The organism is Rhizobium brockwellii (assembly GCF_000769405.2).
GTDB classification, from domain to species: domain Bacteria; phylum Pseudomonadota; class Alphaproteobacteria; order Rhizobiales; family Rhizobiaceae; genus Rhizobium; species Rhizobium brockwellii.
In genome coordinates, this window is the sequence record NZ_CP053443.1 from 1 (window position 1) to 115343 (window position 115343).

Here is a 115343-nt window from a genome sequence, read left to right on the forward strand (position 1 = left end):
ATGCCGACCAAGGCCGCGATTGTTGAGAAAGCCAAGAGAGCGAGTCGAGTCTCGATCGACGAAACGATCGCGCAGGACTCGACGATGCTCAGCAGCCAATTGCAGGTGCTGTTCGAGCGGTTGTTTTCGCCCGACGCCCGCAAATCGCTACGGCGGTTCAGCAGCACCGAGACTGCCAAGCTGCTCGGCGTTACCGACAGTTATGTTCGCCACCTCGCCGCCCAGGTGGAAAGCATCAACCCGGAAAAGACGGCGACCGGGCGACGGGTGTTCTCGCTTGAAGAAATCCATGCTATGCGCCACCATCTTGGGCGCACCAAACCCTCCTATCTGCCGATGCGCCGCCCGGGCGACCATCTCCAGGTGATCGCCGTCACCAATTTCAAAGGCGGCTCCGGCAAGACGACAACATCAATCCACCTGGCGCAGTTCCTGGCTCTTCGCGGCTACCGCGTGCTCGCCGTCGACCTTGATCCGCAGGCCTCGATGTCGGCGATGCTCGGATATCAGCCCGAATTCGACGTCGGCGAAAACGAGACGCTTTACGGCGCCATCAAATATGACGAAACGCGACGCGACGTAGCCGACATCGTCCGCCAGACCTATTTTCCGGGGCTCGATCTCATTCCCGGCAATCTCGAACTGCACGAGTTCGAACACGATACTCCAAAGGCCCTTGCCGACACCAACCGCGACGACAAGGACATGTTCTTCATGCGGGTCGGCAATGCGCTGCATTCGCTGGAGCAGAGCTACGATGTCGTCATCATCGATTGCCCGCCGACCCTCGGCTTCCTGACGCTGTCTGCTCTCTGCGCCGCCACCTCGGTTCTCATCACCGTCCATCCGCAGATGCTCGACGTGGCGTCGATGAACCAGTTCCTGACGATGACCTCCGACCTGCTGGCCGTGGTCAAGCAGGCAGGCGGCAACCTCGATTATGACTGGATGCGCTATCTGATCACCCGCTATGAGGCCAATGATGGACCGCAGGCGCAGATCGTCGCCTTCCTGCGCAGTCTGTTCGGCGAGCGCGTGCTGACATCGATGATGGTCAAGTCGACAGCGGTCTCGGATGCGGGCCTGTCGAAGCAGACAATCTACGAGGCAGGACGCGAGACGATGCATCGCCAGACCTATGACCGTGGGGTGGAATCCGTCGACAGCGTCAATGCCGAGGTCGAGCAACTCATTCGCAGTGCATGGAGCAGGACATGAGCCCAAAAGGACGCGACATCCTGAAGAGCATGGTCGGTGCAGTCGAGCCGACACGGCTGGAGGTGCCAAGCGTGCAGCCGCCGCACCGGCCATCGGGAGCGGTCAAGGCGATGAACCTGTCGCTTGGGCGGCTGGGAGAGGAAGCAGCCGCCGCCAAGGCGCTGCGCGAATCGTTGGCCTCCGGCGACAAGGTGCTGGAGATCGATCCGGCTGCCGTTGAGATGTCCTTCATCCGCGACCGTATCCCGGTCGACAAGGATGCCGAGTTCGAGCGATTGAAGCAGTCCATCCAGGAAAGCGGACAGCAGGTTCCGATCCTGGTGCGGCCGGACCCGGTAAGGGCCGGGCACTACCAGGCCGCCTATGGCCACAGGCGCCTGCGAGCGGCAGCGGAGATCGGGGTACCTGTCAAGGCCGTCGTGCGAAAGCTCACAGATGAAGAGCTGATCCTCGCACAGGGTCAGGAGAACGGCCCGCGTGTCGACTTGAGTTTCATCGAGCGGGCGCTGTTTGCACGCCGCATGGATGAGCATGGCTTCAGCCGCGACATGATTGCCAAGGCGCTGGCGACAGACAAGCCGGAAACGTCGAGGCTGCTGCAGGTGGCTCAGACGATCGATCCCGAGATCATTCTCGCCATCGGGCCGGCCCCCAAGGTCGGACGCCCGCGCTGGTTGGCGTTTGCCGAGAAATTCAGGGAGACGGGTGGGCAGAAAAAGGCGCAGACCGCCATCAGTGCCGCTGGTTTCGGGATGTTGGAGACCAACAGCCGCTTCGACGTCACCTGGAAGGCGGTGGAGGAGAAGAGCGCACCGCAGCGGGCCGAGCAGACGCTCCGGACCCAAGGCGGCGCTCCACTTGCTTTGGTGGCCCGCTCCGGCAAAACCTTTCGCATCACCGTCAAATCGGTGGCGTTTTCGGAATTCCTGGCTCGGCGGTTGGCAAGCCTCGCCACCGAGTTCGAAGAGGAAAATGAGGGAAAATGAGGCAGTTAGACCGGTTGTCAGCTGACAATTCGGATAGGAGATAACGCGCAAAAGAAAAAAGCCCCCGAACGTCACCGTCACGGAAGCTTTCCTCGTAGTCTTGAACACCTCCGAGAATCGCACTTCCGAGAATCGCTGTCAAGAGTTTTTGGCGCCGTTTTGGTGAGCGAATTTTTTTTGCCTCGTTGAGGTGGAAGATATGGAAACTGGAAGTGTGACGACGCCCTTCGGGCGGCGGTCGATGACGCTTGGTATGCTCGCAAGCCAGGTCATGGCCGGGGAGATCAAACCGGATCAGTCGGTCGATAAGTGGAAATTATTTCGCGCGCTGTGCGAAGCAAAGCCGCTGCTCGGCATCGGCGATCGAGCGCTTGCCGTGCTCAACGCACTTTTGAGTTTTTATCCGAAGAATGAGCTAGCGCAGGGAAACGGCTTGATCGTCTTCCCGTCGAATGTCCAGCTTTCGCTCAGAACGCATGGCATGGCCGAACAGACTGTGCGGCGTCATCTCGCCGCGCTCGTCGAGGCAGGTCTTCTGTTGCGCAAGGATAGCCCCAACGGCAAGCGTTACGTCCGCAGGGACAGGGCAGGGGAGGTCGACGAGGCGTTTGGCTTCTCGCTGGCGCCGCTGCTTGCGCGTGCCGAGGAGATCGAACAACTCGCGGCCGCGGTGATGGCTGAGCGGCTGCATGTCCAGCGTCTGCGTGAACGCGTCACACTTTGCCGCCGTGACATTGCAAAATTGATCGAAGCGGCCGTTGAAGAGGAGATCCCTGGGGATTGGCAAGGCCCATACCGTGAATTCAGGGACCTGATCGAAGGCCTGCCGCGATCGCCGACGACAGCGCAGCTTGAATTGTTGCTGGATGAATTGACGGCCCTGCGGGCGGATATTCTTAACCAGCTGGAAATTCGGGTTAAATCAACAAAACAGCGCGGCAATGCCGATTATACCGAGCGTCACATACAGAATTCAAACCCCGAATCTACATCTGAACTTGAACCAAGCTTCGAAACGAAGCAGGGCGCGATAGCTGAGCCAGACAACGACCGAGGGGCCGTGGCGCCAGAGAAGGGTAGGGGTGAGGCAGCCTATCCGCACGGGCAGAAGAAGGAGGAAGAGCAAAGTCGACGGCCGGACGTCCGCAATGATGGTGGCGGACTGAAATCCTTCCCACTCGGCCTGGTTCTGCAGGCCTGCCCGGAAATCCTTGCCTATGGGCCGGATGGCGTAATCAGCAACTGGCGCGATCTGATGGCCGCAGCCGTCATCGTTCGATCGATGCTGGGCGTCAGTCCGTCGGCTTACGAAGAGGCCGCCAATGTGATGGGTCCGGAGAACGCCGCGACCGTGATGGCATGCATCCTGGAGCGTGGCGGCCACATCAATTCGGCCGGTGGTTATCTTCGTGGCCTGACGCGGCGAAGCGAAAAGGGCGAATTCGCGATCGGCCCGATGCTGATGGCGCTCCTGCGGGCAAATGCGCCGGCCGGGCGGAAAGTTGGATAGTGTTCAACCTTCGTGTGGGCAGCGTATGGCTAAGCGCGGATAAGCCTTCGCTCGAGAAAACTCTGCATGTCGCGACGTCCGTCTACGACGCAGTAGACGACGACATCCGTGCCCAGGATCCGATAGATCATACGCCACGGCTTATGGTGCAGTTCCCGATATTCGGAAATTCCGATACCCGCCAACTCCTTCGGAATATTTCCGCGGGCGGGGAATTCTTCAAGCTCGGCGCATGCGCTCTCGATTTCCGTCAGGATGCGCTCTGCCGTCTCGGCGCCGTCGCGGCTAGCGATGAAGCGATAGAGATCCTCGATGTCGCGTTCCGCGTCCTCAGCGAAAAGAACACGATATGGCATCAGGACTGGCTGTCCGCCAGACGTTTGCGGATGCGCGCGAAGGATTCCGCAGCGGGGCGCAGTTTGCCCTCCTCGACCTGCCGGTTGGTGAGCGCTAGCACCTTCAGGAGCGCCAGCGTCTCCTGTGTTTCTTCGTATTGGCCGACGTCCTGAAGGATGGCTTTCGCTTCTCCGTGAAGTGTAATGACGACCGGCTGCGGGTTATCCTTCAGTGTCCGGATGATCTCGGGCGCGTGCGCCTTGAGATAGCTGATCGGCTTGACCTGTTCTGACAGCTTCATGCGGTTGCTCCCTTTCGACCAGAATATAGACCATCAAGTGGTCGATTGAAAGAAGCCTTTCGATGCCGGGGACACACATTCCCGGCATCCGATTTTCCATCTTGGGTGCGGCCGCTTTTTTCACTCAACGCGTTCGAAAGAGAATGCCATTTCTTATAATGAAGTTTGTCTACTGATTTTATAGACTAAACTTTGCAACCAAGGATCGGATCGTGGTGTCATGACCTACCTCCTCAGTCTTCTCGACAAAAGCCCGATCGAACAGGGTCTAACGGCCGCAGATGCGCTGCGGGCGACGGTAAAGATTGCCGCTCGGGCCGAGGAACTCGGTTTTCACCGTTTCTGGGTCGCCGAGCACCATAACATGTCAAATCTGGCGAGCTCCGCACCGGAGGCGCTGATCGCCTATCTTCTCGCCAGGACCTCGAGGATCCGCATCGGCTCCGGCGGCGTCATGCTGCAGCACTACAGTGCGTATAAGGTTGCGGAAACCTTCAATCTTCTGGCATCGCTTGCGCCCGGCCGCGTTGATCTCGGTGTCGGCAAGGCGCCAGGCGGATTTCCGCTTTCGACGCGCGCCCTGCAGCTTGCCGTCGATCCGGTCAGGAAGCCGGATTTCGCGAGCCAGCTTTCCGATCTCAACATCTATCTCGCCGCCGACCCGAATTACGACGGGGCGCAGGCGACGCCTTTCCCGCCGACTGCGCCCGAGCGTTTCCTGCTCGGCGCCAGCGTCGAAAGCGCTGAGCTCGCTGCCGAGAAGGGCTGGGAACTTGTTTTCGCCGGTCACCTGAATGGCGATCCCGACAATCTGCGCAGGACCTTCGAGGCCTATGAGCGGGCGTCCGGCGGCAAGCGGCCGATCCTGGCGCTCGCGGCCTTCGCCGCCGAAAGCGAGGACTATGCCCGCGAGCGCGTCGGCAAGCTGCGCATCGTCAAGGTGTTCCTGCCGAACGGCCAGACCGTCAATGTCGGCAGCGAGGAGCAGGCGGCCGAATTCGCCCGCCAGGCCGGCGTCACCGATTACCGCATCGAGGAAAAGGTGCCGAGCGTGCTGCATGGCACGGCGGAACAGATCCGCAAGGAGCTGGACGAACTTCACCGCCGCTATGGGGTCAAGGAGTTCGTGCTGGACACGCCGGCGCTTTCGGTTGCCGAGCGCCTGGCTTCCCTCGAGCTGCTCGCCAAGGAGCGGCTTTCCCTCGTCGCCTGACCGTTTCCAAGGAGGATTGATCCCATGGCTCAAAAACACGTCACGTTCGGCATCATGCTGCAGGGTCCCGGCGGTCACATGAATGCGTGGAAACATCCAAGCGGACCGGCCGATGCCAGCGTCAATTTCGACTTCTTCGTCAAGACGGCGCGCAAGGCTGAGGCGGCCGGCATCGCTTTCGCCTTCGTTGCCGACGGGCTCTACATCAATGAGCAGTCCATTCCGCATTTCCTCAATCGGTTCGAGCCGATCGCCATTCTCTCGGCGCTCGCCGCCTCGACCTCGAAAATCGGCCTCGTCGGCACGGTTTCGACCTCCTACAGCGATCCCTTCACCATCGCCCGCCAGTTCGCCTCGATCGATCTCATCAGCGGCGGCAGGGCAGGGTGGAATGCCGTGACCTCGCCGCTCGAGGGTTCCGGCCGCAATTACAGCCGCGAACATCCCGAGCACGAACTGCGCTACGAGATCGCCGAGGATTATATCGATGCGATCAAAGGCCTGTGGGATTCCTGGGATGACGACGCCTTCGTCCGCAACCGTGAGACCGGCGTCTTTGTCGACAAGACAAAGATGCATCGCCTTAACCACAAGGGCCGCTTCTTCCGTGTCGAGGGGCCGCTCAATATCGGCCGTTCCAAGCAGGGCCAACCGGTCGTCTTCCAGGCGGGCGCCTCGGACTCCGGCATCAGGCTCGCCGGCAAACATGCCGACGCGGTCTTCACCAATGGCGGGCCGTTCGAGGAGGCGCAGGCCTTCTACCGACAGCTCAAAGACAGCGTGATCGCCCATGGCCGCAGTGCCGCAGAGGTAGGTATCTATCCTGGTATCGGACCGATCGTCGGAGCGACGCAGGAAGAGGCGGAAGCCAAGTATCAGGCGATACGCAACCTCGTCACGACAGAGGAGGCACTCCTCTATCTCGGCCGCTTCTTCGATCATCATGATTTCAGCGTCTATCCGCTCGACGAGCCGTTCCCCGAACTCGGCGATATCGGCAGGAACAATTTCCGCGCCACTACCGACCGCATCAAGAAGACGGCGCGGGACAAGGGCTTGACGCTTCGCCAGGTCGCGCTTGATTCAGCAACGCCGCGCACGGCCTTCATTGGCACGGCCAAGCATATCGCCGACGAAATCATCCGCTGGGTGGACCATGGTGCTGCCGACGGCTTTATCCTTGGTTTCCCTGTCATCGCCGAGGGCTTCGATGATTTCTCCAGATATGTTCTGCCGATCCTCACGGAGCGCAGCTATTTCGATCCGGTCCTGAAGGGCGAGACGCTGCGCGACCATCTGGGTCTGCCCTTCCGCGAAAGCCGGTATGCGGCGGAGGCAGATCAGGTCGAGCGCGGAAAGGCTGTCGGCGCCTGAGGCGCCGACGAACCGTCATGAACATCATCGCTCAGAACCCAAGCAGCAATGATCCGGTCGAGAAGGGTATCGCCGCCTATCTCGATGAGATCATCGCGCTTCGCCACGACCTGCACCAATATCCGGAGCTTGCGTTTCAGGAGCTCAGAACCAGCAAGCTTGTGGCATCCCGCCTTTCCTCCTGGGGCTATGAGGTGGCGACGGGCATTGCCGGAACCGGCATCGTCGCCACCCTCAGGCGCGGCGAAGGCAAAAAGCGGATCGGCATCCGCGCCGACATGGATGCCCTGCCGATCGAGGAGGCGACCGGTCTTGCCTATGCCAGCAGCAATCCCGGCGTCATGCATGCCTGCGGCCATGACGGACATACGTCGATCCTGCTCGCCGCCGCGCGTTATCTCGCCGAAAGCGGCAATTTCAGCGGCACGTTGCGGCTGATCTTCCAGCCCGCTGAGGAAATCGGCGCTGGCGCCCGCAAGATGATATCGGAAGGCCTGTTCGAACGTTTTCCTGTCGATGCGGTCTTCGGGCTGCACAATTGGCCGGGTGTGCCGACGGGCCAATTCGGCTTCGTCGCCGGCCCGGCCATGGCTTCGGTCGACAAGGCAATCATCAAGATCATCGGCAAGGGCGGCCATGGCGCCGAACCGCACCGGACAGTCGATCCGGTGCTCGCTTCGGCCTCCTTCATCACCGCGCTGCAGAGCGTTGTCTCGCGCAATGTCGATCCGCAGGAGATGGCGGTCGTCACCGTCGGCTCGATCCATGCCGGCTCCGCCTCGAACGTCATCCCGGAAAGCGTCGAGATGCAGCTGACCATGCGGGCCTATAACGAGACGGTCCGCCAGCTGTTGCGAGAGCGCATTCCGGCACTTGCCCGCGCCCAGGCCGAAAGCTTCGGCGCCGAGGCGGATGTGAATTACCGCCTCGGCTTTCCGGCGCTGATCAACCATGCGGCGGAGACGGCCTTTGCCCGCGACGTCGCCGACGACGCACTCGGCCCCGCGGCGATCGAGAAGGATTTCCGGCCGAGGACAGCGAGCGAGGATTTTGCCTTCATGCTGCAGGCAAATCCCGGCAGCTATCTCTTCGTCGGGAATGGCGACAGCGCTCCTCTCCACAGCGCCCACTATAATTTCAACGACGCGATTATCGCGCCCGCCGCCCGTTACTGGGTGCGGCTCGCCGAAACCTTCCTCACTGATGACAACGGGTGATGAACGATATGAGCGATACGTTTCTCTATACCAGCCCTCTCGACCCGCGCGCCAAACCGCTGATCGATGAATTGATCCACGAATATGACAGCCGCTACGGCAACTATTTCAATGCCGAAGGGGCTGCGGCCGAGCTCAACCGCTATCCTCCTGAAGCCTTTGCGCCGCCTCACGGCAATTTTCTCCTGTTGGTCCGTGATGGCGAGACCATCGGCGGCGGCGCTTTCAAGAATTATGACGAACGCACGGCCGAGTTCAAACGCATCTGGACGCGCTCCGATCTGCGTCGTCAGGGCCTTGCCCGCAAGGTGCTGGTGGAACTGGAGGCCCAGGCCGCCCGCCAGGGCTATGGCCGCATCTACCTGACGACCGGCTTTCGCCAGCCCGAAGCCGTCGGCCTCTATCTGAACTACGGCTACACCGCTCTCTTCGACACCTCAGCCGATCCAGAGATCTACAAGAGCCTGCCCTTCGAGAAGGACATCACCCATCTCGCTGAGCCTGCGCACGAAGATGCCGAACCGCGCCTGCGCGTGGCCGGCGCAAATTTCTGAAAACGGCAAAGACCGACAATCATAAAAGGGAAGCACAATGGCACTGACGACGGATTTCGCCGGCATCGACCCCGGCAGCAGGACGGCAGGATCGAAGGATTATTCCCGTTACCGCATCGTGCCGGCGCGTCATCCGGGCCGCCTTGCAGGCACGATCTTTGCCGCCCTCGTCATCATCGCCGTGCTCTATTCCATTTTCACCAATCCGCGCTGGGGTTGGGGCGTCTTTGCTGAATGGTTCTTTGCCGAACCAGTGCTCGTCGGTCTCGGCAGGACGCTGCTTTTGACCGTGCTTGCCGCCATATCCGGCTCCATCCTCGGAACGGCTCTGGCGCTTGCCCGCGTTTCCAAGTCGCCGCTGCTCTCCGGCCTTTCCTGGGGCTATATCTGGCTGCTGCGCTCGATCCCGGTCATCGTGTTGCTGCTGATCCTGAACAATCTCGGCTACCTCTATGAGACGATCAAGATCGGCATTCCCTTCACCGATACCGTCTTCCTGGACTATCCCACAGTGCAGTTGCTGACGCCCTTTGCCGCTGCCTTTCTCGGCCTGACGCTCAACCAGTCGGCCTTCTTCGCTGAGATCGTGCGCGGCGGTATTCTCTCGGTGGATCACGGACAGTTGGAGGCCGCCGCCGCACTCGGCCTGCCGCGCCGCCGCCAGGCCTTCCGCATCGTGCTGCCGCAGGCCATGCGCTCGATTCTGCCGACCGGCTTTAACGAACTCATCGGACTGGCGAAGAGCACCTCCATGGTCTACGTGCTGGCGCTGCCGGAGCTCTTCTATACGGTCCAGGTGATCTACCGCCGCAATCTCGAAGTCATTCCGCTCCTGATGGTCGCGACCGTCTGGTATCTGATCATCATGACGGTGCTGTCGATCGCTCAGCGCTATATCGAACGCTACTTTTCCAAAGGCGCCGTGCGCAATCCGACGCCGTTGCCATTCCAGGTATTTTTCGAGCGTTTCCGCCGGCCGCTGCCTGTCCTCGAAACGGCGGCTGACACGGTGCGCAAGATCGGTTTCCAGGATGCGGCGACGCTGCGGGCCGCAGGCGGCGCGGTGCGCATCCACGGTATCTCCAAAAGCTTCGGCTCGCTGAAAGTGCTCGATGATGTCGAGCTAAGCCTTCCCGCCGGCAGCGTGACGGCCATCCTCGGTCCGTCCGGCTCGGGCAAGTCGACGCTTCTGCGCGCCATCAACCATCTGGAGCGTGTCGATGAGGGCTTCATCTCCGTCGACGGTGATTTTGTCGGCTACAGCAGGAAGGGCGACACGCTCTACGAGCTCAAGGAGAAGGATATCCTCAAACGCCGCGCCGATATCGGCATGGTCTTCCAGAGCTTCAATCTCTTCCCGCATCTGACCGTGCTCGAAAACCTCATCGAGGCACCGATCCAGGTTCGCGGCGTCGGCCGTGAGGAAGCGGTGCAGCTGGCGCAGGAGCTGCTGGCACGCATTGGCCTCAGCGACAAGATCAGCGCCTATCCGCGCCAGCTTTCCGGCGGCCAGCAGCAGCGCGTGGCGATCGCCCGTGCACTGGCGCTCCGCCCGAAGGTACTGCTCTTCGACGAGCCGACATCGGCGCTTGACCCGGAGCTCGTCGGCGAAGTGCTCGACGTCATCAAGGAGCTTGCCCGCACCGGCACGACGCTCGTCATCGTCACCCATGAGGTCGGTTTTGCCCGCGAAGTCGCCGACAGCGTCGTCTTCATGGAAAGCGGCCGCATTCTGGAGGCCGGCCCGCCGGCCCGCATCTTCACGGAAGCAGAACATCCCCGCACGCGGGAATTCCTCGCCAAGGTTCTCTAGCGCCTGATAGCGCTGGCGAAATGCCGGGCCGCGGCGGGCTGCTCCGGTTGAATAACAACAACAACCTAAAGATGAAATGGAGAAGGGGCATGACATTTACAGATAGGGCAAGGCTTCTGATAGCGGGAGCCATCACCATTGCCGCGATCGGTTTCGGTTCCGCGCAGGCGCAGCAGAAGTTCGATCTCAGCCCCGAGCAGCCGAACCGGCTGCGGGTGGAAAAGAACGAGAAGCGCATTGCCGAAGTCAAGGACTTCAAGTTCGCCGAAAACGGTGTCTTCACCGTCGGCATCAGCTCGAGCGGCAATCTGCCGCTGCATGATTATGCCTCCGATTCCAAGACGGTCATCGGTTATGACGTCGATCTGGCGCAGGCGATTGCCGACAGCCTGGGCCTGAAGCTCGAATTGGTTTCTGTTGCCTGGGCCGATTGGCCGTTGGGGCTGACGTCCGGAAAGTTCGACGCGGTGATCTCCAACGTGACCGTCACGGAAGAGCGCAAGCAGAAATTCGACTTTTCGACCTATCGCAAGGACGAGCTTGGCTTCTACGTCAAGGCCGACAGCCCGATCACCGCGATCAAGCAGCCGAAGGATATTGCCGGCCTGAAGGTCATCACCGATGCCGGCACCAACCAGGAGAAGATCCTGCTGGAATGGGACCGCCAGAACGTCGCCGCCGGCCTGAAGCCCATCGAGGTGCAATATTATGACGACGACGCAGTCAAGGATCTGGCCGTTCAGTCCGGCAGGGCCGACACCGTCTTCAGCGTGAACGCGACGCAAGCCTATTCGGCGGGGATCAACGGCAAGACCAAGCTCGTCGGCACCGTCAGCGGCGGTTGGCCGATCACGGCCGAAATTGCCGTCACCACACGCAAGGGCAGCGGCCTGGCAGCGCCCTTGACCGATGTCGTCAACGACCTGATCGCCAGCGGCGCCTATCGGAAGATCCTCGATACGTGGAACCTCGGTCCTGAGGCGATCGACAAGGCCCAGACCAACCCGCCGGGCCTGCCGAAGAGCGGTTCCTGATCGATCACTATTGGGCCGGCGGCATTGCTGCCGGCCATTCCTGCCTGACAATTTGGAGATTGAAGACGATGATTGCCCTTCCGGCATTCCGGATCCTGCTGATCGCCGCCGTGGCGTCGGCCCTTTCCTTCGGCGCAACCCGTGCAGCCGAGGATTTCGACCTCAGCCCGGAACAACCGGGCCGGCTTCACGCCGCCAAGAACGATGCGGCGATTGCCGCAATCCCCAAGGATTTCAAGTTCGTCACGTCAGGCAAGTTCACCATCGCCGTCAGCCCGGGCGGTCCGCCGCTTGCCACCTATGCCACCGACGCCAAGACCGTGGTCGGGGCAGATCCCGATTATGCCTATGCCATCGCCGACAGCCTCGGCCTGACGCTGGAGATCGTGCCCGTCGCCTGGATCGACTGGCCGCTTGGCCTCGTCTCGGGCAAGTATGATGCCGTCATTTCGAACGTCGGCGTCACCGAGCAGCGCAAGGAAAAGTTCGATTTCTCCACCTACCGCCAGGGCTTGCATGGCTTCTTCGTGAAATCCGACAGTCCTGTCACCTCGATCAAGGAGCCCAAGGATGCGGCCGGCCTCAGGATCATTGTCGGGGCCGGCACCAACCAGGAGCGCATCCTGGTGAAGTGGAGCGAGGAAGATGTTGCCGCGGGCCTGAAGCCGATCGAGCTGCAATATTACGACGACGAGGCGGCAAGCCTTCTCGCGCTGCGTTCCGGCCGGGCCGATGTCATCGTCCAGCCGCATGCACAGCTCGTCTTCATCGCCGCGCGCGACAAGAACATCAAACGCGTCGGCACGCTGAGCGCCGGCTGGCCGGACCGCTCGGATGTGGCGATCACCACCCGCAAGGGGAGCGGGCTGGCCGATGCGCTGACTGTCGCCACCAACAGCCTGATCAAGGATGGCAGCTACGCAAAAATCCTCGACCACTGGCATCTTTCCGAGGAAGCCTTGCCGGCATCCGAGACCAACCCGCCCGGCCTGCCGAAATACTGATCATCGGATGGCACGAGTGGGCAACATATCCATTAGCCATATAGGCTTCCTCACCCCCGGCAATTATCCCGACGGCGATCCGTTGTCGGGATTGGAGCAGACGCTTGAGCAGCTGCAATATGGCGAAGATCTGGGCTTCGACAGTGCCTGGGTTCGGCAGCGGCACCTGGAGCCTGGAATCTCTTCGGCGAGCGCCTTCCTGGCGGCGGCGACGCAGCGAACCAGTCGGATCGAGCTTGGAACCGCAGTCATCCCGATCGGTTACGAGAGCCCTTACCGGCTGGCCGAAGATCTCGCCACCGTTGATGTTCTGTCGCGCGGACGGCTGAACATCGGCGTCAGCGCCGGCCGGCCGCTGCACGCCGAGCTGATCGCTCCGCTTGTCTTCGACGGCGACTGGACGGGTTACGATTTCTCGCATGATCGCGTGCGGCGCTTTGCCGACAATCTGCGCGGCAGCTACCTCGGCGACGAGCAGACCTTGATCAAGACGCCCTTCGGCCCGCAGCGGCCGCGGCTGCAGCCTTCTGCCAAGGGCCTGATCGACCGGATCTGGTATGGCGGCGGGTCGCAGCGCTCGGCCGAATGGGCCGGCCGCAATGGCTTCAACCTGTTGACCGGCAATGTGATCACAGGTGAGGGGACCGATGATTTCTTCATCGCTCAATCGCGATTGATCGAAACCTATCGCGCCGCCGAGACGCAGCGCCGCGTCGCGCTGGGCCGCGTCATCGTGCCTTTCGACAGCGCCGATGCGGCAACTCGCCGCCGATACCGAGATTATGCCGATGGCCGCCGTGAGCGGACGCTTTCGCCGCAGGGCGAGCGGCGCACCTTGTTTGCCCGCGATGTCGTCGGCACATCGGACGAGATATTGGCGCAGCTTTTTGCCGATCCGATCCTGCCCGAGGTGAGCGAGTTGAGGCTGGAGCTTCCTTACGAGTTCGAGCACGAGCAGTATCGCCAGATTCTCCACGACTTCGTGACGCTGATCGCACCGGAACTCGGATGGACAGCGCCATCCGACATTCGGGCCGCTTCCTGAAAAATGCCGTCGATCATTCGACGCCAGAACAAACCACCTCGTAGGGAACATGCATCAGTGACCAAATCAGTAGAATATTTCTTTTCGATCGGCTCACCCTGGTCCTACATCGGCTTCGACGCCTTCGCCGAACTTGCAGCGAAGAACGAGGTCGTCATCACGCCCTATCTGACGACGGTGGTCGAGGAAAACGGTGGTATCTTTTCGCGCAACCGCCCGGAGATCCGGCGCGCTTATTGGACGCGGGACCTCAAGCGCTGGGCGCGCGTGCGCGGCAAGGAACTGCGGCTCGAACATCGCCCTGATTTGAGTGATCCGACGCCAGCGTCCCTCTTCGTTATTGCGGCTTACCTCGATGGACAGGATTGGATCGGCGTTGCCCGCGCCCTGCAGCACGCCTTCTGGAGCGAGGCGAAGGATATCGGCAAGCCAGATGTGCGCGAGGCGATCGTGACAGCAGCAGGTTTCGATGGCGCCGCACTCCTCAGGCGACAAGCCGACGACGATGTCCAGAACAAGTGGTCGGCGGACCGCGTGCATGCCCGCGACAGCGGCGTCTTCGGCTTTCCCACCTATGTCTTTGATGGCGAGATCTATTGGGGACAGGACAATTTGCCCTTCCTCGAACGTCATCTTCACGGCGACAAGCCTTAGACTTGAAGCAAGTAATGCGGCCGCAATGAATTGCAGCGTCCCGAGGTCGCAGATGTCGATGGCGGTCGACATGCAGCCTATGCGTGCCGGAGCGGTGGCGAACGTTTTTTTCAACCAGGCGAACAAGGAGAGACGCATGTTTCTTTAATCTATCAATTTTGTAGACAATAGTTGGGGCAACGCAAAGAGAGGAAAAACCATGTCAGGTTTCAAACTCGTCGGCATCGCTGGCAGCTTCAACCGTCCATCGAAGACATTGGCACTTGTGCGGCACGTCGCCGAACGTGCGAGCATTCGCTACGGATTTACCAGCAAGACCTATGATCTGCACGATGTCGGTCCGTCGCTGGGCAGCGCCTTATGGCGCAAGGATCTCGACGCGCAGGCCAGGCGTGTCGTCGACGAGATCGTGCAGGCCGATGCCCTGATCATCGGCTCGCCGACCTATAAGGGCTCTTATCCTGGCCATTTCAAGCACCTGATCGACCTGATCGACCCCCACGAACTTCGGGGCAAGCCGATCATCATCACGGCAACCGGCGGCGGTGACCGGCATGCGTTGATGGTCGAGCATCAGCTTCGGCCGCTGTTCGGGTTTTTCATGGCCCACACCTTGCCGACCGCCGTTTATGCGTCCGATCGCGATTTCACAGACTATGTGGTTTCATCCGACGCGCTATTGGCCCGCATCAACGAAGTGATCGGCGAATTGGCGGCCTTCTTTCCCCGCACAAATCCGGCTCTGGCGGCAGCCGGGTAGGAGTCGCCGCGATGGCTCGATCTCAGGAAGCAACGATCACCGATGCGGAAACGCCGAGGCCAAGCGATCAATTGTGGAGCGTCTTCGAATTCGCTCGACGATATCGTCTCGCCAAACGCGAGGAGAACCGCCTGCTGATGCTCTACGGACCGACGGCATCGCTTCACGTTCTACTCGCCAATGCACAACGTCATTCGCTGATTTCCTAACCGAAGAATACCGGTTCCTGACAGGAGGTTCGCATGAAGCTTGATTTCCACTTCTGGCTAAAACTCACGATAGGCCGGCTGCTGGAGCCGAAGACGCCGGCTGCGCGCGAGCCTGTAAACGGATTGCGTGCGCGGGACGACGAGCGCGACCGGTCCGCCCGCGAATACGAACTCCATTATTGGGGCACCATGCCCGGCCTTTGGTATTGAGGAGAACGGTGTGATGGCGATTGTCGTTGAGACCGACCTGCGTCGGCACGGTGCGAGAGGAGCGGAAGGCAGCGTCATGTCGCATTTCGGGCATGCGGCCGGAATCTGCACGATCGTCAGCTCCTTCACATTCCTGTTCGCCCTGGTGATCGGGCTGGTCTGATGAGTGAGGTCAGATGTTTGCCCCGATCGGGAAAAAGACCGGCGCGCGGCTTCAGAGAGGATGCCGGCAGATGATCGATGTACTTATTCTTCCCGGGCTTTTCGGCTCGGGAGAAGGGCATTGGCAACAGCACTGGCTGCAAGATCGGCCGGGCAGTCGTTGCGTCGTTCAGGACGACTGGGATCATCCGAACCTTGACAACTGGCTGCTGCGGCTGGAAGGCGCGCTTGAAGAGACCGGCGAGGCCTATCTGGTTGCCCATAGTCTCGGATGCCTGCTTGCCGCCCATTTGGCCGGGCGAAGCGCAGCGCGGCGCGTCAAAGGAGCATTGCTCGTTGCTCCATGCGATCTGCCGGCCACGGAAAACCTGCATCCGGGGCATATCTCGTTTGGCGGCATGCCGACGGCGCCTTTGCCTTTCCCGAGCATCGTCGTCGGCAGCATGAACGATGCCTACATGACGGTCGATCGGTTGACCCTGTTCGGTCGCCTGTGGAACGCCGAGACCCGGAATATCGGCCTTGCCGGGCACATCAATGTTGCCAGCGGCTTTGGCCGCTGGCGCAACGGCTACCGATTGCTGGAGGGCTTGAAGACGCAAACGCGCGGTCGAAGGCATGTCGTTTCCATGCCGCCGGCTTTTGCTATGTGAGTGGAATCGCAATGTCCGACATTGTCGCCGACCTGCTGCGCCTTAGCGAAGATCCGAATGCCGACCCGAGGACCCGGCGCCGCCAAACCATGGAGCGGCTGGTGCAGACGCTGCTCGCCATGGCAGATACCGAAATGGGATCGGAAGATCCGCAGCATCGCCATTCCATCATTCATTTGACGACGATCATCCGCAAGATGACGGGAAGGATCGCAGAGGCCGATGATGCGACGTTTTCGGCAATCGTCAGGGAGGCCGCGATGCTGATACGCAGCCTGCAGCGGCGCCAGGCCGATGCGGCCAGATTTACGGTGCACTGACGCATGACGGATATCCGGGAGCATAAGCTGGTGACGATCCGGGGAAGCAAACTCTTGATGACCGGATCAACAATGGCTCTGACGGACGAGCTCGTATCGCTGAGCCTTCGCCCCGCGATCGATGTCGGCCCCGAGCCACATCGAAAACCGCTGACCGAAGCCGAGGTGGAGATGCTCGCCAACCGGCTTCTCCATGAGTCTACCGGCGCCCCGCTTTGGATCTTCGCCTATGGATCATTGATATGGAAGCCGGACTTCGACGCCGTCGAATCGCAGCATGGCGCAACAAGAGGGTGGCATCGCTCCTTCTGCCTGCAGATGACCCGCTGGCGGGGAACGCGGTCCCAGCCGGGACTGATGATGGCACTTGATCGTGGTGGACGTTGCAACGGCATCGTCTTCAGGCTTGCCGATGATGATCGCCTTGGCCAGATTCGGCGGTTGATCCGCCGTGAGGTCGGCACGATCGAAGACGCAGCGACGGTTCGCTGGATCCCGGTCGCGACCGCACATGGGCTGGTGCGCGCGCTGGTCTTTTGGGCTGGTCCGAAAGGCGAGCGTGTTTCCCGCAAATTGCCGCTGGAGACGGTGGCGCAGGTGCTTGCGAGAGCCTGCGGACACATGGGCTCCTGCGCCGAGTATCTGTATCTGACGGTGAAACATCTGGAAGAACGTGGCATCCGGGACCGCAATTTATGGCGGCTTCAGAAGCTGGTCGCAGCCGAGCTCGTCGCCATACACGGGCTGAACGCCGCGGCAGGAAGCCACTGAATATCGCTCCCTGGCGCCCTCCGGTCAGAGCTTGCCCTTCCAGGGCACGAGGTACGCCTCCAGAAACCGGATGGCGGCCGAGAAGGTGAACGCGCAGATCGCGATGATGCCGATACCGACGAAGACGACGTCGGTCGCCAGGAACTGTGAAGCCGACATGATCATGAAACCGATCCCGCGCGTGGAGGCGATCAATTCAGCCGCAACCAGCGTACCCCAGCCGACACCGAGCGCAATTCGAATGCCGGTGAGGATCTCGGGCAGGGCCGACGGCAGGACGATATCAAGGAAGAGCTGCAGCCGGCTCGCGCCCAGCGAACGCGCGGCATTGACGCGCTCGATCGGCAGCGCACGGACGCCGGCCTGGGCCGAGAGGCAGATCGGTGCGAACATCGCAAGCACCAGCAGCGTGATCTTCGACGTCTCGCCGATGCCGAGCCAGATGATCATCAGCGGCAGGTAGGAGAGCGGCGGAAGCGGCCAGTAAAACTCGATCGGCGCGTCGAGCACCCCTTTTGCCCATTGGTTCAGGCCCATGAGCAAGCCGAGCGGAATGCCGGCGGAGACGGCGATGAGGGCGGCGACGACGATGCGGAACAGGCTTGCAAAAACATGCTCGGACAGCGACGCTCCTGCGTAACCGTCGCGATAGATGGCGCCGATCTGTGTCAGCACCTCGTCAGGACGCGGCAGAAACAGGTGTGGAACGACACCGAGCGCAGAGACGACCCACCACAAAAGCAGTATGGCCAGCGCTGTCGCAATGCTGATGGCCGCCGTCGATTTCTCGCCGGCTCCAAAGCCCGCCATTTTCACCAGCTTGACCTGGCGGTCCTCACTACCAGCCGCAATCGACGGTGCCTGCACTATATCGCTCATGCGGCGCTCCTGAGGTCTTCGGTGCTGTGGAGAATGGCGCGGATCTCCTCGCGCAGCTCGGCAAATTGCGGCGACGCCTTGATCGATCGGGCGTCGCCGGTTTCGGCGAAGCGGCGAACGAAATCCAGATCGAAGCGTGCCACGACGCGCCCCGGTCGAGGTGACATGACCAGGACCTGCGTGCCCAGGAACAAGGCCTCTTCAATCGAGTGCGTGATGAAGAAGACCTTCTTTGCCGTCTTATCCCAGATGGAAACCAGCAGTTCCTGCATCTGCTCGCGCGTCAGGCTGTCGAGTGCGCCGAACGGCTCGTCCATCAGCAGGATGTCGGGATTTGTCGCCAGAGCCCGTGCGATGCCGACACGCTGGCGCATGCCGCCCGACAGCTCGTAGGGAAAAGCGCCGGCGAATTCGTCGAGACCGACGAGCCGGAGCAGCTCCAGGGCGCGCGCTTGGCGCTCCCTGCGCTTGACCCCGGCGAATTTCAAACCGAGCGCGACATTGTCGATCACCGATTTCCAGGGCAGCAGCGAGTCTTTCTGAAAAACGACGCCACGATCTGCGCCGGGTTGTTCGACCGCGCGGCCATCGAGCGTGAACCGGCCATCCGAAAGCGGAAGGAAGCCGGCAATCGCGTTGAGAAGGGTTGATTTGCCGCATCCCGAAGCACCGAGTGCGACGACGAAGCCCCGTTCGGGAATATCGAAGGAAACGCGATCGAGCGCGTGAACGGTCCGCCCGTCGCGGGCTGCGAAGAAAACGCTGGCGTGATCGACTTTAAGCATGTTGCCGCTCGCAAGTTCGATGCCGGCGCGGTAAGCCGCGCCGGCGCTGGGGAGGATCAGTTGCTGACGCCGGTGAGGGCATCTGCGGTGACGAAGGCGCCGTAATTCGCCTGTACATCGGAAACCTTGCCCTGTTCCTTCAGGAACGATGCCGTGTCCTTGAGAATCTTGCCGGCACCCGCCTTTTCGCCGCCGCCGAGCCAGGCATCCGATGCCTGGACCTCAGGTGTCAGAAGCGTGAGGTTCTTCAGGGCCGAGGCCTGCTGGTCAGCTGTTCCGCCGAGAAGCTTGGCAAGTGATTTGGCGTTGTCGCTGTCGGGACCCCAGGCGGATTTGTCCGATGCGAAGGACGCGTAGTATTTGTTGATGACCGAAGCGAAGCCCTTCAGAAAGTCCGGGTTGTCGGCAGCAAATTTCGAGGCCGCGACCCAGGCGGAGAATGTCGGTGCACCCTTGTCTGCCACGTCCTTGGAGGTCACGAGAACCTTCCCGTTCTTCTTCAGTTCGGTGAGCGCCGGATCCCAGACGAAGCCGCCATCGATATCGCCGCGATTATAGCTGGCGACGATTTCGGGCTGGGGGATGGCGAAGACCTGAACGTCTTTTTCGGTCAGGCCCAGCGATTTGATCAGCGCCAGCAGCTGATAGTGGTCCGTGGATACCGGCGCGGCAGCAAGCTTCTTGCCCTTCAGATCATTCAGGCTTTCGATACCGGAGCCGTTGCGGACGACGAGAGCCTCGTCGATGCCCGAGATGGAGGCGAGGTAAAAGGCCTTGACCTCGAGACCGCGTGACACTGCTGCCGCAAATGGGCTGGAGCCGACATAGCCGATCTGGACGTCGCCGGAGGCAATGGCGGCGAAGATTTCGGCGCCCGAATTGAACCTGCGAAAGTCGATCTCGTATCCCGTCTCCTTGGCGAATTCGCCATTGGCGATCGCCACGGAAGACGGCAAGGCGTCGGTCTGATAGGCGACAACGACCTTCTTGTCCGCCGCTTCGGCGACAACAGCCGTTGCAAAAGTGCCGACGCCGACGGCGATCGCGGCAACCAAATTCCTGAAATTCATCTTGAGCCCCTTTGTTCAGGGCCGGACGGCCCTTGATCTCACCCTCAAAAGCGTAATGGTTGGGGAGGGGCTAGCGGGAGAAATAACAAACTATATTTATAGACAATAGAGATAATTGTTTCGTGATTCTGCCGCTTGTGCGATCAACAGGGACCGGCGAGCGACATTGGGCTTGAATGACGAAATGTCTCGATGACGCTCTGAGCTTCAGGGAGAATGCATTTGGCATATGATGTTATCGTGGTCGGTTCCGGTTTTTCAGCGATAGCGGTTACCTGCAATCTCATCGAGCAGCTTCCCGCTTCGGCGAAGGTCGCCGTCGTCGGCGACGATCCTGGCTTCGGCCGCGGGACGGCGTACCGAACGGAGCTCTATCTCCATCGCCTCAATGTTCCGGCCGGCCGCATGAGCCTTTTGCCGCATCAACCCGACGACTTTGTCGACTGGCTTAAAAGCCATGGCCGTCCGTTGCAGGCCGGCGATTTCGCCTCGCGCAGCGATTATGGTCTTTATGTCCGCGATACGCTTGCACGGTTGCTTCGAAAGCGGGACGGCCGTTGCCGGGTCGATTTCATCAAGGCTAAGGCAGCGGGATGCGTTGAACGTTACAGCAGCACGCTGGCCTTCCATCTCGGCAACGGTGACGAGATTGCCGGGAAGACCGTGGTGCTCTGCCTCGGCGTCGGGAACGCGACCCTTCCGGTCGCTCCGGACGGAATTCCGCCATCGCTGCGATCGCGGATCATCGAGAACCCGTGGCGGCTTTCGTGGCTGAGGCGCGTCGCACCATCCGATGCGGTGTGTATCCTAGGATCCGGCCTGACGATGATCGATCAGGTGCTGGCGCTTCGCGCCCATGGCCACCGCGGCAGGATCGATGTGCTTTCGCGGCGCGGGCTCGCACCCCTCGGGCACGCTTGGAAGCCGCCAGTGCCTCTGCCGATCGACGTTCAGGCGCTTCCGGATACGATCAGCGGCATATTGAAGACCCTGCGTGCGAAGAGCAGGACGGTTGCCGACTGGCGAGCCGTGATGGACGGTCTGAGGCCTGCAACGCAGGCTCTCTGGCAACGGCTTTCGAGCGAGGAGCGCGCACGCTTCCTCAGGCATGCGCTTCCCTGGTGGAACATCCATCGTCACCGGGTCGCGCCTGACGTGTTCGACAGGTTTGAGAAACTGATCTTAGACGGAACCGTTCGTTTCCACGCGGGTTTCCTGAAATCGCTCGGGGCCGAGGAGGGCCGGCTCGTTGCCGGCTACAGGGTCAGAGCGACGCGCGAAATCGCCGAGATCAGGGCAGACTGGCTCGTCAACTGCACGGGAATGGAGCGGGCCGGGATCAGTCATTCACCGCTTTTGAAGGAAATGAGCCGCTTTGAGTTGATCGTCCCCGATCCTCTTGGCCTCGGGATCCAGGTGGATGCCGCTTCCGAGGTGATAGCCCCGTCCCGGATATCGCCTGCCCGACTATTTGCGGTCGGCGCCCTGACGGCAGGACAATTCTGGGAGATCACGGCCGTTCCGGATATCCGGGTGCAGGCCGAGGCCGTGGTCAAGGAGATCGTTTCCAGAGGCTAGCTCGCGACATGTAGGTAGCAGATCAAAGTGCTACAGCGTGCTTTGCGCGTCTGAAAATACGCGCGGCGGTATAGGTCCGCACGGCGCTTGTTGAATTGCCGGGCGCCGACAGCTACAGTATCTGGTACGCCATAATACGATTCTTGCATTCGGCTGCCGCGGCGGAAGTTGAGCGTGCAAAGTCCAACACTGAGGTACAGAATGAGCGGCGCTCTGAAGGACGCAATTAGAGTCGAGCGTCCTGCAAAGACCTTGCGGGAATTGGCGCTCGACAAGGTCCGCGAAGCCATCGTCAACGGATATTTTCGTCCCGGAGACCGCCTTGTCGAGCGTGACCTCTGCGCCCAGCTCGGCGTCAGCCGAACAGTCGTGCGCGAGGTTCTGAGGCATCTTGAATCGGAAGGGCTTGTCGCCAATCTGCCGAACAAGGGGCCGATCGTCGCGCAGCTCGACATCGACGAAGCCAAACAGATCTATGAGATCCGTGGCGCGCTGGAAGGCATGGCGGCGCGGTTGTGCGCGGAGCGCCGCAGCCCGGAGATTGTCGCCGCACTGGAGGAATCTTTGGCCGGGATCCGCAACAGTTACCGCGACAACGATATGGCCGCTGTGCTGACGAACACCTCTTCCTTCTATCAGACGCTGTTCACCATGGTTGACAGAAACGTTGCCTGGGGTGTCGTCAATCTCCTCACCGTGCGCATCAACCACCTGCGCTCGATGACGATCAAGACGGAGAGGCGCGGCATCGAAGGACCGCTGCAGATGTCGAAGATCGTCGACGCCATCCGCCGCGGTGACGGCGAGGGGGCTTACCGGGCGGCGATGGATCACGTCGCCGCCGCGAGCGCGATTGCCGAAGCCGTGCTGTCGGCGAAGAAGCCTGCCGACTAGGCACGAGAGGCCCCACTGCAGCTTCCCCGCAGGCCCCGGCAAAGCTCGGCTGCCGATATCACTCCCGGCATTCGCGATGATGTTCCGCGCAATTCTGCGGAATCCATACTACCCGCTTGACACCCAACTTTGTCCAATGTGATGGTATGCCATATTAAGTAATATATAAGGCAGTACCATGAACTGGGATGACTGTGACTACTGGACTCGCCCTGTCTCCGCGGGGCGCCACCATTTCGTTTGTCAGCTGACAACGCACTGAAGGGAAGTAAGCGCCGCCGCCCGGGGAGTCGAAGGTTCGCACGCGCGCCAAATTCAAAATCTCCGCCTCGGCCTGAACTGCGCCTCGCAGCAACCAACTTGACACTCATATATTATGGTATACCATAATACGAAATTGAGAAATGAGGTGCTCGATGGCCATTCAAATTCGCAAGACGGGACTGCAGATTGAAACCACGTTGATCGAAGGCGGCAAGGCCGCGGCGGTTCCGCTGAAGCTGTTTACCGCCTTCGCGGTCGTGAAGAATCCCTGGGCGGGTCGCGGCTTTGTCGACGACCTCAAGCCCGAAATTCACGCAGGCGCTCCGGTGCTCGGCGAGCTGCTGACCAAGATGATCATCGATGCTGTCGGGGCCGGCGATGCTGTCGAAGGATATGGAAAGTCCGCTGTCGTCGGTCTGGACGGCGAGATCGAACACGGGTCCGCGCTCATTCATACGCTGCGTTTCGGCAATTTTTATCGCCAGGCCGTCGGCGCCAAGTCCTATCTCGCCTTCTGCAACACACGCGGTCCGGCCAATGCGCCGATCATGATCCCGCTGATGGACAAGAATGATGAAGGCCGCCGTTCGCACTACCTGACCATCCAGACGTCGATCCCCGACGCGCCTGCCGCCGATGAGATCGTCGTGGCTCTCGGTGCTTCGATAGGCGGGCGCCCGCATCACCGCATCGGCGACCGCTACCAGGATCTGAAAGACCTGGGGCAGGACGTTGCCAATCCCGCGGGCGTTTGAAGGAGCGCTCTGAGATGCTGACAGCCGGATCGACCACACGCACCGCTGCAGCAACGAACGCCGCCGGTGCCTTGCCCCGAAAGGCGACGGCAAGCGGAACGGCCTATCATGAGGCCGGCAGCGGCGAGCCGTTGGTTCTCATTCATGGCGTCGGCATGCGGCTCGAGGCCTGGGCTCCGCAGATCGCATTCCTGTCTGCAGGCCATCGCGTCATCGCTGTCGATATGCCGGGACATGGCGAGAGCGCAAAGCTGCCGGCGGGCAGTCGGCTCGAGGAGTTCGTCGCCTGGTTCGGACGCTTTCTCGACGAGATGGCAATCGACACGGCAAATGTCGTCGGGCACTCGATGGGCGCACTGGTTTCAGGAGGGGCGGCCGCGACCTTTGGCGAGCGGATCAGCCGCGTCGCCTACCTCAACGGCGTCTACAGGCGTGATCCTGAAGCAAAGGCCGCCGTCCTTGCGCGCGCCGCGGCCATTCCGGTATCGGGCGTCGACAAGGAAGGCCCTCTGGCCCGTTGGTTCGGCGAAGATGCGGACAGCGTCACCGCGCGTGAATTGACGCGAAAGTGGCTGAACCTCGTCGATCCCCAAGGATATGCCGTCGCTTACGCCGCTTTCGCGGGAGGAGACGAGACCTATGCTGACGGCTGGAAAGACGTAGCTGGTCCGGCCCTGTTTCTGACGGGGTCCGATGATCCGAACTCGACGCCCTTGATGGCGACGCAAATGGCAGAGCTTGCGCCGCGGGGCTACGCCCGCATCGTCGAAGGGCATCGTCATATGGTGAACCTGACCGCGCCTGATATCGTCAATTCGCTGCTCGCTGAGTGGCTATCGTTCGGGGAGGATGAACGATGAAAATCCAGACTGTCGACCCAAGAGCACTGCGAGATGCATTCGGGGCTTTTCCGACCGGGGTGACTGTCGTCACCGCCTGCGACGGGGATGGACATCCGATCGGCTTCACGGCGAACTCCTTCACCTCGGTCTCGCTCAATCCACCGCTTCTCCTCGTCTGCCTTGCCAAGACGTCGCGCAATTTCGCCATCATGACCGGAGCGCAGCATTTTGCGATCAACGTGCTTTCGGAAACGCAGAAAGACGTGTCGAACACCTTTGCGCGACCGGTCGAGGATAGATTTGCGGCGGTCGAGTGGGCGAGGGGATCGGCAGGCTGCCCGATATTCTCGAACGTGGCGGCCTGGTTCGAATGCGCCATGGAAGAGGTCATCGAGGCTGGCGACCACGTCATCTTGATGGGTCGCATCGAAGCTTTCGACAATAGCGGCCGCAACGGTCTCGGCTATGCGCGTGGCGGTTACTTCACGCCGACGCTGGCAAGCAAGGCGGTGTCCGCGGCAAGCGAAGGCAATATGGAACTTGCAGCCGTCGTCGAACGTCGCGGGGAAGTTCTGCTGCTCGGCGAAGATGTGCTCTCCCTGCCCAGCGTCGACGCCCATGACGGCAGCCCGACCGAGGCACTGCAAAAATACCTGGAAACACTCACCGGGCTGAAGGTCAGCATCGGCTTTCTCTATTCGGTTTATGAGGGCAAGAGCGACGGCAAGCAGCACATTGTCTATCACGCCGTTGCCGGAGAGGGCGAGCCTGCCGGCGGCAGGTTCCTGAAGCCTGACGCATTGGTTGCGGCAAAGTTCAAGACCAGTTCGACAGCCGATATCGTCAGCCGTTTTGCGATGGAAAGTTCGATCGGCAATTTCGGCGTCTATTTCGGCGACGAGACCGGCGGCACTGTTCACCCAATTCCAGCCAAGGACGCAAAAGCATGAAATTCTCCCTCTTCGTCCATATGGAGCGGCTCGACGCCAGCCAAAGCCATAAGAGCCTCTACGAGGAATTCGTCGCGCTTTGCGAGATCGCCGACAAGGGCGGGATGCACGCGATCTGGACGGGTGAGCACCATGGCATGGATTTCACCATTGCGCCCAACCCGTTCGTGACCATTGCCGATCTGGCGCGGCGCACATCGCGGGCACGGCTTGGGACGGGAACGGTGATTGCACCCTTCTGGCATCCGATCAAACTCGCCGGCGAGGCCGCCATGGCCGACATCATCTGCGACGGAAGGCTGGATATCGGTATCGCGCGCGGGGCTTATTCCTTTGAATATGAACGTTTGCTGCCCGGCCTCGATGCCTGGGGTGCCGGCCAGCGCATGCGCGAGCTCATCCCGGCGGTCAAGGGCATATGGGCCGGCGACTACGCCCATGACGGGGAATTCTTCAAATTCCCTTCCACCACCTCGGCGCCGAAACCGCTGCAGCAGCCGAACCCACCCATCTGGGTGGCCGCGCGCGATCCGAACTCGCACGAATTTGCCGTCGCCAACGGCTGCAACGTTCAGGTCACGCCCCTCTGGCAGGGCGACGACGAGGTTCAGTCGTTGATGGAGCGCTTCAACGACGCCTGCGCCAAACATCCCGAGATCGAGCGGCCCAAGATCATGTTGCTGCGCCATACCTATGTCGGCTCGTCAGAAGACGATGTCGCCCAGGCCGCCCATGAGCTCAGCGTCTACTACAATTACTTCTTCGCCTGGTTCAAGAATGAGAAGCCGATTACCCAGGGTCTGATCGAGCGGATCCCGGACGAACAGATCAGAGCAAACGCCATGCTGTCGGACCAGGTCATGCGCACCAACAATGTCGTTGGCGACGCTCAGACCGTCATCGACCGGCTCAAGGCGTATGAAGTGCTCGGCTATGACGAATATTCCTTCTGGATCGACACCGGCATGAGCTTCGAGCGCAAGAAGGCGTCGCTCGAGCGTTTCATCACCGAGGTCATGCCGGCATTTCAGGAGTAAGACCATGCGGCGTTTCCAGCACTATATCGACGGCGAATTTTCAGATGGCGAGGCCAGCTATCCGAGTATCGATCCCGCCTCCGGCGCGGTCTGGGCGGAGATGCCCGAAGCGCGCGAGGGCGATGTCGATCGGGCTGTAAAAGCTGCCGACAGGGCGCTTTACGAAGGCCCCTGGCCGAAAATGACGGCCACCCAACGCGGCAAGTTGCTTTACAAGCTGGCCGATCTGGTTGCCGCCAACGCGCAGGTCCTCGCGGAACTGGAGACGCGCGACACCGGCAAGATCATCCGCGAAACCTCGGCGCAGATCGCTTATGTCGCCGAATACTATCGCTACTATGCCGGAATCGCCGACAAGATCGAAGGCGCCTACCTGCCGATCGACAAACCTGACATGGATGTCTGGCTTCGCCGCGAGCCGATCGGCGTCGTTGCGATGGTCGTGCCGTGGAACAGCCAGCTTTTCCTGTCGGCGGTGAAGATCGGCCCGGCGCTGGCGGCCGGCTGCACGATGGTGGTCAAGGCCTCGGAAGACGGGCCGGCGCCGCTTCTCGAATTTGCGCGGCTCGTGCACGAGGCAGGCTTTCCCGCCGGCGTCGTCAATATCATCACCGGTTTCGGCGCCTCCTGCGGCGCCGCCCTCGGCCGGCACCCGAAGGTCGCCCACGTCGCTTTTACCGGCGGCCCTGAAACCGCCCGGCACGTCGTTCGCAACTCGGCCGAAAACCTCGCCTCCACCTCGCTTGAACTTGGCGGCAAGTCGCCGTTCATCGTCTTTGCCGACGCAGATCTCGAGAGCGCTGCCAACGCCCAGGTCGCCGGCATCTTCGCCGCGACAGGGCAGAGCTGCGTTGCCGGATCGCGCCTCATCGTCGAACGCAGCATCAAGGATAAATTCGTTGCCCTGCTGCGCGAGAAGGCGGAGGCAATCCGGATCGGCGCGCCGCTCGATATGGCGACCGAAGTCGGCCCGCTTGCCACCAAGCGCCAGCAGGACAATATCGGCGCCCTCGTCGCCAAGTCGATTGAAAGCGGCGCCCGCCTCGTCACGGGAGGGCGCAAGATCGACGGCGACGGCTATTATTTCCCGCCGACGATTCTCGACTGCGACGGTGTCGCCTCGCCGTCGCTGATCGAGGAATTCTTCGGGCCGGTCCTGTCCGTCGTGTCATTCGAGACGGAGGCCGAGGCGCTGCGGCTCGCCAACGATACCCGTTATGGCCTGGCTTCCGGCGTCTTCACCCAAAACCTGACCCGGGCGCACCGGCTGATGAAGGGGCTCCGTGCCGGGATCGTCTGGGTCAACACCTACCGCGTGGTATCACCGATCGCGCCGTTCGGCGGTTTCAGCCTGTCTGGCCATGGCAGGGAAGGCGGCATGGCCGCGGCGCTCGACTATACCCGCACAAAGACGATCTGGCTCAGGACATCGGACGATCCGATCCCCGATCCCTTCGTGATGAGGTAGCGCCGATGTTTTACGAGATCCGCACCTATCGGCTGAAGAACGGCACGATCCCGCAATATCTCAAGGTCGTCGAGGAAGAGGGGATCGAGATCCAGAAGAGCCATCTCGGCACGCTCGTCGGTTACTTCTTTTCGGAGATCGGGACGATCAACGAGATCGTTCACATCTGGGCCTTTGCGAGCCTGGACGACCGGGAGGCGAGGCGCCAGAGGCTTCTGGCCGATCCCCGGTGGCAGGCCTTTCTGCCCAAGATCCGCGATCTGATCGAAGTGGCGGAAAACAAGATTATGAAGCCAGCTAACTTTTCTCCCAGGAGCGAGGCGCACTGACGGCATAAGGCATACAGGACAAACCAGAACAAGGATAAGGGAACATGAAAACAACATTTGCTGTCGCGGCAGTTGCCGCATTCGTGGCTGTGTCCGGACCGGCGCACGCCGACAACATGGTCTTTTCGAGCTGGGGAGGAACGACCCAGGACGCGCAGAAGGCCGCATGGGCCAGCCCGTTCACGGAGAAGACCGGTATCACCGTCGTACAGGACGGACCGACGGACTACGGCAAGCTCAAGGCGATGGTCGAGGCCGGCCAGGTCACCTGGGACGTGGTCGACGTCGAGGGCGACTATGCCGCCCAGGCCGGCAAGAATGGCCAGCTCGAGAAACTCGATTTCTCCGTCATCGATAAATCCAAGCTCGATCCGCGCTTCGTGACCGACTATTCGGTCGGCAGCTTCTATTATTCCTTCGTGATCGGCTGCAATGCCGATGCCGTCAGCGCCTGCCCGAAGACATGGGCGGACCTGTTCGACACGGCTAAGTTTCCGGGAAAGCGCACATTCTACAAGTGGTCGGCTCCCGGCGTGATCGAAGCGGCGCTGCTTGCCGACGGCGTGGCCGCCGACAAGCTCTATCCGCTTGATCTCGACCGCGCATTCAAGAAGCTCGATACGATCAAATCGGATATCGTCTGGTGGTCGGGCGGCGCACAGTCGCAGCAGCTTCTGGCATCCGCCGAGGCTCCCTTCGGCAGCATTTGGAATGGCCGCATGACCGCGCTTGCGGCGAGCGGTATCAAGACCGAGACCTCATGGGAACAGAACATCACCGCTGCGGATTCGCTCGTCGTGCCGAAGGGTTCGCCGAACGTGGAAGCCGCGATGAAGTTCATTGCAATGGCGACCTCGGCCGAACCGCAGGCCGCCCTTGCAAAAGCCACCGGATATGCGCCAATCAACGTTGACTCGGCCAAGCTGATGGATCCGGAGACGGCTAAGACCCTGCCGGATCAGCAGACGGCCAGCCAGGTGAATGCCGACATGAACTACTGGGCGGACAATCGCGATGCCATCGGCGAGAAGTGGTACGCCTGGCAGGCGAAATAGCCTGAAACTTGAGACGGATGGGCACGGCGAATGTTCGCCGTGCCTCCCGCAGCGCCCGTGCCCGTTTGTACGACCTCGGCGCCTGTGGAAATTGACGGGTGGGAAGGACTGTCATGTCGACATATAGCGATGCCTCCGGCGCAATTGCGCCCCTGCCAAAGGTGCGCAGGGCAACAGGGTTCGGCGGGGTCCTTCCGGCTCTCGCCTTCGTGACGATCTTTTTCATCGCGCCGGTGGCGGTGCTCTTGTTGCGCAGCGTGCTGGAACCTGTTCCGGGCTTTGGAAACTATGCGCAGCTGATCGGATCCGCGACCTATCTCAAGATTTTCGCCAACACCTTCATCGTCTCGGGTCTCGTCACGGTGATTTCGCTGCTGATCGGATTTCCCGTTGCCTGGGCGCTGGCCATCATGCCCAGGCGCCTGACGTCGGTGATCTTTGCCATCCTGCTCCTGTCGATGTGGACCAACCTGCTTGCCCGCACCTACGCCTGGATGGTGCTTTTGCAGCGGACGGGGCTGATCAACAAGATGCTGATTGGAATGGGACTGATCGACAAGCCCTTAGCACTGGTCAACAACCTGACCGGGGTCACCATCGGCATGACCTATATCATGCTGCCCTTCATCATCCTGCCGCTCTACGGCGTGATCAGGAAGATCGACCCGTCGACCCTACAGGCTGCAGCACTTTGCGGCGCCAACCGGTGGCAGTGCCTGACCCGTGTCCTGCTGCCCTTGGCCATGCCCGGCATGGCGGCCGGTGCCCTCATGGTCTTCGTCATGTCGCTTGGTTATTTCGTCACGCCGTCGCTTCTCGGCGGCACCGCGAACATGATGCTCGCAGAGCTGATCGCGCAATTCGTGCAGTCGCTGGTCAACTGGGGAATGGGAGGTGCTGCGGCGCTGGTTCTCCTCGTGGTGACCCTGTCGCTTTATGCCGTACAGTTGCGCTTCGTCGGCAACCAGAACCCGGGAGGGCGTTGACATGTTGCTCAATTTTGACCGCCTCGGCTGGTGGAAATACATCCTGCTGACGATCACGCTTCTGACCGCGGCCTTCCTGCTGCTGCCGATCGTCTTTATCGCGGCGCTCTCCTTCGGCTCTTCGCAGTGGCTGATCTTTCCGCCGCCCGGCTGGACGTTTCAATGGTACAGTGAGCTCTTTGCCGATCCGCGCTGGCTGGAATCGGCCTGGACGAGCTTCAAGATCGCGGTCATCGTGACGATCCTGTCGGTGCTGCTCGGGCTCGTGACCTCCTTCGGGCTGGTGCGCGGATCGTTCCTGTTCCGCGACGCGCTGAAAGCGCTGTTCCTGACGCCGATGATCCTCCCCGTCGTGGTTCTTGCGGTTGCCCTTTATGCCTTCTTCCTGAGGATAGGCCTTGGCGGCACGTTGGTAGGCTTCGTCATTTCGCACCTCGTTCTTGCGCTGCCCTTCTCGATCCTCTCCATCTCAAGTGCGCTGGAGGGCTTCGACAAGTCGATCGAGGATGCGGCGGTTCTCTGCGGCGCCTCGCCTCTGGAAGCAAAGATCAGGGTCACCCTGCCTGCGATCAGCCATGGGCTGTTTTCGGCGGCCGTCTTCTCGTTCCTGACATCCTGGGACGAGGTGGTGGTGGCGATCTTCATGTCCAGCCCGACCCTGCAGACGCTGCCGGTAAAAGTATGGGCGACGCTGCGGCAGGACCTGACGCCCGTTGTCGCTGCGGCGTCGACCCTTCTCATCCTTTTGACGATCATCTTGATGGCGCTGGTTGCCGTCGTGCGTAAGGTACTGAAACAATGAAAGAACCATTCCTTCAGATCCACGGAATACGCAAGGAATACGGCCCTGTCGTCGCCGTTCACGACGTCAATCTCGACGTTCGGCGCGGGGAGTTCCTGACCTTTCTCGGACCGTCCGGATCTGGGAAAAGCACCACCCTCTACATCCTGGCCGGTTTTGAAACTCCGACGAAAGGCGACATCACGCTGGAGGGCAAGACCCTGCTCGACACGCCGTCGCACAAGCGCAACATCGGCATGGTGTTCCAGCGCTACACCCTGTTTCCGCATCTGACGGTGGGCGAAAACATCGCATTCCCGCTGAAGGTCAGGCGCAAGTCCAAGGCCGAGGTCGACAGCAAGGTGAAGGAGATGCTGCGCCTCGTCAGGCTCGAAGGCTTCGAGGATCGCAAGCCCGCACAAATGTCCGGCGGCCAGCAGCAGCGTGTCGCCCTTGCCAGAGCCCTTGCCTATGATCCGCCGGTGCTTCTGATGGACGAGCCGCTATCGGCGCTCGACAAGAAGCTGCGCGAGGAAATCCAGCATGAGATACGCCGGATCCATCAGCAGACCGAAGTAACGATCCTCTATGTCACGCACGACCAGGAGGAGGCGCTGCGGCTCTCCGACCGCATCGCCGTCTTTTCCAAGGGCGTCATCGACCAGATCGGGACAGGCCCGGAACTCTACGCCAATCCGCGGACCCGCTTCGTTGCAGAATTCATCGGCGACAGCGACTTCATTTCATGCGACCTGCTGTCATCCTCCGATGGGCAGGCCACCATTTCGCTTGGCGGCGGGAGCGTCTTCAATCATATTCCGGTGCATGGAAAAGGAACCTCCGGGACGAGGGCAGCCCTGATGCTGAGGCCTGAGCGCATTCGATTGTCGCGAAACCAGGCGGCGGGAGCGGGTCTTGCCGCGACGGTCAGCGACATTACCTTCCTCGGCAACAATATTCACGTCTCGACCGAGACGGCGACGGGCGAGGCACTGGCGGTACGCCTGCCGTTCGGTCACGAGGCTATCGCGGGGCTCAGCCGTGGCGATATAGTCCATCTGAATTTCGATCCCGGTGCCGCTCACGTATTCTGTTGAAAGTTGTCATATGAAGCTCAATGATCCCTCGCTGTTCCGTCAGGCATGCCCAATCGCCGATCGCTGGATCGAAGCGGAAGGCCGCAAGGCGGCGACGATCCGCAATCCGGCGACAGGCGAGGCGCTGGGGGTGGTCCCCGACCTCGGTGCGGCGGAAACGGAGGACGCCATTCGCGCCGCGGTGATTGCCCAGAAGCTTTGGGCGAAGAAGACCGCCGGGGAGCGCGCCGCCGTTCTCAAGGCATGGCACCGGCTGATTATCGAAAACCACGACGATCTGGCGATGATCCTGACGCTGGAGCAGGGAAAACCCCTGGCCGAAGCCAAGGGGGAGATCACCTATGGTGCGAGCTTCATCGAATGGTTCGCCGAAGAGGCGAGACGCATCAACGGCGAGACCATCCCGGGACATCAGGCCGACAAAAGGATCCTCGTTCTGCGCCAGCCGGCAGGCGTGGTGGCGGCGATCACGCCCTGGAACTTTCCGAACGCGATGATCACCCGCAAGATTGGCCCCGCGCTGGCCGCCGGCTGTGCCGTCGTTCTCAAGCCGGCGCTGCAGACGCCATTCTCCGCAATTGCGATCGCCGTTCTCGGTGAGCGTGCCGGCCTGCCGCCGGGGCTTCTCAACATCGTCACGGGCGACGCAGCGGCAATTGGCGGGGCGCTGACGGCAAGCCGTGATGTTCGGGTCCTGACATTCACCGGCTCCACCCGGACGGGCGAGCTGCTTTACCGGCAATGCGCGCCGACGATCAAAAAGCTCGGCCTCGAACTTGGCGGCAATGCGCCCTTCATTGTGTTCGACGACGCTGATCTCGACGCTGCCGTCGAAGGCGCGCTCATCGCCAAGTTCCGCAACAACGGCCAGACCTGCGTCTGCGCCAATCGGCTTTATGTCCAGGATGGCGTCTACGAGGCGTTTGCCGCCAAGCTCGCCGCGGCGGTTTCGGGCTTGAAGGTCGGCAATGGTCTCGACCGTGACGTGGTGCTCGGCCCGCTCATCGACGACAACGCCGTCGCCAAGGTTGAAAGCCATATCAGCGATGCCGTTACAAAGGGTGCCGGGATCGTCTTAGGCGGCAAGCGTCACGCGCTTGGCGGCCATTTCTTCGAGCCGACAATCCTGCGCGATGTCGCTGCCGGCATGCAGGTCGCTCGCGAGGAAACCTTCGGGCCGCTTGCACCGCTTTTTCGTTTCCGCGACGAGCAGGACGTCATCGAACAGGCAAACGACACCGAGTTCGGGCTTGCTTCGTATTTTTACGCCCGCGATCTGTCGCGGGTATTTCGTGTGGCCGAAGCGCTCGAATATGGGATGGTCGGCGTCAATACCGGTCTTGTCTCCACAGCCGAGGCTCCATTCGGCGGTGTGAAAATGTCAGGTCTCGGCCGCGAAGGGTCAAGGCACGGGTTGGACGAATATACCGAGCTCAAATATGTATGCCTCGGCGGCATTGCCTGATCTAGTCGATGCTTGCGCCTCGTCGCAGGGAAAGACCAGAATGCCTCTCGTCAGCATCGCCATGTATGTCACATCGGAGCCGCTCGCAGATGCGACGGCTGAGCTATGGTCGTTCCTCCGGCACTATCTCTCGAATGCCGGCCTCGGGGGGTTGCCTGAAAAGCTCGATCGGACGGTTCCCTACGACGAAGCCTGGCTGAGGCCGGATCTTCTTCTCTCGCAGGCATGCGGCTATCCCTTTGTCAGGAGCCTGCGAGGCAGGGTCCGCCTGGTGGCGACGCCGATCTATGGCCATCCCGGCTGCGACGGTCCGCTGATGCGCAGCTTCATCATCGTCCGCAAGGATTCTCCGCTTCGCTCGCTGGAGGATTTGCGCGGCACCTCGGCTGCGATCAACAGCCCCGACAGCAATTCCGGCAGCAACCTCTTTCGCGCGGCAGTCTCGCCGCTTGCCGGCGACGGCCGCTTCTTCGGCCGGATTATCGAAACCGGCAGCCACCGCGGCAGCATCACCGCCGTTGTCGAAGGCAGGGCGGAGAGTGCCGCCATCGATTGCGTCACCTATGCGAATATTCGCCGCTTCGATCCCGGCCATCTCCAAGCGGTCCGCATCATCGCCGAAACGCCCAAAGGCCCCGGTCTGCCCTTCATCACCTCCGGCGATGCATCGGAGGAGACAGTCATTCTGCTGCGAAATGCGCTTAGCGCCGCCATCAAGGAGCCATCGCTGGCTGCCATGCGCGCCACGCTCGGCCTCATTGATTTTTCAGTGCTTTCCGAAGCCGACTACGAGCCGCTCTTGTCGCTCGCCGGCGATGCATTGCCGCAATTGAGAGCTTGAACGGCAGACGAATTTTTCCCGCGTGTTCTTGTTCAGAGCGCCGGCTTTGCTTCCGTTGCGGCGAGGCGGTGGGCGACGCGGTCGGCATTGGCCATGATCGTCATCGTGATGTATTTCGAGGATAAATCAGGAATAATCGAACCGTCGACGATGTAGAGGCCGGGGTGGTGATTCAATTCGCCGTCCGAAGAGGTGCCGAATGCCCCGGTTGCGCCCATAGGCAAAGTGCCGGCGAAATGCGCATCGATACCCGGCTCTGCCAGCGATGCGCCCGGGAGCTGAATGAGTCCCAATCGTTTCCATTCACGGCGGAGCGCATTTTTCAAAGCCTCGGCGCGAAGGCCAAAACCTTCTGCGAAGCCGCCGCTGACCGTCAGGCGCTTTCCCATCGCTGCATCTCGGTGGATGTAGCTCCGGCTTTGATCACCGGGGTAGTAGATCGTCGCCACCAGGAGGCTGCTGGCGATAGTCTCGAATGCGGCGCGACCGGCCTTTCGGCCGAGCGGCATCCTGTTGATGAAGCTCTGCGCTGGCAGGGAACCGACTTCATAGATCGCTCCCGTCACGTAATCGGATGCGCCGCTGCCGTAGCGCAGAGATAAGCCAAGTTGCGCAAGGCTGTGCGTCGGCGTCGGCGAACGCGACAGTCTTGTGGGGCAGAGCAGGGGAACGGCCAGCGTGGGGCTATTCAAGAGACGCAGTCCCTGCTCGCCAAGCGGCAGGAGATCGGCCAGCAGGGCAGCCGTTCCAAGGACTCCTGCGGCCAGAATTATCCTCGGTGCGGAAAATGACGATCCGTCTGCCGTTCCGACTGTCCAGCGCGAGCTGCGTGTCAACGAGACGGCCCGCATGTTATCGAGCAAACGAAAATGCGGAGACTTTCGCAACAGAAGCAGATCCTGCCTGCTGTCATAGATCGCGCCGCTCGGGCAGCCATAGAGACAGTCGCCGCGCAGATCGCATGCCGCCCGGCCGGGCCTCGCCTCCGAAAGTATGGCATTGATGGCGGGAAAAAGTCGGAACGATCCATCAGCCGGCTTTGCGGCCTGGTGCCGATGGAGAACATGGGCCGCTGTCGCTCCAAGTGGCAGGACGGGCTCACTGTCAGCGCCTGTCGCAGAATCCGCATTCCTGCTGATGCCGATGCGCTTGGCGACATGCTCATAGGATCTCTGCAAGGAGGCGATGTCTATCGGCCAAGCCGCGATGTCCTCGGCATCGAGATAGCTGATTTGCGCTCCCCAGATATTGGAGAGACCGCCGCGGGCAAGGCTGCCGATTGGGAAGAAGCCGTTGCCGGTTATGCCGGATTGGTCTCGAAAAGATTCGAGAATTCCTCGTGCAGCAGGGGTCTGCAATTTCGGCGAACTTCCATCGTCCGTTCGCAGCGATTCCAGATTGCTTCCGAGGACGCGGACGCTGCGGCTTTCCTCCTGCGATCCGGCATCATCCCCGCCGTCCAGCATCAGAACGCGGCGTCCGGCCGCTATCAGAGGAAACGCAGCGGAGACGCCGGCAGGTCCACTGCCGATGATGATGAAGTCGGCGTCCGGCGCATTCATCGATATCTCCCCGCTAAAAGCGCGCGGAGCGGAAAGAGCAAGACATCGCTGGAAATCGCCAGTATCGCGCCGAAAAATCCGGCCTTTTTTCCCGGGCGCCTTTCCGGTTCGCTCGCGAGGTCGGCCAAATAAAGGGCCTGCGCGAGGCGATGCCGTGTTCGATTGGCCGGCGGTTCAAAGAGGGCCAGCAAACCAGGATGCCGGATCATTGCCGGGGAGAGGCCAAGCGGCGACAATCCCTCACGCCGCAGCCCTTCGCAAAGCCGCTGCAGCTGTATTTCGGTGGGCGCGATGCCTAAATATCGCAGCAGGGCCTGTGCCTCACTTCGCGATTGCTCCTCGTCTGTCTGGTCGAATTCCCCGGCAAGCGCGGTCGCCGGGTCAGACAGGTTCAACTTCAGGAGCCTGAGGCTCTCGCCGCTCTCCATCGGTGCGGCGCCTGCAAGCCCCAAGACGCGTTCCGGATCGACCGTGGGAATCAACGGGAGAAGTTTCGTCATGCGGCAAGCGAGGAGTGCGGCGGTCAGCGGAACCGGTATGAAATGAAGGTTGCCCTTACCCTGGGCACGGCGGAGAATTCTGAGCCAGGCCGCAAAGCTTATGGGCTTTTCCTGCGCCAGCACAAATGTCTGCAGCGGTTGGTTTTCTCCGGTCGCCAGCGCCAACAGGCCTGCGGCCACTTCGTCGAGATGAATGGGCTGAACTTTTCGGCTGAGCCCTATCATTGGCAGGATTGGACTGAGTGCCGCCAATTTCGCCATCAGGCCGTACATCGCAGTGCGCGGGCCGCCATAAACGAGCCCTATTCGCGCAATTCTGACGATTGGTGCTGCCTTGCTGCTAGCCAAATGGTCTTCGATCCTGAACTTGGTCCGGCCGTAGACATTAAGCGCCACTTTTCTGGACGAGGTGGACGAGGCAAAAACGAAGCGCGGCACGCCGGCTGCCTTTGCCGCTTCCGCCAGCTTCAAGGTGCCTGATATATTGACGTTTTCTTCTTCGGCCGCCTCCGGCGGAGTAGCCCAGGAATGAGCGAGATGAACGACGGCAACGCCGCCCTCCAGATCGGACGCGGCAGGCTCATCGCCAATGCGCCACGTCGCGCCGGGCCGCCGGCCCAGCTCGACCACGTCGAAGCCGCGCTCACGCGCCATCGCGACAAGTCTTGCACCGATATAGCCGGTCGATCCGGTGATGATGAGACGTGGTGCCATTCACACTCTCTACTGTGCAAAAGCGATGCGCGCGCCGCTCCAGTCAAAACGAAACTCGATTTCCTTCAGCTGCGACAGCGCTTGCCGCACCTTTTCCTGACGATCTTTGGGGCAATAGAGAACGAGGAAGCCGCCTCCGCCTGCACCCGCAAGCTTGCCACCGATTGCGCCGGCAGCACGTGCTGCCCCGTAAAACTCGTCGATCGCGCTGTTGGTAATCTTCGATGTCAGCGATCTTTTCATCATCCATCCGCGATGCAGGGCTTCGCCGAACGCACCGAGATCTCCACCCATCAGGATGTCACGCATTTCGTAACTCAACTGCACCATGCGCTCGACGGTCCGGAATTTTTCCTCGTCGGCCTCCATGGCTTGCACCTGCGTCGACAGCACCGAGCGCGTATCGCGCTGGCTTCCTGTGAAAAACAGCAGGATGTTGCTCTCGAGTTCCGCCATCTTTTCGGAGCTGAGAACGACGGGCTGGACGTTGACGCTGCCGTTGGAATTAAATTCGATGAAGTTCAATCCTCCGTGTGCGGCCGCATATTGGTCCTGCTTGCCTATCGGCTCCTTCAGAATGTCGATTTCGAGCTTGCAGGCTTCTTCCGCCAACTGATCCTTGGAGGCAAAGCGCGACCTGTGGGCGTAAAGCGCATTGATCAGCGCCACGGAAAAGGAACTGGATGATCCCAAGCCGGTCCCCGAAGGAATGTCGGCGACCGAAGCAACTTCGATGCCAGGCTCGAGCTGATGCATCCGCAGAGCCTCGCGCAGCAGCGGATGCGCGATCTCCTCAAGGGTGTCGGCGAGCTCGGTGCGTGTATATTTGAGGTGATACTTCTTTTCGTTGAAATAGCTATGCACGATAACGAAGCTGTACTTGGCGATCGCGCAAGACAATACCGCGCCCGCCTGACGGCGGTAGTAGGACGCTATGTCAGAGCCGCCTCCGGCGAAGCTGACCCGAAAAGGTGCGGATGAAACGATCAAAGGATTGCCTCCTCAAGATTGATGACGATATCGGCCGATGCCCGCTGCAGATCGATCTTGGGCCACTCGTCTTGAATTCGCGATGCCCAGAGCCCGTCGGTCGCTGCTGCCGTGAGGCCTTTCCAGGCGTAAAAATTGTGAAAGCGGGTGAGCAAAGTCTGTTGTGACGCTTCGACAAACACAGCCATATCGACATCTTCGCGGATCGACCTGTGTCCGGCAAAGATGCCGTCCAGCAGAATGACCTCGGCGTCACGCGCATCATAGGTGGTCGTACCCTTGCGCTGACCACGGCTTGCCGCTTCGTAACCGGGCGCCTCGACCAGTCCGGATCGACGCAGCGTGCTGACGATCTCAGGATAGACTTCGACCCTGTTGCGTTGTTCCGCAGTCATATCAGGGCGGCGATATTCGAGCGGCAGTATCCAGCGATCGAGTTCCAGCCTCAGCACCCGGCGTCCCGATTCCGAGAGCATACGCTCAAGCGCATGCGCAAACGTGCTTTTCCCGGAGCGGGAACGGCCGCAGATGCTGACGAGCAGCGGACCTGCTTTACTTGGAAGACGTTGATGAATGGCTCCGGACAGCCCTTGCCCGATATCTTGATAACTGCATTGAAAGTGAACGGCGTCATAGACCGTGTCGAAGACAAGATCAGCACGGGGAATATCTGCCTCCGCGGCAGGATAGCTCTTTTCATCCCGCAGGCCATAACCCGTTCGGACCCCATAGGCCCAGATGCCTGCCTTGCGGGCCGCACCTATATCGCGCAGGCTGTCTCCGATGATGACGGATTTCGACTTTTCGACCGGCAATTCCGTCATTGCCTGGCGGATCATCAGATCGCCCGGTTTGCGGCATGCACAATTGATCTTGAGTTCCGGGATCTCATTGGGAAATCCTTTGTCCGGATGGTGCGGACAAAAATAGATACGGTCCAGGACGCCGCCATCTTCGGCAAGCTCGGCCTCCAGGCGACCAAGAACATGATCCAGGCTGGATTCATCGAGCAGGCCTTTGGCGACCTGCGGCCTGTTGGTGACTGCAACCGTCAGGAAACCGGCCTCGCGGGCGAGCCGCACCGCTTGGCCGGCTCGGCCGATCAGCTTCACCTGGTCGGGATGTATAATGCCATGGCCGCCGACATCTTCGTTGAGCACGCCATCGCAATCGAAAAATACCGCGGGTCTTCTAACTGACAGATGCACCGCATGAACCCGGTCTTGCCGAAGGTCCTCCTCCGCGGCAGCGTGGCGGTTCGGCGAGCCGGTATCCTTGATGTATTCCGGCGTATCGTAAATCGCGATCGGAATGGAACGCTCGAGGAGATCGGGAATAACGTCGTGAATCATGTCGGCCGTATTGCCCGGCACCAGCGCCTCAAAAAATTGGTCTGAGGCTACGTACAAACCGGCCGGCACCAGATTGCGCCAATCCGCATTGCGGTGCGTTTTGCGAGGTAACAGGCGCTGGAGATAACCGCTCTTCTGGACGACGAGATCGGATGTGCGGGGATGATCGTTGGGGTGAGCGATGATGGTCAGAGCGGCTGGAAATTGATGACGGTGACGCGCCAGTGTCGCCAGATCGATGTCAAAAAGCATGTCGCCGTAGACGATCAGTACGTCGCCTGATGTCGTGTCCAAAGTCGTCAAGCAGCCTGCTGTGCCGAGCGGAGACGTCTCGACGAAGACCTCGATCTTGATGCCGAGCTTTTCAGCTTCCGGCGCAAGAGCAGGTTGCAGCTGGCCGCCAAGGTGACCACCAAGGACGCGCACATGTTGAACACCTTCGCGGGCCAGCACACGAATCTGCCTGAGAATGATCGGGACACCACCGAGCGGCAAAAGGGCCTTCGGAATGGCATCGGCTGTCATGCTGCGAGCACGCGTTCCAAGGCCCCCGGCAATAATGACGGCCTGGCGAATTGCGTCTTCAGAACCCATTCGCCAGGATCCGCTCGACGGCAAGTTCAACGGCCTCGGTTGATTTTCGGCGTGGGGACCAGCCCAACGCGACGAGCCGGCTTATGTCGTAGCTGAAGCGCGGCACATCGCCCAGCCAGCCGCGGTCCTCGCTGCCGTATTCGATGGCGGCTCCGGCTGCGACCTTCGAGACCACGATCTCGGCGATATCCCGAACGGACGTTTCACCGATGCCGCTGGCATGAAATACTTCATAGGCGCCGGGTGCCTTGTCCCATGCGAGGAGAATCGCATCCACCAGGTCGCCGACATAGAGATATGGCTTTGTCTGCATTCCGTTGCCGAGCACCTGGAGTCTCTTCGGATCAGCCTTCAACCTGTTGATGAAGTCGTAGATCGCTCCATGCGTCGAGCGCTCCCCAACGACATTCGGAAAACGCAGCACCAGTGTCTTGATGCCGAATGACAGCGCATAGACGGACAGATAGGCTTCGGCGGCAAGCTTGCTGGCGCCATAGAATGAGATCGGCCGCAAAGGACCGTGATTTTCGCCGATATTCCCTTCAGCTTCGCCGAACACGGCGGAAGTACTGGCGAAGAAAAGCCTGTCGATCCCATGCTTGCGCATGATGGCCAGCAGCGTCGTCGTCGTCAGCTGGTTCAGCCGGAGGTCCAGTTCCGCATTGGCATTGCCAGCGGCAATATCGGAATTGGCGGCGAGATGAAAAACAGCGTCGGGGCGGTCCGCCGCAATGAGCTGATCCATGCCTTCCCGATCGAGCATATCCAGCTCATGGAAGCGAAAATCCGATCGGTCCAGCAGATGGTCTATGTTCCGGATGCGGCCAAGATGAAGATTGTCGATAGCGGTTACCCGATAACCCTTTTCCACAAGGCGATCGCAGAGATGGCTGCCGATAAATCCGGCCCCTCCTGTTACCAAGGCATGCATGTCGGCAGCTCCATATGATCTGTTAAGGCTCATCAGAGCGCTTTGATCTTTCCCGAATGAGGGCGCGAAAGGACGAATACACCACCGGCTAACCCGACCACAAGCTGCAGCAGGCCGAAAACCACCGATAGCGTTGCCGCGTCCGTCGTGCCTATGCCGAACACGGCAAGTGAAATGATCATGCCGCCTTCCCGGAGTCCCCATCCTCCAACAGAAATGGGAACCATCGCGATCAAGAGCACCGGCGGGAAAGCGGCTGCGGCCTGACCCCAATCGAGCGGGAGGCCAAGGCCGAGAACGAGGATCTCAAGCGAAACGACGCTCAACCCGTGAATGGCGAGGGTCAATAGAAAGACGCCGACCATTCTTTGGTGGGTGATCACAGCCCGCAACGCGTCGGTCAACGCGTGCAGCTTTGCCGGAAAGAACCGGACGAATAAGTGGCGGCGCCAACTGAACACCAGGGCTGATGCGATAGATCCCGCAACGCCAAGCGCCGTGAGTTCTGTCAGATAGGGGATGGGAAAGTCGTGCCCGTAAACAGCGCGCAGGATGATCAGTCCGATCAGCGCAACGACCGCCAGTCCGAAAAGGGTAAGGATGCGGTCCATGACGACGCCCAGTGTGGCTTCTCCGATCGTCAGGCCATATTTGACGGCGCCAAATATGCGAGCGGCATCGCCTGGAATGGGACTTGGAAGAGCTTGATTGTAAAACAGGCTTTGCATGAAGAGTTTCATCGCGCCTGAGATCTTCAGCCTTTGCCCTATCATGTCCGATAGAAGGCACCACCGCCACGCCGAAAGCAGGGCCTGCAAGAGCAGAAGAAGGATGCTGACCGAAATGGTCGCCGCCGACAGGGCCTGAATCGCAGCCCACCCTTCGGAAAAATCTACCTTGCGCGCGATCCATATGACGAGGCCAAGCGCGACGGCCACTTTCAGAACCGGTATGCCGATGCGAAGCAACGCTGGGGAGGACGCAGTCGTCACGGTGCCCGATCCGCGTCAAAACGGTAGAGCTTCCAGCCGAAACGATCCGTCAATATCACAGAAGAGCGGGGCATCATGTGCGCTACGACGCTGTGGGCCATCACCATTTTATCTTCTCCAAGGCGTTCGGCGAGGAACGCGCTACCGGCGTCAGGGGTGACGATGAAGTAGCCTATATGATTGTCCCTGATGAAAACGTCGATATCCGAACCCGGTGCAGGCAGCACGTAGCGCGGCAATTGCCAACCGCCATCGCGGCCATCGTTGTAAGCCGTGGACAATAATGTGTTGGAGTTATGGAAAGGTTGGAAAACGGTTCGCAGGTCGTGGTCCGCGATGTAGCGGTACATGAAATAGGCTTTGCGATGGCTCTCCAGATATTCATCGACACTTATCATCCCAAGCACGACGTCGAACGGCTTCATCTCGGCGGGATCCATGTCGGCACCGCTGCCCACTCGATACCAGTGGAAAATCCAGAGCCCGCTGGCCAGCAAGGCGACGACCACCGGACTGGCGACCAAGCAGGCGCGCGAGGAGACAATTTTCGCAATCGGAACTATCTGCGGCATGATACGCCGGTCGAGCCAGCTGTCCATCCGTTCACGAACCAGGGAGGCGCCGATAAAACCGGTCGAAAAGAAAAGCAGATAGGCTGGGGTTGCCCACCTGATGTGATTGAACATGGCAGCATACCATATCACAAACATCGCAGCGACAACCATCGCGAGAAATGCGATGCGCCGAAAAGCCGCTGCCAGACCGGCCAGTATCAGACCAAGAGCAAGAATAGCATTCGGCTTGCGAGCCAGGAACCAATCGTAAAGGACATAGAGGAAGTCGTGCCAGCCTTGCATGCTCGCCAGGTTCGTCACGAAATGTCGGTTGGCGGGATCAAAGGCCCGGCCTAGTTCGAGCATATAATCGATCATCCACTCATCAGTCAGGCCCGGATGACCGAACAAGAAGGGATAGATCGGATTGCCGAGAATGATCAGGTTCTTCGCATACCAATAGCTCGCGACTGCGAGGAATGCGCAGAGGCAAGAGATGAAGAGCGGCAACGATATTCTTCCCTTGAGAAGCGTCGGTATCAATACCAGCCCTACCAGGCCAAGCATTTGAAGTTCCGTGTACTTTCCTCCGACCGCTCCCCCTAGCACCAGAGCGCAATGAAAAAGCTCCGCCGGACGGCCGGTCTCGAAATAACGCCACAGGAAAAGCATCGCCGCTACCGAGAAACACGACCGGGCCAAATCCGTCATTGGCTCGCCGATATTCCCTGTGAAGAAGGGACTGGTGAGGATCAGAGCGACCACCAGAAAAAACCCGCATGCTCGCCAACGGCTGGCACAGCTTGAAAGCAAAAACAAAAATCCAAAAAAAATTGCGATATTCATCGTCGCCGCGCCGGTCCAGTGACCGCTGACCATGATGACGAGCGCAAACAGCAGATTGAAGAATAGTGGAATATTGCCGTAGAAGGGATGGTCGATCTGCGGCGACACAAAGCCGGCGTGCTCGATGATGCTGTTTGCGAGCGGGATGTGGAAAACCCACACGTCGTCGACGCTTGATGGAAATAGGGCCAGTATGCTCCACACATAGCAAAGGACGATGCATGTGAGTACAGCAAGCACCGGAAACGGGTTTCCGGTTTTCGCTTCAGCGGCGACTTTTCGAAACAGTGAACCCAGGTCGCAAAGAACGGCGACAAGATCGCGCCGCCGCCAGATCATCGAGACAGCCACGATAGGAAGAACGATTTCCCATCCTAATCCGTGAACTGCGCCAAGGACGGTAGCCGCACCGCCTGATATCGCCAGAGCCGGCAAAATGCCGCTGAACAAAAAGTCGATGCCGTCTCGAAAGGGCCGATCGCAACCTCGATTGAGCCAAACGACGATCCCTCGATCGATCACCAGGCCCCATAAGATTATAAAAGAAACCGCCCACCAGCCTGCGATCATCACCGCTCCCGTGGCTCCTATCCCGCGAGAGGGGGCGCAGGCTTCTTGACGGGCAGCATGACCCCAAGCGCCCGGATCATGAGCCCTGAAATAAAGATCTGGAACGCTGTCGTGATAAGCCAGAGCCCGAAGACGGCCCAGTTCGTTTCGACGCCAATCTCCGGCAGCAAGTATCCATTCCCGACATAGGAATCAAAGAGCGGAAACGCCAACAAAACGCCTGCAAGTACGGCCACGACCGTTCCCCAGATCGTTGCATTATAAGGCAGAAGCCGCTCGAAACGAGGCTGCACGCGTCCCGAATAGTCGAAGATAACCCGACCGATCGCGGCCGAAACCAGCATTGATTGACCAAGGACGGCCAAGGCCATGGCAAAAAGCATGGCATTGGACGAGAAGCGCACACCGGCAATGGACATAGGTCCAGCGAGCAATGGCAGCATGATGATCAAGCCTAGAGCCAGAAGCAAGAAGCCCGGCCAGATGAGAAAGAAATCAAACCCGTAGACAAACATCGCCTGAAGATTACGCCAGCCAGCGCGCCACGGCTCCATCCAACCCCGCCGCTTCATGTGGCTGAGCCGTCCATCCGGATCTTTCAGGAAGTGGATCGGCACTTCGGTGGTCGGAAGCTCCATGTGCACGGACTTCAGCACCATTTCCGACGCATATTCCCATCCTTGCGACCGAAGATCCATGCGCAGCAATGCATCGACACTGATGCCCCGCATGCCGCAATGGATGTCGGAAAAGCGGCTGGCGAACATCCGATTGAGAATCCACGTCGTCAGTGGCGTTCCGAAATAGCGATGCAGCGGCGGCATTGCATTGTCTTCGATCGAGCCCTTGAACCGCGAGCCCATCACGAAGTCGGCGCCCTTCCGGAAGGCCTCGATAAACGGCGCAATCTGGCGAAAATCATAGGTGCAGTCCGCATCGCCCATGATGATGAACTTACCACGGACGAATGGAATGGCATCGATATAAGCCCTGCCCAGACCGCGCTTCGGTGTCCGCAAGACTCGGGCGCCCCTGTCGCGAGCGATTTCGGGTGTGCGATCGGTCGAACTGTCGACGATCAGTATCTCCACCGCTGCCCCGCTTGCTGCAATACCCTCGCGGCACCAGTCGACGAAGGTTCCGATCGTCAATTCCTCGTTAAGAGACGGGACGAGGATGGTCACTTCAGGGTCGGTGACATCATCGTCGGGGGTGAGGAGCGTCAATTCCGGATCGTGAATGCTGGGGAAATTCATGCGCGTAAAACGGCTCGTTAGGAAAGAGTAGGCGGGACAAGCCCGCAGGAGAAATCCAATACGGCATGGCAAATCGCCAGATGCGCGATCTCCACATAGCCATATTGATCGGAGGCCACATAAAAGTTCAGGTCACCGAGATCACGCAGGGGATTGCCCGGCGCGAAGCCGCTCAAAGTCATGATGGCGCAACCTTTTTCCCGGGCCATGCGGACGGCCTTGGTAATGCTTTCCGATCTTCCCGAACTGCTGATTGCCACCAGCAGGTCACCTTCGTTCGCATGCATGCCGATCTGCGTCGAGAACACATTCTCATATCCGAGATCGTTCGAGAGGCATGTCAGCGTCGCGCCGTCGTTCATCGCCATGGCGCGCAGCCCGCCGTTTTTGGAATAGTCCGTCGCCATGTGGCTAGCGATTGCCGCGCTGCCGCCGTTGCCAATGAACATGATCTTCCGTCCCGCATCGTGCGTGGCGCGAGCCAGTTGCATGGACTCTGTCACCGCTGCTGCATAGTCCAGGCTCTCACCGGCTGCCCGCGTAGCGGTTGCACTCACAAGAACATGGCGGAGAAATGTGAAGTAGCGATCCAGGTCGCCGGCTGTTACGCCAAGCCCCGAAGATCTGTTGTCGTTCTGTGACATCCTCGTTCAGTCCCTACGCCTTGGAAATTGGGGCGTCCTTAAAGATTAAATGGGGCAAAGGCAAGTTGCCCGCCCCCTCTTTTGAGGGTTGTCGCCGAGTGTCACGGCTTTGCAACTAAAGGTCTTCCGTACCGTGAGGCTCGGCGGGCACGCCGCTCATTCTTCGGTTGGAGCGATCCACGTACCAACAAGGCAGGTGGAGGCAAAAGTCCGTATCACTCGAACCTTGAATGTAAGGAAAAATTCCATTACTTTTGTATTGGTTTACGATAGGAGATTTTCCATGGCTTCCCTTGCCGTCACAATGAAAGGGCAAATCACGCTGAGACGGGATTTGCTAACGCACCTTGGGGTCAAACCGGGGGAGCGGATCGAATTCGACAAGTTGCCCGGGGGCGAGCTGCGGGTAAAGGCCGCTCGTCCAACGGGGGCAATCGACGATTTTATCGGTCGGCATGCCGGCAAGATGAAAAAGCCGTTGACCATCGAAGAGATGAACGAAATCGCGGCTTCGGGCTGGGCCGGCGAGGAATGAAAGTTTCAGTCGATACCAACGTTCTTGCTCGAGCAGTCCTGCAGGATGATGCTGAGCAGGGAAGGGCAGCGGCAAAGCTCCTCAAGGAAGCATCGCTGATCGCGATTTCCCTGCCGAGCTTATGTGAACTGGTCTGGATACTGCGTCGCGGAGCCAGGCTATCAAAGGAAGATGTTTCACAGACGATCCACGACCTGCTCAACGCGGGCAATGTGGCGATGAACCGTCCCGCGGTCGAAGCAGGACTGGCCATGCTGGAGGCCGGTGGCGATTTCGCAGATGGCGTGATTGCGCATGAAGGAGCATGGCTTGGCGGCGAGAGCTTCGTATCTTTCGACAAGCAGGCGGTCGAACTGGTAATCCGCCAAGGCCAACCCGCGCGTCTTCTCGCCTGAAATTCCGCAGGCTCATGAGCGAGGCGGCGGGCGGGCGTTAGCTTCAGAACCGATGTTCCGCTCCTTCGACCGGATTTGCCCAGACCGTCATGCCAGGCGTAAACGGCGTCTCGCCATCGGCGCGCACGACCATCTCGCCGAGTTCGGGGACGTCGAGGTAGAGGATCGCGTCGGCGCCAAGCCGCTCCACATGCCGGATCCCGCCCTGCCATTGCCCTGCACCTTCCGAAAGCCTGATATGTTCCGGGCGAATGCCGTAGGTCGTGCAGTTCATTCGCCGCGCGGTCTCGCCGCCATAGAGGTTCATCTTCGGGCTGCCGATGAATCCGGCGACGAAGGGTGTCGCGGGATTGCGGTAGAGCTCCATCGGACTGCCGATCTGTTCGACCGCGCCGCCGTTCAGGACGACGATCTTGTCCGCCATCGTCATGGCTTCGACCTGGTCGTGGGTGACATAGATCATCGTCGATTTCAGGCGGGCGTGGAGATCGGCGATCTCAAGGCGCATCTGGGCGCGGAGCGAAGCGTCGAGATTGGAGAGCGGCTCGTCGAACAGGAAGACCTTGGGATCGCGGATGATCGCGCGGCCGATGGCGACACGCTGCCTTTGGCCGCCGGAGAGTGCTTTCGGCTTTCTCTCCAGCAACTGGGTGAGCTGCAGCGTTTCGGCCGTCGCCGCGACCTTGGCGGCGATTTCCGCCTTCGGGCGGCGGGCGAGTGAAAGGCCGAAGCCGATATTCTCGGCAACGGTCATATGCGGGTAGAGCGCGTAGCTCTGGAACACCATGGCAATGCCGCGCTCGGAGGGTTCGGCATAGGTCACGTCCTTGCCGCCGATGGTCAGCGTGCCTGAGGTCGTTTCTTCCAGGCCGGCGATGATGCGCAGCAGCGTCGATTTTCCGCATCCAGACGGGCCGACGAAAACGACGAACTCGCCGGAGGCAACCTCCAGATCGATCCCCTTGATGACTTCAAGGGCGCCAAAGCTCTTGCGAACTTGCTTGAGAGTGAGCTCAGCCATTCGGTTACCCTTTTACGGCGCCGGCCGTCATGCCGGCGACGATCTGCCGGTTGAAAAAGATGAAGACGACCAGCGGCGGGATCGTCACGAGGAGGATATTCATGAAGAGGAGATTGTACTGGCTCGTATACATGCTCTGGAAATTATAGAGCGTCAGCTGCACGGTCACATTCTCCTTGCCGGGAAGGTAGTAGAGCGGGTTGGTGAAATCGTTGAAGATCGCAATGGATTGGACGACGATGTTGGTGACGGTCACCGGCTTCAGCAGCGGCAAGATCACTCTGAAGAAGATCTGTCGGGGTTTGGCGCCGTCGATCAGCGCCGCCTCGTCGAGGTCGCGTGGTATGGTCGAGATGAACGACCGGTAGAGCAAGGTCGAGAAAGAGAGATTATAGGCGACCTGGATCAGGATCATCCCGGTCATGGTCTTGAAGAGACCGATCTCCTGCAAGAGGCCGATGGTGGGCACGACGGCTGGCGGCATCATCAGACCCATGAACAGGGCAATGGAGGCCACCCTGTTCCAGACGGTCTTGCGGCGCTGCATCACATATCCGACCATTGCCGACAGCAGGATCAGGATCGTGACGGAGGCCACGGTGATCAGCGTGGAGTTGAAATAGGCGAGCGCGAGCTGGTAGTCGCGCGCCTTGAAGACGGCGATCAGATTATCCCAGAACAGCCAATGCTCGGGCAATTCGAAATCGAGGCGAGACGCTTCGGATTTCGATTTGACCGCCTGGAGAGCGACGAAAACGAAGGGCATGACGAAGATGACGGCCGCCACCGCAAGGGCTATCGCGCCGGTCACGTAAGGGCGGACGCTTCTCATTCCTCGACCTCGCGCCGGTTGAACCACAGGGTGAATGGCAGGATGATTACGGCGATCAGCGCAAACAGGATGACGTTTCCGGCCGTCGACAGGCCGTAGAAACCCGCCTGGTACTGCTTATAGATGACCGAGGCGACCACATCGGAGGAGAAACCAGGCCCGCCGCGGGTCATGGCCCATATCAGATCGAAGGATCGAAGCCCGCCGATCAGCGACAATGTCACCACGATGACAGTGGCGGGACGTACGAGCGGCAGGGTGATCCGGAAAAATTGCTGGAGACGCGTGGCGCCGTCAATCCGCGCGGCCTCATAATAATCGGGGCTGATCGCGGCAAGCCCGGCGATGAAGATCAAGGTGGCGAGGCCGACACCCTTCCAGACATCGACCAAAGCCACCGAAAAAAGCGCCAGCGCCGGATTGGTGAGCCATCCCGGGCCGGGAATGCCGAGCGTCTCGAGCGTGACATTGATGATGCCCTTGGTCGGATGCATCATTACCGTGAAGGTGATGCCGATGCCGATTGTCGAGACCAGGACGGGAAAGAAGACCAGCGTGCGCAGGAAGCCGCGGGCAAAGATATTGCTGGTCAGGAGTACGGCAAGCAGCAGCCCGCAGACCGTCTTCAGGCCGGATGTCGTCACGGCATAGATCAGCGTGTTGACCAGTCCCTTGACCAGGAAGGGTTCGGAAAAGAACTGCCGAAAGTTTTCGAGCCCGATGAATTCGGCGGTCGAAAGATCCCAGCGTGTGAGGCTGAACCAGAGAGAGGATACGGTGGGAACCAGAAACAGCACGCCGTAGATGATTGCGGCTGGAATGAAAAACCACAGCGGGTAGGGCGATTTGCGCGAGCGGGGGCGTGTCTCGGTCATGACTACCTCTTCTATCGGGTGGAACCTCGCTCCATCGGGAGCGAGGTTAATTGACCCGAAAGGCCGCTACCAGTTGGGCAGGCCGAGCTGCTTGGCCTGCTTGCGCACATCGTCGTCATAGAGCTTTGCCGCGTCGGCCGGCTGGCGAATACCGGAGCCGACTTCGACGGTGATCTGCTCGAGAGCCGGCCCCTTGACCGGCGAAACAAATTCCAGCGCCGGGGTCGTCTTGTCCTTGGCCTCGAAATAGGGGAGCATGTCCTTCACCGCAGGCGGTACGTCGGCAGGCAGACCGCAGCCGTCGATCAAGGGAGGCCCTTGCACGGTGTTGGTTTCCACCATGATTTTGCAGCCTTCGACGCTTCCTGCGAAATCCACGAATTTCTTCGCTTCCTCTGCGTGCTGACTGGTAAGCGGAATGTAGAGGGCGGGCGGCATCCAGACCGTCAGGCCATTCGTCGCCGCGTCGTCGCTCGGCTGCGCGAAGAAACCGACATCTGCGAGGTTCTCGGGATAATTCTGCTTGAGCGCGCCGATTGCGAAGCTCAGCATTGGATAATGCGCTGCCTCGCCCGTTGCCACCATTCTGAGGCCATCGTCATAGCTTGCCGCGCCGAAATCCTCGTTCATCAGGCCAGCGTCGTGAACGTCCTTCAGCCGTTCGAAGCCTTTCATGGCCGCCGGCGTCTCTGCGTATTTCGCCTTGTTGGCAGTGTAGTCGGCGGCGAAGTTCGGCACGGCGGCATGGAGGTTGTAATAGTCCGCCAGAACGAATAACTGCGAGGTCCAGGTATCGCGATAGGTCTGCGCCACGGCGACCTTTCCTGATGCCTTGACCTTCGCGTTGTTTGCCATGAAGTCCGCCCATGTCTTCGGGACGGAGAGGCCGAGGTCCTGGTAGATTTTCCTGTTGTAGAGGATGCCGCCCGCCATCGCCGTGCCGAAGGGAACGCCATAGATCTTGCCATCGGCGCGGACGACCGATTTGAAGCCTTCGTCGACCTTCGCCTGCGACGCAAGACCGCTCAGATCGACAAGCGTCTGCGCGGGTTTCAGCGCCTGGAGCAGCGAGCCGGAATTGTAGAGAAACACATCGGACATCTCCCCCGTCGCCAGGCGCGTCTTGATGATGTTGTCGCCTTCGCCGCCACCGGCCCGCGGCTCGATTTCGATGGTCACGTCAGGCGCCTTTGCCTGATAGGCGGCAACCAGTGCCTCGGCTGCCGCGACGGTGTCCGGGTTGTTGTCGATCAGGAATGACAGCGTGGTGTCTGCATGCGACGGGCCAGCCGCGATCAGTGCAAAAAGCGCGGACGCGCCCGCAAGAATGAGTTTTATCCGATGTGTCATGACGTTCCTCCTCTGAACGGTGTGACGTGTATGCTCCTCAAGAATTGGGTAGGGAAAAGACCAGCTGGTGCGTCCCGGAGGGAAGAATGGCTTCCTCGACGACAGGCTCTCCGTTGAGCGACGGGTTTTGATGCCGTTTTCCGGGCCGGAACCGGCCGATGCAGCCTGCCGGAAGCGTCAGCACATAGGTGACCTTGTTGCCGTCGCAATGCCAGCCAGCGTCGATGCGTCCCTGGCTGATATCATGATAGGCCGAAACTGGCGAAAGGGACGGAATAGGCGCCGGATCAACAATCACCTCGGCAAATCCGGGCGCGCCCGGGCTCGGCGAAATTCCGGCGACGCTTTCGAACAGCCACTGGCAGACAGCGCCATAGGCATAGTGGTTGTAGCTGTTCATATCAGGTTCGTAGATGGTGCCGTCAGGCGCCATGGAGTCCCAGCGCTCCCAGATCGTCGTCGCGCCTTTTGACACCTGGTAGAGCCAGCCCGGTACATCCTCCTGCAGGAAGACCTTTTCGGCCAGATCGTCCATGCCGAGCTTCGTCAGGGCCGGCAGCAGGGCGGGCGTGCCGATGAAGCCGGTGCCGATCTTATAGTCGGCATCGATGATCACCTGCCGGAAATGCTGCTGTGCGGCTTGCCTGTGCTCCGCCGGTATCAGGTCGTGGAGGAAGGCCAACGCATAGGATGTCTGGTCGTTGTGGGCAAGCCGTCCCGCCGGCGTGATGAACTCGTTGGAAAATGTCAGCCGGATCTCGTTTGCGCGCTGTTTCATCTTCTCTTCAAGGGCATGCTCGCCGAGAGTGGCTGCGATCCTTGCCAGAAGGTCGGTCGAGATGAAGTGATAGAGCGTCGCCGCGCAGTCGTCTGCGATCGTCGGGCGAGGCTTTCGATTGTCGCCGACCGGCTGCAGCCAGTCGCCGAAGGTGAAACCGCGGTCGCCCCAACGCGACGGCGGGCGAACCAGGGGACCATCCGAGATCGACCAGACAAAATCGACCCAGCGCACCATGGAATCCAGGCACTCCGCCAGAACGGCCCGGTCGCCGTAATGGGTGTAGAGTACCCAGGGGATCACGACGATCGCATCGCCCCAGCCGGTCGAGCCGGCATAGCCCGGGAAATTGGCTGGATGCAAGCGTGTCGGATCCGGTGAAAAATGTGAGACGGCGCCATCCTCGCGCTGATCGGCCATCACATCGCGCAGATACTTTCTCAGGAAGGATTGGCTGTCGCTCAGCCAGCATGCGGTTGCGGCAAAGACCTGGGCGTCGCCCGTCCAGCCGAGGCGTTCGTCGCGCTGCGGGCAATCGGTCGGCACTTCGACGAAATTGGCGCGCTGCGACCAGATGGTATTCTCGACCAGGCGATTGACCAGCGCATTGCCCGAGGTGAAACCGCCGGCAGGCTCGGCCACAGACGAGATCGGGATGGACGCGATTGCAAGGATCTTCGCATCGCCCTTGATCGTCACCCTGGCATAGCGGAAGCCGTGGAAGGTGAAGTGCGGCGCGTAAGTCTCGTCGCCGTCTCCCCGCAGCGTGTAGACGGTGTGCGCGGCGGCCGTGCGATAGTTACGATTGTCGAAGTGACGGTCGGGACCGAGAACTTCCGAATGCTCCACCCGGACTTCGGCGCCGGCAGTGCCCCGGACCGTGTATCTGATGTAGCCGCCGGCATTCTGGCCGAAATCGTATATCGTCCTGCCCTCATCGTCGGTCCAGTTTTCGACCGCGGCGAGTGGCCGCAACTCGCGCACCGCAGCAGTTTCATGCGCGACGAGCAATGCCCTGTCGAACGGCAATCTCTCGGTGCCGTGGCTCTCCAAGTAGTTTTCCTGGCGGGCATCGTAGACTTCGCCGAAATAGATCCCCGACTTCAGGATCGGCAGAACACCGCTTCGCCATGTGGTGTCGGTGGAAAGAACGGTGCCATCAGCTCCGATCAGATCCGCAATGGCGCCGATCCTGTCGCCCCAGCAATTCGGGATCGCCTGGGCGCCCCACATCAAAGGTGATCGGTACCATCCGTCGGCAAGCCAGATCTCGATGCGGTTGAGGCCCGGCTTGAGCAGGTTCGAGACATCATATCGCTGATAGGCAAGGCGATCATCGTAATTCGTCCAGCCGGGTGTCAACAGGTCGCCGCCAACGCGAACGCCGTTGATGAAGCAGCGATACAGACCAAGTGCGGAGATGAAGAGATCGACGGGGAGCCCCGAGCCATCATGCTCGAAAGTTTGGGAGACGAAGCTTGCGGCCGTTCCCTGACCGCCATCCGATAGTGGCGCGATCATATCCCCGGACCAGGTACGCGAAACGAGGTTGCCGCTGATGGCTGCCGGCTGAAAGTTCATCAAGTCCTCCCGACGATTTGTAGAACGTTCTCCATATAACGTTCTACATTTTCTTCGGAAGTGCAATAGAATTTTCGTTGCCAGTCTGCCATGGTGATTATGCGGGCGATGTCGACGACCCGCAGCAAGCCAGAGATTTCATGTCAATCGAAGAAAAACAAAAGCCGCAACGAAACGATCGCGTGACAATCCGGACCGTGGCAACTCACGCAGGCGTATCGGTTGCAGCGGTTTCCAAGGTGATGCGAAATGCCTATGGCGTCAGTGATGCGCTGCGCGCAAGGGTGACTGATTCCATCGAAGCACTCGCATATCGCCCCTCGCGGGCAGCTAGAGGGCTGCGTGGCCGGAGTTTCACCATCGGAGTGCTCCTGATCGATATTCGCAATCCTTTCCTTCCGGAGGTGATTGCCGGCGTGAACGGGGTGCTGGCGCCCTCGCACTATCAGGCGATGATCGGCGTCAGCGATGCGCGCGTGCAGCTGGAGACGTCGTTGATCGAGTCGATGATCGACTACAAGATGGACGGACTTATCCTTGTTGCGCCGCGGTTGCCCTCGGAGATCCTCGCAACGTTCGCCGTCCAGATACCGATCGTCGCGGTCGGTTACCACGATGCCAGCGCTACGGCCTTCGACACTGTCAATGCCGACGATCAGCGCGGGGCGGAGATCGCGGTGGAAGCGCTTCTTGCCTGCGGCTATCGCGACATCGAAATGCTCAGCCTTGGCGAGCGCCAGGGGCACGCGGTCTCCGTCGTCCGCCAGCGTGAGATCGGGTTTCGCCGGGCGATGCAGCGTGGCGGGCTCGGCTCCTCGCCAGCGATCGGCAAAATTCCGATTGCTTCGCCGAAGCGGGAAGAGGCGATGCGAAAGTTCCTATCGAGGAAGGACAGGCCGCGCGCCGTGTTCTGCTGGAGCGATCTCGACGCGATCACCCTTCTGAGCCTGGCTATGGAGATGGGTGTGCGTGTGCCCGAAGATCTCGCCGTCATCGGATACGACAATTCGCCGACCGCAGCACTCGGCCTCGTCAATCTCGCAAGCATCGATCAGTCGGGCAGGGAACTCGGTCAGGTCGCAACCCGGGCCCTCATTTCCAGGATAGAAGGCCGCACCGCTTCCGAGCATATTTTCCAGATACCGTCGCTGGTCAGCCGCAACAGCCTGACCCGTTCCGCCAATTCCACCGACAGATAATAGCGACGGCGGCCGGCTTGCCTGTGTTGCTTGCCGTCGTTTTCAGTCGGATTGAAGGGGGCTGCCGCAAGACTGCCGCACGACCAGGCGACACGGCAATCTGGTGATGCCGGCCGGGACCGATTCACCCTTGGAGAGGCTGAGGATTGCCAGGCCGGCGCGATGGCCCAGTTCCTTCAACTCCATGTCGATGGTGCTGAGCGGCGGGCGCGTCTGCCGTGCGACGACCTCCCAATTGTCGAACCCAACCACCGCGACATCCGTCGGAATATCCACATTGAGGTCGCGCAGCGCGTCGATGACGCCGCGGGCGATCTCGTCACTGCCGCAGAAGATGGCGTCGGGCTTTGGGCCGGGCCGGGCAAACACCGTCTGGACGGCTTCGTGACCCCATTCCTCCGACCAGTCGCCGAACATCGCTTCGGCACCGTCGCCGCAGGCGTCGAGATAGGATTGGGCGCGGATGCGAGCGGCGAGATAATCCCGCGGCCCGGTGATGTGGAGGATCCGCGATCGACCGAGCTCTTTCAGGTGGTCGACGGCGAGGCGGGCGCCCTGTTCGTCATCCGGAAAGAAGGTGACGCTGTCAGCCGGCCCCTCGGCAAAGACGTAGACGACGGGTATCGGCAAGCAGGACAGCTGGACTGGCGGCGTGAGGTCAAGGCGGGTCGCGGTGAATATGATGCCGTCGACCTGCCTGTCGAGCAGCGCCTCCAGGTGCAACTGGGCGAGCCTCGGATCATTGTTCGTGGCGCAAAGGAAGACGGACACGCCGTGATCGACGAGCACCTCCGATACCCCGGCCGCCATCGGCAGCGTCAGTCTGCCATAGGTGTCGTTGGTCAGCATGCCGATCGCATGGCTTCGCTTGCTTAGCAACCCACGGGCGAGTGCGTTGGGCCGAAACCCGATCTCCTCTGCCACGCGCCGGACCCGCTCGCGCGTTTCGGCATTCGTCCGGCCGGTGTCGTTCAGTGCGTTTGACGCCGTCGAAATGCTGACGCCTGCAGCCTTCGCCACGTCATAAATCGTCCGTCTTCGATCGCCCGTATTCTTCAAGTGCCGCCTCTTAGTCGATTTATGCTAAAAGCTTTTAGCAGAAAAAAATGTGCTGTTAAAAGGTTTTATCAAACACGCAGCAGATTTTTGCACACAGACTGTCGACATCAAAAAAATTCTGATCTAACGTCCATTTCGTCCGATGGCCTGAGGCCTGAACGAGAAAAAGGGGAACAAGCATGCTTCGACTCAAAACGACGATCACCGCTCTTGCACTGCTGGCAAGCTCTTCTCTCGCCGGCGCCGAAGAAATCACCCTATGGGTGCGCACGTCGTCCGGCGCCGTCCTTCAGGGACTGGCCGACAAATACAACGCATCTCACTCCGACAAGGTCAATGTCACCCAGATCACCGCGGAGCAGATGGTGCCGAAGCTGGGTGCGGCGATTGCCGGCAGCGCGGCTCCTGACGGCGCCGTGCTCGACCTGATCTATCTCCCGACCTTTGCCGCCGCGGACGGTCTCGAGGATATCTCCGACTTCGTAAAGGGCCTGCCCTATTCCTCCGCCATGAGCCCGTCCCACATCCGTCTTGCCACCTATGACGGCAAGATCTACGGCGTGCCGGCCCTGCCGGATGCCTCGATCATCGCCTATAACACCGATCTCTTCACCAAGGCCGGCCTCGACCCCAACAAGGCGCCGGCATCGATGGAGGAGGTCGCCGCCGATGCCAAGAAGATCGCCGCGCTCGGCAACGAGACCTACGGCTTCTATTTCGTGGCGAATTCGGGAAGCTGGCTGATCTACGATTTCCTGCCGCATCTGTGGGCCGCCAATGCCGACGTGCTGAGCGATGACGGCCGCAGTGCTACCGTCGATACACCGGCGCTGCGCGAGACCATCGCCGCCTATCGCGATATGTGGAAGGCCGGTGCGATCCATCCGACCTCGCGTTCCGGCAACGGCAACAATGCCGTAGAAGCCTTCGCCTCAGGCAAGGTCGGCATCCTGATGACCGGTTCCTACATCGTCAATCTGCTGACCAGCAAATATCCCGACGTGAAGTTCGCCGTTGCGCCGATCCCGGGGCCCAAGGGTGGTGCATCGAGCTTTGCCGGCGGCGACACGCTGTCCCTCATCAAGGGCATCAGCGAAGAGAAGAAGAAGGTCGCGCTCGACTTTGTCAATTTCTACATGCAGCCCGAGCAGCAGGTCTACATCACCCAGGAATCGGGCATGCCGTCGCGCACCGACCTCGCCGCGGAAGCCTATGCGAAATTCGACCCGCGCAATCTCGTTGCCTACGATATCCTCGCCAAGGCGCGCACGCCCTACACATTTTCGTCCGATGAACTCTTCGTCAGCCGCACCGGACCCTTCCTCAATCTGATCCAGGGCACGATCTTCGGCGACGACGTCGACGGAACGATCGCCAAGACGCAGGCCGACTTCACCCGCATCCTCGAACGCACCAATCCGAACTGAGCCCGATGGGCTTCGGCAGGGTATCTGTGGATACCCTGCCATCCGTTCACGTCTCGACATTCAAACGGAAGGAGGAGTTGCGGTGATATCCTCGACACTTCGCAACCGGAGGCGCGCAGTCGCAACCGGAGAACCCGAGCCGAAGGGTTGGCTTGGTCTTGCCTTCATCCTGCCGGGCTTGCTGTTCATCGTCGTGCTTTTCCTCGTGCCGCTTGTCATGACGGTCTGGATGAGCTTCTACAATTGGCCGCTTCTCGGCCGGACGAAGTTCATCGGCCTTTCCAACTATGCCGAACTGATCGGCGATACTCAGCTCTGGCATTCCCTGGGTTTTACGCTGCTCTACACGGTGCTGGTCACGGCTGCGATCTTCCTCGTGGCATTTCCTCTGGCGCTGCTCGTCGACCGGCCGCTGCGGATCGTCGGCTTTTTCCGCACGATCTATTTCATGCCTGTTGTCATCGGCTTCGGGGCGGCCTCGACATTGTGGATGTGGCTGCTCAATCCCGATAGCGGCGTCTTTGCGCAGCTGCTGAGCGGAGCGGGCATCATCGACAGCGCCCCGAGACCGCTCGAAAGTTTCTGGCCAGCACTCGGCGTCGTCATCCTGATGGTCGTCTGGAAAACAGCGGGCTTCACGATGATCATCCTCCTGACCGGCCTGCAGAGCATATCGAACGACGTCATCGAAGCCGCCAGGATCGACGGCGCCAGCGTCTGGAGCCGGTTTCGCCGCATCACCCTGCCTTTGATGAGGAACTCGGTCGTGCTGGCGCTCGTCCTCAATGTCACCTCATCGATGCTGGCCTTCGATCAGTTCTTCATCATCACCCAGGGCGGCCCTGAGAACAGCACGATCTCCGCGGTCTTCTCGATCTATCTCGCCTCGTTCTCATCCTACCGTCTCGGTTATGGCTCGGCGATCTCCTTTGCGTTGCTCGTCGTGCTGGTAGCGATCAGCGCCATCCAGTTCGTCCTGCTGCGCCAGCGGCCGGAGGAGGGTTGATGGAACGGCTCAACCACAGTCTCGCAGCGAAGCCGGCGAGCGAGCGGCTCGGTTATCTCGCTTTCGTCCTGACGGCATGCGTCTTTGCCATCTTCTTCGTGATGCCGATCGTCTGGTCCTTCGCCAATTCCTTCAAGCCCGCGGCCGCAGCACTTGCCGATCCGGCAGCGCTCTTCTCGAAAGCCTTCTCGCTTGAAAATTACCGCCGCCTCGAGCATGTCGGCGCCGGCTGGTACGTCTATGCCGGCAATTCAGTGCTGATTGCCGCCGGAACGGTGTTCCTGACGGTGCTCGTCTCGGTGCCGGCGGGATACGGTTTTTCGAAATTCCGCTTTCCCGGCCAGTCGCTGCTCTTCGTGCTGATCATGGCAACGATGATGATCCCGTTCCAGTCGATCCTGACGCCGCTTTTCCTGATCCTGAAAGTCTTCCGGCTGCAGAACAGCCTTCTCGGCCTGGTGCTGATCTACGTGACTTTCCAGCTTCCTTTTTCTGTCTTCATGATGCGCAATGCCTTCGATGCGGTGCCAAAGGCGCTGATCGAGGCGGCCCGGATAGATGGCGCGTCGCAGGCGACGATCCTGCGCCGGATCATGCTGCCGATCGCGCTTCCCGGTGTTGCCACCGTCGCGATGTTCGCCTTCCTGAACTCCTGGAACGAATTCCTTGCTGCCCTCATCTTTCTGTCCGATCAGAACAAGTTCACGCTGCCGATCATGCTGGTTAATGTTTCGTCGGGCATTTATGGCATCATCGACTGGGGCGCGCTTCAGGCCGGCATAGCCGTGACGATGGTCCCCTGCATCCTGCTTTTCCTTCTCTTGCAACGATATTACGTGCGCGGCCTGACGGCCGGCGCCGTGAAGTAACAGCGCTCGTCCCGCTCAGGAGTCCTCATGACCAGCTCACCTCGTTTTCAACCGGCACGCGCTGCGGGACGGCAGCGATACAGGCCTGCCGACCATTCCGGTGTCGTATTCGATGGCGGTTTCTGGCAGAGCTGGACGGAGACGGTCCGCAACGTCACCATCCCGACACAGCACAAGCGGCTGGAAGAGGAGGGCTTCCTCGAGGTGCTCGATTTTGACAAGCCGGCCGGGCCGCTGGTGCGCCCGATCCAGCCGAGCGGACTGTCGATGCAGCATTTCTTCGATTCGGATTTCGGCAAATGGATCGAGGCCGCAAGTTACACGCTGAAGGCTCACCCGAATGCTGCGCTCGAAACGAAGATCGATGATATCGTCGAAAAGCTCGAAAAAGGCCAGATGGCGGATGGCTACCTCAACAGCTGGTTCATTCGCCGCGAGCCGGACAGGCGCTGGACCAATCTGCGCGACCTGCACGAGATGTATTCGATGGGCCACTTGCTGGAAGGGGCCGTCGCCTATTACGAGGCGACGGGAAAGCGTCGCTTCCTCGATGTGATGGTCCGCGCAGTCGACCATATCATCGCCACCTTCGGCGCTGAGCCCGGAAAGCTCAGGGGTTACGATGCCCATGAGGAAATCGAGCTCGCGCTGGTCAAGCTCTATCGCGTGACGCGCGATCCGCGGCATCTGAAGCTTGCGACCTATTTCGTCGACGAACGTGGCCGGATGCCCTCATATTACGACGAGGAGGCTCGCAAGCGAGGCGCGAGCCCTGATGATTACGTCTACAAGACATATGCCTATAGCCAGGCCCATATGCCGGTGCGCGACCAGCACCAGGTCGTCGGACACGCGGTTCGCGCCATGTACCTGTTTTCTGCGATGGCGGATCTCTCCCATGAGAACGACGATCCGACATTGAAGGAGGCGTGCGACCGGCTTTTCGACAATCTGGTCAGCCGCCAGCTCTACGTGACCGGCGGCCTTGGCCCATCAGCATCCAATGAAGGGTTCACCCGGGAATTCGACCTGCCGAACGAGACGGCCTATGCCGAGACATGCGCAGCCGTCGCGCTCGGCTTCTGGAGCCATCGCATGGCGCAGGTCGATCTCGACAGCAAGTTCACGGACAGGCTGGAAACGGTGCTCTACAACGGTGCGCTTTCCGGCATCTCACGCGACGGTGAACATTATTTCTATGAGAACGTCCTTGAAAGTCACGGGCAGCACCGCCGGTGGAAATGGCATTACTGCCCCTGCTGCCCGACCAACATTGCCCGTTTCATCACGTCGCTCGGCCAATATTTCTATTCCACGGGTGACCATGAACTCGCCATCCATCTCTACGGCACCAATTGCGCAGATCTCACAGTCGGCGACAGCTTCGTGCGCCTGGTACAGGAGACGCAATATCCCTGGGATGGCGACATCAGCGTGCGGTTCGCCGTCGAGCGGCCAAGCCGGTTTCAGCTTCGTCTTCGCATCCCCGGATGGTGCAGGCAGGCGCAGATCTCGGTCAACGGCGTTGCTGTCGATCTCGATCAATGCGTGACGAAGGGTTATGCCGCAATATCAAGGGAATGGCGCAATGGCGACGAGGTCCGCATTGGCTTCTCCATGCCGGTCGAGCGCATCTACGCGCATCCTGCCGTATCCGAAGACGGCGGACGCGTCGCGCTGCGGCGCGGGCCTGTCGTCTATTGCATCGAGGAGACGGACCTCGGCGGCGAGCCGCAGCGGCTCCGCCTGCCGGCATTTGAGGAAATTTCTGCCCGTTACGATGCCGCGCTTCTCGGCGGAGCGACCGTCCTCGAAGGCACCGCGCTCGAAGCCGATATAGCCGATTGGCAGAATGCGCTCTATCGCATCGCGCCTCCTTCGCTGAAGGAGCGGCCTTTCACGGCGATCCCCTATCACCTCTGGGCCAATCGCGAGCCCGGAGCGATGGCGATCTGGTTGCAGGAGGTCTAGGAGAAAACCATGGCACGGCTGGAACTCAATAGCATCGTCAAATCCTATGGCATCTACGAGGCCGTGCGCGGCATCAGCCTTGACATCGAAGACAATGAATTCGTCGTTTTCGTGGGGCCGTCGGGATGTGGAAAATCGACGACATTGCGCATGATTGCGGGTCTCGAACACATCACCGGCGGTGAGATCGTGATCGGCGACCAGGTCGTCAACCGGCTCGGCCCGGGCAAACGCGATATCGCCATGGTCTTTCAGAACTACGCGCTCTATCCGCACATGACGGTGCGGGAGAATATTTCGTTCTGCCTGGAGCAGCAGAAGCTCGCCAAGAGCGAGATCGACGCGCGTATCATCAGGGCGGCGGAAACCCTGCATATCAGCGAGCTGCTCGGCCGGCGCCCGGGCCAGCTTTCGGGCGGCCAGCGCCAGCGCGTCGCGATGGGACGCGCGATCGTGCGGAACCCGAAAGTCTTTCTCTTCGACGAGCCGTTGTCCAACCTCGATGCCAAGCTTCGCGTACAGATGCGCACGGAGATCAAGCGGCTGCACCAGCTGTTGCCAACGACGACCGTCTACGTCACGCACGACCAGGTCGAGGCGATGACCATGGCGGATCGTGTGGTGGTGATGAATGGTGGCATCATCGAACAGGCGGGGCCGCCACAAGCACTCTATCATCGGCCCGTCAGCCAGTTCGTCGCCGGCTTCATCGGCTCACCGTCGATGAACTTCCTGTCCGCGACGCTGCTATCAGGAGAGAAGGGTCTCGTCGTCAAGCTGACCGACGGCAGCGAGCTTCCAGTGCCGGAGAAGCGCGCCGGCGACTATGCCAGCCATGCCGGTAAATCAGTCGTGTTCGGGATCAGGCCGGAATCGATCACCGACCGCCAGGCCCGTCCTGGTTATGCCGACATCGAAGCGAAGATCGATCTTGTGGAACCACTCGGGCCGGAGACCATGGTTTATTTCGGCATCGGCGAGGCAAGCCTTTGCGCCTGCATCGATCCCGAGAGCGGGCCGAGGCCGATGTCGACGATGCCGCTCTCGTTCAACATGAACCAGATGCATCTGTTCGATCCGGCGAGCGGCCGGTCGCTGGCGCTTGCCTGAACCGCAAACACGCAAAAGGCCGGCAACCGCGGGGTCGCCGGCCTCGTTGTATCAGGCGGCCTGGCGGATCTTCGAAGGACGCGTGGCGGCGGCCTTCTCGACCATCGCTGTGACTTCGGCGCGGCGGGCGCCCGAAAGCGGCAGGCGCGGCATGCGAACGCGTTCTGAGCCGCGGCCCATGATCTGCTCGGCGAGCTTGATCGACTGCACGAGGTCGTGCTCGGCATCGAGATGCAGCAGCGGCATGAACCAGCGATAGATCTTGCGGGCTTCTTCCCAGTCGCCGCGTTCGGCGGCGGCAACGAGTTGCACGGATTCCTGCGGGAAGGCGCTGGTCAGGCCGGAGACCCAGCCCTTGGCGCCGAGCATTAGGCCTTCAAGCGCCACATCGTCGAGACCTGCGAAGATATCGAAACGATCGCCGAATTCATTGATGAGATCGGTGAAGCGGCGCGGATCCGGCGCACTTTCCTTGACCGCCTTGATGTTCGGCACGTCGGCAAGCACCTTCAGCACATCGGCGCCGATATTGACGCGGTAGGCCGGCGGGTTGTTGTAGAGCATGATCGGTAGCGAGGTCGCTTCGGCGACGGTGCGGAAATGTGCAATCAGCTCTTCGGGCTTCGGCACATAAACCATGGCCGGCAGCAGCATCAGTCCGTCGGCGCCGAGTTTTTCGGCGTCGCGTGCATAGGCGACGGCACGGCGCGTGTCGAATTCGGACACGCCGGTGACCACGGGAACACGGCCGTTGACGACCTCGACGGCCGCTTTCAGGATCGTGCGCTTCTCCTCGGGGTCTAGCGAATTGTTTTCGCCGCATGTGCCCATGACGATCAGTCCGTTGACGCCATCGTTTACAAGCGCGTCCTGGACGCGCTGGGTCGAGGGCAAATCAACGGAAAGATCTTCGTTGAACTGTGTCGTTACGGCGGGAAATACGCCCTTCCATCCTGTGGTCATTGATCAAGCCTCGTTGAAACTGGTTGAGTTATATACAAACTGTCGACAAGATTCAATGATGTGAGCTTACAAATTTGAGGCCCCCGAAGACCGACATTGCGAGAATCGGCCGAAACGAAATACAAGGCTCTAACGAAAGAGGTCGGACGAATGCGGAACGACGCGGAAAATGTGCGGGTGCGCGGCTCTGGCACGCAGAGCGTCTATGTGACGCTCAGGCAGGAAATCCTGTCGATGGCGCTGGAACCCGGCAGTCCGCTCGACGAGGTGCGGCTGTCGGAGCGTTTCCGGATGTCGCGGACTCCCATTCGCGAGGCGCTGTTGCGGCTCGCCGCCGACGGGCTGGTCACGACGCTGCCGAACAGGAATACGATCGTCGCGACGATCGATTTCGCGAGCCTGCCCACCTATTTCGAAGCGCTGACGCTGATGTACCGGGTGACGACCCGCGGCGCGGCGCAACGGCGCAACGGCGAGATCATGAAGACCGTTCGCCGGCATCAGAAGGACTTCGCCGATGCCGTTGCCGCGCGCGACGCCTATGCGATGATCGAAGCGAACCGCGAATTTCACGTCGCGATCGCCGAGCTTGCCGGCAACTCCTATTACACGGCCTTCTTCGCCAGGCTGCTCGACGAGGGCCGCCGCATCCTGCGCCTTTACTACTCGACATTCGACGACCGCCTGCCGCGCCAGTATGTCGACGAACACGAGGAGATCATCGCCGCGATCGAGGCCGGTGACGTCGAGCGTGCAGACCGGCTGGCGATCGCCCACGCTGGGCAGATCGTTCGCCAGATCCAGGAATATATCGCCCGCGATCTGGACCGGCCGGTAGCGATCAGCCTGTCCTGATGCGACGAGAGCAATGAACCATTCGAGCCTCAGGAGGCGAGGGGGCCGCCCTGCTCCTTGACCAATGTCATCAGCCTGCGCAGGACAGCCGTCGATTGGCGAACACCGTCGTGCTCGAATTCGTTGGTCACCCATGCCTGCAGGTTGGCGACATGTCGCGCAGTTTCGAGCGACAGCCCGGCATCGACATACATGTCGTCATGATAGATGACGGCGGCGACCGGCACCTCGTTTGCGGCGAGACGTGCCGGAGCATAGAGCGGCACGTAGCGCTCATGCGTGGCCAGCGCCTCGACACCCGCCCTGAAGGCCCTGAGCGAGTGAATTTCCTCGAACATCCAAGGAAACATCATCTCCCCCGTCAACAGCAGCGGCCGCCGGTCGTCGGCAAAGGCCGGATGCTCGGCGCGGATGCGTTCGGCCGCCCAGGCAGTCGGCGTCCCGGCCTGGCCATAGATGCTTTCCTGCAGAACGGCGAAGAGCGGATTGTCGTCATAGGAGGTCAGCGACATCACCGACGCGAGGAAGCGATCGGAGAGACGGTCTTCGTTGGGACCGGAGAAAGCCTCATCGACCAGCCAATGGATGTTCTCGTAACCCGGCGCCATGCCGAAATCGATGCCGATTGTCTGAAAGCGGCGAACGGAGAGGCGATCGCCATCGGGCAGCCGCACCTCGTTGGCCTCGATATAGTCGGCGATCCGGCCGATGCGCTCGGCATCCCCGGGGTAGCGGCGGTAATAGGCGGCGTTCTTTTCGGTGACGCGCGGGTAGGTGCGCCGATAGACATCATCGGCCGTCGCCCCAAGGCCGGCAAGGCCGCCGGTGACATAACAGGCGGAAAGTCCCTCCGGCGCCTTCGAGAGATAGGTAAGTGTCAGGAAGCCGCCATAGCTCTGGCCAAGCGTTTGCCAGCGCCCGCCGCCGAAGACGGTTTTCCTCAGATGTTCGCAATCGGCAACGATGCTGTCGGCGCGAAAGAGAGTGAGATAGTCGGCTGCGGCCCTGCCGTCGGCAAAACGCTCCATCGTCGCACTTTCGATCCGGCTGCTGCGCCCGGTGCCGCGCTGGTCGATCAGGATAACGCGGTGCGTCTTTAGGGCTTCGGCAAGCCAGGGCGGCCCGCCATTGCTCGGCCGCGGCGATTTTCCGCCAGGGCCGCCTTGAAGGAAAGCCAGCAACGGCAGTGTTTCGCGACGGCGGGCGGGATCGCATACTTCGCGTGCGAAAACCCGGATCGTCTCTCCCTCCGGCTTCGACCAATCAAGGGGAACGTCGACCATATGATCGCGTATCAACATGCCCGGTATGGTATATTCCACCGCCATCGCCATCTCCTCATTTTTCATGTCGACATATTGCCTACAGCGGCATTAGTGTCGGTTCAAGATCCTGGCTGCAAGGCGAGGGCTTCATCGATCCGGAAGCGCAGGAAAAGCAGGAAAACAACATGTCATGGCAGCATACGGTACCCCGCATAACTGAGGACGAACGGCAGGACCGCCTCGCCAGGCTTCGCAAAATGATCGAAGCCGAAGGATTGGCTGCTGTGCTTCTTGGACCGACCGAAAGCCTGCATTACTTCACGGGGCTGGTCTGGCATCCGAGCGAGAGGTTCCTCGGCGCGCTCGTCACGCCCGCGACGATTTCCTACATCGTTCCGGGGTTCGAGCACAGCCGTGTCGAAACGCTGCCGCATCTGCCGGGGGAAATCCTGGTCTGGGAAGAGGAGGAGAGCAGCGCCGCTCTCATCGCCCGCCTTGTTGCCCAGGGCGGCAGACTTGCCCTTGACGATGGTTTGCCGCTTTTCTTCTATCATGCATTGGCCGCGGAGATGGGCGCGGCGAGGCTTGCCGATGGCGGGCGGCTGATCCGCGACCTGCGTTGCATCAAATCGGCCGCGGAGATTGCCCTCATTCAGTATGCGATGGACCTGACGCTTGACGTCCACAGGCAAGTGCATGGGCTTTTGAAGCCGGGCATCAAATCATCCGAGGTGGTCGATTTCATCGACCGGCAGCATCGCCAGGCCGGCGCCGATGCCGGCTCGACATTCTGCATCGTCTCCTTCGGTGCGGCGACCTCGCTTCCGCATGGCGCCGACGGCGATCAGGTCCTTGGTCGCGACGACGTCATTCTCGTCGATACCGGCTGCCGGATCGACGGTTATCATTCCGATATCACCAGGACCTATATGCTGGAGGGCGGCAACAGCGCGTTCGAACGGGCCTGGTGGATCGAGCGCGAGGCGCAACAGGCCGTCTTCGACGCAGCCCGGATCGGCGCCGCCTGCTCGAGCCTCGACGATGCGGCCCGCAAGGTGCTTGCCAAACACTCCCTCGGCCCCGACTATCGCCTGCCAGGTTTGCCGCATCGCGCCGGTCATGGCCTCGGGCTCGAGATTCATGAGGAACCCTACATCGTTCGCGGCAACGACGCGCCGCTTGCCGCCGGCATGTGTTTTTCCAACGAACCGATGATCGTCTTCCCCGGGAAATTCGGGATCCGTCTCGAAGACCATATGTACATGACCGCCGAGGGACCATGCTGGCTGACCAATCCGGCGGCGGGACCGACCGAGCCATTCTCCTGAGCGACACCATCTCCTCCCCGCTCAGGCAGCGCCGGTTTTCAAGTGGCTGTCAGGTTGGGCAAAAATACCTCGTAAAACAGCGCAGCATGTGCCCTCCACTGGTCTGGAGAAGCTAAATTGCCGGTAGAAATGGCGCTCGCCACCTCGACCGACCGCTGGCGATCAGCATAACCTGAAGCGGCCGGATTCAAGAGTCGAAGGCTACCCCAGCCCGGCCGTTGGCGATGGGGCGGTCGGTTCTCGCGGCATCGGACATATCGACCGGACCGAGGGTTGCCGGTAATTCGATCTGTAAAGTATTACTTCGCAAACGTTACTTGCTTTCTGGCGTGGTAAAAGGTTGACTATGGTTAACCCTATAGTCTCGAGGATAGGATGATGGATTTGTTCAGAAAGGAGGGGAATGACCACGCTCAACTGCAGAAAATGACACTGACTGGCAGATATAGAAATATAGCGGCAATGCTTTCGATAGCAGTGGTTGCCCTGTCTATATTCTTGATATCTATTGGCACTTTAATTGAATTTTTTCAACCTGAGTTTTTGTCAAACGTCATTCTCGACGACGTCCCTTTGCACTACATCGCCTGGTTCATGATTACCTTCGGGATCACGATCGCGGTCATCAACGTGATTTTGGCGGCAAGGCGGGAGATCGAGCAGGAGGCGGCCGAAAGCATGCTTCCATCGGACGCAGCCGAGATCAAAAGGCAGGCTTTGCGTGACCTTCGAATACATCGAAACGGCTATGCGCGCTCCTCCAAGGTTAATCAATATCTCTGGAATTTTCTCACATTGGGGATCATCGTTTTGAGCGGTCTCTCATCGTTGTTTTCCGCCCATGGCCCGGTTGTCCCCAATTGGTTGCCAATGACCGCTTCCGCGCTCGTGGCACTTTTCGGCGTGATAATGGTTCAATTTCGCGTCAGGGATGTCTGGCAATTGAGAGAGCAGGGAAGGATTGAAGCGGAGGTGCTCGTCGCCGATGCTCACCTCATCGAGACAACAGACAATCTTGCAACGCTCAAACAGGCAGCGGCCCTCAGAAGGCGTGCCCATGCGCTCGAGATGAAACAACTCAACCAACTCTTCGTGGAAACCACCGAAGCCAATCCGTAGCCACTGTCGGCGTATGGCGGGGCCGACGGAGCCGTTTATCTGAGCGGGCATGCCCCGCCCGCTCAGGCAATCTATCTCAGCTGCGCGATCGTCCGCCGCCCTTTAATCCTGAATGCCGGAGGTGCTCCCTGCCTTGAGCTTGACCTCGATGACCGGGACCACGATCTGAGGCCGGCGCACCGGCAGGACGAATGTCATTTGATCATCGCCGACGGGGAACTGGGTGTTAGCCCACAATGTATTGGCGGACGGGCGCAACCAGGTGACCTCGCTGCCATCATGCAGGAATTGCGCATATTCGATCTTGCCTGCCAGCGCATCGAAATGCAGATGGCGATAAGGCTAGTTGAAGAGGTGGATATAGAGACGATCGCCATTCTGGGTCAGGCGGCAGTCGGCCGGAGCGGCGAAGTCGGACTGGGTGCAGCCGACGATGCTGCCCGGTTGAACTGTTCGATCTGTCCGGCAAACGCGCCCTGATCACCCGGAGCATCGATCACCCCGTTCCTCCAATTGAAATGTCTTCCAGTAGAGCATGACGCTCTATTCGAACGTTTTCTGCGCGGCCTGATTGGATCCTGGGACTTAAGAGAGCAGCAAGCTTCAGCAACCACCGCCAAAGCTCGGCAAATATGACTTTTCGCTCCGCGAAGCGGCAATGCAGAATATTTCGATGTGCCTTTGACACACGACACTCCGGATTGAACTGAGGTCGAACTCTAATAGCTGTGTGGATGTTAAGCGCGGTTAAGGAAGTGTAAAGTTCGGTAAAGGTTCATTCTGCGACGCGGGCGAGGTAGGCTGTCGGCAGAGAAGGGGCAGGACGCGCAGGCGGCGCGAGGCCGCCTGCGGGGGAACACGTCCCGCGGTCTTGTTCCGGGGGAGGGAATTCGACCGAAGAGGTTGCGATGAAGGTCGCCGGGAGTCGCCCGTATCGGGCGCTGGACCATCTAGCCAATAGTTCATCGAAAGCAGTCATCTCTGACCTTGCCCTCGCTTCGAAAGCTCGGGCTTGAAGGTGATCGCCGCGCGATCGTTGGATGCCTGCGGTTCCGTGTTGGCAGTATCAGGCCCGGTCCGGCGCACGAGGCGCTTGAGCGCCTCGTTGAGGTCGTCGACAAAAGTGAAGATGACAGGGATGACGATGAGGCTGAGCAGCGTCGACATCATGACACCGCCGATCACCACGATCGCCATCGGCTGCCGAAAGCTGGAATCGCCGCCTGTCAGGCTGAGAGCGACCGGAAGCATGCCGAATGCCATGGCAATGGTGGTCATGATGATCGGCCGCGCGCGCTTGTGGCAGGCGTCTACAAGGGCATCGAACCGCGACATGCCCTGGCGACGCGACATGATCGCGTATTCGATGAGGAGAATGGAGTTCTTCGTCACCACGCCCATGAGCATGAGCAGCCCGATGACGGCCGACATCGAGAAGCTGGTTCCGGTCACCACCAGCGGCACCAGCGCACCGCCGAGCGAGAGCGGCAAAGCCATCAGAAGGGTGAGTGGCTGCAGGAAGTCGTGGAACAGCAGGACGAGGACTGCGTAGATGCAGAACACACCGATGGCCATTGCAAGGCCAAAGCTCTGGAACAGCTCCGAACTGCGCTGAAGTTCGCCCTGTTCGACAAGGGTGACCCCCGGCGGCAGGCGCCGGAGCGCCGGCAGGGCCTGCGCTTCGCGGTTGACGTCGCCCAGGATGCGGCCGTTGAGCTCGACGGAAAGAGTGACATTGCGCATCCGGTCGATACGGTCGATCTCCGACGGGCTGCCGCCGATCCGGATATCGGCAATCGATCCGAGATCGACATTGCCGTTCGTTCCTGCCACTCGCATGTTCTTGATGTCGTCGAGCTTCGTGCGCGTCTCGGGGCTGAAGCGGACGACGATCGGAACCTGGCGCTGCGGCAGGTTGAGCTTCGGCAGGTCGGCAGAGTAGTCTCCGTTCGTCGCCACGCGCACGGCCTCGGCGATGGCGCTCGACGTCACCCCAAGCGCTGCTGCGCGGGCGAAGTCGGGCGTGATCTGGATCTCCGGCGCCTGCCTGGCTGCGGTCGATGTCACCGCGCCGATGCCCTGCAGCGTGCGGAGCTGCTCTTCAAGTGCCGTGCTTGCACTGTCAAGCGCGTCGGCATCGTCACTGGCAAGGGTGATCTCCAGCTTTGTGCCGTTGCCGCCGCCGCCGACTGCGACCCGCACGCCTGATAGGACCGAAAGAGCCTGCCGGATGTCGTTTTCGATTTCCGACTGTTTGCGGTCACGCTCGCCGATGGGCGACAGCACAGCGACGATCGTGGCGGATCCGACGTTGCTCGTGGTGCTGGAGTCGGGGCCGCCGCCCGAGGATGCGGAACCGACCGAAGAAAAGACATGTGTCACGTCCTGGAGTTTGCCGACGATATCGGCGGCCTTCGTGGTCGCGGCGTCCGTCTGCTCGATAGTTGCACCCGGCTGCATGGTGAGCGTGATCTGAGCTCGCGCGTCGTCGGAAGCGGGCAGGAAGCCGGATTTCAGGAGTGGGATAGTGGCAAACGAAAGTGCGACGACGACGGCAGTCACGGCCACCGTGGTCTTCCGGCGATTCATGGCGGCCTTCACGATTGCCAGATAGGCGCGCATGATGCGGCCGTCCTTTTCCTCGGTCGGATGGGCCTTCATGAAATAGGCGGCCATCATCGGCGTCAGCAGCCGCGCGACGACGAGCGAGACGAGGACCGCAACTGCGGCGGTGATACCGAACTGGCGGAATATAAGGCCCGGTATGCCACTCATGAAGGCCGTCGGCAGGAAGACCGCGACCAGCGTGAAGGTGGTTGCGATGACGGCGAGCCCGATCTCGTTGGCCGCCTCCAGAGCGGCGTCGATCGGCCGCTTGCCCATCTGCAGGTGGCGGGCGATGTTCTCGACCTCGACGATGGCATCATCGACGAGAATGCCGACCACGAGCGACAGCGCCAGCAAGGTGACGATATTCAGGCTGAAGCCGGCCAGGTACATGACAAGGAAGGTCGGTATGACCGACAGCGGCAGCGCCACGGCCGACAGGATCGTTGCACGCCAGTCCCGAAGGAAGAGCCAGACGACGATGATCGCCAGGATCGCCCCCTCGTACAGCATGTGCATCGAACCATCGTAGTTGTCGATGATCGGTCCGAGCGTGCTGTAGGCCTCCTCGATCTGGACGTTGGAATGCTTGGCTGCGAACTGTTTCATCGCCTTGTCGACGTCGTCCGCGACACCGCTGTCCGAAAACCCGTTCGAGCGCTTGATCTCGACGGCGACCACCGGTTTGCCGTCGAGATAAGCCATCGAGGACCGCTCGGCGAAGCTGTCCGTGACGGATGCGACATCGTCGAGACGAACCTGCTGCCCGTTGGCCAGAGGAATTCTGAGCTCCTTCAGAGCATCGACCGACGCCACGGCGCCGAGCGTGCGTAATGTCTGACGAGTGCCGCCAATCTCTCCAAGGCCACCAGAAGTATCGGCCTGAACCGACTTCAATTGCGCCGACACAGTGGTCGCCGTGACGCCGAATGCCGCCATCGTTGTCGGATCGAGGTCGACGTGAACCTCGCGGTCGACACCGCCGATGCGGTTGACCTGTCCGACGCCCGATACCGATAGGAGCGCCTTGGTCAGATCGTTGTCGATGAACCAGGAGAGCTCGGTTTCATTAAGGGCGGTAGACTGGATGGCATAGGTGACCAGCGCCGAACTCTGCACGGTAACTTTGGTGACGCTTGGCGTTTGCATCTGCGCCGGCAGATCGGCCTTTGCGCTGTCGACGGCGTTGCGGACCTCGTTCAGGGCCGTTTCGCTGTCCTTCTCCAGTTTGAAGGACACGCTGATCGACACCGTGCCATCGGTGATCGTCGTCGTAACGTGGTCGAGATAGCTCAGCGAGGCAAGATTGTCCTCGATCGTGCGGGCGACCTCCGTTTCGAGCTGCGAAGGTGCTGCGCCATCGAGCGTCGCGGTAATTTTGATGGTCGGGAGGTCCATATCGGGGAAGTTCTGGACCGGCAGATGCTTGAAGGCCAGCAAACCGCCGACGGCAAGCATCGCAAAGAGCAGGATTGCCGGTACGGGATTGCGGATCGAAAATGCGGAAAAGTTCATCAACCTTCTCCTGCAGTCTTCACGAGATCGTTGTCGGACAGAAACGCTCCGCCCGACGTCACCACTCTCGCCGACTTATCTAGGCCGGAGACGATCTCGACTTCGCCGTCGTTGCGGCGGCCGGTCTCCACTCGCACCCGCCTTACCCGCTTGTCCTCGCCGGCGGTGAAGACGTAGTTTATGCCGTCGCGGAAAACGATCGCCGTCTCCGGAACCGTCAGCGCCGGCGTGGTCCTCAGTTCGATAGTGCCGGTGACATAAAGGCCGGTGCGCGGCTGAACATCCTGGGGAAGCGCGACATAGACGATCGCCCGGCTTGTATTGGTGTCGATCGAAGGTCCGACGAGCCTTACCTTGCCCTGAATGGGACGTCCGTCCGGCCCGTCGATGTCGACGCTCAATCCTTCCGAGATGCGTGAGAGGTAACGAGCCGAAACCTCGGCCTGCCATTCGACGCGCTGCTGGCGGACCAGGCGAAACAGTTCGGTGCCCGACGAGACGACCGCGCCGAGTTCGGCCGATCGCGAGGTTATCAGACCGTCGTCGACGGCCGTGACGGTTGTCTGGTCGAGCTTGATCTTCTGGCTGTCGAGCGCCGCCTCTTCTGACGCAAGACTTGCCGTTGCCGTCTGTTCGTCGGCGAAATATTCGACGATCTTTTCATCCGAGAGGGCGCCGGAGGGTTGGAGCTGGCGAGCCCGATCCGCATTGGCCTTCGCCTTTGTCAGGTTTGCCTTAGCGGTCACGACGGCCGCCTCCTGCTTGCGAAGGTCGGCCTGCACGCTGTCCTGCGACATCAGGACGAGGGTCTGCCCCTTCTTAACCACGGAGCCGACGTCGGCCAGGATTTCGGTTACGCGCAGACCGCTCGTCTCGGAAGCGATGATGGCTTCCTGCCAGGGCTTCAGCCAGCCGCTTGCGGGAACGGTTTCCGGCCAGTCTCGCTCAGCCGGCGTCACCAGCGAGACGGTCAGGGCGGGGGCGGCGGATTGATCCGCCATCCCATTGCGCAGGGGAAGCAGGAGCGCTGCCGCAACAAGAGCGGCAGCGAATATTCTGGGCGGTTTTCTCAATGATGCATTCCTTGTGGTCGAAGGCATGGGTGCCTTTTCCCGATCCGTGCCAACTCGATGAGGGATTGCGGCTCATGATGAGGCAACCCGATCCTGGCTCGCGGTGATGTCATGGAAGGATAAGTAACGGGGTGAACGTTAAGTGCGGTCAAGTTAGTGTTAAGTTAGGTAAAACTCGGTCGCGCGACTGTGTTTGTGCTGTATGGCTTCTTGGGATTAATGACGGACGAAGTGAATGAACAAAGTTCTCCTCATCGACGATGATGCCGAGCTGACGACGCTTTTGCAGGAATATCTGGTCGAAGAAGGATATGAGGTCGTCACCGATACGGACGGTCGCGCCGCCATTGCGGCGGCGGCCGGCAATACGGTCGATATCATCGTGCTCGACATCATGATGCCTCGGATGAACGGGATCGAGGTTCTGCAGAGGATCAGGAAGCTCAGCCAGGTCCCGGTCCTGATGCTGACCGCAAGGGGCGATGACGTCGACAGGATATCGGGTCTCAATCTCGGCGCCGACGACTATGTGCCGAAGCCATGCTCGCCGGGCGAACTTGCGGCGAGGTTGCGCGCTATCCTCCGCCGGGCAGGCCAGCCGGCGGCCGGTACTTCGACCGACACGATAAGGGCGGGAAAACTCGTGATTCATCCGAGCAGCAGGATCGCCGAATGGCGCGGCGAAAGCTTGGAACTGACCGGCACGGAATTCAGCCTGATCGAGGTCCTCGCCCGCAGCGCCGGCCAGCTCGTGTCGAAGCAGGACATTTCGAAGCGGGCCTTCGGCAAGCCGCTGACCCCGTTCGATCGCCGTATCGACGTTCATATCAGCAGCGTTCGTCAGAAGCTCGGACTGAGGGAGGACGGACAATCCTGGATCCAGTCCGTTCGCGGCCAGGGCTATCAACTTCTCGTGGACTGACCATGCCCCGGCTTTTCTGGAAATTCTTCACGACGATCTGGCTGACGATGGCGGTGACAGTCGGCGTGATCTTCCTGCTCGTCAATTTTCTCCAGGGGGTTCCTTTTGCGCGCGAACTGGATGAAGAGCGGCGAGCGATCACCCTGAACCTGACCGCAAACGTGCTCGCCAAAGATGGCGAAGATGCCGCCACCTATTTCGTGCGCACAAGCGAAGAGACGCTACCGCCCGGTCTGACGATCTCCAAGACTGCGAAAGCCGATGCCTGTGCTGTTCCAAAGACCGTCGATACAAGATCCGTCCTGAAGGACGGAGTTTGCTATCAGATTTCCCTGCCGGTTCGGGCCACTTTCACGTTCGACGCCATTGGTCCGTTCATACCGTGGCTCGCGATCCTGATTTCCAGCACGATATCGGCAGGCGCACTTGCCCGGTACCTCATTCGTCCCGTCGTGCATCTTCGTGATGGCTTGAGCGCGCTTGCGCATGGCCGCTTCGACTTCCGCATCGGTGACAAAATGGCCGGCCGAAAAGACGAGGTCACCGCGCTTGCGCATGACTTCGATTCCAGCGCCGCCCGGCTTCAGGAGCTGCAGGATGCGCAGCAGCGGTTGTTCCACGATGTCTCCCACGAGCTGCGTTCGCCTTTGTCCCGCCTGCAGGCCGCTGTCGGCGTGCTGCGGCAGAGCCCTGCGAAACTCGGCGCCATGCTGGACCGCATGGACCGGGAGGTCGAACGGCTCGATGCACTGGTCGGCGAAGTTCTGACGCTTGCCAGGTTGACTGCGGGATCCAGCCGACCGCTGAAAACGCACACGCTTGATGTCATCGAACTCCTGAACGAAATCCTCGGCGACGCCGCATTCGAAGCCCAGGCGCGGGAGGTCTCGATCACAACCAGTGTCGAGGGCACCTTCCGCGCAGAAGTCGAAGGCGAACTGATCTACAGGGCGCTCGAAAACGTCGTCCGCAACGCCGTCAAATATACGGCCGAGCATTCGCGCATATCCGTGTCCTGCGAGGCGACGGCCGAGCGGCTCAAAATCTGTGTCACCGATCAAGGGCCAGGTGTCAGGCGGGACGAACTCGAACGGATCTTCCAGCCGTTCTCACGCGGAGACGAGGCTGTGCCGAGCGGCGGATATGGCCTGGGTCTGGCAATCACCAGGCAGGCCATCGAGCGCCATGGCGGGCGTGTGTATGCATCGTTGCCGGATGCCGGAGGTCTGGCAATCACCCTGGAGCTTCCCAGAAAGCCGACGCCCTATGGTTCGGCTGACGACCAAGCCTGATCCGGCTCCCCGCGATTTTACCTAACTTTACAGTGCCTTTACCGCCATTAACGTTGGCGCCGCTAAGCCTGAACCTACGATCCCGGTTCAGAAAGCTCGCCTGTGAGTCCGTCGCTCTGCACGAAAATATCATCCCTCCGCTACGCCGCATCGGCATTCATGCTTCTGCTGGCGGGCTGCGTCAGCGGCCCGGATCACGTTCCCCCACAGATGCCGCTTCCTGCTAAGTTCCGAGAGGGCGGGACCAAGAGCAACGGCGATGTCGTGACGGCGCAGTGGTGGACGGCCTATCGTGACAAGCAGCTCGACGGCCTGGTTGCTCATGGTCTCAGCGAGAACCTTGATGTCCTGCAGGCGCTCGAGCGGATCAATTCGGCTTCCGCCAATGTCACGGTTGCCGGTGCCGGTGGCCTGCCGAGCCTCGATGTCGGCGCATCGCACACCGTGTCCGGTGAGAAGGGTTCTGAGCGTACGACCATCGGCACCACGAATACGACAGGCGGCGAGGCCAGCCTTTCCTGGCTGCTCGACTTCTTCGGCCAGTACCGTCGCTCGAAGGAGAGTGCGATTGCCTCGCTGGGCGCCGCCTATGCAACGGCCGACAATGCAAAGCTCACCTTCCTGAAAGACTTGGTCGAGAGCTATATCGACGCCCGCTATTACCAGCAGCGCATCGCGCTTTCACAGGCGAGCCTGAAATCCCGCCAACAGACTTACGAACTCACGCAGCTGCAGCTCAAGGCAGGTGCGGCCTCCCGCCTCGACGTCGTTCAGGCCGAGGGTCTGGTACAGTCGACAAAGTCCGACATTCCTGGCCTCCAACAGAGCTTCACCGAATCGGCACATCACATTGCCACTCTGCTCGGGATGCCGGCGGCTTCGCTGATGGGCGAACTGCAGAAAAGCGCCGGTCAGCCGGTTTTCCGCGGCGACATTCGCGCCGGCATTCCGGCCGACCTGATCCGCAACCGTCCCGATATCCGCAAGGCAGAACGCGAGCTGGCGGCGGCCGTGGCCGATATCGGTGCTGCCGAAGCCCAGCTTTATCCATCGATCTCGCTCTCCGGTTCGATCTCGCCGAGCTGGGTCAAATCATCGGGCGCCAGCGGCGGAACCTTGACCAGTTGGTCGTTCGGACCGACGCTCAACCTGCCGATCTTCGATGGCGGCAAATTGCGTGCGAATGTTGATATCGAAAAATCCGATGCCAAGACCCAGTATCTCGCCTGGAAAGAGGCGGTGCTGAACGGGGTCGAAGAAGTGGAAAACGCCCTGTCGGCAGTTCGCCATGACACGCAGACACTGGCGCCGCTGCGCAGGCAGGTGCAGACGGCGGAGGAATCACTCGCGCTTTCAACGACGAGCTATAAAGACGGCGCCTCGTCGCTGCTTGACGTCCTGGACGCTCAGCGTTCCGTCTCCGATGCCCAGGCAAGTCTTGCAGCCACCGTGCAGCAGGCCGCCAAGGACTATGTGGACCTCTACGTCGCCATTGGCGCCGGCTACCTGACGGAACAAGGGCAGAACGCTCCCGAGCGAGCTGCGAAGTCAGATTAATTGACCGAAGACGGTCAAGCGAGCGCCTCGCTGGCTATCGGCCTGTTATCTCCAGGATGCGGATCGCGAGCTTGAGATGCGGCAGGTCCAGCATACGTCCGTCGAGCTGGAAGACGCCTGCGTCGGGCCTGGCGGCGAAGGCGGCGGCGACTTTCTCCGCCCAGGCGATTTCGGATGCATCCGGCGTGAAGGCGTGATTGATCACTTCGACCTGGCTTGGATGGATGGCCATCATGCCGGAAAAGCCGTCGCGCCGGGCGCGGCCGACATAGGCCCTGAGACCGTTGAGATCGCGGAAATCGGGATAGACGGTGTCGATTGCCGGAACGGCGGCGGCATGGGCGCCGAATAGTGTGAGCGAACGGGCAAGCTCGTAAGGTGGCGTATAGCGGCCATCCGTCCTCCGCGCGGTCGTAGCCCCCATCGCGGCGGGCAGATCCTCCGCACCCCATGTCAGGCCGCAGAGGCTGGTCGAGACATCCCGGTAGCTGCCGATCTCGAAGATCGCCGATGGCGTTTCGGTTGCGATCGGCAGGATGGGCATTGCAGATGCAAGAGAGCCTGCGAGCTTCAGCACCGAAGCAGCACCCTCGGCCTTCGGCAGCACGATCGCGAAAGGATGAAGGCCGCTCAAAGCGGCAAGGTCGTCTTCGAATTCTGGCGAGGCGAGGGGATTGATGCGGATCAGGAGAGGGGTCTCGCCGGCATGATGCAAGACGAACTCGTGCACGCTCTCGCGCGCTTTCGGCTTGTTTAGGGGCGCAACCGCATCTTCCAGGTCGAGAATGACGGCATCGGCGCCCGAGGCGAGCGCCTTCTCGAAACGTTCCGGCCGGTCACCGGGCGCAAAGAGCAGCGAGCGCAGCCTCATGACGGCTTCACCTTCAGCATTGCCGTGCGCAGGCACTGGCAGACGATCTCGCCGCGCTGGTTCAGTGTCATGTGTTGGAAGGTGACGATGCCGGCATCGGGGCGGGAGTTCGAGCGACGCAACTCCATCACCTCGGTTTCCACCCGCAGCGTATCGCCGATGAAGACCGGCTTTGGCATCGTCACCTTGTCATAGCCGAGATTGGCGACGAGCGTGCCGAGCGTCGTGTCGCCGACCGAAAGGCCGACGGTGAGCGCAAAAGTGAAGGTGCCGTTGACGACGATCCGGCCGAATTCGGTGCCGGCGGCATAATCGGCGTCGAGATGCAGCGGCTGCGGATTGTGGGAGAGCGTCGTGAACAGCAGATTGTCGGTCTCGGTGACCGTGCGACGGAGGTCATGGGCGATGCGGTCGCCGACCGTCCACTCGTCGAAATAACGGCCGGCCATCAATCCTTCTCCTTCACAACGCTGACGACGAGTTGGTTCTCCGAGACCCTGATACCCGGGGAAACCTGCAATTTTTCGACGATTCCGTCGAAGGGCGCACGCAGCGAATGTTCCATTTTCATCGCTTCGACCGTCAGCAGGCGGTCGCCCCTGGCGACACGATCGCCTTCGGCGACATCCACCGAAATGACGAGGCCGGGCATGGGTGACAGGATCGCGCCATCGCCGGCGCCCTGACTTGCCTCGACTTCGCTGGCAACGGGCAGACTAATCGGCCAGGCATTGCCGGCGTCGAAAAGCACCGTCGTTTCACCGATCGTGACGGTCTTTGCCGCAAGATTCGGACGTGATTGGCCCCAAAGGAGGTGATCGCCGATACGGATGCGCACCCTCTTGTCATCCGCGCCGGCGATGCGGAACCCGGTGAGCGCGGACCAGGGATCACCATCCGTATTTCTTGAAAGCACGGTGGCCGCGGTGTCGATCGCGATTTCGCTCGGTTCCGTCGTCACCAGGCTATCTCCGTGGCGGTCGAGAAAGCCGGTATCGATCCGAGCTGCGCGAAAATCCGGATCGACGGCGATGCGGGCAAGCAGGCCGGCATTGGATTTGACCGGCCAGACCTCGATACCTGCGCAGGCGGCTGCGAGCTTCGAAAGTGCGGCCTCGCGGTTCGGCCCATGGGCAATGATCTTGGCTATCATCGGATCGTAGAAGGCGGTGATGTCATCCCCTTGCTCGACGCCGCTATCGACACGGACGGACCCCGGCAGGCTGAGATGTTCAAGCCGGCCGATCGAGGGCAGATAGCCGGCGGCAGGATTTTCGGCATAGAGCCGGGCTTCGAAGGCCCCGCCATTCATGGCGATCTCATCCTGCATTTTCGGCAAGGGTTCGCCGCTAGCGACCTTCAGCTGCCAGAGCACCAGATCTTCGCCAGTAATTGCCTCGGTGACGGGGTGTTCGACCTGCAGCCGCGTATTCATCTCCATGAACCAGATACGATCGGGACGTAGTCCCTCGGAGGCATCGGCAATGAATTCGATGGTGCCCGCGCCGACATAGTTCACCGCCTTTGCGGCCTTGACGGAGGCGTCGCAGATTGCCGCGCGTGTCGCGGCATCGAGGCCCGGGGCAGGGGCTTCTTCGATCACCTTCTGGTGTCGGCGTTGCAGCGAGCAGTCGCGTTCGAAGAGATGTACGCAATTGCCGAACGTGTCTGCAAAGACCTGCACCTCGATATGCCGCGGATTGCTGATGTATCGTTCGATCAGTACGCGGTCATCGCCGAAGGAGGCGGCCGCTTCGCGGCGGCAGGAGGCGAGAAACTCGGCGAAATCCTCAGGCCGGTCGACGCGGCGCATGCCCTTGCCGCCGCCGCCGGCAACCGCCTTGATGAGTACGGGATAACCCGTCGCCTCCGCTCCACTGGCCAACCTCTCTTCGCTCTGGTCCGCGCCCATATAGCCGGGGGTCACGGGCACATCTGATGCCTGCATCAATTCCTTCGCGGCATCTTTGAGGCCCATGGCGCGGATGGCCGCGGGCGGCGCGCCGACCCAGATGATGCCGGCCTTTTCCACCGCTTCGGCAAACTCGGCATTTTCCGAAAGGAAACCGTAGCCGGGATGGATCGCGGCAGCGCCGGTTTTCTGGGCGGCCTCGAGGATGCGGGTCTGCGAGAGATAGCTTTCGTGGGCCGGCGAGGAGCCGATGGCGATCACCTCGTCCGCCTCCCTTACGAAGGGCAAGCCGGCATCGGCCTCGGAATAGACGGCAATGGTGCGGATGCCGAGCATCTTGGCGGTGCGGATGATGCGGCGGGCGATTTCGCCCCTATTGGCAATGAGAAGACTTTCCATCATCGGGGCCTCACATCCTGAACAGGCCGAAGCGCGGCCCTTTCGGGATCGGCGCGTTCAGGCAGGCGGAAAAGGCAAGGCCCAGCACATCCCGCGTTTGGCGTGGATCGATGATGCCGTCGTCCCAGAGGCGGGCGGTGGCATAATAGGGGTTGCCCTCGGCCTCGTAGCCCGCGCGGATCGGCGCCTTGAAGGCTTCCTCCTCTTCAATAGGCCAATTCTGACCGCGCGCCTCCATGGAGTCTCGGCGTATGGTGGCAAGCACAGAGGCCGCCTGTTCGCCGCCCATCACGCTGATGCGGCTGTTCGGCCAGGTGAAGAGAAAGCGCGGGCGATAGGCGCGGCCGCACATGCCGTAATTGCCGGCGCCGAAGCTGCCGCCGATGATGACGGTGACCTTCGGCACGGTAGCGGTTGCAACAGCCGTCACCAGCTTTGCCCCATCCTTGGCGATACCGCCGGCCTCATAGCGGCCGCCGACCATGAAACCGGAAATGTTCTGCAGAAACAGCAAAGGTATACGGCGTTGGCAGGCGAGCTCGATGAAATGTGCGCCCTTCAACGCGCTTTCGGAGAAGAGAACACCATTGTTGGCGATGACGGCGACGGGCATGCCCCATATGCGGGCGAAGCCGCAGACCAGCGTGGTGCCGTAGAGCGGCTTGAACTCATGCAGTTCCGAACCATCGACGATCCGGCCGATGACCTCGCGCACATCATAGGGCGAGCGCACATCATCCGGGATGAGGCCGCAGAGATCCTCGGCATCGAGTTTCGGCGGCTGTGGCTGCTTGAGGTCGATATCGACTAATTTCACACTGTTGAGAGTGGCTGCGATATCGCGAACGAGTAGCAGCGCATGTTCGTCGTTTTCGGCGACATGATCGACGACGCCGGAGCGGCGGCCATGGGTTTCGGCGCCGCCGAGCTCTTCGGCCGAGATGATCTCGCCGGTCGCGGCCTTCACCAGCGGCGGACCGGCCAGGAAGATCGTGCCCTGATTGCGCACGATCACCGTTTCGTCGGACATGGCGGGCACATAGGCGCCGCCTGCAGTGCAGCTTCCCATGACGCAGGCGATCTGCGGAATGCCTTCGGCCGACATCTGGGCCTGGTTGTAGAAGATCGCGCCGAAATGGTCGCGGTCGGGAAAGACTTCGGCCTGATGCGGAAGATTGGCGCCGCCGCTATCGACCAGATAGAGGCAGGGCAACCGGTTCTGCATGGCGATCTCCTGCGCCCGCAGATGTTTCTTCACCGTCATCGGGAAATAGGCGCCGCCCTTCACCGTCGCGTCATTGGCGACGATCATCACCTCGCGGCCGGAAACGCGGCCGATGCCGGTAATGATGCCGGCGCCGGGCGCCTCGTCATCATACATGCCGTTGGCCGCCAGCGTGCCGATCTCCAGGAACGGGCTGCCGGCATCGAGCAAAAGCTGGATGCGGTCGCGTGGCAGCAGCTTGCCCTTGCCGGTGTGGCGCTCGCGTGCTGTCTGCGATCCACCCTCGCGCGCTTTCGCCGAACGGCCGCGGAGTTCGTCGATAAGCGCCTTGTTCTTGCTGGCATTGGCCTTGAAGCTGTCGCTGTCGCGGTCGCGGTCGATCGCAGTCGAAATCACCGTCATGACGCAATGAGCTCCCGGCCGATCAGGTAGCGGCGGATCTCATTGGTGCCGGCGCCGATATCGTAAAGCTTGGCGTCGCGCAAAAAGCGCTCGACCGGCCACTCCTTGGTATAGCCGGCGCCGCCGAGCGCCTGGATCGCCTCCAGCGAGACCTTCACGGCATTCTCGCTGGCAAAGAGGATCGCAGCAGCTGCATCGGTGCGCGTCGCGCGGCCGGCGTCGCAGGCGCGAGCGACGGTATAGACATAGGCGCGCGCCGAATTCAGCGCCACATACATATCGGCGATCTTGCCTTGCATCAGCTGGAAATCGCCGATCGCTTTGCCGAATTGCTTGCGGTCGCGCACATAGGGCAGCACGACATCGAGGCAGGCCTGCATGATGCCGAGCGGGCCGGCGGCAAGCACGGCGCGCTCGTAATCGAGACCGGACATCAGGATCTTCACACCTTCTCCCTCCCGGCCCATCAGCGCCTCGGCCGGCACCGCGCAATCCTCGAAGACCAGTTCGGCCGTATCGCTGCCGCGCATGCCGAGCTTGGAGAGCTTCTTGGAGACGCTGAAACCCGGCAGGCCCCTTTCGATGATCAAGGCGGAAATGCCTTTCGGGCCGGCTGCGGGATCGGTTTTGGCATAGACAACAAGCACATCGGCATGCGGCGCATTGGTGATCCAGAACTTGGTGCCGTTCAGAACATAGCGGTCGCCTTTTTTCTCGGCACGCAACCGCATGGAGACAACATCGGAACCGGCGCCGACCTCCGACATAGCGAGCGAACCGACATGTTCGCCGGAGATCAGCTTCGGCAGATAGCGGCGCTTCTGCTCCGGTGAGGCCCAGCGGCGGATCTGGTTGACGCAGAGATTGGAATGGGCGCCGTAACTGAGCCCCACGGAGGCCGAGGCGCGCGAAACTTCCTCCATGGCGACGACATGCTCGAGATAACCGAGACCGGCGCCACCGAATTCTTCCTCGACGGTGATCCCATGCAGGCCGAGCGCACCCATCTCGGGCCAGAGCTGGCGTGGAAACGTGTTGCTTTCGTCGATCTCCACAGCCAGTGGAGCAATATGATCGGCGGCAAACCGCGCCGTCGTTTCACGGATCGCGTCCGCGGTTTCGCCGAGCGAAAAATCAAACATGGCACTCCTCCCGCTGAAATATGTAGCGCGGGTTGCGGCAGGGTCAAAGTGCTCTTGATTGTGATGGCTCATCCAATTGCGAGAGAGCCTCCTCCCGGCGAAAGGCTTCCGGACTCTTATCCATCCATTTCCGGAAGGCCCGGAAGAATGCGCTCGGCTCGGAATAGCCGAGCTGCACGGCAATCTCACCGATGGTCATCGACGTGTTCAGCAGCAGTTCGACGGCGAGATCCCGGCGGATATCGTCCTTGATGGCGGCATAGCTTTGTCCCTCGTCATGCAGACGGTGGCGGAGCGTGGAGGGCGGCATGCGCATATCGGCGGCAAGCTCGGCAAAACTCCGCCACATGGCAGGCGTTGCCTGGTTCAAGCGCCGGCGGACGGCGGCGGCGATGCCGGCATCATAGCGGTAGCGCACCAGAATATTGGCGGGCGCGCCGCGTAGGAACTGTTTGAGCGCCTGTTCGCTGCGCGCCACCGGCAGGTCGAGCAAGGCGCTGTCGAAGCCGAGCCGGCTGATGGCTTGCGAGAAACGCACCGGGGCGCCGAAGAAGAGCCGGTAGTCGGCCCCTTGTCTGGGTTCCGCGCAGCGGAAATCGACGAGCCGGATCGGAATGCGCCGGCCGACCAGCCAGCAGATGATGCCATGCAGGATGATCCAATAGGTGCGGTAGGCGAAGGCCGAACGCGGGCCGCCGGCATCGCTGAGCTCGATCTCGGCCAGACCGTCGCGGATGACGAGCCGCCCCCGGGGGTCGTCGAGCACGACATCGAGGAAGCGCAGCGCCCGGCGGAGCGCTTGACCCAGCGTCGGCGCATGCAGCACAGAGTGGCAGAGCAGCGTGAAGCTGCCGCTGCGCATCGGCCGTGCGCCCATGCCGAAGAATTCATCGTCGAGCTCGGCGGCGATCGCCAGCCAGAGCGCGCCATAGGTCTCTGCCGAAACCGGCTGATCGACTGGGGATGCCAGGCCGACGCGGGCAAGGACCGGCGCCGTCGGCTTGCCGAGCCGCCGCAGGCTGTCGAGTGCCTCCTCGACGAAGCCCGGCGCGATCATGCGTCGCTCGATCTCGGCCATTCTATCCTCGCTATGGCAAAACTGGCCGAAATTATGGAGCAGTTCTGTCATCGCTTGCAATAGGTGGAGCGAATAGAATCGTATCAGTCGGTTGCGCTTGGAGGGGGCGCGGTCGGCAGGGAGGAAGAGATTCATGCTGATCCGTGGAGCAAGTTTCATCGTGACCGGCGGCGGCTCCGGCTTGGGTGCGGCAACAGTGCGCGCGCTCGTGGAGGCCGGCGGACGGGTGACTATCGCCGATCTCAACGCGGAAGCCGGTCAGGAAATCGCCCGGGAATTCGGAAGCGATGCCCGCTTCGTCAAGGCCGATGTGACCGATGGCGAGGAGGGGGCGGCGGTGGTTGCCGCTGCCGTCGAAGCCTTTGGCAGCCTGCGCGGATTGGTGAACTGCGCAGGCGTCGCACCGGCCGAAAAGGTGATCGGCCGCGACGGACCGCACCGGCTGGAGAGTTTTGCCCGCACCGTCGGCATCAATCTCATCGGTACCTTCAACATGATCCGGCTGGCCGCCGCAGCGATCCACACGATCGAGCCGGATGCGGAAGGCGAACGCGGTGTCATCGTCAATACGGCCTCGGTTGCCGCCTTCGATGGTCAGATCGGCCAGGCAGCCTATGCCGCCTCCAAGGGCGGGGTGGCGGCGATGACCTTGCCGATCGCCCGCGAGCTTGCCCGTCACGGCATTCGCGTCGTGTCGATCGCACCCGGCATTTTCGAAACGCCGATGATGGCTGATATGCCGGTCGAGGTTCAGGCAGCACTCGGCAAGAGCGTGCCCTTTCCGCCGCGGCTCGGCCGTCCGGCGGAATTCGCCGGGCTGGTGCGTCATAGCTTGGAAAACAACATGCTGAACGGCGAGGTCATCCGTCTCGACGGCGCATTGCGGATGGGCGCGCGCTGAGCGCGTTGCCCAGAGGAGGAAACATGACATTGCAGGATCCCATCGTCATCGTCGGTGCGGCGCGCACCCCGATCGGCAGCTTTCAGGGAGAGCTGAAGGAGGCGACGGCGCCGGAACTGGGAGCAACAGCGATCCGCGCGGCGCTGCAGCGGAGCCGTGTCGAGGCCGAGGCGATCGAGGAGGTCGTCTTCGGCTGTGTGCTGCCGGCGGGGCAGGGACAGGCGCCGGCGCGTCAGGCGGCGATCCATGCCGGCCTGCCTTTCGCGACCGCGGCCAGCACCGTCAACAAGATGTGCGGCTCGGGCATGAAGGCGGTGATGATGGCGCATGACCTGATCGCCGCCGGCAGCGCTTCTGTAGCGGTTGCAGGTGGCATGGAAAGCATGACCAATGCGCCCTATCTCCTTGACAAGGCCCGTGGCGGCTACAGGCTCGGTCATGGGCGTGTCGTGGATCACATGTTCCTCGATGGGCTGGAGGATGCTTATGACAAGGGGCGCTTGATGGGCAGCTTCGCGGAGGATTGCGCCGAGGCCTATCAGTTCACGCGCGAGGCGCAGGACAACTACGCCATCGCCTCGCTGACGCGGGCGCAGAAGGCGATTGCCGAAGGCTGTTTCGACAGCGAAATCGTGCCGGTCACGGTAAAATCGGGTAAAGCCGAGCAGGTGGCGAGCCGCGATGAACAGCCCGGCAAGGCGAAGCTCGACAAGATCCCGACGCTGAAGCCCGCCTTCCGCGAGGGCGGTACGGTAACTGCCGCCAATTCCAGCTCGATCTCCGATGGCGCGGCAGCCCTTGTGGTGATGCGCCGCTCCGAGGCGGAGCGTCGCGGCCTGAAGCCGCTCGCCACCATCCTCGGCCACGCCACGCATTCACAGGCACCTAATCTTTTCGCCACGGCGCCGATAGGCGCGCTGCAGAAACTGTCCGATCGCACCGGCCTGCCGCTGTCGGAGGTCGATCTGTTCGAAATCAACGAGGCTTTCGCCGTCGTTGCCATGGCGGCGATGCGTGACCTCAACCTGCCGCATGAAAAAGTGAACGTGCATGGCGGCGCCTGCGCGCTCGGCCATCCGATCGGCGCTTCAGGAGCCCGGATTCTGGTGACGCTGCTTGCGGCGCTGGAACGATACGGTCTGAAGCGCGGCATGGCCGCGCTCTGCATCGGCGGCGGCGAGGCGACGGCTGTCGCCATCGAGCGGCACGAGCGGGGAGGGCGCAATAGATGATCCTTTCCGACCTCCAACAGCAGATCTCAGATCTCGCCCGCGACTTTGCCCGCGACCGGCTGGCCCCGGGGGCAGCCAAACGCGACCGGGAGCATCTCTTCCCGCGCGAGGAACTGAAGGAAATGGGCGAACTCGGGCTGCTCGGCATGCTGGTGCCGGAAGCCTATGGCGGGTCGGATACCGGTGTGATTGCTTATGCGGCGGCGCTGGAGGAAATTGCCGCCGGCGACGGACCGTGTTCGACGATCATGAGCGTGCATAGCTCCGTCGGCTGCGTGCCGATCCTGAAATTCGGTACCGAGGAGCAGCGGCAGCGCTTCCTGCCGAAACTGGCCAGCGGCGAATGGATTGGCGGCTTTGCGCTGACCGAGCCGCAGGCCGGTTCCGATGCCTCCAACCTGAAGACCCGGGCGCGGCGTGACGGCGGTCATTATGTGCTCGACGGCTCCAAGCAATTCATCACCTCGGGAAAGAACGGCGATATCATCATCGTCTTTGCCGTTACCGATCCCGATGTCGGCAAGAAGGGCATCACCGCCTTCATCGTGCCGACGGATACACCGGGCTACCAGGTGATCCGCGTCGAGGAAAAACTTGGACTGCATTCCTCCGATACCTGCCAGATCGCCTTCAACAGCATGCGCATTCCGGCAGAACTCACGCTCGGTGCGGAAGGCGAGGGCTATCGCATCGCGCTCGCCAATCTCGAGGGCGGGCGGATCGGCATTGCGGCGCAGGCGGTCGGCATGGCGCGGGCGGCCTTCGAGGCAGCGCGCGACTACGCCCGCGAGCGTACGGCCTTCGGCAAGCCGATCTTGGAGCACCAGGCCGTTGCCTTCCGCCTTGCCGATATGGCGGTGCGGATCGAGGCGGCGCGGCAGCTCGTCTTTCATGCCGCGTCGCTCAGGGAGGCCGGGCTGCCCTGCCTGTCGGAAGCCTCGATGGCGAAACTCTTTGCCTCCGAGATGGCCGAGCGCGTCTGCTCAGACGCGATCCAGATCCATGGCGGTTATGGCTACATGGCCGATTATCCGGTCGAGCGCATCTACCGCGATGTGCGCATCTGCCAGATCTATGAAGGAACGAGCGACGTGCAGCGCATGGTGATCGCCCGCAATCTCTAAGCACCACATCCGGCCCTACTTCCGGAGGAGGGGAGCAAGGCCGGCAAAGGGAGGAAAGAAAAGATATGGTGGATTCCGCTCGCTTGAGCCTGCATGTCCCCGAACCCGCCGTTCGTCCCGGCGGTCAGCCCGATTTTTCCAACGTCAAGATTGCCAAGGCCGGCTCCGTGCCGCGGCCGGAGGTAGATGTCGCATCCGAAGATATCCGCGACCTCGCCTATTCCATTATCCGTGTTTTGAATCGCGAGGGCGAGGCGGTCGGTCCCTGGGCGGGGTCGCTCGCTGACGAGGAGTTGCTGACCGGGCTTCGCAACATGATGAAGCTGCGCGCCTTCGACGCCCGCATGCTGATGGCGCAGCGGCAGGGCAAGACCTCCTTCTACATGCAGCATCTCGGCGAAGAGGCCGTCAGTTGCGCCTTTCGCAAGGCGCTCGAGAAGGGCGACATGAATTTTCCGACCTATCGCCAGGCAGGCCTGCTGATTGCCGACGACTATCCGATGGTCGAGATGATGAACCAGATCTACTCGAACGAGAGCGATCCCCTGCGCGGCCGGCAACTGCCGATCATGTATTCCTCCAAGGAACACGGCTTCTTCACCATCTCGGGCAATCTCGCCACCCAATATGTGCAGGCCGTCGGCTGGGCGATGGCCTCGGCGATCAAGAACGACAGCCGCATTGCCGCCGCCTGGATCGGCGACGGATCGACGGCGGAATCGGATTTCCACTCGGCGCTCGTTTTCGCCTCGACCTACAAGGCGCCGGTTATTCTCAACATCGTCAACAATCAGTGGGCGATCTCGACCTTCCAGGGTATTGCCCGCGGCGGTTCCGGCACCTTCGCCGCTCGCGGCCTTGGCTTCGGTATTCCGGCGCTGCGTGTCGACGGAAACGACTATCTCGCCGTCCATGCCGTCGCCCATTGGGCGGCGGAGCGCGCGCGGCGCAATCTCGGCCCGACGCTGATCGAATATGTGACCTATCGCGTCGGCGCGCATTCGACCTCCGACGACCCGAGCGCCTATCGGCCCAAGACGGAATCGGAGGCCTGGCCGCTCGGCGATCCCGTGCTGCGGCTGAAGAAACATCTGATCGTCAAGGGCGCTTGGTCGGAGGAGCGGCATGTGCAGGCCGAAGCCGAAATCATGGACGAGGTGATCGAGGCGCAGCGCCAGGCAGAGGCGCATGGCACGCTGCATGCCGGCGGCAGGCCTTCGGTGCGCGACATTTTCGAGGGCGTCTATGCCGAGATGCCGCCGCATATCCGCCGCCAGCGACAGAAGGCGGGGTACTAACATGGCCAGGATGACGATGATCGAGGCCGTGCGCAGCGCCATGGACGTGTCGATGGCACGCGACCACAATGTCGTCGTTTTCGGCGAGGATGTCGGCTATTTCGGCGGTGTCTTTCGCAGCACACAGGGCCTGCAGGCAAAATACGGCAGAACGCGCTGCTTCGATACGCCGATCAGCGAATCCGGCATCGTCGGCACGGCAATCGGCATGGCGGCTTACGGGTTGAAGCCCTGCGTCGAAATCCAGTTCGCCGATTACATGTATCCGGCCTATGACCAGCTGACGCAGGAGGCGGCCCGCATCCGCTACCGTTCCAACGGCGATTTCACCTGCCCGATCGTCGTGCGCATGCCGACCGGCGGCGGCATTTTCGGCGGTCAGACGCACAGCCAGAGTCCGGAGGCGCTTTTTACCCATGTTTGCGGGCTGAAGGTGATCGTGCCTTCCAATCCCTATGATGCCAAAGGCCTGCTGATCGCGGCGATCGAGGATCCCGACCCCGTCATGTTCCTGGAACCGAAGCGGCTCTACAACGGTCCCTTCGACGGCCATCACGAGCGGCCGGTGACGCCCTGGTCGAAACATGACCTCGGAGAGGTGCCCGATGGCCACTACACCATTCCGATCGGCAAGGCCGAAGTACGGCGCGCGGGATCGGCGGTGACGGTCGTTGCCTACGGCACCATGGTGCATGTGGCGCTTGCCGCGGCTGAGGATGCCGGCATCGATGCCGAGGTGATCGATTTGAGAAGCCTGCTGCCGCTCGATCTCGATACGATCGTCAAATCGGTCTCGAAGACGGGGCGCTGCGTCGTCGTGCATGAGGCAACCCTGACCTCCGGCTTCGGCGCGGAGGTGGTGGCGCTGGTGCAGGAGCATTGCTTCTATCATCTCGAAGCGCCGGTTGTGCGTGTTGCCGGCTGGGACACGCCCTATCCGCATGCGCAGGAGTGGGACTATTTCCCCGGTCCCGGCCGTGTCGGGCGGGCGCTTGCCGAAGTTATGGAGGCCTGAGCCGTGGGCGAATTCATCATCAAGATGCCTGATGTCGGGGAGGGGGTCGCTGAGGCCGAGATTGTGGAGTGGCACGTGAAGACGGGAGATCCCGTCCGCGAGGACATGGTGATCGCCGCCGTCATGACCGACAAGGCCACTGTGGAGATTCCGTCTCCTGTGAATGGCACAGTCACCTGGCTTGCCGGCGAGGTCGGAGACCGTATCGCGGTCAAGGCTCCACTGGTGCGGATCGAGACGGCGGGAGATGGCGGCGAGGCGCAGCCCGTAGGGATTTCGCAGACGCCGATTGCCGAAACGCCCAAGGCGGAGATTGCAAAACCTGCTCCGGCAGCGCCAACTCCGGCGCCGGCGGAAAAGCCGCTTGCCGCTCCCTCCGTGCGGCTCTTCGCCAGGGAAAGCGGCGTCGATCTCAGGCAGGTGCAGGGGACAGGGCCGGCCGGGCGTATCCTGCGCGAGGATATCGAACAATTCCTAACCCCTGGAACCGCTCCCGCGGCGGTCAAGAACGGTTTTGCCAAGAAGACGGCGACCGAGGAGATCAAGCTGACCGGCCTGCGCCGCCGCATCGCCGAGAAGATGGTGCTTTCCGCCTCGCGCATCCCCCACATCACCTATGTGGAGGAAGTGGATATGTCCGCGCTTGAGGAGTTGCGCGCCACAATGAACGGCGATCGCAAGCCTGATCATCCGAAGCTGACGGTTCTGCCCTTCCTGATGCGGGCGTTGGTCAAGGCCATTTCCGAACAACCCGACGTCAACGCCACTTTCGACGACGATGCCGGCATCATCACGCGCTATAGTGCCGTGCATATCGCCATCGCCACGCAGACGCCGGCCGGTCTGACCGTGCCGGTGGTGCGGCATGCGGAAGCCCGTGGCATCTGGGATTGCGCCGCCGAGATGAACCGGCTGGCGGAAGCGGCGCGATCGGGTACTGCGACACGCGATGAGCTTTCCGGCTCCACCATCACCATCAGTTCGCTGGGTGCGCTTGGCGGCATCGTCTCGACACCCATCATCAATCGTCCCGAAGTGGCGATCATCGGCGTCAACAAGATCGCCACGCGACCGGTCTGGGACGGCGCGCAGTTCGTGCCGCGCAAGATGATGAACCTCTCCTCCAGCTTCGATCATCGCATCATCGACGGCTGGGATGCGGCAAACTTCGTGCAGCGCATCCGCACGCTGCTCGAAACGCCGGCGCTCATTTTTATCGAAGGCTGAGATCCATGAAAGAGATCGTCTGCAAGCTCCTCGTCATCGGCGCCGGTCCGGGCGGTTATGTCTGCGCCATTCGCGCCGGGCAGCTCGGCATCGATACCGTCATCGTCGAAGCCGGCAAGCCGGGCGGCACCTGCCTGACGGTCGGCTGCATTCCCTCCAAGGCGTTGATCCATGCGGCCGAGGAATTCGACGCGACGCAAAAGATGCTTGCCGGCAAGAACCCGATGGGCATCCGCGTCGAAGGCGCCTCGATCGATCTCGGCAGGACGATTGCCTGGAAGGACGGGATCGTCGGCCGGTTGACGACCGGTGTTTCGGCGCTGCTGCAGAGGGCGCGCGTCAAGATCGTCCACGGCCGCGCCCACTTCCGCGACGGCAAGACGGTGGAGGTGGAGACGGAAGTTGGCCAGCAGATCATCCGCGCCGAGACGGTGGTGATCGCCACCGGTTCGGATCCGGTGGAGCTTGCGAACCTGCCTTTCGGCGGCCGCGTCATGTCCTCGACAGAGGCGCTGTCGCTGACGGTGCTGCCGAAAAGGCTCGTCGTGGTCGGTGGCGGTTATATCGGGCTGGAGCTCGGGACCGCCTTTTCCAAAATGGGGTCTGATGTGACGATCGTCGAGGCGACGCCACAGGTGCTGCCGCAATATGATACCGAGCTGGTGCGGCCCGTCATGCGCAAGTTGACCGAAGGCGGTATCCGGGTGTTGACAGATGCGAAGGCGATTGGCCTTGCCGACAATGGAGAGGCATTGATCGTCGAAACGGCTGATGGCCGGCAGCAGACCCTGCCGGCGGACCGCATCCTCGTCACTGTCGGCCGACGCCCAAGAACCGCAGGATCCGGTCTCGAAGAGCTCGATCTTGATCGTGCCGGCCCATATCTCAGGATCGATGACCGTTGCCGCACGTCGATGCGCGGCATCTACGCGATCGGCGACGTGACCGGCGAGCCGATGCTTGCCCATCGGGCCATGGCGCAAGGGGAGATGGTGGCTGAAATCATCGCCGGGAAGAAGCGGGCCTGGGACAAGAGATGCATTCCCGCCATCTGCTTCACCGATCCGGAGATCGTCAGCGCCGGCCTCTCGCCGGCGGAGGCGAAGGCGCAAGGCTATGAAATTCGCACCGGCCAGTTTCCGTTTAACGCCAACGGACGGGCAATGACGATGCTGTCCGAAGAAGGATTCGTGCGCGTCGTGGCCCGCGCCGATACCAATCTCCTGCTCGGCCTGCAGGCTGTAGGGGCGGGGGTCTCCGAACTCTCGGCGGCTTTTGCGTTGGCCATCGAGATGGGTGCACGCCTGGAAGACATCGCCGGCACCATCCACGCGCATCCGACCCGCAGCGAAGCGGTCATGGAGGCGGCGCTGAAAGCTTTGGGAAGCGCGCTGCATATCTGAGGTAGACCCGGTCCGGATACTGACTATCCTGGAAGGTGTCGCGTTTGAGCGGAGCGGTAGCTCTGCAATCCCAACGGCTATCTTCTACCAAACCCCTGACGTGTGCTTCACGCTGCTGCTCGGGGTTGCAAATTTGGGAAAATTGCTAAACAGACGTCGGCTGAGCGGTGTTCGGGGATGATTGAATTGAGGCCCTGTGAATTCATCTGTGGCATCGAAATGCGGGTCTTCAAATCATGTCCGGGCGAGGTTAGATCCTCTGTAAACGTTCACTGGTGAACAGCACCGATGTCAATTTCGCTTATCCTATCCTCCCAACCATCAGAAAACTTTCTCATGACCAATCCTATCAGCGTCTATTCGATGCCCGGAACGTGTTTTTTCGATCTGGCTCCTGCTGCGGGCGGCGAGCCCTATCGCATATTCCTTTCCATTCCGGCGGAGAAACCGCCGACGAAAGGATGGCCGCTTCTCGTCATGACCGACGGTAACGCCACTTTCCCCTTCTCTGTCGCCAGCTTGGTCACGCAGGCACCTTATCCCACGGGAACGAATGTCGGTTGGGGGGTGATCGCGGCGATCGGCTACCCTTCCGACGAGCCCTATGATCCGCTCCGCCGGTCTTGGGACCTGGGACCTCCGCCGGTCAAATCCTATCCGCCGTTCGTTGAGGGCGGTCCGCCGGTTGTCATCGGAGGGACCGGCAAGCTGCTGGATTTCATCGAGAACGAGCTTATACCGCGGATTGCAGAGATGGTGATCCTGGATCCGATGCGCCGATCGCTTTTCGGACATTCCTTCGGCGGCCTCTTTACTCTCTATGCACTGTTCGAGCGCCCAGGTCTGTTTGCCAATTGGATTGCGGCCAGCCCAACCATCTATTGGGAGAACAGTGAAATCCTCAAGAATGAAGCGCAACGGCAAGACGCGCCGGGGAATGCACCCTTCCTGCATTTGTCCGCCGGAGAATACGAAGGCGATGAACTGGCACCCTTCCAGTACCGGAACGAGGATGCCACTGCACGCCTGGAGAAGAGGAAGACGGAGCGGACCGTCCTCCTGGCGCGGGAGATGGCGGAGCGATTAAACGGCACTGCCGACGGATTGCGTACCGAATTCGAGCTTTATGCCGGTGAGACCCACATGTCCGTTCTTGCGGCGGCGGTGAATCGTGCGGTTGGCATCGCATTCGCCGTCCAGAGTTTGACCGACATGTGACGCTCTCTGCAGGGGCCTCATCGGTGCGTAGATCCGGCGGTTAGACGATCGTCCTTGAGACGAAACATCCTCGTGCGTGCACTCGTCAAGGCCGACCCCACAGGGGCGTTTCAGGATTACATCGTCTCTCCGTGGCGCCCCTAAACCTCATGGTCCCGACCAGGAGCAAATATGGTCACGAAAGGGTGATTATTAAGTTGACTCCAATTCTCCTGTTTTAGTAAACGGACTCGCTGCAGTGGCCGGAGGGGCGGCCGTCACACTGCTCGATATGCTCTGATAGGGGATAATATGACAGTAGGACTACAGGGAAAGCTGCGCGTGTTCACAAGCCGATTGATTGCGAGCAGCGCTTTGATGACAGTGTCGTTCGGATCGGTAGGCATTGGCTGGGCACAAGACAATGCGGCGGAAGAGGCGACGCAATTGGCCCCGATCGTCATAACCGGCAAGTCGGATCGTGTGGTTGGCCCTGATCGCACCATCGTTGCCAAGGATACTGCCACAGGCACCAAAACAGATACTCCGGTCGTCGATGTACCGGCGTCCGTCTCGGTGGTGACGCAAAAAGAGTTGGAAGAGCGTCACGTGGACAATCTTCAGCAGGCGGTCGCTTATACCGCCGGCGTCTTTTCAGATGAGTTCGGTAACGACGATCGCTACGACTATATAAGAATTCGCGGCTTTGATCAGACGTTGCTCGGCACCTACCGGGATGGACTGGCGGCGCGTATTCCCGCCTGGTTCACCGCCAGCCGCCTCGAACCCTATGGTCTTCAGCGCGTCGAGGTCCTGAAAGGATCGACGTCGACCCTCTTTGGCCTCAACGGCCCGGGAGGACTCGTCAACGCGATCACCAAGCGTCCCTTGGATGAGAAGCATGGTGAAGTTTACACGTCTTATGGGGATGGCACCAAGGAAGTGGGTGCGGATTTCGGCGGCCCGATCGATGCCGATGGCGTATGGACCTACCGGCTTACCGGACTTGCCAAGGACGGTGACCAAGGCTTGGATTATTCGAACGACGACCGCACCTACATTGCACCGGCACTGACGATCAAGCCGGAAGAGGGCACCTCGCTCACCATTCTGACCGATTATTATAAACGCGATGGAACGGGCGCGCGGGGCATTCCGACCGGCGCAAATATCGATATCGACACTTTCCTCGGCGAACCGGACTTCAATCGCTTCAATACGGAGCAGGTCGACATCGGATATCAGTTCGAGCACGAGATCAACGACAACCTGACTTTCCGCTCGAATGCCCGCTATACGCATCTCGAGCTCGACTATGCTGAAGTTTATGGCGCATCGGTGGATCCGACCGCCGATCGAACGGCGTTCTCGGTTGACGGCATGTCCAACCGCTATGCCTTCGACAACCAACTGCAGTACGATACCGGATGGGACGGGATCGACAGCAAGACGCTGGTCGGCGTCGATTACACCAGTGACAATACGCGCGAAAACATCCTGTTCGGAACGGCCGGACCGATCGATATTGATAATCCGGTCTATTGCGGTCTTTCCTGCATTAACCTTGGCCCTTACGTGAACTGGCGCGTCAAGCAGCAGGCGCTGGGGATCTATGCTCAGGAGCAATTGACGTTCGACGATCGATGGATCGTTACCCTGGGCGGACGATGGGACCAGGTTCACACGACTGCGGATTACCTCGATAGCGGGACAAGCGACGACGACACGGCGTCAGCTTTCACCAAGCGGGCCGGATTGACGTATAAATTTACGCCGAACCTCGCAGCCTATGCGAACTATTCGGAAAGCTTCCAGCCGCTCGTGGCGCAGACCGCAAACGGCTACGCTGTCACGGGCTCGTTGAAACCACAGCAGGGTGAACAATACGAGGTTGGCCTCAAATATCAGCCGGATGGGTTTGATGGCCTCTTCACCTTGGCGCTGTTTGATCTTACCCAAACCAATGTGCCGAGCTATGTCAGCCCTCTGGTGCAGGAGCAGATCGGCAAGGTGGGAGTGCGCGGCATCGAATTCGAAGGAAAAGCCGCAATCAACGACAGGCTCAATCTGACGCTTGCTTATTCCTATTGGGATGCTGAAATCCGCGAAGACGGGACAGGCGGCAATGTCGGTAACCGGCCTTCCCGCGTGCCGCGACATCTGGCATCGGCCTGGCTCGATTACACGATTCCAGGAGAAGGATGGCGCGGTGACCTGACGATCGGGGGAGGTGTCCGCTATATCGGTCAAACCTACGGTGACGATGCAAATACGGTGTCGCTTTCCAGCTATACGCTGGTTGATGCCGCAGTCAGCTACAAGGTAACCGAGGACGTGACGCTGGCCGTCAATGCGACGAATCTCTTTGACCATAAGTATCTCGCCACCAGCTATTACGGAACCGAGTTCTACGGCGATCGGCGCAAGGTCGTCGGCACGCTGAAGTATTCCTGGTGAAGGTGGCGGACGCCGCCTTTGTTCGATCAAGGCGGCGTCCGCATTCTGAGCGTCGAATGAAGCAGTTATCCGCGGAGAAGCCGAACTATCGCGCCGGTATCCCTGCCGTTGTCGGGGTCGCGGATGACCGTTTGTATGCGGATCTTCGCTGACGGAGCAAAACGCTCCTATTGATGGCGGACTTTCTTGCCGTGATGACAGCCACGGCCCTGCGGTGCCTGCCTCATGGCCGTCTCCTCCCTCTGGGCAACCTTCAGCTGGCACTGCGCTTCCGCATCATCAGCATCAAGAACGGCGCTCCGACGAGTGCGGAAACAAGACCGGCCGGGATCTGGTAGGGCGATACGATCGTGCGGCCGACGAAATCAGCGGCAACCATAAGCCCCCCTCCGATCAGAGCGGCGCCGACCATTTGCGGCAGCGCGCGCGCCAATCCCGCCTCCCGCGCAAGGTGAGGTCCCATGAGGCCGATGAACGACAACGGGCCAACTGTGAGCGTCGCGGCAGCCGTCAACAATCCTGCGAGGCCAAAGAGCGCAAATCGCGATTTTGCCAAGGGTATACCTACCGCCGCCGAAGGCGACGGCCCAAGAGGAAGGATGTCAAGCCAGCGGCGAGTGGCGAGAGAGACGGCAATCAGCACGGCGCCGAGCGCCACTTCCATTGCGGCGGTCGATCCATCGATCAGATAGGTGGACCCGCTCATCCACCGCATCAGCAGAACTGCTCTCGGGTCTCCCGTCGAGCTCAACACGCCGACGACGGCATCGACCATCGCGCTTAAGGCAATGCCCGCAAGCAGGACTCGTTCAGGCGCGAACGCCGATCGCCGGGAGCTGACGAAGATGACAAAAAGAACGCTGATCGCACCGGCCACGGCAAATGCAAATTGCCCGGAAAACCCTGGAGCGACGGCAAAAAGTGCAATTGCAACACCAAACGTCGCGCCGGCACTGATTCCCAGAACTTCGGGACTGGCCATTTCGTTTCCGGTCAGCCGCTGAAGGATCGAGCCCGCGACCGCAAGCATGGCGCCCGATGTCAGGGCGGCGAGGATTTTAGGTATTCTGATAGCAAGGACATCAACCGAAAATTCGCCTGATGTAAAAGCCCAGTCGCCATTGACGTCACGTCCGAGAAAAGCGCTGACCATCAACAGGACGAACAGGCCGACGGCAGCGATGATGACCGGTGCGGTTCCATCCCATCGACGTGGCCGTCTGAACGCTGGCGATTGCAGTCTATGACAGATCTTCAGCCGCGGCAGGAGCGCGAGAAGCAGCGGCGAACCGAAGATGGCTGTCACCGCCCCCGTCGGCAAGAAATCACCAAGTCCGCCGGCGACGAGTTGCAGGATGGAGTCGGCGAAGAACAGCAGTCCGGCGCCGATCAGCGGAGACCAGAGGATGAGCTGCGCGGGACGCCGTGCTCCGGACAATCGCGCAATCGTCGGCGCGACCAGTCCAATGAAACCGATGACCCCAACGGCGCTGGTGACAAATGCAGCAAGTGCTACGGCAAGGGCGACGACAACGAAACGCAGGCGGAGCAATCTGACGCCGAGTGCCGTGGAACTGCTCTCGCCAAGATCGAGCAGCGAAAGCGGTCTCATCACGAAAGTGCAGCCGATGGCGATGACAGCCAACTTCCAAAGAAGCGACAAGGGAATGACCCAGCTTTGCTGTGCCAGCGAGCCGGCGCCCCAGATGAACAGGCTCGAGAGGTAGCGCTGGTTCAAATAGGTCAGGATGGCAGCGAGGCCGCCGCACCAAAGACTGAGAACCAGCCCCGACAAAACAAGCGAATAGGGCGAAAAACCGCGGCGCGCGCCCAGGCTGACGACAATCGCAGCAGCGGTCGCACTGCCGATCAGAGCGACAAGATCGCGGCCGGCGCCAAGCAGGTCGGGGAGAAACAGCGATGTTACCACCAGCGCCAGGTTTGCTCCGGCCGACACGCCAAGGGTGGTGGGATCGGCGAGTGGATTTCGCAATACTTGCTGAAGCAGCGCTCCGGACAGGGCAAGTGCGCCTCCGGCAATCAGCGCCGTCGCAAGACGGGGAAGCGTCGAATAGGTGAACACCATTCGCGTGACATCGTAATCCGGTCGAGCCATTTCTGACAGGGCAGGAGCGGCCAGAAACCACGATGCCACGCCTCCACCGCACATCAGGAGGAGGAAGACAATTGCTGGCCCGATATTGTCGCGGTGGGATACCATCAAGCTTCCTTTTCCAGAAGATCTGTCAAAAGGCCCGCGAAGCGCATGGCCTCGTTCACCATCCCGAACATCAGGGCTGGCGGCAGAATCGACAGATGGCCTGGACGCGCAAACGAAAGCCTGTTCCACAGCGGGCTCTGAGCGAGTTTTGGAAGAACGTCCGGAGGAATCGGGTCAAAGGCGATCAGACGCGCGTCCGGATCGGTGACCTTGGAGAGATCTTCAATCCCGATCGTTTCAAAGCCCCAATAATTCGACTCTCTGGTCCAGGCGTTCCGGACACCGATGCGCTCGAGCACATTGTGGAACAGTCCGGGACTCGAGTAGATGCGGGCATGGCGGGCATCCATGAAATTCACCAGGGCGACCGGCGGCAGGTTCTTGCCCTCCAGGCGACTGCGGCATTGCGCAAAGAAGACGTCGGCTCGCGCTAGGAACTGCTCCGCTTCATTCTCACGGCCAAGCTCAACGGCCAATTTACGCGTCGCCGCGATGGCAGCGGTAAGAATAGGTCCAATGCCCGGCGTAAAGATTTCCAGCCGAACGACTTTCGCCACCGACTGAAGCTTGGGTAACAGCTCATCCAGGTAAGGTGTGGTCAAGATAATGTCGGGCTTCAGCGTGACGAGAATTTCAAAATTGACCTCGAACGAACTGCCGATATCGACGACGGATTTTGGCATCGGCGGCTCGACAACCCATCTGTCCCAATCGGCGAGGTCTGAAATCCCGACCGGAGGCAATCCGAGGGATAAAAGAGTGGACGCAAGGCCGTAGTCGAGACTGACGATCCTTGGGCCTATCGACTGTGCAAACAGCGGAGTTGGAATGACCGAGGCTGCCGCGAAATGCAAAAAGGAGCGCCGCGAAACCTCCATTGAACGCAGAGCCTCAGCAAACATAGGCGAGCGGATAGGGCAGGTTGGGCGCGGCGATCACATCCATGTCGATCCCATAGATCTCTTGCAGCGTGTTCGGCGCGAGGATCGCGCTCGGTGTTCCGCTGGCAACCACGCGGCCGCGTTTCAATGCATGGATGCGATCGCAGAAGCGAGCGGCCATGTTGATGTCATGGAGAACGATGACCACACTCCTTCCGCCCTCATGCGCCAAGCGTCGCACAAGTGAGAGCACCTCGACCTGATGCGCAACGTCGAGTGCCGCAGTCGGTTCGTCGAGCAACAGGCAGCGAGCATCCTGAGCGATCAGCATCGCAATCCAGGCGCGTTGCCGCTCACCGCCCGATAGTGTTCCCATGATACGGTCGGCGAACGTCTCGATATGCGTGGCTCGAAGGGCTTCCTCGACTTTCTCTTCATCGTTTTTGGTGAAGCGGCCGAGCGCTCCGTGCCACGGATAACGACCGCATCCGACAAGCTCGCGGACCGTCATTTCCGATCCGGTCGTGACATCCTGGGGCAGATATGCGACCGAACGCGCAAAGGCGCGTTCGCTATACATCCTCAGATCCTGGTTCCCGTAAGAGATCGATCCAGTGCTCGGCACAAGCTGGCGAGCCAACATTTTGAGAAGACTGGATTTGCCGGAGCCGTTGTGGCCGACCAGCGCGACAACTTCTCCGGCCGGAAATTTAAGACTGACGTCGCAGAGAATTTCGTTCCGCTCGATCAAAAGACCTATATTTTCGGCGACAAAAGTTTCAGCCGTTCGAGGCGGATCTTGCATCGGGATTATAGCCACGTGACATCCTTTAACCGGGTGATAGGTCGGTACTAAAGATGAAAGCAGCAATCAACTATTTTCGTTAGCCCTCCGCCTAGGTCCTCGTCATCTCGTGCGGCGGCCCCGGCTTTCGGCCTGCAACGCCGGCTTCAGTACCGCCTCACGGTAAGCGACTGAGGGAGGAGGAGGAAAGCAAATCCTCTCCAGCGTGTATAGTTCTGAACAAATTTTGGAGATTATCATTATTTAGCCGTCGCTTGCCGGGTCTATCGCAGTTCAGGTGTGAAAATCTATGCAATCTAAGATTGCGCAAAGTGGCATAAGCTGAATTATGGAACTAGCTTGTCTTTAACGCCGAACTTGACGGAAAATCGTCAAGTCACCAGTTGCTTCACACAAGCACCGAGATGCTGGGGGCGACACGCAGGTGCTCGGCTTCCTTTTCCATAGGCTTCTTGGCAGGCGGGCCGCCATTGCTTAAGCACTGCGTAACCACCCTTCGTGGCCTTCCTAGAAGCGAAGGGCCCTCCCAGGCCCTTCGGATCAGTTTGAAGATCGGCCGTTCAGCCCCACTTCATTTCTCCCTTGGCAACTTTGGAGCCTATGTCGAGCGCAACGCCCATGCCAAGACCGGGGAAGCGGGCTTCCATGGCGGCCTTCAGCGCGGTGGAGTCGGCTGCCTTGGCGAGTTCTTCCTCGAAAGCGAGCAGATAACTCTTTGTGTGCTCGACGGCAGACAGATCGGTTGCCGCCTCCGGCATCATGTGACCGGGAACGACGATCGTCGACTTGCGGGCGCTAATCTTGTCGAGGGTGGCCACCCAAGCGGCACGCTGCTCCGGAGCCTGGGTGTCGGCCGTCCACACATGAACGCCCGAGAAGATCATGACGCCTCCGAAAACAGCATTCAGCGAGGGCACGAACAGGTACCGGCGATTGCTTAACCCTGCCTCGGCCGCGACAATCTCGACGCTCTCACCATCAACTGTGAGGCTTGAAGCGTCGAAGGCTTCCGGCATGACGATGTCTGCAAGGGTCTGCGGGCCGTTCTCCTTGAGCTGCGGCCCCCAAACGGCAAGTTTTTTCTCGACGTTGCTCTTGATCGTTGCAATCGTGTCGGAGGCGGCCAGTACTTTTGTGCCGGGAAAGGCTTCGAGGACCGGCTTGAGGCTGAAGTAATAGTCCGGATCGGACTGGCTGACATAAATCGCGGTCAGCGTTTTGCCCGTGGCCTTGATGGCTTCAGCCAGCGCACGGCCGTCGGGATAGCTGAACCCGCCGTCGATCAGCAACGCTTCGCTGGGGCCGGTCAGCAGCACCGGCGCGCGGAAAAAGCCATTCTGACCGGCGGGGAAGTGCTTCCAGGCCAGCTTTGACCCGGCCGCGTTGCTGAGACCGGCAGGCGCAAAAACGGCAACGGCGCCTGCTGCGAGGGTGGTTTTCATGATTTCTCTCCTTGAATACATGGTTGTCTCCGATGATCGCCAGTTTCGATTTTCTGCTGCCGTGAGTGCTGCCTCCGACAGGCTTTGCGGTAGTTCATGGAACGGTCTGCTGAAAATGAACGATCACGCCGCCTGAAGCTCGGCAGCAAGCCGGTCAAAGCCGCCGAACAAGGCATCGCTGCGCAGCACGCGGCGCTTATCGCCCTCGCCAATGAAAAGCGCGGGGACACCATCCACCCGGAATGCATCCATGAGTTGGCGGGACTTCCCGATCCTGTTGCTGTAGGCGTCGAGCAGAGCCTCGTCCGGAGCCCGGACACGAGCGGCGGCATCGGAAAACCCGGCCTGATCCAGAACATCGGCCACGACAGCGATCTCCGAGGTGTTTCGGCCGTCAACGTAGCGAGCGCTTTGAAGTGCCGTCAGAGCATCGCGTTCCCTGTCGAGTTGTATCATACCGACGGCAATGATCCCGAGCGTCGCAGGGGCCGAGTCGAACATGCCGTCTGCGCCTCCGAGAACCTGATCGCGATAGAGCTGGCTGAAGACCTGTCCCGTGAGGCGGTTGATCCGCTGGTCATTATGCCAGGCATAGGCTGCGAAACGTTCATCCAGCGAACGGGCGCCTTCGCCCGCGAAGAGCCCGCTCGGCGCAAGCTCGACGGTGAGATTGTCGAGCATGGCCAGTTTGTCGAGCGCGGGCGCCGCACCGTAACACCAGCCGCAAAGCGGATCGTAGAGATAGGTAAGATGCATATCGGACCATCCTTGAAGCGATGGACAACAGATAGTGCACTTCTATTGAGTGATAAATATCGTTAAATGTGACAGAATGTATGTTAAAAACTTACAATCAAATGGAAGAAGGCTATGGAGGCAGTCAACCTCAATCGGCTGGCCTATTTTGCAGCCGTCGTCGATACCGGCTCGTTCACGAAAGCTGCCGAGCGCCTCGCGATCACAAAGACGGTCGTCAGCCAGCAGGTTGCGCGGCTGGAAGCTGAGTTGAAAACCAGCTTGCTGCTTCGGACAACACGACGCGTCGAGCCGACTGAGGCCGGCAAGCTTCTCTACGCGAGCTGCGTCATGATCTTCCGCGAAGCCGGGGACGCTGTCGATGAAATCACCCGCGCAAATGCCGAGCCGACCGGCATGCTGCGCATTGCTGCGCCCAATGATTATGGTGCGAGCACGATCGCTCCGATTGCTGCGGCCTTTATCCGGAAGTACCCCGCTTGCAGGGTCGAGCTTCTGCTCGCCGATACGAAGATGGATCTGCTCGCCAATCAGATCGACCTGTCGATCCGCGTTGGATGGCTCGATGACTCCAGTCACCAAGCGAGACGGATCGGTTCGTTCCGGCAGTTTCTTGTGGCGTCCCCCAGCTTCTTCGCCACGCTCAGTTTGAACAGTCCAGAGGATGCGGCGGGCCAGCCGTTTATCGCCAACCTGGCCCTCAAGGAGCCGGTGGTCTGGAGGTTTATCCAAGGCGATTTCGACCGGCGAACCGTGCGGATGCAACAGAGCCTCATGAGTAATTCGACGCCTGCGGTTCTCGCGGCCACGCTTGCGGGGGCAGGCATATCCGTCCTGCCGGACTTTCTGGCTGGAGAGCATATAGAGGCTGGCCGACTGATAAGATTGTTGCCGGACTGGAGCCTGCCGGCCGGAGGAATTTATGTCGTCTATCCGGCAGCTCGGTTCCGCACACCCAAAGTCACGGCTTTTGTCGCAATGCTTACGGGCGGTCGCTCGCCCGACTAGGCTGCGCCATCACGGAGCCTGATATGCTCCGAAACAGCCTTACGGTGCCGGGGAATTGGTATGCCGCCGCAGGGCTTTGCAAAAGAAACTCCGACGCCATATTCTCGCCTTGACGGCGCCCCTTCCCGAAGTTCATTCAAGCGCTATGGTGTAGGAAAACAAGGGCGAGCATGGGACAAGATACAAGCTACCTTCTAGAACGGATGACGATTGTCGGTGATCTGGAGGTTGCCTCCTTCGTTCCCTGGATCCGGCGCCATGCTGCCAAGCTTGGGCTCTCGCACACCATATCTCACACGAGTTCCATGCGGATCGAACTTGAGGTTGCCGGGCCAGAGGAGTTGATCGACATGATGGAGATGGGATGCTCTCTCGGGCCCATCGACGTGTGGGTCGAGAGGATAGATCGAACGGCGATCAGCGGCGAAAGGACCTAGTCCGGGCTCTCGCGTATTTCACCGTGCATATTATTTACTCAATGTTGCCAATGCGAAATAATTATGCAAACCTGATAAGGTTGCGGCGGAATTGCCTCGGCGCCGATGCGGGACTTGATCGGCAAGCATTTGGTTTTGTTTGGGAATTCTACTCATGCCTTCCGATACGACGGGCTTTTGGACGCCAGTCGCCCTTTCCCGGGATTTGCCGGCCGGAACCGTCATGCCGGCACGGACGGCAGCCGGATCCATTGCCCTGTGGCGCAGCGCTTCGGGGCGCATATCGGCATCGGCGGATCGCTGTCCGCACCGTGGCATGCGCTTGTCTCACGGCTTCGTGCGTGGCGAGGCGCTTTCTTGTATTTATCACGGCTGGAGCTATGGCCAGGCCGGAAACTGTCTTCGCATTCCGGCCCATCCGGGGCTGACGCCGCCGGAAACCATCCGCGTCGCCACCCATGACGTCGAGGAAGCGGACAGCGTGATCTGGGTGGCGGTGGGCACGCCCGCATCGAAGCCGCCGGGGCTTGAGGGCCTTGTTCCCCTGCGCTCCCTGACGGCGTTCGCCGGTATCGCGGCGATCGAGGCGGCGGCCGGTGCCAAGGCGAGCCCTGACGGTCTTGTCGAAATCGACGCATCCACCGGGGCCGTCTGTCTGCTATTATCCGCTTGGGAAGACGGACAGACGTTGATCCATGTGCTGCTGAAGGGTGACACCGGCCCCGCGGCGGGTATCGGCGCTTCACGCGCCGTCGAGAGCCTGCGCCGCCGGGCTGAGGGTCTTCAGAGGGAGATCGCGCAATGACCATGCAGGCGATGATCGATGAATGGTATCCGGTCGGGCTTTTCAGCCAGCTCGACAGCGCCGGCCGCAAGACGGCGCTGATGGGCGAGCCGATTAAAGTGGCTTGCGATGCCGATGGCAATGCGAAGGTGACGCGCGGCGATGGCCGCGTTCTGCCGGTGCGCGTTCGTTACGGTCATGTCTGGTCCTCCCTCGGCGAGCCGCAGAAGGAACTTTTCCCCATTCCCGAGGCTGACCAGCCCGGTCGCCGCTTCGTCGATGTCGGCGTGGTGCGCGTGCGCTGCTCGCCGCTCCGCGCCGTCGAGAACTTCCTCGACATCGCCCATTTCCCCTTCGTCCACACAGATATTCTCGGCGCGGAGCCGCACACCGAGGTCCAGAACTACAAGGTCGAGATCCGCGAGGAAGAAGACGAGGTCTGGGCAACGCAGGTGAAATTCTACCAGCCGCAGGCCGCCAAGTCTGCAAGCGGGGGGATCACGACGGAATACATGTACCGCGTGCCGGCACCCACCTGCTCCGTGCTTTACAAGACCTGCCCGCCGCGCCCGAGCGAATGGGATGTCATCACGCTCTTCGTGCAGCCGCTGGCCGAGGACCTCTGCGACGTCTGGCCATGGATGGCGCTCTTCGACGACGAGACCGCGATGACCGACCTCATTCACTTCCAGCAGACGATCTTTCTGCAGGACCGTTCGATCCTCGAAAACCAGATCCCACGGCTGTTGCCGCTCGACCCCGGCATGGAAATCCCGACGCGGGCCGATCTGACATCGATCGCTTACCGGCGCTGGCTGAAGCGTCACAATTATACCTACGGCGCACAGCTGGTGGCGCAATGAAGCTCTACGACTACATTCTCTCGCCCAGTTGCTACAAGGTGCGCCTGATGGCGGCGCTGATCGGCGTGAAGCTTGACCTGCGCCCGGTGGATTTCCATCCCGGCGCCGAGCATCGCGGCGCCGAGCTGCTTGCGCTCAACCCGGCAGGCTCCATTCCGATCCTGGAGGATGGCAATCTGATCCTGACCGAATCGTCGGCGATCCTCGTCTATCTCGCCGCCAAGGCAGCACCCGAATGGCTCGGCAGCGGTAAGGCCGAGGAAGCGGCGCGGGTGCAGCAATGGCTGTCCTTCTCCGGCCGGCTGACGGCAAGCCTCGGCGGTGCACGGCTCCATGAAATGCTGTTGCGGCCGGGCGATATCGGCGCGCTGCAGGCCCACGGCATCGCCGCTCTTCGTGAGCTTGAAGCCGGGCTTGTCGAGCAAGGCCTTCGCGGCATGCGTTTCCTCGCCGCCGACCGGCCGACAATTGCTGACATCGCCTGCTTTCCCTATGTGGCGCTGGCGCCCGATGGCGGCGTCACGCTGGATGCTTATCCCGCGATCCGGCTCTGGTCCCGGGCACTCCGCGCACTCGACAAGTTTATCGAGATGCCAGGTATTCACCGGCTGCACGAGTTGAAGCCCGAACCCCAGATCGAACCGGGCGAGGCGTGAGATGGCTGGTTATCTCCTGAAGAACTGCGCAGCCGTGATCGTCGACGAGGGCAAGGGGCAGGTCGTTCACCGCAATGTCGATCTCCTGACCAACGGTCCTGCGATCCTGGCGATCGGCGAAAATCTGGGGGCGGACGCGCTGCCTGTTGGCATAACCATTCAGGATGCTTCTGGCTGGTTCGTCTATCCGGGTCTCGTCAACACCCATCATCACTTCTTCCAGTGCTTCGTGCGCAACCGCGCCGACCTCGACTGGACGAAGCTTTCGGTCATCGAGTGGCTGGACCGCATCTACCCGATCTTTTCGCAGCTCAACGAGGAGTGCTTTTACCACTCCTCCATCACGGCGATGGCCGAGATGATCAAGCACGGCTGCACCACGGCCTTCGACCACCAGTACAATTTCCCCCGGCACGCCGGGAAGCGGCTGATCGACCGTCAGTTCGAAGCGGCCGATCTGCTCGGCATGCGCTTCCATGCCGGCCGGGGCGGCAACACCCTGCCGAAGTCGGAAGGCTCGACCATCCCCGACGAGATGCTGGAAACGACCGACGAGTTCATTGCCGACTGCGCCCGGCTGATCGAGACCTACCACGATACCAGCCCCTTCAGCATGCGCCAGGTCGTGGTCGCGCCCTGCCAGCCGGTGAACTGCTACCGAGAGACCTTCGTGGAATCGGTGGCGCTGGCGCGCGATCGCGGCGTCATGATGCATACTCATGTCGGCGAAGGCGAAAGCCCGGTCATTCAGGCTCGCCATGGCGTGCGCACGGTCCACTATCTGGAAGAACTTGGCTTTGCCGGGCCCGACGCCTTCTATGCCCATTGCTGGGAACTCACCCACGACGAACTCAGGAAGATGGCCGCCAGCGGCACCGGCGTCGCGCATTGCCCGGAACCGGTCTATCTGGTCGGCGCTGAGGTCACCGACATTCCCGCCATGGCCGCCTTCGGCCTGCGCATCGGCCTCGGCTGCGACGGCGCTGCCTCCAACGACAATTCCAACCTGATGCACTGCCTGCACTCCGCCTACATGCTGCAGTGCCTTGTCGCCTCCGGCCGCGCCCATCCCGTGCCGCCGCCGGTCGATTTCCTCGGCTACGGCACGTCAGGGGGAGCCAGCCTGCTCGGCCGGCGTGATATCGGCCGGCTGGCGCCCGGCATGGCCGCCGACCTGTTTGCGATCGACACCCGCCGCATGGACTATGTCGGCACGCGGCACGATCCGCTGAGCCTGATTGCCCGCGTCGGCATCGGTATGGCGACCGATATGACCATGATCAATGGCCGCATCGTCTGGCAGAAGGGCGAATTCCCCGGTCTCGACGAGGCCAAGCTGTCAGCCGATGCCGAGGCCGCACTATCCGCCGTGGAATTTTAAAAAAACCAAAAGAGGGAACTGAGAACATGACCAAACTGACCCGCAGAAACCTGATGACGGCCGCTGCCGCCACCGGCCTTGCCGGCGTGCTCGGCAGCCGCCTTGCTTTGGCCGCCGACGAACCGCTCGGCATCACGCTCGTCGTCCCGTCGCCGATCGGCGACGTCGGCTGGGGGCATGCACTTGCCGCCGGTCTCGAGCCGATCAAGGCCGCTTACGGTGACAAGGTGAAGGTCACCGTGCTCGAGAATATCGCGGAAGGCCCGGACGCCGACCGCATCATGAACAAGACCGTCGCCGACGGAAACAAGTTCCTGGTCGCCGGCTCTTTCGGCTATCAGAACGGCGCCCTGCAGATCGCCCGCCGCGATCCGAGCGTCACGGTTTTGCACGCCTCCGGCTTCCAGGTCGCTCCGAACTTCTCGCCGTTCGCCGCCAAGTATTTCCAAGGCACATATCTGCTCGGCATGGCTGCCGCAGCACTTTCCAAGACCGGCAAGCTCGGCTCTGTGTCGGCCTTCGCCATTCCCGAACTCATCACGTCCATCAACGCCTTCACCCTCGGCGCCCAGGCCGTCAAGCCGGATATCGAGGTCTCGGTCGTCTGGGTGAACTCCTGGTTCGACCCGGCCAAGGAGCAGGAGGCCGCCAAAGCCCTGATCGCGCAGAAGTGCGACGTGATCTTCTCCAACGCCCAGGACACGCCGTCCGTCATCTCGGCCTGCGAGGAAGCCGGCGTCTACGCCTTCAACCTCAACTCCTCGATGAAGAAATACGCACCGAAAACCTATCTCGGATGCATCTCGACAGACTGGTCGCCGTTCTTCAAGGCATCGGTCGACGCCCATCTCGCCGGCACGTTTAAGGGCGCCAATGCGTTCCTCGGCGTCGCCGACAAGGTCGTCGAAGTGGTCGACTGGAACCCGGATGTTCCGGCTGACGTGATGACCAAGATCAAGGAGATCGAGGCAAAGATCGCCGACGGCAGCTTCTCGCCCTTCACCGGGTCGATCACCAAGGCCGACGGCAGCGAAGGTGTCGCATCTGGCGCAACCATGGCCGACGCCGAGATCATCGCCATGAATTGGCACGTCAAGGGCGTGTCCACGCCGCTGCCGAAATAAGTCATGACGACCCCGCTCCTGTCGCTGCGCGGCATTTCGAAGAGTTACGGTCAGATCCACGCCAATCAGGCGATCGATCTGGACGTGGCGCCGCAATCGATCCATGCGATCCTCGGCGAAAACGGGGCGGGAAAATCGACGCTGATGAAGCTGATCTACGGCGTCGAGCAACCGGACGACGGGGATGTCGTCTGGGAAGGAAAACCGTTGCGCCTCGCCTCCCCTGCCGAGGCGAGGCGCAACGGCATCGGCATGGTCTTCCAGCACTTTTCGCTGTTCGAGACCCTGACCGTCCTGGAGAATATTCGGCTGGTCGTGCCGGGCCGCAAGGCTGAGCTCAAGGAACGCATTCGGACGCTTGGACGGGAATTCGGCCTCGAAGTCGATCCGCTCGCCCATGTGCATGCGCTGTCCGTCGGCGAGCGGCAACGGGTGGAGATCATCCGAAGCCTGATGACCAATCCGAAGCTGCTGATCCTCGACGAGCCCACCTCCGTCCTGCCGCCGCAACTGGTGGAGAAGCTCTTCGACACGCTGCGACGGCTGCGCGACGGCGGCGTTTCCATCCTGTTGATCTCCCACAAGCTCGAGGAAATCCGGGCGATCTGTGACCGGGCGACGATCCTTCGCGGCGGACGGGTGACCGGGGATGTCGACCCGCGCGAACATGATGCCCATGACCTTGCCCGCATGATGATCGGCCGCGATATGCCCGCCCCCATCTCGGCGTTGCCGCTGTCTGGCGGGGAAAAGCGGCTGGAGATCATCGGGTTGGATTATCAGCCCGACGATCCATTCGCGGTGCCGCTCGCCGGCATCAGCCTTGAAGTGCGTGCCGGCGAAATCCTCGGGATCGCCGGTATTTCGGGCAACGGCCAAAGCGAGCTTGCCGCATTGATTTCAGGCGAGACGGTGCTGGGGCGCGACCAACGCGACCGGATCTACATGATGGGGATCGACGTCGGCAGGCTCGATGCCGCTGCACGGCGGACGCTCGGATTTGCCTTCGTTCCGGAAGACCGGCTCGGACGCGGCGCCGTACCCGAAATGTCGCTCGCCCTCAACAGCCTGCTGACGGCCCATCCGCTCAAGCTTTTGCGGCACGGTCTTGTCGACAGGGCGCGGGCGTTGGCGTTCACCAAGGATTGCATCCGTCAGTATGATGTCCGCACGCCAGGCCCGGATGCGGAAGCCGGCACTCTATCGGGCGGCAACCTGCAGAAGTTCATCGTTGGCCGCGAAATCATGCTGTCTCCCAAATTGCTTTTCGTGGCGCAGCCGACCTGGGGCGTGGATATCGGCGCCGCATCCGCCATCCGCAGCCGTCTGGTCGCCTTGCGCAATCAGGGCATGGCGATCCTCGTCATTTCCGAGGAGCTGGAAGAACTGTTCGAGCTCTGCGATTCCATCCAGGTGCTGCATCACGGCCGGCTCAGCCCGCCGCTCGCGACGCGGGACACGAAGCCCGAGGAGATCGGCCGATACATGATCGGGGCACAAGCCTCGCACGAGAAAGTCTAGTGATGAGTGCTTGGTCCCCTGCTTTCGTTCCCACCCTGGTCCGCCGGGAGCGCGCCTCGCTTGCCGCGACCTTGCTCGCGCCCGTCATAGCACTTGTCATAGCGATCGCGCTCAACCTCGGCCTTTACATCTTGATGGGCCGCGACCCTGTCGCGGTTATCTATGCGATGCTTTTCGAACCCTTCCTTTCCTGGGCCTCATTTTCGGAAGTGCTTTTAAAAGCAGGCCCGCTCCTCCTGATCGCCCAGGGGCTGGCGATCGGCTTTCGCGCCAAGGTCTTCAACATCGGCGCCGAAGGCCAGTTCATTCTCGGCGCGATCTTCGCCTCTGCCATTCCGGTCTGGTTTCCGCAGGCGACGGGTCAGTGGATCTGGCCGGCAATGCTGCTGCTCGGCGCAATCGGCGGCGCACTTTGGGCTTCTCTCACCGCCTTCTGGCGCGTGCGCCTCAACGCCAACGAGATCCTCGTTTCACTGATGCTGAGCCTCGTTGCGGCGCAGCTGCTGAACTACCTGCTGCTCGGCCCGTGGAAGGATCCGAACGGCTTCAACTTCCCCCAGTCGGTGATGTTCCAGTATGATGCGATGGTACCGACCCTGATCGCCGGTACCCGCGTCAATGTCTCGTTCCTCATCACGCTCGCTTTGTCGGTTGCGGCCTGGGTCTTCATGCAGAGGAGCTTCATCGGTTACAAGCTGCAGGTCGGCGGTCTGGCGCCGAGGGCTGCCGGCTATGCCGGCTTCAAGGAAGGTTGGGCGATCTGGCTTTCGCTGTTGATCGGTGGTTTTGCGGCCGGTCTTGCCGGTGCCGCCGAAGTCGCCGGCCCGCTCGGCCAATTGCAGCGTTCGGTCGCGAGCGGCTATGGCTATGCGGCCATCATCGTCGCCTATCTCGGCGGCCTGCATCCGATCGGCATCGTGATCTCGGCGCTGGTCATGGCGGTCATCTATATCGGCGGCGACAATGCCATGGTCTCGGCCAACCTGCCGATCGCCGCTGTCCGTGTCTTCCAGGGCAGTCTGTTGCTCGCCTACCTGATCGCCGTCGCCTTCGTGCGCTACCGCCTTGAATGGCGCCGCGCTGCCCATCGGAGCCCGTCATGAACGCCATCGAGTTCATTCTTGCCGGCATGCTTGCGGCTGCGACACCGTTTCTTCTGGCAGCACTCGGCGAACTGGTGGCCGAGCGCGCCGGCGTTCTCAACCTCGGGATCGAGGGATTGATGGCCTTCGGTGCCGTGCTCGCCTTCATCATCGTCTACCAGGGCGGTGGACATCTCCTGGGCTTCGTGGCAGCCGGGCTCGGCAGCGCTGTCCTTTCTCTGCTCTTCGCCTTTGTCACGCTGGGATTCCGGGCAAACCAGGTGGCAGCGGGCCTTGCCATCGGCATTCTCGGCCAGGGCCTCTCCGCGCTTTTCGGCAAGACCTATGAAAGCCTCACGGTCAGGGGACTTCCGAAGCTCGCCCTTCCGGGACTTTCGGAATTGCCGGTTGTCGGCGGCCTTTTCGTCCAGGACATCGTCGTGTGGATTTCACTCGCCGCGACTCTCGCTTTGTGGGCCATATTTGCCTACACCAAGCTTGGTCTTATCGTCCGCGCCGTCGGCGAGAATCCGAAGGCCGCTCACGCCATCGGCTATTCGGTAATCTCGGTCCGCGTCCTCGCTATCGCCTTCGGCGGTGCGATGGCCGGCTTCGCCGGTGCCTATGCGTCGGTGGTCTATACACCACTCTGGGCCGATGGGATGATCGCTGGGCGCGGCTGGATCGCCATCGCCCTCGTCGTCTTCGGGACTTGGCTCACCGGTCGTATCTTCCTCGGCGCCTGCCTCTTCGGGGCGGTCTCGCTGATGGGGCTTGCAGCCCAGGCAACCGGACTGGACGTTCCCTCGCAACTGCTCTCGAGCCTGCCATATCTCGTCACGATCATCGTGCTCGGCATTATTTCCGCCGACCGTCGCCTGCTGAAACTGAACGGTGTCGCTTCACTTGGCGAACCATTCGAGCGATAAAGACGCACAGCGCTGCAACGCCGGCGAAAAAGTCCGTGGTCAGCCGCGATCGCGTTTCTTGCGGCCGCGCGCCTCAAATTGGACAAGCAGCGACTTGAGTTCGATCTCGCGAACGCGTCGTGCCGCTTCGTCCGGGCTGACCCATTCGAGAATACGCTGACCCCGCTCCTTGAAATCGCCGCTGATGTCCGTGACTTCAATCTGAAACATGTCGACGATACAGGGCGCCACATCGCCATTGTCGAGTTCTTTCAGATAAGTATAGCGGCCGACCGGCTTCTTCTTCACCAAACCGCGCACGCCGGCCTCTTCCCAGGCCTCGATTGCTGCTGCTTCGAAAGGCTTTTTCCCTTTCATCGGCCACCCTTTCGGGATGACCCAGCGCCCACTCTCGCGCGATGTGATCACCAGGATTTCGACCTCGGATCCGGCCTTGCCGTGGCGGAAGCAAATTGCGCCGTATTGTTGACGGAATGCACCGGCGAACAGCGTTTCAGGAACAGCAGCGAGCTGCCGCAGCAGTGGCTGGGACTTGTCCGGTCGAGGCTTCCTGCTTTTTTTGCTCGGCGTCATAACGAATGAATTACCGAATTTGCTTGTTGCTTCAATTGCCTGGGCGTGTTTATGACAGATTTATGACAATCGGCCGCATGAGGAAGGTTCCCAGGCATGATGAGCATTTTTCGCAAGCTGATGCCACGGGAAGACAGATTCTTTGAGATGTTTTCCAAGCACTCGAAGACCGTCGTTGCCGCCGCGCACGCCCTCGATCAACTCCTGAAGGGCAATGACGTTGAGAAAAACTGCGAACGCATCGTCACATTGGAAAACGAGGCCGACGATGTCACGCGTGAGGTTCTTCTTGCCGTTCGACGAAGCTTCATTACGCCCTTCGACCGGGGTGACATCAAGGACCTTATTCAGTCGATGGATGATGCGATCGACATGATGCACAAGGCAGTCAAGACGATCCGTTTGTTCGAGCAATCGAGCTTCGATCCGCTCATGCAGCAGATGGGCAGCGAAATCGTCAAGGCGGCAAACCTTGTCGCGGAAGCGATACCTCTCCTCGACAGATTGGGAGCCAATGCGCAGCGTCTCACGGCCATCGCGGAGGAAGTCACCCGAGTGGAGGGACGTTCCGATGAGCTCTACGACCAGGGTTTGAAGGATCTGTTCTTGCGTCATGGTGCCAGCGGCAATGCGATGGCCTACATGATTGGAAGCGAAATCTACGGAGAGCTGGAGAAAGTCGTCGACCGCTTCGAGGATGTCGCCAATGAAATCAGCGGCATTCTCATCGAGAACGTCTGATGGATGCCTCCCTCGCTCTGCCGCTGCTGGTCGGCCTGGTCGTTGTCGCCCTGTTCTTCGACTTTCTCAACGGTCTGCATGACGCGGCCAATTCGATCGCCACGATCGTCTCGACCCGCGTTCTGCGGCCACAATATGCGGTCGCTTGGGCGGCGTTCTTCAATTTCATTGCATTTCTGTTCTTCGGCCTGCATGTGGCCGAAACACTGGGGACCGGCATCATCGATCCTGCGATCGTTTCGCCTCAAGTGATCTTCGCCGCACTGATGGGCGCCATCATTTGGAATATCCTCACCTGGATTTTCGGAATTCCATCGAGTTCGTCGCATGCGCTTGTCGGTGGGCTGGTGGGGGCCGGTCTTGCAAAGGTTGGCTTCAGCTCGATCGTCTGGAACGGCCTTCTAAAGACGGTCGGTGCCATTTTCCTTTCGCCAGCCATCGGCTTCCTGCTTGCCCTGGTGCTGGTGCTCGCCGTCTCCTGGCTATTCGTCCGGCAAACGCCGTTTGCGGTGGATCGGACATTTCGCGTCATGCAATTCGTGTCCGCTTCGCTCTATTCGCTTGGCCATGGCGGGAACGATGCGCAGAAGACGATGGGCATCATCGCGGTGCTCCTGTTCAGCCAGGGATATCTCGGCCCGACATTCTACGTGCCTTTCTGGGTCGTCATTTCCTGCCAGTCGGCAATGGCTCTCGGTACGCTCTTTGGCGGGTGGCGGATTGTTCATACCATGGGGTCGAAGATCACCCGGCTCAACCCCATGCAAGGTTTCTGCGCAGAGACGGGCGGAGCGTTGACACTCTTCGGAGCGACGTGGCTCGGTATTCCCGTTTCGACGACGCATACCATCACCGGAGCAATCGTCGGAGTGGGCGCGGCGCGTCGCGTCTCAGCCGTGCGCTGGGGATTGGCCGGCAACATCGTGATTGCCTGGATCGTCACGATGCCGGCGGCTGCGGCAATATCTGCAGCGTTCTACGGCCTCGTATCATTGCTGCAATGAAATGAGGTGATGGCGAGGCCAATCGCCACGCCCGGCGCCGACCAATAAGGCCGGCAGAATCCGCTCTGCGGTCTGCGTGATCGCGACTTCCATATTGCGTGCACTGCACAAATAGAGCGCTCCCACGGCTGCGATTACGTTAGCAATCGCACAAAACGGAAGCAGAAAATAACAAAGCCTAATAAATAAGCACCCATCAATTCTTCGCATTTCTCCTTTTGCTTCATGCCGTTATCAATGCCTATCGAATTTGGCACAATGCTTGCAAGATCCGAGACGCATCGGTCAACGGCGACCGATGCGGATAGGCGCGGCATAAGCGCCTGCATCAGACACCGACGTCGCAAGGTCTTTGCAATCCGGGATACTCGCATCCCCTGGACGCAAATTCCGGCGGCGTTTTTTTGTGTCCAAATTCAGCCAGCAGAGGGAACCTGCGCATGACAAAGAATTTGCAGACTGGGATTTTTACAACCGCCATTACCCGCCGCGGCATGCTCAAGACGACCGCAGCAGCGGCCCTCATCGGCGCCGTCAAGACCGCCTTTCCGTCCGGCGCCTTCGCAGCTGGGGCAGGTCCTGAGGTAACAGGTGTCAAGCTCGGCTTTATTGCGCTCACGGATTCCGCACCGCTGATCATCGCCAAGGAAAAGGGTTTTTTCGACAAGCATGGCCTTCCGGAAACGGATGTGGCCAAACAGGCCTCCTGGGGTGCGACCCGCGACAACCTCGTGCTGGGCGGCGCAGCAAACGGCATCGACGGTGCCCATATCCTGTCGCCGCTCCCCTATCTCATGCATACCGGCAAGGTGACGCAGAACAATAAGCCGGTGCCGATGGCGATCCTCGCGCGGCTCAACCTCGACAGCCAGGGCATTTCCGTCGCCAAGGAATATGCCGACACCGGCGTGCAGCTCGATTCCTCCAAGCTGAAGGCCGCATTCGAGAAAAAGAAGGCGGAGGGCAAAGAGATCAAGGCCGCCATGACCTTCCCGGGCGGCACCCATGACCTCTGGATCCGCTATTGGCTTGCCGCCGGCGGCATCGATCCGAACAAGGACGTTTCGACCATCGTCGTGCCGCCACCGCAGATGGTTGCCAACATGAAGGTCGGCAACATGGACGTCTTCTGTGTGGGCGAACCGTGGAATGAGCAGCTCGTCAACCAGGGCATCGGCTTTACCGCAGCCACCACCGGCGAGCTCTGGAAGGGTCATCCTGAAAAGGCGCTCGGACTGCGCGCCGACTGGATCGAAAAGAATCCCAGTGCCGCCAAGGCCCTGCTGATGGCCGTCATGGAGGCGCAGCAATGGTGCGAAAGCATGGACAACAAGGCGGAGATGGCTGACATCCTCGGCAAGCGCCAATGGTTCAACGTTCCGACGAAGGACGTGCTCGGCCGCCTCAAGGGCGACATCAATTATGGCAATGGCCGCGAGGTCAAGGCCACCGACCTCTATATGAAGTTCTGGAAAGACGGCGCCTCCTATCCGTTCAAGAGTCACGACACATGGTTCATGACGGAAAACATCCGTTGGGGAAATCTGCCGGCGAGCACCGACATCAAGGCGCTGGTCAACCAGGTGAACCGTGAAGACATCTGGCGCGAGGCCGCCAAGGATCTCGGCGTCGCGGCGGCCGATATTCCCGCATCCTCTTCTCGCGGCAAGGAGACTTTCTTTGACGGCAAGGTCTTCGACCCGGAAAATCCCTCGGCCTATCTCGACAGCCTTTCGATCAAGGCTGTCTCCTGACCCGCTCCGGCGCGCAACGGGCGCGCCGGCCTTTCATTCACGTGAGGAGCGCGTTGATGTCCGCCCTGG

The 115343-nt window shown here is 60.8% G+C and carries 106 protein-coding genes and 1 pseudogene (1 of these 107 running past the window's edge); 70 read left to right on the top strand and 37 right to left on the bottom strand.

All coding sequences use genetic code 11. From position 1 onward, the window contains the following. From repA to repC, 3 genes are all read left to right on the top strand, one after another. Entirely contained in the window at positions 1–1218 is a 1218-nt protein-coding gene (gene repA, locus RLCC275e_RS31570) for a plasmid partitioning protein RepA (protein WP_033184278.1), read from the top strand. Then, positions 1215–2204, top strand: a complete 990-nt coding sequence (gene repB / locus RLCC275e_RS31575) for a plasmid partitioning protein RepB (protein ID WP_033184277.1) — start codon at positions 1215–1217, stop codon at positions 2202–2204. Before repA ends, repB begins: the two co-directional genes overlap by 4 nt. A gap of 199 nt (positions 2205–2403) precedes the next feature. Continuing rightward, on the top strand, positions 2404–3714 hold the full coding sequence (repC, locus tag RLCC275e_RS31580) for a plasmid replication protein RepC (protein WP_033184276.1): 1311 nt from the start codon (positions 2404–2406) through the stop codon (positions 3712–3714). Between the two features lie 29 nt (positions 3715–3743). Here the strand turns inward: repC and RLCC275e_RS31585 are convergent, their stop codons facing one another. Both RLCC275e_RS31585 and RLCC275e_RS31590 read right to left on the bottom strand, forming a co-directional pair. Next, positions 3744–4070, bottom strand: a complete 327-nt coding sequence (locus tag RLCC275e_RS31585) for a type II toxin-antitoxin system RelE/ParE family toxin (protein ID WP_027682968.1) — start codon at positions 4068–4070, stop codon at positions 3744–3746. Next, entirely contained in the window at positions 4070–4351 is a 282-nt protein-coding gene (locus tag RLCC275e_RS31590) for a type II toxin-antitoxin system Phd/YefM family antitoxin (RefSeq protein WP_003591561.1), read from the bottom strand. Before RLCC275e_RS31590 ends, RLCC275e_RS31585 begins: the two co-directional genes overlap by 1 nt. Positions 4352–4571: 220 nt before the next feature. Here RLCC275e_RS31590 and RLCC275e_RS31595 point away from each other — a divergent pair, with 220 nt between their 5' ends. The 16 genes from RLCC275e_RS31595 to RLCC275e_RS31670 all read left to right on the top strand — a co-directional run bounded on the left by RLCC275e_RS31595 (position 4572) and on the right by RLCC275e_RS31670 (position 17344). After that, the gene (locus RLCC275e_RS31595; RefSeq protein WP_033184275.1) at positions 4572–5564 is read left to right on the top strand and encodes an LLM class flavin-dependent oxidoreductase; all 993 of its coding nucleotides are present in this window, start codon (positions 4572–4574) and stop codon (positions 5562–5564) included. Between the two features lie 24 nt (positions 5565–5588). Then, entirely contained in the window at positions 5589–6938 is a 1350-nt protein-coding gene (locus RLCC275e_RS31600; protein ID WP_033184274.1) for an LLM class flavin-dependent oxidoreductase, read from the top strand. A gap of 17 nt (positions 6939–6955) precedes the next feature. Beyond that, positions 6956–8155 carry a M20 aminoacylase family protein gene (locus RLCC275e_RS31605; RefSeq protein WP_033184273.1) on the top strand — a complete coding sequence of 400 codons (1200 nt, stop codon included), beginning with the start codon at positions 6956–6958 and terminating at the stop codon, positions 8153–8155. Further along, complete coding sequence (locus tag RLCC275e_RS31610) at positions 8152–8709, top strand: GNAT family N-acetyltransferase (RefSeq protein WP_033184272.1); 558 nt, start codon at positions 8152–8154, stop codon at positions 8707–8709. The genes RLCC275e_RS31605 and RLCC275e_RS31610 overlap by 4 nt, the downstream gene beginning before the upstream one ends. Before the next feature lie 37 nt (positions 8710–8746). Beyond that, entirely contained in the window at positions 8747–10522 is a 1776-nt protein-coding gene (locus RLCC275e_RS34620) for an amino acid ABC transporter permease/ATP-binding protein (RefSeq protein ID WP_082229861.1), read from the top strand. 89 nt (positions 10523–10611) lie between these two features. Further along, complete coding sequence (locus RLCC275e_RS31620) at positions 10612–11556, top strand: ABC transporter substrate-binding protein (protein WP_033184271.1); 945 nt, start codon at positions 10612–10614, stop codon at positions 11554–11556. 68 nt (positions 11557–11624) lie between these two features. After that, a complete protein-coding gene (locus RLCC275e_RS31625) occupies positions 11625–12560 on the top strand; it encodes an ABC transporter substrate-binding protein (protein WP_033184270.1) in 936 nt (311 codons plus the stop codon). Between the two features lie 7 nt (positions 12561–12567). Further along, on the top strand, positions 12568–13605 hold the full coding sequence (locus RLCC275e_RS31630) for an LLM class flavin-dependent oxidoreductase (RefSeq protein ID WP_033184269.1): 1038 nt from the start codon (positions 12568–12570) through the stop codon (positions 13603–13605). Positions 13606–13662: 57 nt separating this feature from the next. After that, a complete protein-coding gene (locus RLCC275e_RS31635; RefSeq protein ID WP_033184268.1) occupies positions 13663–14259 on the top strand; it encodes a 2-hydroxychromene-2-carboxylate isomerase in 597 nt (198 codons plus the stop codon). A 199-nt stretch (positions 14260–14458) separates the two neighbouring features. After that, positions 14459–15019, top strand: a complete 561-nt coding sequence (gene msuE / locus RLCC275e_RS31640; protein ID WP_033184267.1) for an FMN reductase — start codon at positions 14459–14461, stop codon at positions 15017–15019. Between the two features lie 11 nt (positions 15020–15030). Further along, positions 15031–15228 (top strand): hypothetical protein, encoded by a 198-nt coding sequence (locus tag RLCC275e_RS31645; RefSeq protein ID WP_033184266.1) that lies wholly within the window; start codon positions 15031–15033, stop codon positions 15226–15228. Between the two features lie 33 nt (positions 15229–15261). Further along, entirely contained in the window at positions 15262–15438 is a 177-nt protein-coding gene (locus RLCC275e_RS31650) for a hypothetical protein (protein ID WP_165402842.1), read from the top strand. Positions 15439–15451: 13 nt separating this feature from the next. Continuing rightward, a complete protein-coding gene (locus RLCC275e_RS31655; RefSeq protein ID WP_165402105.1) occupies positions 15452–15601 on the top strand; it encodes a hypothetical protein in 150 nt (49 codons plus the stop codon). A 70-nt stretch (positions 15602–15671) separates the two neighbouring features. Further along, complete coding sequence (locus RLCC275e_RS31660) at positions 15672–16253, top strand: RBBP9/YdeN family alpha/beta hydrolase (protein WP_033184338.1); 582 nt, start codon at positions 15672–15674, stop codon at positions 16251–16253. Positions 16254–16264: 11 nt separating this feature from the next. Further along, positions 16265–16573: a hypothetical protein gene (locus RLCC275e_RS31665; RefSeq protein ID WP_028743214.1), complete on the top strand. Its 309-nt coding sequence runs from the start codon at positions 16265–16267 to the stop codon at positions 16571–16573. Positions 16574–16576: 3 nt separating this feature from the next. Continuing rightward, a complete protein-coding gene (locus tag RLCC275e_RS31670; RefSeq protein WP_011654270.1) occupies positions 16577–17344 on the top strand; it encodes a gamma-glutamylcyclotransferase in 768 nt (255 codons plus the stop codon). 24 nt (positions 17345–17368) lie between these two features. Here the strand turns inward: RLCC275e_RS31670 and RLCC275e_RS31675 are convergent, their stop codons facing one another. From RLCC275e_RS31675 to tauA, 3 genes are read right to left on the bottom strand one after another with little or no spacing between them, the layout of a single operon-like run. Continuing rightward, positions 17369–18223, bottom strand: a complete 855-nt coding sequence (locus RLCC275e_RS31675; protein WP_033184265.1) for an ABC transporter permease subunit — start codon at positions 18221–18223, stop codon at positions 17369–17371. Next, a complete protein-coding gene (locus tag RLCC275e_RS31680) occupies positions 18220–19008 on the bottom strand; it encodes a taurine ABC transporter ATP-binding protein (protein ID WP_033184264.1) in 789 nt (262 codons plus the stop codon). Before RLCC275e_RS31680 ends, RLCC275e_RS31675 begins: the two co-directional genes overlap by 4 nt. A gap of 56 nt (positions 19009–19064) precedes the next feature. Further along, complete coding sequence (gene tauA / locus RLCC275e_RS31685) at positions 19065–20078, bottom strand: taurine ABC transporter substrate-binding protein (protein WP_130671322.1); 1014 nt, start codon at positions 20076–20078, stop codon at positions 19065–19067. A 216-nt stretch (positions 20079–20294) separates the two neighbouring features. Between tauA and RLCC275e_RS31690 the strand changes: the two genes are divergently transcribed. From RLCC275e_RS31690 to RLCC275e_RS31755, 14 genes are all read left to right on the top strand, one after another. Beyond that, entirely contained in the window at positions 20295–21656 is a 1362-nt protein-coding gene (locus RLCC275e_RS31690) for an FAD/NAD(P)-binding protein (RefSeq protein WP_033184263.1), read from the top strand. A gap of 201 nt (positions 21657–21857) precedes the next feature. Continuing rightward, positions 21858–22550, top strand: a complete 693-nt coding sequence (locus tag RLCC275e_RS31695; RefSeq protein WP_033184262.1) for a GntR family transcriptional regulator — start codon at positions 21858–21860, stop codon at positions 22548–22550. A gap of 416 nt (positions 22551–22966) precedes the next feature. Next, on the top strand, positions 22967–23569 hold the full coding sequence (locus RLCC275e_RS31700; protein WP_033184261.1) for an amino acid synthesis family protein: 603 nt from the start codon (positions 22967–22969) through the stop codon (positions 23567–23569). A 14-nt stretch (positions 23570–23583) separates the two neighbouring features. Further along, a complete protein-coding gene (locus tag RLCC275e_RS31705) occupies positions 23584–24429 on the top strand; it encodes an alpha/beta fold hydrolase (RefSeq protein WP_033184260.1) in 846 nt (281 codons plus the stop codon). Continuing rightward, positions 24426–25361: a flavin reductase family protein gene (locus RLCC275e_RS31710; protein WP_033184259.1), complete on the top strand. Its 936-nt coding sequence runs from the start codon at positions 24426–24428 to the stop codon at positions 25359–25361. Before RLCC275e_RS31705 ends, RLCC275e_RS31710 begins: the two co-directional genes overlap by 4 nt. Beyond that, positions 25358–26398, top strand: a complete 1041-nt coding sequence (locus tag RLCC275e_RS31715) for an LLM class flavin-dependent oxidoreductase (RefSeq protein ID WP_033184258.1) — start codon at positions 25358–25360, stop codon at positions 26396–26398. Before RLCC275e_RS31710 ends, RLCC275e_RS31715 begins: the two co-directional genes overlap by 4 nt. A 4-nt stretch (positions 26399–26402) precedes the next feature. After that, positions 26403–27866 carry an aldehyde dehydrogenase gene (locus RLCC275e_RS31720; RefSeq protein ID WP_033184257.1) on the top strand — a complete coding sequence of 488 codons (1464 nt, stop codon included), beginning with the start codon at positions 26403–26405 and terminating at the stop codon, positions 27864–27866. 5 nt (positions 27867–27871) lie between these two features. Continuing rightward, entirely contained in the window at positions 27872–28195 is a 324-nt protein-coding gene (locus tag RLCC275e_RS31725; RefSeq protein WP_003538302.1) for an NIPSNAP family protein, read from the top strand. A gap of 44 nt (positions 28196–28239) precedes the next feature. Then, positions 28240–29250 (top strand): ABC transporter substrate-binding protein, encoded by a 1011-nt coding sequence (locus RLCC275e_RS31730; protein WP_033184256.1) that lies wholly within the window; start codon positions 28240–28242, stop codon positions 29248–29250. A 113-nt stretch (positions 29251–29363) separates the two neighbouring features. Further along, complete coding sequence (locus tag RLCC275e_RS31735; protein WP_033184255.1) at positions 29364–30236, top strand: ABC transporter permease; 873 nt, start codon at positions 29364–29366, stop codon at positions 30234–30236. Between the two features lies 1 nt (position 30237). After that, positions 30238–31038: an ABC transporter permease gene (locus RLCC275e_RS31740; RefSeq protein ID WP_033184254.1), complete on the top strand. Its 801-nt coding sequence runs from the start codon at positions 30238–30240 to the stop codon at positions 31036–31038. Continuing rightward, positions 31035–32114, top strand: a complete 1080-nt coding sequence (locus RLCC275e_RS31745; protein WP_033184253.1) for an ABC transporter ATP-binding protein — start codon at positions 31035–31037, stop codon at positions 32112–32114. Before RLCC275e_RS31740 ends, RLCC275e_RS31745 begins: the two co-directional genes overlap by 4 nt. Positions 32115–32124: 10 nt before the next feature. Further along, the gene (locus RLCC275e_RS31750; RefSeq protein ID WP_033184252.1) at positions 32125–33579 is read left to right on the top strand and encodes an NAD-dependent succinate-semialdehyde dehydrogenase; all 1455 of its coding nucleotides are present in this window, start codon (positions 32125–32127) and stop codon (positions 33577–33579) included. Between the two features lie 40 nt (positions 33580–33619). After that, the gene (locus RLCC275e_RS31755; protein ID WP_033184251.1) at positions 33620–34420 is read left to right on the top strand and encodes a phosphate/phosphite/phosphonate ABC transporter substrate-binding protein; all 801 of its coding nucleotides are present in this window, start codon (positions 33620–33622) and stop codon (positions 34418–34420) included. Positions 34421–34452: 32 nt separating this feature from the next. On the opposite strand, the gene RLCC275e_RS31760 is transcribed toward RLCC275e_RS31755, so the two are convergent. The 9 genes from RLCC275e_RS31760 to RLCC275e_RS31800 are packed head-to-tail and all read right to left on the bottom strand — an operon-like array spanning position 34453 to position 45925. Next, a complete protein-coding gene (locus RLCC275e_RS31760) occupies positions 34453–35982 on the bottom strand; it encodes an FAD-dependent oxidoreductase (protein ID WP_033184250.1) in 1530 nt (509 codons plus the stop codon). After that, entirely contained in the window at positions 35979–37196 is a 1218-nt protein-coding gene (locus RLCC275e_RS31765; RefSeq protein WP_033184249.1) for an NAD-dependent epimerase/dehydratase family protein, read from the bottom strand. Before RLCC275e_RS31765 ends, RLCC275e_RS31760 begins: the two co-directional genes overlap by 4 nt. A 9-nt stretch (positions 37197–37205) precedes the next feature. Further along, positions 37206–38186, bottom strand: a complete 981-nt coding sequence (locus tag RLCC275e_RS31770) for a GHMP family kinase ATP-binding protein (protein ID WP_033184248.1) — start codon at positions 38184–38186, stop codon at positions 37206–37208. Continuing rightward, on the bottom strand, positions 38183–40132 hold the full coding sequence (locus RLCC275e_RS31775; protein ID WP_033184247.1) for an HAD-IIIA family hydrolase: 1950 nt from the start codon (positions 40130–40132) through the stop codon (positions 38183–38185). The genes RLCC275e_RS31770 and RLCC275e_RS31775 overlap by 4 nt, the downstream gene beginning before the upstream one ends. Then, a complete protein-coding gene (locus RLCC275e_RS31780; protein WP_033184246.1) occupies positions 40122–41063 on the bottom strand; it encodes an NAD-dependent epimerase/dehydratase family protein in 942 nt (313 codons plus the stop codon). Before RLCC275e_RS31780 ends, RLCC275e_RS31775 begins: the two co-directional genes overlap by 11 nt. Positions 41064–41095: 32 nt before the next feature. After that, a complete protein-coding gene (locus RLCC275e_RS31785) occupies positions 41096–42055 on the bottom strand; it encodes a lysylphosphatidylglycerol synthase transmembrane domain-containing protein (RefSeq protein WP_033184245.1) in 960 nt (319 codons plus the stop codon). Then, complete coding sequence (locus RLCC275e_RS31790; RefSeq protein ID WP_033184244.1) at positions 42052–44025, bottom strand: ArnT family glycosyltransferase; 1974 nt, start codon at positions 44023–44025, stop codon at positions 42052–42054. Before RLCC275e_RS31790 ends, RLCC275e_RS31785 begins: the two co-directional genes overlap by 4 nt. 17 nt (positions 44026–44042) lie before the next feature. Beyond that, entirely contained in the window at positions 44043–45281 is a 1239-nt protein-coding gene (locus RLCC275e_RS31795; protein ID WP_017992518.1) for a glycosyltransferase family 2 protein, read from the bottom strand. Positions 45282–45298: 17 nt separating this feature from the next. Then, positions 45299–45925 (bottom strand): SIS domain-containing protein, encoded by a 627-nt coding sequence (locus tag RLCC275e_RS31800; protein WP_033184243.1) that lies wholly within the window; start codon positions 45923–45925, stop codon positions 45299–45301. Positions 45926–46208: 283 nt separating this feature from the next. Here RLCC275e_RS31800 and RLCC275e_RS31805 point away from each other — a divergent pair, with 283 nt between their 5' ends. Together RLCC275e_RS31805 and RLCC275e_RS31810 are read left to right on the top strand one after the other, a co-directional pair. After that, a complete protein-coding gene (locus RLCC275e_RS31805; RefSeq protein ID WP_033184242.1) occupies positions 46209–46460 on the top strand; it encodes an AbrB/MazE/SpoVT family DNA-binding domain-containing protein in 252 nt (83 codons plus the stop codon). Beyond that, complete coding sequence (locus RLCC275e_RS31810; protein ID WP_033184241.1) at positions 46457–46855, top strand: type II toxin-antitoxin system VapC family toxin; 399 nt, start codon at positions 46457–46459, stop codon at positions 46853–46855. The genes RLCC275e_RS31805 and RLCC275e_RS31810 overlap by 4 nt, the downstream gene beginning before the upstream one ends. 43 nt (positions 46856–46898) lie before the next feature. Here the strand turns inward: RLCC275e_RS31810 and RLCC275e_RS31815 are convergent, their stop codons facing one another. The 5 genes from RLCC275e_RS31815 to RLCC275e_RS31835 all read right to left on the bottom strand — a co-directional run bounded on the left by RLCC275e_RS31815 (position 46899) and on the right by RLCC275e_RS31835 (position 53292). Next, positions 46899–47876, bottom strand: coding sequence for an ABC transporter ATP-binding protein (locus RLCC275e_RS31815; RefSeq protein WP_033184240.1), 978 nt, complete (start codon positions 47874–47876; stop codon positions 46899–46901). A 4-nt stretch (positions 47877–47880) separates the two neighbouring features. Next, entirely contained in the window at positions 47881–48708 is an 828-nt protein-coding gene (locus tag RLCC275e_RS31820; protein ID WP_033184239.1) for a carbohydrate ABC transporter permease, read from the bottom strand. Further along, the gene (locus tag RLCC275e_RS31825) at positions 48705–49583 is read right to left on the bottom strand and encodes a carbohydrate ABC transporter permease (protein ID WP_033184238.1); all 879 of its coding nucleotides are present in this window, start codon (positions 49581–49583) and stop codon (positions 48705–48707) included. The genes RLCC275e_RS31820 and RLCC275e_RS31825 overlap by 4 nt, the downstream gene beginning before the upstream one ends. Before the next feature lie 66 nt (positions 49584–49649). Then, the gene (locus RLCC275e_RS31830; protein WP_033184237.1) at positions 49650–50933 is read right to left on the bottom strand and encodes an ABC transporter substrate-binding protein; all 1284 of its coding nucleotides are present in this window, start codon (positions 50931–50933) and stop codon (positions 49650–49652) included. 37 nt (positions 50934–50970) lie between these two features. Then, a complete protein-coding gene (locus tag RLCC275e_RS31835) occupies positions 50971–53292 on the bottom strand; it encodes an alpha-L-rhamnosidase (RefSeq protein ID WP_033184236.1) in 2322 nt (773 codons plus the stop codon). A gap of 140 nt (positions 53293–53432) precedes the next feature. Here RLCC275e_RS31835 and RLCC275e_RS31840 point away from each other — a divergent pair, with 140 nt between their 5' ends. Then, positions 53433–54491, top strand: coding sequence for a LacI family DNA-binding transcriptional regulator (locus tag RLCC275e_RS31840; RefSeq protein WP_033184337.1), 1059 nt, complete (start codon positions 53433–53435; stop codon positions 54489–54491). Positions 54492–54533: 42 nt separating this feature from the next. Here RLCC275e_RS31840 and RLCC275e_RS31845 read toward each other — a convergent pair whose 3' ends face one another. Further along, positions 54534–55550, bottom strand: coding sequence for a LacI family DNA-binding transcriptional regulator (locus RLCC275e_RS31845; protein ID WP_033184235.1), 1017 nt, complete (start codon positions 55548–55550; stop codon positions 54534–54536). A 179-nt stretch (positions 55551–55729) separates the two neighbouring features. Between RLCC275e_RS31845 and RLCC275e_RS31850 the strand changes: the two genes are divergently transcribed. The 5 genes from RLCC275e_RS31850 to RLCC275e_RS31870 all read left to right on the top strand — a co-directional run bounded on the left by RLCC275e_RS31850 (position 55730) and on the right by RLCC275e_RS31870 (position 61933). Continuing rightward, a complete protein-coding gene (locus tag RLCC275e_RS31850) occupies positions 55730–56977 on the top strand; it encodes an ABC transporter substrate-binding protein (RefSeq protein ID WP_033184234.1) in 1248 nt (415 codons plus the stop codon). A gap of 82 nt (positions 56978–57059) precedes the next feature. Continuing rightward, the gene (locus tag RLCC275e_RS31855) at positions 57060–57983 is read left to right on the top strand and encodes a carbohydrate ABC transporter permease (RefSeq protein ID WP_033184233.1); all 924 of its coding nucleotides are present in this window, start codon (positions 57060–57062) and stop codon (positions 57981–57983) included. Beyond that, complete coding sequence (locus tag RLCC275e_RS31860) at positions 57983–58852, top strand: carbohydrate ABC transporter permease (RefSeq protein WP_033184232.1); 870 nt, start codon at positions 57983–57985, stop codon at positions 58850–58852. Before RLCC275e_RS31855 ends, RLCC275e_RS31860 begins: the two co-directional genes overlap by 1 nt. A 27-nt stretch (positions 58853–58879) precedes the next feature. Then, positions 58880–60823, top strand: a complete 1944-nt coding sequence (locus RLCC275e_RS31865) for a glycoside hydrolase family 127 protein (RefSeq protein ID WP_033184231.1) — start codon at positions 58880–58882, stop codon at positions 60821–60823. Between the two features lie 9 nt (positions 60824–60832). Beyond that, positions 60833–61933, top strand: coding sequence for an ABC transporter ATP-binding protein (locus tag RLCC275e_RS31870; RefSeq protein ID WP_033184230.1), 1101 nt, complete (start codon positions 60833–60835; stop codon positions 61931–61933). Between the two features lie 51 nt (positions 61934–61984). Here the strand turns inward: RLCC275e_RS31870 and RLCC275e_RS31875 are convergent, their stop codons facing one another. Further along, a complete protein-coding gene (locus RLCC275e_RS31875; protein ID WP_017958343.1) occupies positions 61985–62896 on the bottom strand; it encodes a dihydrodipicolinate synthase family protein in 912 nt (303 codons plus the stop codon). A 150-nt stretch (positions 62897–63046) separates the two neighbouring features. Here RLCC275e_RS31875 and RLCC275e_RS31880 point away from each other — a divergent pair, with 150 nt between their 5' ends. Continuing rightward, positions 63047–63751 carry a GntR family transcriptional regulator gene (locus RLCC275e_RS31880; RefSeq protein ID WP_033184229.1) on the top strand — a complete coding sequence of 235 codons (705 nt, stop codon included), beginning with the start codon at positions 63047–63049 and terminating at the stop codon, positions 63749–63751. Between the two features lie 29 nt (positions 63752–63780). Here RLCC275e_RS31880 and RLCC275e_RS31885 read toward each other — a convergent pair whose 3' ends face one another. Further along, the gene (locus RLCC275e_RS31885) at positions 63781–65079 is read right to left on the bottom strand and encodes an alpha/beta fold hydrolase (protein ID WP_033184336.1); all 1299 of its coding nucleotides are present in this window, start codon (positions 65077–65079) and stop codon (positions 63781–63783) included. A gap of 122 nt (positions 65080–65201) precedes the next feature. On the opposite strand from RLCC275e_RS31885, the gene RLCC275e_RS31890 reads away from it, so the two are divergent. Both RLCC275e_RS31890 and RLCC275e_RS31895 read left to right on the top strand, forming a co-directional pair. Then, a complete protein-coding gene (locus RLCC275e_RS31890; RefSeq protein WP_033184228.1) occupies positions 65202–66344 on the top strand; it encodes a M24 family metallopeptidase in 1143 nt (380 codons plus the stop codon). 378 nt (positions 66345–66722) lie between these two features. Beyond that, complete coding sequence (locus RLCC275e_RS31895) at positions 66723–67463, top strand: hypothetical protein (protein ID WP_033184335.1); 741 nt, start codon at positions 66723–66725, stop codon at positions 67461–67463. Between the two features lie 102 nt (positions 67464–67565). Here RLCC275e_RS31895 and RLCC275e_RS31900 read toward each other — a convergent pair. The 3 genes and pseudogenes from RLCC275e_RS31900 to RLCC275e_RS31910 form a co-directional block, all read right to left on the bottom strand. Beyond that, positions 67566–67901 (bottom strand): annotated as a pseudogene (locus tag RLCC275e_RS31900) (alpha-L-fucosidase); the annotation flags it as partial. A 537-nt stretch (positions 67902–68438) separates the two neighbouring features. Further along, complete coding sequence (locus RLCC275e_RS31905; protein WP_033184226.1) at positions 68439–71585, bottom strand: efflux RND transporter permease subunit; 3147 nt, start codon at positions 71583–71585, stop codon at positions 68439–68441. Continuing rightward, positions 71585–72685: an efflux RND transporter periplasmic adaptor subunit gene (locus RLCC275e_RS31910; RefSeq protein WP_171891377.1), complete on the bottom strand. Its 1101-nt coding sequence runs from the start codon at positions 72683–72685 to the stop codon at positions 71585–71587. The genes RLCC275e_RS31905 and RLCC275e_RS31910 overlap by 1 nt, the downstream gene beginning before the upstream one ends. 208 nt (positions 72686–72893) lie before the next feature. Here RLCC275e_RS31910 and RLCC275e_RS31915 point away from each other — a divergent pair, with 208 nt between their 5' ends. The 3 genes from RLCC275e_RS31915 to RLCC275e_RS31925 all read left to right on the top strand — a co-directional run bounded on the left by RLCC275e_RS31915 (position 72894) and on the right by RLCC275e_RS31925 (position 76429). Then, positions 72894–73580 carry a response regulator gene (locus RLCC275e_RS31915; RefSeq protein WP_018483039.1) on the top strand — a complete coding sequence of 229 codons (687 nt, stop codon included), beginning with the start codon at positions 72894–72896 and terminating at the stop codon, positions 73578–73580. A gap of 2 nt (positions 73581–73582) precedes the next feature. Then, positions 73583–74872, top strand: a complete 1290-nt coding sequence (locus RLCC275e_RS31920; protein ID WP_033184225.1) for a HAMP domain-containing sensor histidine kinase — start codon at positions 73583–73585, stop codon at positions 74870–74872. Between the two features lie 102 nt (positions 74873–74974). Then, positions 74975–76429 carry an efflux transporter outer membrane subunit gene (locus RLCC275e_RS31925; protein ID WP_033184224.1) on the top strand — a complete coding sequence of 485 codons (1455 nt, stop codon included), beginning with the start codon at positions 74975–74977 and terminating at the stop codon, positions 76427–76429. Between the two features lie 34 nt (positions 76430–76463). On the opposite strand, the gene RLCC275e_RS31930 is transcribed toward RLCC275e_RS31925, so the two are convergent. Genes RLCC275e_RS31930 through RLCC275e_RS31955 form a run of 6 tightly spaced genes read right to left on the bottom strand, consistent with a single transcriptional unit; the run spans position 76464 to position 83509 of the window. Then, positions 76464–77300 (bottom strand): HpcH/HpaI aldolase/citrate lyase family protein, encoded by an 837-nt coding sequence (locus RLCC275e_RS31930; RefSeq protein ID WP_033184223.1) that lies wholly within the window; start codon positions 77298–77300, stop codon positions 76464–76466. Then, positions 77297–77749, bottom strand: a complete 453-nt coding sequence (locus RLCC275e_RS31935) for a MaoC family dehydratase (protein ID WP_033184222.1) — start codon at positions 77747–77749, stop codon at positions 77297–77299. Before RLCC275e_RS31935 ends, RLCC275e_RS31930 begins: the two co-directional genes overlap by 4 nt. Next, on the bottom strand, positions 77749–79614 hold the full coding sequence (locus RLCC275e_RS31940) for an acetyl/propionyl/methylcrotonyl-CoA carboxylase subunit alpha (protein WP_033184221.1): 1866 nt from the start codon (positions 79612–79614) through the stop codon (positions 77749–77751). Before RLCC275e_RS31940 ends, RLCC275e_RS31935 begins: the two co-directional genes overlap by 1 nt. Positions 79615–79621: 7 nt before the next feature. Then, positions 79622–81238, bottom strand: coding sequence for a carboxyl transferase domain-containing protein (locus tag RLCC275e_RS31945; protein WP_033184220.1), 1617 nt, complete (start codon positions 81236–81238; stop codon positions 79622–79624). Beyond that, positions 81235–82380, bottom strand: a complete 1146-nt coding sequence (locus RLCC275e_RS31950; protein WP_033184219.1) for an isovaleryl-CoA dehydrogenase — start codon at positions 82378–82380, stop codon at positions 81235–81237. Before RLCC275e_RS31950 ends, RLCC275e_RS31945 begins: the two co-directional genes overlap by 4 nt. 43 nt (positions 82381–82423) lie before the next feature. Further along, positions 82424–83509 carry an AraC family transcriptional regulator gene (locus tag RLCC275e_RS31955; RefSeq protein WP_033184333.1) on the bottom strand — a complete coding sequence of 362 codons (1086 nt, stop codon included), beginning with the start codon at positions 83507–83509 and terminating at the stop codon, positions 82424–82426. Positions 83510–83591: 82 nt separating this feature from the next. Here RLCC275e_RS31955 and RLCC275e_RS31960 point away from each other — a divergent pair, with 82 nt between their 5' ends. The 9 genes from RLCC275e_RS31960 to RLCC275e_RS32000 all read left to right on the top strand — a co-directional run bounded on the left by RLCC275e_RS31960 (position 83592) and on the right by RLCC275e_RS32000 (position 95312). Beyond that, a complete protein-coding gene (locus RLCC275e_RS31960; protein ID WP_033184218.1) occupies positions 83592–84359 on the top strand; it encodes a 3-hydroxyacyl-CoA dehydrogenase in 768 nt (255 codons plus the stop codon). Between the two features lie 23 nt (positions 84360–84382). After that, positions 84383–85591 (top strand): acetyl-CoA C-acyltransferase, encoded by a 1209-nt coding sequence (locus RLCC275e_RS31965; RefSeq protein ID WP_033184217.1) that lies wholly within the window; start codon positions 84383–84385, stop codon positions 85589–85591. Next, a complete protein-coding gene (locus RLCC275e_RS31970; protein ID WP_033184216.1) occupies positions 85588–86715 on the top strand; it encodes an acyl-CoA dehydrogenase family protein in 1128 nt (375 codons plus the stop codon). Before RLCC275e_RS31965 ends, RLCC275e_RS31970 begins: the two co-directional genes overlap by 4 nt. A gap of 65 nt (positions 86716–86780) precedes the next feature. Continuing rightward, a complete protein-coding gene (locus tag RLCC275e_RS31975) occupies positions 86781–88013 on the top strand; it encodes a thiamine pyrophosphate-dependent enzyme (RefSeq protein ID WP_033184215.1) in 1233 nt (410 codons plus the stop codon). A gap of 1 nt (position 88014) precedes the next feature. Then, positions 88015–89028 (top strand): alpha-ketoacid dehydrogenase subunit beta, encoded by a 1014-nt coding sequence (locus RLCC275e_RS31980; RefSeq protein WP_033184214.1) that lies wholly within the window; start codon positions 88015–88017, stop codon positions 89026–89028. 3 nt (positions 89029–89031) lie between these two features. Next, positions 89032–90255: a dihydrolipoamide acetyltransferase family protein gene (locus RLCC275e_RS31985; protein ID WP_033184213.1), complete on the top strand. Its 1224-nt coding sequence runs from the start codon at positions 89032–89034 to the stop codon at positions 90253–90255. Between the two features lie 5 nt (positions 90256–90260). Continuing rightward, positions 90261–91658: a dihydrolipoyl dehydrogenase gene (gene lpdA / locus RLCC275e_RS31990; protein ID WP_033184212.1), complete on the top strand. Its 1398-nt coding sequence runs from the start codon at positions 90261–90263 to the stop codon at positions 91656–91658. Positions 91659–91994: 336 nt separating this feature from the next. Continuing rightward, positions 91995–92876 (top strand): alpha/beta hydrolase, encoded by an 882-nt coding sequence (locus RLCC275e_RS31995; RefSeq protein ID WP_033184211.1) that lies wholly within the window; start codon positions 91995–91997, stop codon positions 92874–92876. 291 nt (positions 92877–93167) lie between these two features. Next, positions 93168–95312, top strand: coding sequence for a TonB-dependent siderophore receptor (locus RLCC275e_RS32000; RefSeq protein WP_033184210.1), 2145 nt, complete (start codon positions 93168–93170; stop codon positions 95310–95312). A 253-nt stretch (positions 95313–95565) separates the two neighbouring features. Here RLCC275e_RS32000 and fhuB read toward each other — a convergent pair whose 3' ends face one another. The 5 genes from fhuB to RLCC275e_RS32025 all read right to left on the bottom strand — a co-directional run bounded on the left by fhuB (position 95566) and on the right by RLCC275e_RS32025 (position 101417). Continuing rightward, positions 95566–97533, bottom strand: coding sequence for a Fe(3+)-hydroxamate ABC transporter permease FhuB (fhuB, locus tag RLCC275e_RS32005; protein WP_033184209.1), 1968 nt, complete (start codon positions 97531–97533; stop codon positions 95566–95568). Beyond that, a complete protein-coding gene (locus tag RLCC275e_RS32010; RefSeq protein ID WP_033184208.1) occupies positions 97533–98411 on the bottom strand; it encodes an iron-siderophore ABC transporter substrate-binding protein in 879 nt (292 codons plus the stop codon). Before RLCC275e_RS32010 ends, fhuB begins: the two co-directional genes overlap by 1 nt. A gap of 13 nt (positions 98412–98424) precedes the next feature. After that, positions 98425–99219: an ABC transporter ATP-binding protein gene (locus RLCC275e_RS32015; RefSeq protein WP_033184207.1), complete on the bottom strand. Its 795-nt coding sequence runs from the start codon at positions 99217–99219 to the stop codon at positions 98425–98427. 560 nt (positions 99220–99779) lie between these two features. Next, positions 99780–100682 (bottom strand): MBL fold metallo-hydrolase, encoded by a 903-nt coding sequence (locus tag RLCC275e_RS32020; protein ID WP_033184206.1) that lies wholly within the window; start codon positions 100680–100682, stop codon positions 99780–99782. Positions 100683–100784: 102 nt separating this feature from the next. Continuing rightward, positions 100785–101417, bottom strand: coding sequence for a DsbA family protein (locus RLCC275e_RS32025; protein WP_033184205.1), 633 nt, complete (start codon positions 101415–101417; stop codon positions 100785–100787). 114 nt (positions 101418–101531) lie between these two features. On the opposite strand from RLCC275e_RS32025, the gene RLCC275e_RS32030 reads away from it, so the two are divergent. The 10 genes from RLCC275e_RS32030 (at position 101532) to RLCC275e_RS32075 (ending at position 111202) form a co-directional block, all read left to right on the top strand. Beyond that, entirely contained in the window at positions 101532–102425 is an 894-nt protein-coding gene (locus RLCC275e_RS32030) for a LysR family transcriptional regulator (protein ID WP_033184204.1), read from the top strand. Positions 102426–102595: 170 nt separating this feature from the next. Further along, the gene (locus RLCC275e_RS32035; RefSeq protein WP_033184203.1) at positions 102596–102862 is read left to right on the top strand and encodes an acylphosphatase; all 267 of its coding nucleotides are present in this window, start codon (positions 102596–102598) and stop codon (positions 102860–102862) included. Between the two features lie 154 nt (positions 102863–103016). Continuing rightward, on the top strand, positions 103017–103667 hold the full coding sequence (locus RLCC275e_RS32040) for a Rieske 2Fe-2S domain-containing protein (RefSeq protein ID WP_033184202.1): 651 nt from the start codon (positions 103017–103019) through the stop codon (positions 103665–103667). Continuing rightward, positions 103664–104509: an aromatic ring-hydroxylating oxygenase subunit alpha gene (locus RLCC275e_RS32045; RefSeq protein ID WP_033184201.1), complete on the top strand. Its 846-nt coding sequence runs from the start codon at positions 103664–103666 to the stop codon at positions 104507–104509. The genes RLCC275e_RS32040 and RLCC275e_RS32045 overlap by 4 nt, the downstream gene beginning before the upstream one ends. Continuing rightward, the gene (locus RLCC275e_RS32050) at positions 104506–105165 is read left to right on the top strand and encodes a glutathione S-transferase family protein (protein ID WP_033184200.1); all 660 of its coding nucleotides are present in this window, start codon (positions 104506–104508) and stop codon (positions 105163–105165) included. The genes RLCC275e_RS32045 and RLCC275e_RS32050 overlap by 4 nt, the downstream gene beginning before the upstream one ends. 1 nt (position 105166) lies before the next feature. Further along, entirely contained in the window at positions 105167–106546 is a 1380-nt protein-coding gene (locus tag RLCC275e_RS32055) for an amidohydrolase (protein ID WP_033184199.1), read from the top strand. 26 nt (positions 106547–106572) lie between these two features. Further along, the gene (locus RLCC275e_RS32060) at positions 106573–107670 is read left to right on the top strand and encodes a BMP family ABC transporter substrate-binding protein (RefSeq protein WP_003555572.1); all 1098 of its coding nucleotides are present in this window, start codon (positions 106573–106575) and stop codon (positions 107668–107670) included. A 3-nt stretch (positions 107671–107673) separates the two neighbouring features. Further along, positions 107674–109191 carry an ABC transporter ATP-binding protein gene (locus RLCC275e_RS32065; protein WP_033184198.1) on the top strand — a complete coding sequence of 506 codons (1518 nt, stop codon included), beginning with the start codon at positions 107674–107676 and terminating at the stop codon, positions 109189–109191. A 2-nt stretch (positions 109192–109193) separates the two neighbouring features. Continuing rightward, on the top strand, positions 109194–110294 hold the full coding sequence (locus RLCC275e_RS32070) for an ABC transporter permease (RefSeq protein ID WP_033184197.1): 1101 nt from the start codon (positions 109194–109196) through the stop codon (positions 110292–110294). Then, positions 110291–111202, top strand: coding sequence for an ABC transporter permease (locus RLCC275e_RS32075; RefSeq protein WP_033184196.1), 912 nt, complete (start codon positions 110291–110293; stop codon positions 111200–111202). The genes RLCC275e_RS32070 and RLCC275e_RS32075 overlap by 4 nt, the downstream gene beginning before the upstream one ends. Positions 111203–111241: 39 nt before the next feature. On the opposite strand, the gene RLCC275e_RS32080 is transcribed toward RLCC275e_RS32075, so the two are convergent. Beyond that, positions 111242–111775 carry an NUDIX hydrolase gene (locus RLCC275e_RS32080; protein ID WP_033184195.1) on the bottom strand — a complete coding sequence of 178 codons (534 nt, stop codon included), beginning with the start codon at positions 111773–111775 and terminating at the stop codon, positions 111242–111244. Between the two features lie 96 nt (positions 111776–111871). Between RLCC275e_RS32080 and RLCC275e_RS32085 the strand changes: the two genes are divergently transcribed. The 4 genes from RLCC275e_RS32085 to ntrB form a co-directional block, all read left to right on the top strand. Continuing rightward, on the top strand, positions 111872–112516 hold the full coding sequence (locus RLCC275e_RS32085) for a DUF47 domain-containing protein (protein ID WP_017958149.1): 645 nt from the start codon (positions 111872–111874) through the stop codon (positions 112514–112516). Next, complete coding sequence (locus tag RLCC275e_RS32090; protein ID WP_033184194.1) at positions 112516–113520, top strand: inorganic phosphate transporter; 1005 nt, start codon at positions 112516–112518, stop codon at positions 113518–113520. The genes RLCC275e_RS32085 and RLCC275e_RS32090 overlap by 1 nt, the downstream gene beginning before the upstream one ends. Before the next feature lie 440 nt (positions 113521–113960). Continuing rightward, on the top strand, positions 113961–115274 hold the full coding sequence (locus tag RLCC275e_RS32095; protein ID WP_130708123.1) for a CmpA/NrtA family ABC transporter substrate-binding protein: 1314 nt from the start codon (positions 113961–113963) through the stop codon (positions 115272–115274). Between the two features lie 56 nt (positions 115275–115330). After that, on the top strand, positions 115331–115343 hold the beginning of the coding sequence (gene ntrB / locus RLCC275e_RS32100) for a nitrate ABC transporter permease (protein ID WP_003555561.1). It continues 881 nt past the right edge of the window; the window shows 13 of its 894 coding nt (coding positions 1–13); it begins with the start codon at positions 115331–115333; the stop codon falls past the right edge of the window.

Coding starts and splice junctions, on each gene's coding strand:
- RLCC275e_RS31730 (WP_033184256.1), top strand. CDS start 28,240: ATGAAAACAACATTTGCTGTCGCGGCAGTTGCCGCATTCGTGGCTGTG.
- RLCC275e_RS31720 (WP_033184257.1), top strand. CDS start 26,403: ATGCGGCGTTTCCAGCACTATATCGACGGCGAATTTTCAGATGGCGAG.
- RLCC275e_RS32070 (WP_033184197.1), top strand. CDS start 109,194: ATGAGTGCTTGGTCCCCTGCTTTCGTTCCCACCCTGGTCCGCCGGGAG.
- repA (WP_033184278.1), top strand. CDS start 1: ATGCCGACCAAGGCCGCGATTGTTGAGAAAGCCAAGAGAGCGAGTCGA.
- RLCC275e_RS32095 (WP_130708123.1), top strand. CDS start 113,961: ATGACAAAGAATTTGCAGACTGGGATTTTTACAACCGCCATTACCCGC.
- RLCC275e_RS32085 (WP_017958149.1), top strand. CDS start 111,872: ATGATGAGCATTTTTCGCAAGCTGATGCCACGGGAAGACAGATTCTTT.
- RLCC275e_RS31910 (WP_171891377.1), bottom strand. CDS start 72,685: ATGCCTTCGACCACAAGGAATGCATCATTGAGAAAACCGCCCAGAATA.
- RLCC275e_RS31705 (WP_033184260.1), top strand. CDS start 23,584: ATGCTGACAGCCGGATCGACCACACGCACCGCTGCAGCAACGAACGCC.
- RLCC275e_RS31595 (WP_033184275.1), top strand. CDS start 4,572: ATGACCTACCTCCTCAGTCTTCTCGACAAAAGCCCGATCGAACAGGGT.
- RLCC275e_RS31735 (WP_033184255.1), top strand. CDS start 29,364: ATGTCGACATATAGCGATGCCTCCGGCGCAATTGCGCCCCTGCCAAAG.
- RLCC275e_RS31790 (WP_033184244.1), bottom strand. CDS start 44,025: ATGATCGCAGGCTGGTGGGCGGTTTCTTTTATAATCTTATGGGGCCTG.
- RLCC275e_RS31675 (WP_033184265.1), bottom strand. CDS start 18,223: ATGAGCGATATAGTGCAGGCACCGTCGATTGCGGCTGGTAGTGAGGAC.
- RLCC275e_RS31740 (WP_033184254.1), top strand. CDS start 30,238: ATGTTGCTCAATTTTGACCGCCTCGGCTGGTGGAAATACATCCTGCTG.
- RLCC275e_RS31975 (WP_033184215.1), top strand. CDS start 86,781: ATGGTGGATTCCGCTCGCTTGAGCCTGCATGTCCCCGAACCCGCCGTT.
- RLCC275e_RS32075 (WP_033184196.1), top strand. CDS start 110,291: ATGAACGCCATCGAGTTCATTCTTGCCGGCATGCTTGCGGCTGCGACA.
- RLCC275e_RS34620 (WP_082229861.1), top strand. CDS start 8,747: ATGGCACTGACGACGGATTTCGCCGGCATCGACCCCGGCAGCAGGACG.
- RLCC275e_RS31620 (WP_033184271.1), top strand. CDS start 10,612: ATGACATTTACAGATAGGGCAAGGCTTCTGATAGCGGGAGCCATCACC.
- RLCC275e_RS31765 (WP_033184249.1), bottom strand. CDS start 37,196: ATGGCACCACGTCTCATCATCACCGGATCGACCGGCTATATCGGTGCA.
- RLCC275e_RS31760 (WP_033184250.1), bottom strand. CDS start 35,982: ATGAATGCGCCGGACGCCGACTTCATCATCATCGGCAGTGGACCTGCC.
- RLCC275e_RS31630 (WP_033184269.1), top strand. CDS start 12,568: ATGGCACGAGTGGGCAACATATCCATTAGCCATATAGGCTTCCTCACC.
- fhuB (WP_033184209.1), bottom strand. CDS start 97,533: ATGGTATCCCACCGCGACAATATCGGGCCAGCAATTGTCTTCCTCCTC.
- RLCC275e_RS31890 (WP_033184228.1), top strand. CDS start 65,202: ATGTCATGGCAGCATACGGTACCCCGCATAACTGAGGACGAACGGCAG.
- RLCC275e_RS31965 (WP_033184217.1), top strand. CDS start 84,383: ATGACATTGCAGGATCCCATCGTCATCGTCGGTGCGGCGCGCACCCCG.
- RLCC275e_RS32025 (WP_033184205.1), bottom strand. CDS start 101,417: ATGCATCTTACCTATCTCTACGATCCGCTTTGCGGCTGGTGTTACGGT.
- RLCC275e_RS31915 (WP_018483039.1), top strand. CDS start 72,894: ATGAACAAAGTTCTCCTCATCGACGATGATGCCGAGCTGACGACGCTT.
- RLCC275e_RS32030 (WP_033184204.1), top strand. CDS start 101,532: ATGGAGGCAGTCAACCTCAATCGGCTGGCCTATTTTGCAGCCGTCGTC.
- RLCC275e_RS31700 (WP_033184261.1), top strand. CDS start 22,967: ATGGCCATTCAAATTCGCAAGACGGGACTGCAGATTGAAACCACGTTG.
- RLCC275e_RS31930 (WP_033184223.1), bottom strand. CDS start 77,300: ATGAGGCTGCGCTCGCTGCTCTTTGCGCCCGGTGACCGGCCGGAACGT.
- RLCC275e_RS32010 (WP_033184208.1), bottom strand. CDS start 98,411: ATGGAGGTTTCGCGGCGCTCCTTTTTGCATTTCGCGGCAGCCTCGGTC.
- RLCC275e_RS31935 (WP_033184222.1), bottom strand. CDS start 77,749: ATGGCCGGCCGTTATTTCGACGAGTGGACGGTCGGCGACCGCATCGCC.
- RLCC275e_RS31715 (WP_033184258.1), top strand. CDS start 25,358: ATGAAATTCTCCCTCTTCGTCCATATGGAGCGGCTCGACGCCAGCCAA.
- RLCC275e_RS31625 (WP_033184270.1), top strand. CDS start 11,625: ATGATTGCCCTTCCGGCATTCCGGATCCTGCTGATCGCCGCCGTGGCG.
- RLCC275e_RS31605 (WP_033184273.1), top strand. CDS start 6,956: ATGAACATCATCGCTCAGAACCCAAGCAGCAATGATCCGGTCGAGAAG.
- RLCC275e_RS31665 (WP_028743214.1), top strand. CDS start 16,265: ATGTCCGACATTGTCGCCGACCTGCTGCGCCTTAGCGAAGATCCGAAT.
- RLCC275e_RS31775 (WP_033184247.1), bottom strand. CDS start 40,132: ATGGGTTCTGAAGACGCAATTCGCCAGGCCGTCATTATTGCCGGGGGC.
- RLCC275e_RS31780 (WP_033184246.1), bottom strand. CDS start 41,063: ATGCATGCCTTGGTAACAGGAGGGGCCGGATTTATCGGCAGCCATCTC.
- RLCC275e_RS31870 (WP_033184230.1), top strand. CDS start 60,833: ATGGCACGGCTGGAACTCAATAGCATCGTCAAATCCTATGGCATCTAC.
- RLCC275e_RS31920 (WP_033184225.1), top strand. CDS start 73,583: ATGCCCCGGCTTTTCTGGAAATTCTTCACGACGATCTGGCTGACGATG.
- RLCC275e_RS31600 (WP_033184274.1), top strand. CDS start 5,589: ATGGCTCAAAAACACGTCACGTTCGGCATCATGCTGCAGGGTCCCGGC.
- tauA (WP_130671322.1), bottom strand. CDS start 20,078: ATGAATTTCAGGAATTTGGTTGCCGCGATCGCCGTCGGCGTCGGCACT.
- RLCC275e_RS32090 (WP_033184194.1), top strand. CDS start 112,516: ATGGATGCCTCCCTCGCTCTGCCGCTGCTGGTCGGCCTGGTCGTTGTC.
- RLCC275e_RS32040 (WP_033184202.1), top strand. CDS start 103,017: ATGCCTTCCGATACGACGGGCTTTTGGACGCCAGTCGCCCTTTCCCGG.
- RLCC275e_RS31875 (WP_017958343.1), bottom strand. CDS start 62,896: ATGACCACAGGATGGAAGGGCGTATTTCCCGCCGTAACGACACAGTTC.
- repB (WP_033184277.1), top strand. CDS start 1,215: ATGAGCCCAAAAGGACGCGACATCCTGAAGAGCATGGTCGGTGCAGTC.
- RLCC275e_RS31905 (WP_033184226.1), bottom strand. CDS start 71,585: ATGAACTTTTCCGCATTTTCGATCCGCAATCCCGTACCGGCAATCCTG.
- RLCC275e_RS31980 (WP_033184214.1), top strand. CDS start 88,015: ATGGCCAGGATGACGATGATCGAGGCCGTGCGCAGCGCCATGGACGTG.
- RLCC275e_RS31650 (WP_165402842.1), top strand. CDS start 15,262: ATGAAGCTTGATTTCCACTTCTGGCTAAAACTCACGATAGGCCGGCTG.
- RLCC275e_RS31895 (WP_033184335.1), top strand. CDS start 66,723: ATGGATTTGTTCAGAAAGGAGGGGAATGACCACGCTCAACTGCAGAAA.
- RLCC275e_RS31680 (WP_033184264.1), bottom strand. CDS start 19,008: ATGCTTAAAGTCGATCACGCCAGCGTTTTCTTCGCAGCCCGCGACGGG.
- RLCC275e_RS31940 (WP_033184221.1), bottom strand. CDS start 79,614: ATGATGGAAAGTCTTCTCATTGCCAATAGGGGCGAAATCGCCCGCCGC.
- RLCC275e_RS31830 (WP_033184237.1), bottom strand. CDS start 50,933: ATGACACATCGGATAAAACTCATTCTTGCGGGCGCGTCCGCGCTTTTT.
- repC (WP_033184276.1), top strand. CDS start 2,404: ATGGAAACTGGAAGTGTGACGACGCCCTTCGGGCGGCGGTCGATGACG.
- lpdA (WP_033184212.1), top strand. CDS start 90,261: ATGAAAGAGATCGTCTGCAAGCTCCTCGTCATCGGCGCCGGTCCGGGC.
- RLCC275e_RS31840 (WP_033184337.1), top strand. CDS start 53,433: ATGTCAATCGAAGAAAAACAAAAGCCGCAACGAAACGATCGCGTGACA.
- RLCC275e_RS31710 (WP_033184259.1), top strand. CDS start 24,426: ATGAAAATCCAGACTGTCGACCCAAGAGCACTGCGAGATGCATTCGGG.
- RLCC275e_RS31995 (WP_033184211.1), top strand. CDS start 91,995: ATGACCAATCCTATCAGCGTCTATTCGATGCCCGGAACGTGTTTTTTC.
- RLCC275e_RS31970 (WP_033184216.1), top strand. CDS start 85,588: ATGATCCTTTCCGACCTCCAACAGCAGATCTCAGATCTCGCCCGCGAC.
- RLCC275e_RS31755 (WP_033184251.1), top strand. CDS start 33,620: ATGCCTCTCGTCAGCATCGCCATGTATGTCACATCGGAGCCGCTCGCA.
- RLCC275e_RS31695 (WP_033184262.1), top strand. CDS start 21,858: ATGAGCGGCGCTCTGAAGGACGCAATTAGAGTCGAGCGTCCTGCAAAG.
- RLCC275e_RS32015 (WP_033184207.1), bottom strand. CDS start 99,219: ATGCAAGATCCGCCTCGAACGGCTGAAACTTTTGTCGCCGAAAATATA.
- RLCC275e_RS31850 (WP_033184234.1), top strand. CDS start 55,730: ATGCTTCGACTCAAAACGACGATCACCGCTCTTGCACTGCTGGCAAGC.
- RLCC275e_RS31950 (WP_033184219.1), bottom strand. CDS start 82,380: ATGTTTGATTTTTCGCTCGGCGAAACCGCGGACGCGATCCGTGAAACG.
- RLCC275e_RS31825 (WP_033184238.1), bottom strand. CDS start 49,583: ATGACCGAGACACGCCCCCGCTCGCGCAAATCGCCCTACCCGCTGTGG.
- RLCC275e_RS31750 (WP_033184252.1), top strand. CDS start 32,125: ATGAAGCTCAATGATCCCTCGCTGTTCCGTCAGGCATGCCCAATCGCC.
- RLCC275e_RS31725 (WP_003538302.1), top strand. CDS start 27,872: ATGTTTTACGAGATCCGCACCTATCGGCTGAAGAACGGCACGATCCCG.
- RLCC275e_RS31585 (WP_027682968.1), bottom strand. CDS start 4,070: ATGCCATATCGTGTTCTTTTCGCTGAGGACGCGGAACGCGACATCGAG.
- RLCC275e_RS31590 (WP_003591561.1), bottom strand. CDS start 4,351: ATGAAGCTGTCAGAACAGGTCAAGCCGATCAGCTATCTCAAGGCGCAC.
- RLCC275e_RS31810 (WP_033184241.1), top strand. CDS start 46,457: ATGAAAGTTTCAGTCGATACCAACGTTCTTGCTCGAGCAGTCCTGCAG.
- RLCC275e_RS31865 (WP_033184231.1), top strand. CDS start 58,880: ATGACCAGCTCACCTCGTTTTCAACCGGCACGCGCTGCGGGACGGCAG.
- RLCC275e_RS32045 (WP_033184201.1), top strand. CDS start 103,664: ATGACCATGCAGGCGATGATCGATGAATGGTATCCGGTCGGGCTTTTC.
- RLCC275e_RS32050 (WP_033184200.1), top strand. CDS start 104,506: ATGAAGCTCTACGACTACATTCTCTCGCCCAGTTGCTACAAGGTGCGC.
- RLCC275e_RS31690 (WP_033184263.1), top strand. CDS start 20,295: ATGCATTTGGCATATGATGTTATCGTGGTCGGTTCCGGTTTTTCAGCG.
- RLCC275e_RS31655 (WP_165402105.1), top strand. CDS start 15,452: ATGGCGATTGTCGTTGAGACCGACCTGCGTCGGCACGGTGCGAGAGGA.
- RLCC275e_RS31960 (WP_033184218.1), top strand. CDS start 83,592: ATGCTGATCCGTGGAGCAAGTTTCATCGTGACCGGCGGCGGCTCCGGC.
- RLCC275e_RS31955 (WP_033184333.1), bottom strand. CDS start 83,509: ATGACAGAACTGCTCCATAATTTCGGCCAGTTTTGCCATAGCGAGGAT.
- RLCC275e_RS31805 (WP_033184242.1), top strand. CDS start 46,209: ATGGCTTCCCTTGCCGTCACAATGAAAGGGCAAATCACGCTGAGACGG.
- RLCC275e_RS32055 (WP_033184199.1), top strand. CDS start 105,167: ATGGCTGGTTATCTCCTGAAGAACTGCGCAGCCGTGATCGTCGACGAG.
- msuE (WP_033184267.1), top strand. CDS start 14,459: ATGTCAGGTTTCAAACTCGTCGGCATCGCTGGCAGCTTCAACCGTCCA.
- RLCC275e_RS31885 (WP_033184336.1), bottom strand. CDS start 65,079: ATGGCGGTGGAATATACCATACCGGGCATGTTGATACGCGATCATATG.
- RLCC275e_RS31795 (WP_017992518.1), bottom strand. CDS start 45,281: ATGAATTTCCCCAGCATTCACGATCCGGAATTGACGCTCCTCACCCCC.
- RLCC275e_RS32060 (WP_003555572.1), top strand. CDS start 106,573: ATGACCAAACTGACCCGCAGAAACCTGATGACGGCCGCTGCCGCCACC.
- RLCC275e_RS31945 (WP_033184220.1), bottom strand. CDS start 81,238: ATGACGGTGATTTCGACTGCGATCGACCGCGACCGCGACAGCGACAGC.
- RLCC275e_RS32020 (WP_033184206.1), bottom strand. CDS start 100,682: ATGTATTCAAGGAGAGAAATCATGAAAACCACCCTCGCAGCAGGCGCC.
- RLCC275e_RS31860 (WP_033184232.1), top strand. CDS start 57,983: ATGGAACGGCTCAACCACAGTCTCGCAGCGAAGCCGGCGAGCGAGCGG.
- RLCC275e_RS31645 (WP_033184266.1), top strand. CDS start 15,031: ATGGCTCGATCTCAGGAAGCAACGATCACCGATGCGGAAACGCCGAGG.
- RLCC275e_RS31815 (WP_033184240.1), bottom strand. CDS start 47,876: ATGGCTGAGCTCACTCTCAAGCAAGTTCGCAAGAGCTTTGGCGCCCTT.
- RLCC275e_RS31670 (WP_011654270.1), top strand. CDS start 16,577: ATGACGGATATCCGGGAGCATAAGCTGGTGACGATCCGGGGAAGCAAA.
- RLCC275e_RS32065 (WP_033184198.1), top strand. CDS start 107,674: ATGACGACCCCGCTCCTGTCGCTGCGCGGCATTTCGAAGAGTTACGGT.
- RLCC275e_RS31835 (WP_033184236.1), bottom strand. CDS start 53,292: ATGAACTTTCAGCCGGCAGCCATCAGCGGCAACCTCGTTTCGCGTACC.
- RLCC275e_RS32080 (WP_033184195.1), bottom strand. CDS start 111,775: ATGACGCCGAGCAAAAAAAGCAGGAAGCCTCGACCGGACAAGTCCCAG.
- RLCC275e_RS31660 (WP_033184338.1), top strand. CDS start 15,672: ATGATCGATGTACTTATTCTTCCCGGGCTTTTCGGCTCGGGAGAAGGG.
- RLCC275e_RS31820 (WP_033184239.1), bottom strand. CDS start 48,708: ATGAGAAGCGTCCGCCCTTACGTGACCGGCGCGATAGCCCTTGCGGTG.
- RLCC275e_RS32035 (WP_033184203.1), top strand. CDS start 102,596: ATGGGACAAGATACAAGCTACCTTCTAGAACGGATGACGATTGTCGGT.
- RLCC275e_RS31800 (WP_033184243.1), bottom strand. CDS start 45,925: ATGTCACAGAACGACAACAGATCTTCGGGGCTTGGCGTAACAGCCGGC.
- RLCC275e_RS32000 (WP_033184210.1), top strand. CDS start 93,168: ATGACAGTAGGACTACAGGGAAAGCTGCGCGTGTTCACAAGCCGATTG.
- RLCC275e_RS31745 (WP_033184253.1), top strand. CDS start 31,035: ATGAAAGAACCATTCCTTCAGATCCACGGAATACGCAAGGAATACGGC.
- RLCC275e_RS31880 (WP_033184229.1), top strand. CDS start 63,047: ATGCGGAACGACGCGGAAAATGTGCGGGTGCGCGGCTCTGGCACGCAG.